Below are 111,375 nucleotides of genomic sequence, written 5' to 3'. Positions count from 1 at the left end.
CAGATGAAGCGCACGACATCGCCGGACCGATCGACTTCGTCATCATCCGGTTCCCTGCGAAGACCGCTGCCTTCACGGGCGAGATCCTCGAAGAGGTCTCCCGACTCGTCGAGGCGGGAACCATCCGGGTCATCGACGCGATCGTCGTGGTGAAAGACGACGACGGCACCGTCGACGCCTTCGAGCTCTCCGAGTACGACGAGTCGAACACTCTCGAGTCGCTCGTGGGCGAGTTCGCGGAGTTCCTGGCCGCCGACGACGTCGCCCATCTCGCCGAGGCCATCGACCCGGGAACCGTCGCCGGCGTGCTGGTCTACGAGAACGTGTGGGCAGCGCCGTTCGCGATGGCGGCCCGCCGGGCGGGCGGCGAGCTGGTAGCCGACGGCCGCATCCACACCCAAGCCATCGCCGCGGCGATCGAAGCCGAGCGCGAGCTCGAAGAACAGGGAGCCTGACATGTTGAGAGCCGGACGAATCGGCCGGGTCGGCGTCGTGCGCGCACCGGTTGCCAAAGCGGCCGTCGTGACACGTGCCGTGCGCCCCGGCCCCGCCCCCGTGGCCAAGGCCGCGGTCGTCGGAGCCGCGGTGACTCCGCGTAGACGCCGCCTGTAGACGAACGTTTCAGAACCAATTACGAGAGGAACGACACGATGAGCAATGTCGAGGTAACCGGATGGGTCGGCTGGGGCCGATTCGCGGGAGTGATCATATTCATCAGCGGTGTGTTCGGGCTGCTCCAGGGGGTTGTCGCCCTGATCGCGCCCGATCCCTACTTCATCACCACGGAGGGCAGCCTGTTCCTCTTCGACCTGAGCGGGTGGGGATGGTGGCACATCGTGATCGGGCTGCTGCTCATGTTCACCGCCGCCGCGCTCTTCACGGGCGCGATGTGGGCCCGGGTGATCGCGATCATCCTGTGCGTACTCAGCGCTGTCGGCCAACTGCTGCTGCTGCCGGCGCAACCCTGGTGGTCGACGATCATCATCGCCCTCGACATCCTCGTCATCTACGCGCTCACGGCTCACGGCCGCGAACTCGCGGCCGACGTCTGAGTCCGCTACCCCGGTTCCGGAGAAGACCATGAGTCCCGATCGTCACTCGCGTGCCATGCTGCCCATCCCCGACGTGCCCGCGCCGGGTCTCACCACCTACGACGCCAAAGACCCCGACACGTCGTACCCGCCGATCCAGCCGCTGCTGCCGCCCGCCGGTGCACCGAACGTGCTCGTCATCCTCATCGACGACGCCGGCTTCGGCGCGTCGAGCGCGTTCGGCGGGCCGTGCCGCACCCCCAACGCCGAGAAGCTCGCGGCCGGCGGGCTCACCTACAACCGGTTCCACACCACCGCCCTGTGCGCCCCGACCAGGCAGGCCATGCTCACCGGTCGCAACCACCACTCGGTCGGGATGGGCAGCATCACCGAGACGGCGACATCGGCTCCCGGCAACAGCTCGCTGCGTCCGAACACCAAGGCCCCGCTGCCGATGACCCTCAAACTCAACGGGTACTCGACCGCCCAGTTCGGCAAGTGCCACGAGGTGCCCGTGTGGCAGTCTTCACCCATGGGGCCGTTCGACGCGTGGCCGTCGGCCGGCGGCGGTTTCGAGACCTTCTACGGCTTCATCGGCGGCGAGGACAACCAGTGGGAGCCGGCGCTCTACAACGGCACGACGCCCGTCGAGCCGCCCGCCACCGTCGAGGAGGGCTACCACCTCACCGAGGACCTCGCCGATCACGCGGTGAGCTGGATCCGCACCCAGAAGGCCCTGATGCCCGACAAGCCGTTCTTCGTCTACTTCGCTCCGGGAGCCACCCACGCCCCGCACCACGTCCCGAAGGAGTGGGCCGACAGGTACGCGGGCGAGTTCGCCGACGGCTGGGACGCGCAGCGCGAGAGCACCTTCGCCAGGCAGAAGGAGATGGGAATCATCCCCGCCGACGCCGAGCTGACCCCGCGGCACACCGAGATCCCCGCCTGGGACGACATGCCCGACGCTCTGAAGCCCGTGCTCGAACGTGAGATGGAGGTGTACGCGGGGTTCCTCGAGCACACCGACCACCACGTCGGCCGGGTCATCGACACCATCGAAGAGCTCGGGCTGCTCGAGAACACGATCATCTACTACATCGTCGGCGACAACGGCGCCTCGGCCGAGGGAACCCTCAACGGGGCCTTCAACGAGATGGCGAACTTCAACGGCATGGCCGCCCTCGAAACGCCGGAGTTCCTGGCCTCCAAACTCGACCAGCTCGGTGGACCGGAGTCGTACAACCACTACGCCGTCGGCTGGGCCTGGGCGATGGACACCCCGTTCCAGTGGACCAAGCAGGTGGCTTCGCACTGGGGCGGCACCCGCAACGGAACCATCGTGCACTGGCCGAACGGCATCGACGAGAAGGGCGGATTGCGTTCGCAGTTCACCCACGTCATCGACGTGGCCCCGACGATCCTCGAGGCCGCCGGGTTGCCCGAGCCGACCATGGTCAACGGCGTGCTGCAGTCGCCCATGGAGGGCACCAGCATGCTCTACAGCTTCAACGAGCGCGAGGCCCCCGAACGCCACGAGCTGCAGTACTTCGAGATGTTCGGCAATCGGGGCCTGTACTACAAGGGCTGGAGCGCCGTCACCAAGCACAGGACACCGTGGGAGATGGTCGGCCCTACGCTGCCCGCTTTCGACGACGACGTCTGGGAGCTCTACGATGGCAGCACCGACTACAGCCAGGCCCGCAATCTCGCGGGCGACGACCCGGCCATGCTCGCGAAGCTGCAGCGACTGTGGATCATCGAGGCCACGAAGTACAACGTGCTCCCGATCGACGACCGCGGGGTGGAGCGGGCCACCCCCGAGATCGCCGGACGCCCCACGCTGATCCACGGCAAGACCCAGCTGTTGTTCTCGGGCATGGGACGGCTGTCGGAGAACAGCGTCGTGAGCATCAAGAACAAGTCGTTCTCGGTGACCGCCGAGGTGACGATCCCCGACGGGGGCGCCGAGGGTGTGATCATCGCCCAGGGCGGTCGTTTCGGCGGGTGGAGCGTGTATGCCAAGGCAGGAAGGATCAAGTTCAGCTACAACGTGCTGGGCCTCCAGGAGTTCGCCACCGAGGCCGAACGGCAGCTGGCGCCAGGCAAGCACCAGGTGCGTGTGCGGTTCGCCTACGACGGCGGCGGGCTCGGCAAGGGCGGCGACGTCGCCCTCTACTACGACGGCGAGCCAGCGGGCACGGGACGCGTGGGGGCGACGCAGGCAATGATCTTCTCCGCGGACGAGACGACGGATGTCGGCTACGAGTCCGGAACCTCAGTCACGGCCGACTACACGCCGCAGACCAGCCGGTTCACCGGCGCGATCCACTGGGTGCAGATCGATCTCGGCGACGACGACCACGACCACCTCATCGACCCACTCGAGACGCTGCGCATCGCGATGGCCAGACAGTAAGGACCGATCATGGACGATTTCTGGGATTTCTTCGGGTTCTTCTTCTGGAGCTACGTGGTCATCTCGCTGTTGATCGTGCTGTTCGCGATTTTCGCCGACCTGTTCCGCGACCGATCGACGGGCGGCTGGGCCAAGGCGGCGTGGATCCTCTTCCTGGTCTTCGTGCCGTTCATCGGCGCGGTCGTCTACATCGGCACTCGGGGCCGGGGCATGGACGAGCGCAAGACCGAGTCGCCGACCTAGCCAGGACGAGATAGACGCATGAACGACGTCACCACCGTGCTGCTCGTGCTGGCGTTCGCGGTCGACTGGGCGATCCGAATCGCCGCGCTCATCATCATCCCGCGAGACCGCAAACCCACGGCCGCGATGGCGTGGCTGCTGGCAATCTTCCTGATCCCGTTCGTGGGCATCTTCTTCTTCCTGCTGATCGGCAGCGTGCACCTGCCGAAGGCCAGACGCGAGAAGCAGAGAAGGATCAACGCGCTCATCGCCGATGCAGCCGTCGGCGGCGAGCTCCAGGCCGACCGGTCCAGCTGGCCGGCATGGCTCGAGGGGGTCACCGAGATGAACCGGGCGGTCAGCGGCATGTCCATCGCCGGCGGCAACGAGGCGCATCTCATCGACGACTACGAGCGGTCGTTCGCCGCCATGGCCGCCGACATCGACACCGCGACCTCGTTCGTGCACGTCGAGTTCTACATCGTGTCGTTCGATACGACCACCGCCGGATTCTTCGCCGCACTCGAGGCCGCGGTGAAGCGCGGCGTGACCGTGCGAGTGCTACTCGACCACGTGGCATCCGTTCGCGCCGTCGGCCACAAGGAGACCGTCGCGGAGCTCGACCGGATCGGGGTGAAGTGGAGCTTTATGCTGCCCGTGCAGCCGCTGAAGGGCAACTACCAGCGCCCGGATCTGCGCAACCACCGCAAGATCGTCGTGGTCGACGGGCGCGTCGGTTACATGGGGTCGCAGAACCTCATCGACCGCAGCTACAACCTGGAGAAGAACCTCAAACGCGGGCTGAAGTGGCAGGAGCTCATGACGCGGATCACCGGCCCCGTCGTCACGAGCATCAACGTGGTCTTCATCGGCGACTGGTTCTGCGAGACCGACGAGTTCATCACGGCGGAGAACGTGCCGATCACGAAGGTGGCCAGGCACGAGTCATCCGCCGCCCTCGACTGCCAGGTGGTGCCCAGCGGTCCCGGGTTCGACGGCGAGAACAACCTCCGGCTGTTCCTCGGGCTGCTGTACTCGGCGCAGGAGCGCATCATCATCACGAGCCCCTATTTCGTGCCCGACGAGGCGATGATGTACGCGATCACATCCGCCGTGCAGCGCGGGCTCGAGGTGCAGCTCTTCGTCTCGGAGACCGGCGACCAAGGCGGGGTGTTCCACGCCCAGCGCTCGTACTACACCGCCTTGCTCACCGCGGGTGTGCACATCTGGATGTATCCGCCGCCGTTCATCCTGCACGCCAAGCACCTGTCGATCGACGACGACGTGGCGGTGATCGGGTCGAGCAACATGGACATCCGCTCGTTCGCGCTCGACCTCGAGGTGTCGCTGCTAGTGCGCGGCCACGCGTTCGTCGCCGAGATGCGCGAGATCGAGGCGGGCTACCGCGCGGTCGGGCGCGAGCTCACCCTCGAGGAGTGGCAGAAGGAGCCGAGATCGGCGACCTTCCTCGACGGTCTCGCCCGGCTCACCTCCGCGCTGCAGTAGATCCCGGGCTCCCCGTTTGCAAAGCGACTGACGCTGCCCTAGGTTTGGTAAGGCAATCCTAAGCTTCGCACTCGCGCCGGGCATCCATGGATCTGCACTCCCAACCGAAAGGACACCATGCCTCGCGCATCACGACTGGCCGTCATCTCCGCGGCCACGCTGCTCGTAGCCGGGCTCACCGCCTGCTCCACCCCCGCTCCGAGCGCCCAAGCAGAGGCAGACGGCGACTGGACCCCGATCACGATCGAGCACGCACTCGGAACCACCACGATCGAGACCAAGCCCGAGCGCGTCGCCACGGTGAACTGGGCCAACCACGAGGTGCCGCTCGCACTCGGAGTCGTCCCGGTCGGAATGGCCGCCGCGAACTTCGGCGACGACGACTCCGACGGCCTGCTGCCCTGGGTGAAGGAGAAGCTCGACGAGCTCGACGCCGAGACCCCGGTGCTGTTCGACGAGACCGACGGCATCGACTTCGAGGCCGTCGCCGACACCCAGCCCGACGTGATCCTCGCCGCATACTCCGGGCTCACCCAGGAGGACTACGACACGCTGAGCGAGATCGCCCCCGTAGTCGCATACAAGGAGACCGCCTGGGGCACCCCGTGGCGCGAGATGATCGAGCTCAACAGCGAGGCCATCGGCCTGGCCGACGAGGGCGACGCTCTCATCGCCGAGCTTGAGGACGAGATCGCCGCCACCGCAGCGAAGTACCCGTCGATCGCGGGCAAGACCGCGATGTTCCTCACCCACGTCGACACCGCCGACCTCAGCGAGGTCAGCTTCTACACCACGCACGACACCCGCACGATGTTCTTCGAAGACCTCGGACTCGAGTTCCCGGCCAGCATCGCCGAGGCGTCCGACTCGACCGACAAGTTCTCGCTCACGCAGAGCGCCGAGCAGGCCGACGCGTTCGGCGATGTCGACATCATCGTGACCTACGGCGGAGACGACCTCGTCGCCGCCCTCACGGCCGACCCGCTGCTGTCGCAGATGCCGGCGGTTGCGAGTGGCTCGATCGTGAACCTGCCCGGTACCAGCCCGCTGGGTACCGCCGCCAACCCCACACCCCTCTCCATCTCCTGGGTGCTCGACGACTACGCGTCGCTCATCTCCCAGGCCGCTGACAAGGCAGAATGACCGCTAGCGGTACCCTGACCGCCCCGGACGTCGCCATCGTGCGACGTCCGCGGCGGCTGCGGGGGGTATGGTTGCTCGGCGCTCTCGGGGTGCTGGGCCTTCTCATGGTGGCGTCGGTCATGGTCGGCTCCCGCGAGGTCGGCCTCGACGACATCGTCGCCGCCCTCGGCGGCTCGGTCGACGGCTTCGACGAGGCCGCCGTCGCCAAGCGCATCCCCCGCACAGTGCTCGCCGTCATCGCCGGCGCCGCCCTCGGCATGTCGGGCGCCGTCATGCAGGGAGTGACGCGCAACCCGCTCGCCGACCCCGGGATCCTCGGGGTGAACCTCGGGGCGTCGCTCGCCGTCGTCATCGGCCTCGCCTACTTCGGTCTCTCGTCGGCGACGAGCTTCATCTGGGTGGCGATCGCCGGCGCCGCCGTGGCCGCCCTCTTCGTCTACACGGTCGGATCACTCGGCCGTGGAGGCGCGACACCCCTCAAGCTCGCCCTCGCCGGAGCCGCGACATCCGCCGCCCTCGCCTCGTTCGTCACCGCCGTCGTGCTGCCCCGCAACGATATCGCCGGCGGCGTGCGGTCGTGGCAGATCGGCGGCGTCGGCGGTGCGAGCTTCGACAGCACCCTGCAGGTGCTGCCGTTTCTCCTCGTCGGGTTCGCCATCTGCTTCCTGTCAGCCCGCGGCCTCAACTCCCTCGCCCTGGGCGACGACCTCGCCGCCGGCCTCGGCGAACGGGTCGCGATCGCCCGCGGCGCCGCCTCGCTCGGCGCGGTCGTGCTCTGCGGCGCGACCACGGCGGTCACCGGTCCGATCGCCTTCGTCGGACTCGTCGTGCCGCACGCCTGCCGACTGCTCATCGGCGTCGACCACCGCTGGCTGCTGCCGTTCTCGGCCGTGCTCGGCGCCGCCCTGCTCACCGGTGCCGACATCGTCGGCCGGATCGCCGCCCGCCCCGGCGAGGTCGACGTCGGAATCATCACCGCGCTGATCGGCGCCCCCTTCTTCATCTACATCGTGCGCCGGCAGAAGGTGCGGGCACTGTGAGCGCGGGCACGGTGAACGCCAGCACCGAAACCGTCGACGCCCCGACGCAGCGGCGCGAGATCACCGCCGACACCGTCGCGAGCAGCCGCAGACGCAGGGCGACCCGCCGCCGAGCGGTGATGGCGGTGCTCGGCGCGCTCATCGTCGTCTGCTTCGCGATCACGCTCATGGTCGGTCAGACGTTCTACCCGCCCGCCGACGTGATCGGCGTGATCCTCGGCCACGACGTCGCCGGCGCCACGTTCACGGTCGGCAGGCTGCGTCTGCCCCGCGCCGTGCTCGCGGTGCTCGTCGGCCTCTGCTTCGGCATCGGCGGCGTCACCTTCCAGACGATGCTGCGCAACCCGCTCGCGAGCCCCGACATCATCGGCATCAGCTCCGGCGCGAGTGCCGCCGCCGCGTTCGCGATCGTCACCCTCTCTCTCGGCGAGGCGCAGGTGTCTGCGTTCGCCATCGTCGCGGGTCTCGTCGTCGCGCTCGTCGTCTACGGGCTGTCGTTCAAGAGCGGCGTCGTCGGCACCCGGCTGATCCTGATCGGCATCGGCATCGCCGCGATGCTCGACAGCGTCACCGCCTACGTTCTCTCCCAGGCCGCCGAGTGGGACCTCCAGGAGGCGACGCGCTGGCTCACCGGCAGCCTCAACGGCTCCAACTGGGCGCAGGTGGTGCCGGTGCTCGTCGCACTCGCCGTGCTCGGGCCCGTGCTCGTCGGCCAGTCGCGCAACCTCTCGATGGGGCAGCTCGGCGACGACACCGCGTCGGCGCTCGGCGTGCGCGTCGAACGCTCCCGCATCGTCGTCATCATCGCCGCGGTCGGGCTGATCGCGTTCGCGACGGCGGCGACCGGCCCGATTGCGTTCGTCGCCTTCCTCGCCGGACCCATCGCATCCCGCATCGTCGGCCCCGGCGGATCCCTGCTCATCCCCTCGGCGCTGGTCGGCGCCCTGCTGGTGCTCGTCGCCGACTTCTGCGGACAGTTCGCGTTCGACACCCGCTTCCCCGTCGGCGTCGTCACCGGCGTGCTCGGCGCCCCGTACCTCATCTATCTCATCGTCCGCACCAATCGCGCGGGAGGCTCGCTATGACCACCGACCACACACTCTCCATCGAGAACCTGACCCTCGGCTACGCCGACCGCACGGTCATCGACGGGCTCGACCTCGTTGTGCCCGCGGGCAAGGTCACCGCGATCGTCGGCGCCAACGCCTGCGGCAAGTCGACCCTTCTGCGATCGATGTCACGGCTGCTCGCCCCGCGCACCGGCCGGGTCGTCCTCGACGGCAGAGACGTGCACCGCATGCCCGCCAAGCAGCTGGCGCGCACGCTCGGCCTGCTCCCCCAGTCGCCCATCGCCCCGGAGGGCATCACCGTCGCCGACCTCGTCGGGCGCGGACGGCACCCCCACCAGGGCATCCTCTCCCGTTGGAGCAGGGAAGACGACATCGCCGTCGCTGAAGCCCTCGAGGCTACCGAGACCGCCGCGCTGGCCGAGCGCAGCGTCGACGAGCTCTCCGGCGGCCAGCGCCAGCGCGTCTGGATCGCCATGGCCCTAGCCCAGCAGACCGACCTGCTGCTGCTCGACGAGCCGACGACGTTTCTCGACGTGAGCCACCAGATCGAGGTTCTCGACCTTCTCACCGACCTCAACAGCACGCGGGGCACCACGATCGTCATGGTGCTGCACGACCTCAACCTCGCCGCTCGATACTCCGACCACCTCGTCGCCCTCTCCGCCGGCCGGGTGCACGCGCAGGGCTCGCCCGCCGAGGTGCTGACCGAGGAGGTGGTGCGCACCGTGTTCGGGCTCGACAGCCGCGTCATCCTCGACCCGACATCGGGCAAGCCGCTCATGCTGCCGATCGGACGCCACCACATGACCGAGCTTTCCGCACTCTAGAGAGGCCACCATGAGCGCCCCCGCCCGCACCCTGCAGCCGACCAACCCGACCATGGTCGTGGCCGAGGTGGTGCGCGCGGCCCGCATCAGCCCCGGCATCATCCGCGTCACCCTCGGCGGCGAGGCGCTCGACCGGTTCGAACCGATGGGGTTCGACCAGTGGTTCCGGCTGTTCCTGCCGCCGACCGACGACGTCGTGGCGAACTTCGACCTGCCGAAGAAGATCAACCTGCTCGGCTACGTGCAGTTCCTGGCGATGCCGAAGGCCACCCGCCCGGTGATGCGCAACTACACGGTCCGCGATTTCCGCGCGGCCGAGCGGGAGCTCGACATCGACTTCGTCGCGCACGGCGACGACGGCCCGGCGAGCAGATGGGCGGGCTCGGCGCGCGCCGGCGACACCGTCGCCCTGCTCGACCAGGGCATCATGTTCGCCCCCGTCGCGGGTGTCGACTGGCAGCTGCTGGTCGCCGACGAGAGCGGGCTGCCCGCCGTAGCGGGAGTCCTGCGCGACATGCCGCGGGATTCGGTGGGTCACGCGTTCATCGAGATCCCGGATGCGGCCGACGCCCAGCCGCTCGACCCACCCGCCGGTATGACCGTGCACTGGCTCGTCCGCGGCCACGACGACCGGCCGGGCGCGCTGGCCCTCAGCACCGTCCAGGACTTCGACCTTCCGGAGGGCCCGGTCTACGCGTACCTCGTCGGCGAGCAGTCGCTGCCCACGTCGCTGCGTCGCTGGCTCGTGAACACGCGCGGGGTGCCGAAGGCCAATGTCACGTTCTGCGGCTTCTGGCGGGCGTGAGGCGCAGTCACCCCTCCAGCAGCACCGCGATGTCGGTGCGCAGGTCGCCGGGCGGAGTGACCGCGGGGTCGTTGAGGTAGTGCTCGACCACGGGATGGTCGGCGGGCACACGTCCGCTCTGCGGCAGCCAGCTGCCGTAGAACCAGGTGTACGCCGAGCGCATCGAGGCGTACGGGCCACGGTAGGCCAGCACGGCGTACTCGCCGGCGGGCAGCACGATCCGTTCGAGCTGAGTGGGCAACGGGGCATCCGCTGCGATCTCTATGCCCGCGGCCGACCGCAGCTCGGCCTCTGGCGCACCCTCCGGATCGTCGTAGTACACGGCGACCATGCCGCCGGGCGACGCCCCGACTCCCTCTCGCGCGCGGGTGAACGCCCGGCCGATGTCGACGAACGCGCCGCGATGCGGGGAGGCTGCGATCACCCGCTGCTCGAGGCGACGCAGACCGACCGGGTGCGCGGGCAGCCGCCCCGCCTGCGCTTCTGCCGTCGCCCGGTACAGCGTGTGGTCGCCCGATGCCCGGAACCGGGCGGGCGGAATCCCGTACGCCTCGCGGAAGTTGCGGGAGAACACCTCCGTGCTGGCGAAACCGCTGCGTCGGGCCACCTCGGCCACCGGCATCGCGGTGTCTGCGAGGTAGCCGGCCGCGCGCTGCAGCCGCAGTCGACGCACGGTGCTCGCCGCGGTCTCCCCGCTCATCGCGTGGTACACACGGTGCCAGTGGTACGACGAGAGGTGCGCGACCTCCGCCAGCCGGAACAGGTCGAGGTCGTCGTCGAGGTGGTCGTAGATGTAGTCGCAGACGTCGACGAGCTGACGCGTGTAGTCGGCACGATTCATTGCTGCGGTCGCACTCCGATCGAGATCTCGATGTCTCCCTCGGCAGAATAGCGCTCGAAGTCGGCGACGAAGGTCTTCGCGAGGTCGGTTCGCGCCCAGATCTGCTGCCACGCTTCGCCGACCAGGTCGGGGCGACCGGCGGCCACGGGGAAGACCAGACGGTCGGATGCCGGCACGGTGACAGTGGCCAGCCCCTGCGGCGGGGCGGATCCTTCCGGCACGATGCATCCGATCACGAACGTGTAGTCGCCGTCGTTGTTCTCGCCCTCGTTCGCGAACGCCGTGTAGACGGCGACCACGTCGTCGCCGAGGCGGTGCGGGATCTGCGTGACGCCGCCACCGTCGAAGAAGGCGCCCCACTGCGGCGGGATGGTCTCTGCCGCCTCGAGGTTGTTGGTGCGCAGCGCGATGCCGGCGACCGCCAGCGGACTGGTCAGGGTGTCTGTTCTCATACGACCACGCTAGGAGCGACCGGCATGACGATACTTGCTGTGTCTACTACACGTGCTCTGCCTACTGGTCGGCGGCCTGCTTCGCCGTGTTCGTGTCTGCCGGGTCGTGCTGGCGTCGGCTGGCGAACAGGAACGGGATGCCGATCAGCTCGACCACCCCTCCGATCACGAGCGAGGTGCCGTAGCCGCCTAGGTCGGCCGCGCGACCCAGCGCGGGCTGCACGAACACGCCGCCGAGGCTGCCGAAGAGCGAGTCGAACGACAGCACGGTGGCGCGCTGCTTCGACGGGATCATGTCGTTGAGGTAGGCCTGCCGCACCGGGCCGGCGACGGCGAACACGAATCCCCAGACCACCAGCAGGATGACGGCCAGCCAGAAGAGGCTGTTCAGGCCGAGCAGGATGAGCGTGGCGATGCTGATCAGCGAGGCACCGATCACCGTGGTCGTGCGCTTGGCGAACATGCCGCGCAGGCGGGGCGCCAGCACGCCGCCGGCGACCTGGGCGAGTGAGAGCACCGCCGCGGCGAGTCCCGCGATCGAGTAGGCCGACGGGTCGCCGTAGAGCTCGAGCAGGTAGGGCTGCAGGGCGTAGAACGCGTAGATGCCCACACCGGACGCGAACGGCGCCGAGAGGATGACGTAGCGCACCGACCGTTTTCTGAGGCCGTGTTCCACCGATTCGGAGAGCACGTGGCGGGTCGCCTTCAGCGGTCCGAGAGAACGGTCGGGGGTGAACCCCATGTCGCGCATCACCACTGCCGCGAAGACGAACATGATCACGAGGATCACGGCCCGCAGCACGAACGGCACTCCGAGATCCGTGGCCTGCGCGACGACCCCGCCCAGCACCGATCCCACGAACATGGCGACGCCGGTGACCACGAGTCCGCGGCCGAACACCGCCTCGAGGCTGCCGGTGTACCCGGTGGAGGTGAGCGCGTCGACCAGCCACGCCTCGACCGCTCCGGAGAAGAAGGTGAAGCCCAGGCCGAGGAGAACGGATGCCACGGCCCACCACACGAACGGAGCGCTCCAGACCCACAGCAGCCAGTAGAGGCCGGTCGTCGCGGCGAGGGTGATGGTGCCGAGCAGGTACGACGCCTTGCGCCCCACGGTGTCGGCGACCACCCCGGTAGGGATCTCGAAGACCACCATGCCGGCGGTGAAGAACGCGTTGGCGGCGAACGCCTCGAAGTTCGACAGACCGGCGTCGAGCAGGAAGAGCGTGTTGATCCCCCAGATGAACGACGCGGCGAGCGTGTTGCCGAGCAGCAGGATCAGGTAGACGCGCTGCACTCGCCTAGCCGCCGGATTCATGACCTCGGGTCTACCCGGGGAATGTCGGCGACTGCAACCCGCTTGACCTCTATAGGGCACATCGGCTGAGACACGACGAGAGTAGGGCGCAGCGACATGGACACGACGATCGGCATTCTGGGCGCGGGCAAGGTCGGAACGATCCTCGCCCGTCTCGCGATCGAGGCCGGCTACCGGGTGCGCATCGCGGGGTCGGGGTCGCCGGAGAAGATCTCGCTCATCGTCGACGTACTCAGCCACGGCGCCGTCGCCACGACAGCGGCCGACGCTGCGCAGAACTCCGACATCGTGATCCTCGCGCTCCCCCTCGGCAAGTACCGCAGCATCCCCGTCGACGCTCTCGACGGCAAGATCGTCGTCGACGCCATGAACTACTGGTGGGAGATCGACGGCATCCGCGACGACCTCGTCGACCCGCGCACCTCGTCGAGCGAGACCGTGCAGGACTTCCTCCCCCGCTCCAGGGTCGTCAAGGCGTTCAACCACATGGGCTACCACGACCTCGACGACGAGGCGCGCCCCGCCGGAGAGTCCGGGCGCAAGGCGCTCGCGATCGCGGGCGACGACCCCGCCGACGTGTCGGCGGTCGCCGACCTGGTCGACGCGCTCGGCTTCGACCCGGTCGTCGCCGGTCCGCTCGCCGAGGGTGTGCGCTTCGAGCCGAGCACCGAGCTGTTCGGATCCGACGTCGACGCCACGGCAGTGCGGGCGATGCTCGAGCGTTTCCCCACCTCGGCCCGCGGCATGGTCGTCGCCCGTGCGCGGGCCGAGTTCGCCGACGACGCCGCCTAGCGGAGACGCTGCGTCATCCGCGACGATTGTCTGATCCCGATCGCTCGGAGGCCCCATGACACCCGACGCTTCGCCCGGCTCGGCCGCCGACGTGCTGCTGCGGCTGCACGAGCTCGCCGACCCGGCCGAGTTCGACAAGATCGTGAAGCGCGTGAGCCGCGAGCAGGTGATCGGGGTGCGGATGAAACGGCTATTCGACCTCGCGAACGAGCAGGCGTCCATGGACCTCGACGAGGTGCGGCTGCTGCTGCGGTCGCCCTGGTACGAGGCGCGTGTCGTCGCGGTCAGCATCCTCGACGCGCGCGCCCGTCGATCGCCCGCGACGACGGACGACCGAAGCGCGATCTACGAGCTGTTCCTCGCCGAGCACCGCCACATCGACACCTGGGATCTCGTCGACCGCGCGGCACCGCGCGTCGTCGGCGACTACCTCCTCCACCGTTCGCGCGCCCCCCTGTTCGACCTCGCGCGGTCGGGTGACCCGTGGGAGCGCCGTACGGCGATCACGGCGGCCTTCTGGATCATCCGCAGCGGCGACCTCGACGACCCGCTCGCCCTCGCCGACCTGCTGCTCGACGACGACGAGCACTTCGTGCAGACCTCGGTAGGCACCGCCCTCCGCGAGATCCGGCGCATCGACGCCGCTCGGCTCGACGAATTCGTATCCCGAAACGCCGGGCGCATCCGGCCGGCGACCCGCCGCCTGATGGCCGACCGCGCGGCCTCGTCGTAGGCTGAACGCAGTCGAGAGAGGGGAGGCCGCAGTGGTGCAGACGATGACCGGGACGACCGTCGCGGAGGTGATGGCCGAGCTGGCAGACCTCGCCGACCCGCGCATTCTCGAGGTAAATCTCCGGCACGGCGACGACCACGCCGTCAACCTGACCAAGCTGCGCGCGGTGGCCAAACGGCTGAAGACCCAACAGCCGCTCGCGGTCGAGCTCTGGGACACCGGCGACACGGCGGCCCGCCTGCTCGCCATTCTGATCTGCAGCCCGAAGGCGTTCGAGCTCGACGAGCTCGACTCCATGCTGCGCGACGCCCCTGCGCCGAAGGTGCAGGACTGGCTCGTCAACTACGTCGTGAAAAAGCACCCGCGGGCCGAGGAACTGCGGCTGCGGTGGTTCACCGACCCCGATCCGATCGTGGCGAGCGCCGGCTGGGCGCTCACGTCGGACAGGGTAGTGAAGCGCCCGGAAGGCCTCGACCTGTCGGGGCTGCTCGACATCATCGAGGCGCGGATGAAGACGGAGCCCGACCGGCTGCAGTGGGCGATGAACACGTGCCTCGCCCAGATCGGGATCACGCACCCCGAGCACCGTGAGCGCGCCGTCGCCATCGGCGAGCGCCTCGAGGTGCTCAAGGACTACCCGACTCCCCCGGACTGCACGTCGCCGTTCGCGCCAGTCTGGATCGCCGAGATGGTGCGCCGCCAGAAGTAGACCTACGGAAGCACCGATCTCCGCGGTCTGCCGTTCGCATTCGGACGCCACCAGAGCCAGGCCTCCGCCGCGAGGACGTGCATCGAGAGCCCCAGCCAGAACGCCGGGGCGAAGCTATCTCGCAGTGACGCCAGGTCGAGCAACGCGAAAAGACCGACCCAGATCCGGATGGTGCCCACTCCGAGACCGACGGCGAAGGCACGGATCATCCACCGCCGGTGCATCCGCACGTCGCGTCGACGGATCGCGCGGAAGGCCAGCAGCAGCGCCACCAGGAACCAGGATCCGAAGACTGCCGCCGCGAGCGACTGCCAGGCGCCTCCGAATGCGAAGGGAACTCCGAACACGAGCGCGAAGACGCCGCTCGTGATCCCGAGGACGATCAGCACCCTGCCGAATCGGCGGTGGAAGGCGAAGTGGCGGGTGCGGAACCGCCGCGACAACTGCAGCGGCGCCCCGACCAGGTAGAGCACCCCCGGCACGATGTGTGGGTAGGCCAACCACGGGTTGGCGACGTAGCGTTCCCCGAAACTCCCCAGCTCGGCGGGCACTCCGGAGACGACGAGGGGCAGGTCGTCCGCCACGCGCATGCCCGCGAAGACCAGCACGATGGCGATGAGCAGGAGTATCGCCGTCCACATGGCGGTCGCCAGCCCGCGGGTCATCATCTCCCCCTCTCGCCGTCCGCGCATCCCGTCTCCGACGACGCTGGCCCATGGGCCTGCGGTGGCGCAACCCCCTAGGATTCGCGAACCCGCGGTGTTCGACTCGAGAGCGTTCGACAGCCAGTCGACGTGAACCGAGGAGCGACGAATGCGAGCGATGGTGTACCGGGGGCCGTACAAGGTCCGAGTCGAAGAGAAGGACATCCCGAAGATCGAGCACCCCAACGATGCCATCGTACGGGTGACAAGGGCAGCGATCTGCGGGAGCGACCTGCATCTTTATCACGGCATGATGCCGGACACCCGCGTGGGAATGACCTTCGGCCACGAGTTCATCGGCGTCGTGCACGAGGTCGGCCCGTCGGTGGAGAACCTGAAGCCGGGCGACCGGGTGATGGTCCCTTTCAACATCTACTGCGGTACCTGCTACTTCTGCGCCAAAGGCCTGTACTCCAACTGCCACAACGTGAATCCGAATGCGACGGCCGTCGGCGGCATCTACGGCTACTCGCACACCTGCGGCGGCTACGACGGCGGGCAGGCAGAGTTCGTGCGCGTGCCGCTCGCCGACGTCGGGCCGTCGATCATCCCCGACTGGCTGCACGAGGAAGACGCGTTGTTGATGACCGACGCCCTCGCGACGGGGTACTTCGGCGCCCAGCTCGGCGACATCGTCGAGGGCGACACCGTGGTGGTGCTCGGCGCGGGACCGGTGGGGCTGTTCGCCGCACGCTCCTCCTGGCTGATGGGTGCCGGGCGGGTCATCGTCGTCGACCACCTGGACTACCGCCTGGAGAAGGCACGCGAGTTCGCCTTCGCCGAGACGATCAGCTTCACCGAGGTCGACGACATCGTCGTCGAGCTCAAAAAGCAGACATTCGGCCTCGGCGCCGACGTCGTGATCGAGGCCGTCGGTGCCGAGGCCGACGGCAACCTGCTGCAGCACATCTCGGCGGCCAAGCTGAAGCTGCAGGGCGGGTCGCCCGTGGCCCTGAACTGGGCGATCGACGGAGTGCGCAAGGGCGGAACCGTCTCGGTGATGGGCGCCTACGGTCCCCTGTTCAGCGCCGTCAAATTCGGCGACGCGATGAACAAGGGGCTCACGCTCCGCATGAACCAGGCGCCGGCCAAGCGGCAGTGGCCCCGGCTGCTCGAGCACATCCAGGCCGGGCACCTGTCTCCCCGCGACATCATCACCCACCGCATTCCGCTCGAGCACATCGCAGAGGGCTACCACCTGTTCTCGGCGAAGCTCGACGACTGCATCAAGACCGTCATCACCACCGGCGACTAGGAGCCACGACAATGCCATACGAAGCCAATCAGCACCGCCGCCCCTCCTCCGACGAACTGCGCGCCCGTATCCCCGGCTGGGGAGCCGACCTCGACCCGGCCGACCGCCCGTCGGTGCCGCGCGAGCGCACAGACCTGGTCACGGGCGCCCACTGGGACATCCCCGAGAACCAGCCAGAGCTACAGCCGCGTGAGCGGTCGATCGAGCACGAGCGGCTCACCCCCGTGTTCGGAACAGTAGCCCCGCTGCACGGCCCGTCCGGCGCGATCCGTCGGTTCGCCTACGAGCGTTTCAGCGAGGCCCGAGCTGCCCACTGGCTGTTGCTGGTGCTCGGAGACCGCGTCGACGCCATCGGTTCGCACGTGAGCTCGGTGCGTCAGGGCCGCCCCGACAACATGATCGCCGAGTCGGGCGTGCTGGGCGAGCGCCGCTACCACCCGATCGCGTCGCGGTTCGGGCGGGGCCGTGCCGACCTCAAGCACATCTGGCTCGATCCTCTGGTTTTCGCGGGGCCGGTGCTCGTGGTGGGCTTGATGCTCGTGCTGCGCCGTCCGCGTGGGCGGTGACGCGGAGGTTCAGGAGCGGCGGCTGAGCAGTGCGCGGCGAGCTCTGTGCAGATGCGGCATGATCCCGTAGATCACGATCGGCACGGCGATGGTTGCGAGGATCAGCGTTCGTACCACCATCGGCAGCTCGGAGATGAGAGCGCCCAGCACCAGGTTGAGAACGGTGAGCGTGGGGAAGACGGCGATCCAGATCATCAGGGCCAGCTGGTGTTTCGTCGGGGGCCCGACCTGGGTCGTTGCGGGTGCTGTGGACATGCGTTGATGCTCCTTGCCGGTGAGTGAGAGTGGATGTCGCGACCACGATGTGTCGAGCCCGCTTGGTCTCAACCCTGACCTCCGCCCACCGGAAACGGCAAAGTTTGTTGCCGTTTCCGGGATTCGTGCGGTGGGATGGTGGCATGGAACACTCCGCGATCATCTCCTCCGCGCTCGAGGCCGTCGGTCCGCGGCTCAAGAGGCTGCGTTCGCAGCACGGCATCACACTCACCGAGCTGTCGGAGACCACCGGCATCTCCCAGAGCACGCTGTCGCGACTGGAGACGGGTCAGCGCAGGGCGAGCCTCGAGCTGCTGCTGCCTCTCGCCCTCGCCTACCGCATCCCCTTGGACGACCTGGTCGGGGCACCGGAGGTCGGCGACCCTCGGGTTCGGCTCAGGCCGCGCCGGGTGAACGGCCGGACGGTGATCCCGCTCACCCCCAACCCGGGCGGCCTGCAGGCGTGGAAGATCGTCATCCCCGGAAGCCAGACAGAGCCCGAGCCCCGCACGCACGAGGGATACGAGTGGCTGTACGTGTTGTCGGGACGCATGCGGCTGATACTCGGCGACAACGACCTCACCCTCGGCGCAGGAGAGGTCGCCGAGTTCGACACCCGGCTGCCGCACTGGTTCGGCTCGGCTTACGGCAACGCGGCCGAGGTGCTCAGCCTTTTCGGAAAGCAGGGTGAGAGCGCACACGTGCGCGCGAGATCGGCGCCACGTTGATGGCACACTGTCGTTCATGGCATTGATCGCCGATGGCTACCGTTCCGACTTCCTGACCGCCGACCTCCCCCTGCCACGTCCGGTCGACGGGCGCGAGGTCGTCGAGCTGCCGTACATCCACTTCACCATCCTTCTCGACCCCGCGCGCCGTCTCGCTGCCGCCACCGGCGTGAACATCGACGGCGCCGCACTTCTCGACCTGAAGCGCGCCGACGACTGGCGGCTCGACCCGCGGGTCCCCGCGTCCGACCAGGCCGGCGAGGCGCTCTACGCGCGCAACGACCTCGACCGGGGCCACCTCGTGCGGCGGCGCGATCCCGTCTGGGGCGCACCGGATGTGGCCGCGGCCGCCAACGACGCGACGTTCGTGTTCACCAACGCCGCACCGCAGGCGGCGCCGTTCAACCAGGGCCCCAATCTTTGGGTGGGGCTCGAGGACCACGTTCTCGAGTACGCGAGCGCCCACGAGCAGAAGATCAGCGTCTTCACCGGGCCGGTGCTGGCCGACGACGACATCGTCTATCGGGGAATCCGGATACCGCGCCGGTTCTGGAAGATCGCGGCCTGGATGGCTGTCGACGGCAGCGCCGCACCGGAGTTGCGGTCGGCCGGCTTTCTCCTGGACCAGGGCCCGTCGCTCGACGCCATCGACCTGGGTCTCCGCGACGTCGCCGGCGGCGAGACTCCCCCGCCTCTCGGGCCCTTCCTCACTTTCCAGGTGCCGGTGTCGGACATCGGCGCGGTGACGGGACTGGACGTGGGTCTTCTCGCGGATGCCGACCGGTTCGAGGTGGTCGCGACCGGTCGCGAGGCGGAGCGTTGGATTCTCCTCACCGACGGCGAGCAGATCATGTTGTAGACCGACTCCGCTCGCCGACACCTATGCGTGTGCGGCTCACGGATGTCAACGCCCAGAATTTCGGCTCCCGATGCAGATTGGATGGGGTCACCGCAATCTGAGGAGTATTTATGGGTGTCAACGCACGGCTGTTCTGGATCCTGGCCGCGTTCTTCACCGCGCTTTCGGCGGTGTACACGGTGTGGACCCTCCTGTACGGCGCACAAGACCTCGCACAAGACCCGGGGGCGGGCGGAAAGACCGACGTCGTCGTCGAGTACGCGGGAACCATCGGACTGCTCCTCGCGGGCGCGGCCTCGGCACTCATCGCATTCTTCGTCGGCCGCATCCACTCGACCCAGGGCGGCGAGCTGCCCGAGGACCGCGTCGACGCCCACATCGACGACGGCGAAGCCGAGCAGGGCTTCTTCAGCCCGTGGAGCTGGTGGCCCGTCACGCTCGCCGCATCCCTCGCCCTCGTCTTCCTCGGCGTCGCCGTGGGGTTCTGGGTCGCCTTCATCGGAGCCGGGTTCCTCGTCATCTCCCTGGTCGGGTGGGTCTACGAGTACTACCGCGGCAACTTCGCGCACTGATAGGCCGAACCATGAGAGAAAACGACACCCCCGCCCGCGCGGCGGTCCTCTTCGACATCGACGGGACCCTGGTCGACTCGAACTATCTCCATATCGACGCGTGGGATCGGGCCTTCACGGGCGTCGGGCATCCCGTCGATCTCTGGAAGATCCACCGCGCCATCGGCATGGACTCGGGCAAGTTGCTGGAAACCCTGCTCGGTGACGATGCATCCGCTCTCGGCGACGACGCGAAGGAGCGTCACACGGCCGTCTACATGGAGAGCACCGACCGGCTGCGCGCAATCTCGGGCGCGGACGAGCTGCTCGCCGAGCTCGCGCGGAGAGGTCATTCGGTGGTCCTCGCGACGTCCGCGCCGGAGGGCGAGCTGAAGATCCTCCTCGGCGTGCTCGACGTGGACGACGCCGTGCAGGCGGTGACGTCCGCCGAAGATGTGGGCACGGCCAAACCCGACCCCGACATCATCCATGTCGCGCTCGACCGGGCCGGGGCATCCGCCGACGCTGCGGTGATGGTGGGCGACTCGGTATGGGACATGGGGGCGGCCACACGGGCGGGTGTCAGGAGCATCGGGGTTCTCAGTGGAGGGTTCGGTCGGGAAGAGCTCGTTTCGGCGGGCGCCGCGGAAGTGTACGACGACGTCGTCGATCTCCTCGAGAAGCTCGACTCCAGTCTTCTCGCCGAGACGGGTCGATAGCCGAGGGGTTATCCAGGGTTGCGATCTGCCATGAGCGCTCTGTCAGGCAGGCAGCACGGAGGAGTAGCCTCGCGGGTATGGCCGAGGTGGTCGTCGACGGGGTGCGCATCGCGTACCGGCGGCGCGGGAGCGGGCCCGCTCTCGTGCTCTTCCACGGCGCATTCGAAGACTCGCGGATCTGGGCCGACGAGTTCGACCGCCTCGCCCGTTACGTCGACCTCGTAGCGTGGGATGCCCCCGGGTGCGGTGCCTCGGACGACGTGCCGCCGGGGTGGGGCGCCGTCGACTGGGCGGATGCGGCATCCGGATTCGTCTCCGCGCTGAGCCTGACGGCGCCCGCTGTCGCGGGGTTCTCGCTGGGGTCGGTGTTCGCGCTGCTGCTCGCCCGCGATCATCCGCAATCCGTCGGAGGCCTCGTGCTGGTCGGCGCGTACGCCGGTTGGGGCGGATCTCTGGACGCCGCGTCGCTCGAGCAGCGCGTCGCGGCGAGCCGGTTCACGATGGAACACCCCGTCGAGGAGTGGGCGGACAACCTCCTCGATACCGTGTACCCGGCCGACGCGCCGCGACGGCGACGCGCACAGGCGCGGAGCCTCCTCGACGACTGGCGTCCGGCGACAACGGCGGCCGTCATCGACGTCATGGTGCCGGATCTGCGCCCGGATCTACCGTCGATCCAGACCCCGACCGTAGTCGTGCGTGGCACCGCCGACGCCCGCAGTCCGCGCAGTGCCTCGGTCGAGATCTGCTCGCTGCTGCCCAACGCCCGTCTGGTGGAGATAGCCGGGGCCGGGCACGACACCACCGGTCCTGAACTCGACGCGGTGCTCGTCGCCGCGGCGCGCAACGCGCGCGGCTAGCCCGGAGATCATCCTCCGATCAACGGGCGACCGCGCGAGCGACGGCGTCGACCGACCTCGCCACGTCCGCCGCATCCGTCGACCAGTTGCTGACGGAGATGCGCAGTACCTCCCGTCCCGCCCATCTCGATCCCGACATCCACACGACGCCGTCGTCGATCAAAGCCCGGGTGACGGCCCTCGTGCGCTCGTCGGAGCCGAACGCCACCGTGATCTGCGTGAACACGACGTCGTTGAGCACCTCGACGCCGGGGATCGACGCCAGACCCTCTGCGAGGGCTCGCGCATTCGCCGCCAGTCCCTCGACGAGCGCCACGGCGCCGCTGCGCCCCAGTGAGCGGAGCGCCGCCCACACGGGAATACCTCGCGACCGTCTCGAGAGCTCCGGCACGCGGTCCATCGGGTCGGCGACGCCCGCGTCGTCCCGGATGAAGTAACTGGTGTGCGACGTGAACGCCGACGTCGCCGCGCCGGCCCGCGCGACGATCGCGACGCCGCAGTCGTAGGGCACGTTGAGCGTCTTGTGGGCATCGGTGGCCCAGGAGTCGGCAGCGTGGAGACCGTCGAGGGCGTCGTTCCAACGCGGGCTCGCCGCCGCCCACAGTCCGAATGCACCGTCGACGTGCACCCACGCTCCGTGGGCATGGGCCATGCGAATCGCCTCGGCGAGAGGGTCGAAGGCGCCGGAGTGGAGATTGCCGGCCTGGAGCGAGACGATCAGCGGACCCGACACCGCGTCGAGAGCGTCGGCGAGGGCATCGAGCCGTATTCGCCCCTGGTCGTCGGAGGCGACCAGGGTCGGCTCCCCCAGGCCCAGATAGCGCAGGACGAGCTCCACCGAGCTGTGCACCTCGCGGCCCGCCAGCACGGTCACCTTCGGCGCACCCGTCAGACCGTCGCGGTTGACATTCCATCCCGCGGCTTCGAGGACGGCGCCTCGCCCGGAGGCAAGCCCGACGAAATTCGCCATCGTGCCGCCGGTGGTGAATCCGATCGAGCTCGAGGGGGGAAGACCGAGGAGGTCGAGAATCCACGCACCGGCACGCTCCTCGATCGCTGCGGCGGCGGGAGTCGCGTAACGCAGGCCGTTGTTCTGGTCCCAGGCGCTGACCATCCAGTCCGATGCCAGTGCCGCAGGCAACGTGCCGCCCATCACCCAGCCGAAGAACCGGCCAGAGCCGATCGCCATGAGGCCCGGTTGCGCGAGCCGTGCGAGTTCGTCGACGACGTCCGTGGCATCCGTCGGTCCCTCCGGCAGCTCCATGGCGAACGCGGCCTCGAGCTGCTCGATATTCTCTCGCGGACCGATCGGGCGGGAGGGAAGGGAGTCGAGCCAGTCGGCGGCGTGCGCTGTGGCGTGCGCGAGGGGCTTTCGGTAATCGTCGGGAGTCAACGGCACGGGCCCAGAGTACGCCGACGCGCGGCAGGAAAACCAGACGGTCTACCGGTGTTAGATTCAGTGCGAACGCCCAGCCGGAGGAAGAGATGACACGCGCACGCCCTAACGCAACCGCGGCAGCGCCCGCCGAACGTCCCGGCACCCCGGCTCCGCCGAACGTGCACGTGCGTGCGGCTCTCACCTGGCTGGCCATCTTCCCCCTCGTCGCCGTCGGCATGACCGTGATGGCGCCGATCACCGTCGATTGGCACCCCGTTCTGCGTGCGCTCGTGCTGACTCTGATCGTCGTGCCGCTCGCCGTGTACCTCGTTGTGCCACGCCTGTTCGCCCTGCACCGGCGCTTGCGCTCCAGGCGCTGAGCACGACCGCGCGCGCACGACCCGACGGCGCTGACGACCGGGTCATTCGGTCCGGGTGAAGACGTCTCGCTGGGGCGCGGCGCACAGTCCAATGCACCCGATCAACTGTGAAGCCAATTGACGCGAAGTCGAGGTCAGCGTGAGGACGTTCGGCATTGAGGAGGAGTTCCAGTTCCTCGACCCGGAGACGCTGCGCCCGGCCGACGTCGGAGCTCGAGTCTTCGACCGGCTCGCTGCGGATCCCCAGTGGCGTGCGGTCACCCATCGGGAGTTCCTGGCGTCGCAGATCGAGCACGCCTCGACCGTGTTCGAGACCCTGGACGACGCGGGCGCCGCGCTCGACGGCTTTCGCCGGTTGATCGCGCGCGAGGGCGCCGGACTCGGTGCCATTGCGGCGAGCATCGGCACTCCGCCCGACACCACGCCGTTTCCCGCCATCACCGACCTCGAGCGGTACCACCGGATCGTGCGCGAGATGGACGGCGTCATCGCCGATCATCAACTGAGCGGCCTCCACGTGCACGTGGCCGTTCCGAGCCGCGACCACGGCGTCATCGCACTGAACGCGGTGCGTCCGTGGCTTCCGCTCCTCACGGCCCTCGCGTCGAACTCGCCGCTCTGGAGGGGCCATGACACGGGGTATGACAGCTGGCGGACGGTGCTGCTGCGCCGCTGGACCACCTCCGGATCGCCGCCCGCGTTCATCGACGCCGCGGACTACGAACGGCGCGTGTCGCGGTTGCTCGGCATGGGCGGCACCCTCGATCGTGCGGTGATCATGTGGGACGTCCGCCTGTCGGAGCACCTGCCCACCATCGAGTTCAGGATGGCGGACGCGCAGCTTCACACGGAGACCACACTCCTCGTCGCCGCACTGTGTCGCGCATTCGTGACGCACGCGCTGGATGTCCCGTCGGCCGAGAGCGCCGCGGCGGATGATTCGGCGGGAATGCCGACCGAGCTCCTCTCGGCGGCGATCCTGCATGCGGCACACTTCGGCATGCGGCGCGACGTGTTCAATCCGTTGACGGGGGCGCTCGCCCCCGCGGGAGAATGCCTGAACGGTCTGCTTCGGATGCTCCGCGGGGAGCTCGAGGAGGCGGGCGACCTCGAGGCGACGACGGATGCCGTCGCCAGACTGCGCGCCGACGGGACCGGTGCGGAGCGGCAGCGCGCCGCGTTCCAGAGCGGAGGGCTGCCGCACCTCGGCAGGCTTCTCGCCGGCGGCAGCACACCGCGAACACTCCAGGAGCTCGCGAGCGACAGTCAGTGACACGGTGAAGACGCGGGATCATCCCCTCTGGATGACGCCCCGGGCTCGCGCCCGAATCTACTGTTGGCGCATCCGCCCATCACGACGAAGGGAAGGCGAATATGTGTCGATGGCTGGCCTACTCGGGTGGGGCGCTTCAACCCTCCACCGTCATTCTGGACGCACAACATTCGCTGGTCGCTCAAGCGCTGAACTCACCGCTCGGCAAGGAGACCGTCAATGGTGACGGGTTCGGGTTCGGCTGGTATCCGGAGGGCCAGCCCGGGGCCGAGCCGGCGTATTTCCACAGCATCGAACCGGCCTGGAACGACCAGAACCTGCGAGAGCTGACGCGGAGCGTTCGGAGCCCGTTGTTCTTCAGCCACGTTCGCGCGGCCATCGCACCTCCGATCCAGCAGACCAACTGCCACCCGTTCAGGTACAAGAACTGGATGTTCATGCACAACGGCGCGCTGGCCGACTTCTCACGGGTGAAGCGGGATCTGACGTTCGCCGTCGATCCTTCTCTCTACCCGCACATCCTGGGCACGACCGACTCCGAGGTGCTGTTCTACCTCGCGTTGACGCTGGGGCTCATGGACGACCCGGTGGCGGCGATGGGAGCGGCAATCCGCATGGTCGAGATGGTGGGACACGATCACGGTATCGCGTTCCCCATGCAGGGCACGGTCGCGATCACCGACGGTGTGACTATCTGGGCGTTCCGCTACTCCTCGCAGGGGCGCACCCGTTCATTGTTCCACTCCGTCGACGTGGAGACGCTGCGCGAGATGTACCCAGACGCCGAGCGGCTCAAACTGTTCGCGCCGGGCGACCGACTCGTCGTCTCCGAACCCCTCAACGACTTGCCCGGCGTCTTCCAGGAAGTCCCCGAATCGACTGTGGCCATCGTGGCTGCCTCGGGCTACCGCCATGAGCCGTTTCTCACGGACAGTGCGTGATGTATCTCTATGTTGCGGCGGGAGAGATGTCGGTGTTCGCGGGGTCCCCGACCTCGGCTGCCGGTTGATCGGATGCGGTAGCCGCAGCCCACTCCTCCGCCCAGGAGACGAGCGGCCCGAACGCAGCGGGGAGGGATGAACCCAGCGGGGACAACGCGTAGGAACCGTCCTGGTGGCGAGCGACCACCCTCGCCTCGGTGAGTTCACGAAGTCGGAGAGTCAACGTCGACGAAGACATCCCGTCGCACTCTCGTTGGAGCTCCAGGAACGTGAGATCGCGGCCCTGCAGCTCCCAGACGATTCTCATGCTCCATCGCCGCGTCATGAGGTCGAGTAGCGCGAACAGCGGCCTGCCCGTGCGCGAACCCTTGGCTGGTCTTCCCGGGAGTGGTGTGCTCGACATGGGGTCCACAATACCGCTTGCGCTTCGATAATCGAAGTGATACTTTCGACCCACTTCGATAGTCGAAGTGAATGACAGGGCGGGGAGCGGAATGAGAATCGGAATCGTGGGCGCGGGCAACGTGGGCAGGCTGTATGGCGAGGAGTGGGTGAAGCGAGGCCACGAGGTCGCGTTCAGCTACGTGAGAGATGTCGGCCGCCTCGAGTCCTTCGTCGGCCTGCTGGGTGCGAGGGCGTACGTGCTCGAGGTGGAGGATGTGGCGGCGTTCTCGGACGTGGTTATTTTCGCGCCGCCATTCGAGCAGATCGAGCACGCGGCCGCGCTCCTCGGTCCGGTATCCGGAAAGGTGGTGGTCGACACCACCAATCCTTTCAATCCGGAGCGCACCGGGCTGGTCGATCTCGGAACGAGCACCGCTTCGGAGAAGGTTGCAGAACTGTTCCGTGATGCACTGGTGGTCAAAGCGCTTCACAACGTGTCAGTAGAGCAGGCCGCCTCGGCCATGCGGGAGACTCCCGTCGTGGTCTTCATCGCCGGCGACGACAACCGGGCCAAGGACACCGTCGCAGGATTGATCGCCGACGCGGGGCTCGTGCCTTTCGACACCGGTGATCTGTCTACCGCCGTTCTGAGCGAAGCACCCGGCCCATTGTTTATGAACGAGTACAACGAGTCGGCGGTGGCCGCGGCGGTCGCGACGGCGCGCGGTTGACTTTCAAGCCAACCACCCGCGACTGTCACTCTGGGTACGCCGCCCCCAAGAACTGACGCGGGTCACCGAGGTAGTCGACCCGTTTGTACCCGGACCGGTTGAGCGCGAGCTGGCCGGTGCCGGTCGCGAGTGGCGCGGTGAGGGCCGCGGTGAGTGGTGACTCGAGCTCGGCGGTGCGGATGATGGCGTAGACGTCGCGTGTGAAGACGCCGCGCTGCGTGCCGGGTGGGTATGCCCCGCGCCCGAACAGCGGTCCGGGCATGAGGGGAGGCTGGTCGGGGTTGTACCGGTCGTCGATGGGGCGTTCGCCGTTGATCTTCAACAGCGTGTGGACGTCGACGGTCATCGTGCGGTTCACCATGTTGTTCTTCTGCGCGATCCACTGCGATGCGAGGAACGGGATGATCTGCCCCTGCACGCTCAGCACGCGCGCGTCGTTCTCGGGCGTCGTCGAGTCCCCGCGGACGCACGCGCCGGGTTCCGTCACACCGATGGCACGGAGGAAGAAGGCGCGCACGTCTGTGCCCGCCGCGGGCAGCTGCGGGCGCAGCTGCTGGAGGATGTACGCTCCGTCGTCGTAGACCACCACAGCGTTCGCGCCGAAGACCGAGGTGCGCACGTTGCCCGCCGAGGTGCAGGTGTAGATCGCGGTGAGCTCCTCCCGTGTGAGGTTGTCTAGCCCGCGCGCCAGGCGGAACCCGGCCACGCTCACCGCATCCCGCCCGATCGGCAGGTACGTAACGGCGTCGTCGGCGATGCCGGCGATGTTCACCGGACGGTTCGCGGAACGCACGAAGTCGACCTGTTCGGGGTAGTCGCGGAGCGCCGCGAAGCCCGCGGCCTCGGTAGCAGGGCGCGGAATCGGTGCGGCGCCCGGCTTCGTGACGATCGTGGCGCTGCCGGTGGGGTCGAACGATGCGACATCCGGAGCCTGGGGCGTACCGTCGGCGATGTTCGCACGGCCGTTGCTCAGGACGTCCCAGAGGAGGGACGTGGATGCGGCGCCGACGCCCGCGTATTGGCGCGCGCCCGGCGTCCACGGATCGGCGCTCGCTGGCGGCGGCGCCGCGAGCGCGAGGGCCGCCACCGTCGCCGCGGCGAGGACCACCCTGGCGAGGCGGGCGCGTCGTGGTCGCCGGCCCGCGTCGAGGCCGGTCTGGGAAACTGAGATTGGGCTGGACACTGGGCACCCCCGATTTACGGACGCCGGCCGTCGGGGTGCCGCCGGCGTCTCACGGCGGGCCTGACATGCCGCCGACTGCTCTGAGCCTTGCGCATCGCGGCAGCGTTGTCGAGGAGGACAAGCGGTGGAGGACAGTCCTGTACCCCGGCCTGGCTGACGTGCGGCGCGTCGGCCTCGACCGCCTCCTCCCACGTCGCTGGCGCCGCGGCTGGGATGATAGGCGAGAACTCGATGTCGGAGCCAAACGGGAGGATGGCTGGGTGCAGGTCCTCACATTCCTCGTCGCAGCTGTGCTGTCGCGCATCGCCGCGGCGGGCGGAGTCGTCGTATTCCCGATCCTCGCGTTGCGCGAGCTGGACGACCTGTCGGCCGGAGCAGTCCTCGTCGCGGCGGCCCTGGCTCCGACGGTGGTGTTCTCACCGCTCGTCGGCGCCGTGCTGGACTCGGCCAGACATCCCCGCCTCTACCTCTTCGGAGCCGGCGTGGTGTCGGCCGGCGGGTACGCGACGGCCGCCCTGCTCGGGTCGGTCCCCTTCGGCGCCGTTGTGCTCGCGCTGGTCGCGGCGGGCTGCGCGACGCCCGTCCTCATGGGCGGGCTGTCGAGCTTCGTCACGGGCCTGATCGCCCCGGAGCGCACGGCGTACGCCACCGACACTCTCGCATACAGCATCGCCGGTGTCGGAGGCCCGGCACTGTGCTCCGTTGTCATCGCGATCGCCTCACCGCGCTGGGCGGCGCTGTCGCTCGCCGCCGCCGCTCTCGCCGGGGCCCTCGTGATGCTGGCGCTTCGACCACAGCGGCACTCCCACGGGAGGTCGGACGGATTGTGGAGGCGGATGACACAGGGCGCCGTCTATCTCGTGCGGCACCGACCGCTCCTGCTCGTGACTGCGTCCAGCACCCTCACCCAGATCGGAGCCGGTGCCTTCCCGATCGCGGCAGTCGTGTTCTCGCTGCAGCACTGGCATCAGGCGGAGACCGGCGGATGGATCGTCACGGCGTTCTCCGTGGGCACTCTCGTGAGCGCCGTCGCCGTCGCGATCCGGCCGATCGAGAAGCTGCCCCCAGCGCTCGTCATGGCCTGGGGCTTCGCCCTCACCGGAATACTCACCGTCATCGGCGCCCTCAACGCCTCCCTCGCGTGGACGATCGTCTTCGTCGGGCTGTCCGGCGTGTTCTCGGCGCCGAGCGTCGCAGCGATGTTCGAACTGCGCACGATCAACAGCGTCGCCCCCGTCCGAGCCCAGGTCTTCACAGTCGGATCCGGACTCCGAGCCGCCGCGGGAGCGCTCGGTGCGGCACTCATAGCGCCCTTCGTCGGTATCGACGGTGGCGTCCTACTCAGCATCGTCGGGCTCATCTGGCTCGCCTCGGCGGCCCTCATGCTCCCGTACCGGACCGCGGCGGCAGCCCTGGTTCCCGCCCGATAGGGAGCACAATTCCGTGAGCGGGTCGGCATGCCCGTCCGTGCCGTTCGCATCGGACATGCCGAATGGCGAGCGGCCTGCGTCTACGACATTCTGTCGGGCCGACAGGATTTGAACCTGCGACCCCTTGGAGGGTTCAGGCCCTATTTTGATCGTTGCCGAATGTCTCCGAAAACCCTCGGATTCCCTTGTGTTTACAGGGAACCGGGCGGTTCGCTGGCTTCGATTGTACGCGGTCAAATCCGGTCGCTCACGATTCAATGTGGTGACTAAATGATGACTTGGTGATGGTGGAGAGCCGCCTTCTTTACGTCGTCGTTTACGCATCTCCGAGGCAGCGAATCCTGAATGGACCGTCTCGAGCCCATGAGAGTTGTGTCTGGTAACGCACTTCCTCGAAACCCATAGGAGACAAAAAGGGATCATTGCCCGGTGCGGCCATAAACGTCTGCTCCCCTGTTGCGGCTGTTTTGCCGCTGCCTCAACTTCGCTCCTTTCATACAGCTTCCCCGATAGTCCGCAGCCGCGTGATGATTCGAACCCCGAACGCGACGATCCCCGCTGAAAGGACGATCTCTGCTGCGAGAATCGCTGGGCGATATGCGATTAGGCCCGCCCATGCGATAGGCACGACCGTAAGCACGGCAACCAAGCTGGACAGCGCGGCGATGGTCCAGAAGGTGCGTCGGGGGCTCTGCGGAGGGAAGACTGCAAAGAAGGCGAATCCGGCGAATATAGCTACAGTCGACCAACTCGGTCCGAGCCACGTGAAGGTCTGCGAGAGTATGCCGACGGCGACTACTACCGCTATGCCGAGACCGGAAAGCAACCTGGCGGTGCGGCCTCGCCCTGCAACGGCGAATCCCAGAGCGAACACGAATAGGGTTCCGGCGACTACTGACGGATTCGTGAACGGCCCGACTGTGCCCGCGAACTCGATGCCAGGTCCCCACGCGATGAATACGAAATAGAAGACCGAGAAAGCCGCATTCAGCGCGAGAGCGACGACGGCGCCGCGAGGCAACCGGACTGGTGCAACGAATCGTTCCCAGATCCCGCCAAGCGCAAGCGCCAGCCGGTCCCCGGCGCCTGGACGATCACGCCCGAGGGCCTCGGCTTGGTCGAGCAAGATGCTGACCACGGCCGCCGAATTCCTTTCACGCCACGCTGATGGATACCAACGCAGCATCTTGTGGAAATCGGCGTCCCGGAGCTGGTCGTGGCGGACGTCGGCCAGACTCTCGTCACGAAGAATGCCGTTCATCGACCTCGAAGCGGCCACCGGCAGGAACGGGACGGCGACCGAGAACGTCCGTGGAAGGTCCACGTCGCCCGGATTCATGCGATTCCCAACCCGGTGACGCCTGAAAGGGCCTGCAAACGCGTTCGGGCTTGTCGGGCATTCATTTCGAGTCGGTTGACCTCGAACGTCAGGGCGGTGATACCGGCATTTGTGATTCGGAAGTAGCGCCGCAGCCGTCCGTCGACCACCTCATCACCATCGACCATGACGAGGCCCTCCCCACTCAGCCGCTCCAATGCGGCATAAAGTGTGGCCACTTTGAGCTGCACGCGCCCGTCTGAGAGTTCCCTCGCGCCGGCTATCAGTGCGTATCCGTGGTTGCGTCCTGCCGCTAAAACGGTGAGGACCCAAAAGGTCGGTTCCCGCATTTCTGTTTGCATACGCCGACCATACTCCGGCGTCCGGAATATAGCTAGTGCTGGAATAGGATGGTAGGACGCAAAGCCCTCTGCTGACGCCTCTGCGGCTCTTCGCCTGAGCGAACGTTGCAGCGAGAGAGTGACCGCCTGCTTGTAACTCGCCTCCCATGGGCTGGGACACGGTTAGGTTGCGAGACACGGGAGCCACTTAAGGAGCACCATACAAAGTGGAGTTCGGCGGCGTGGAGTGCCCGTTAGCCGGTCTCTTCAGGGCATGACCGCGAGCACCCGGCGCGGCTTGGAACCGCCGGTCGAAAACGGTTCCAAAACCACCTGCCGATTGAACCTGCTCGATACCGGTTTGATTTCGAGCAGACTTTCGATCACCGGTTTCGATCAAGTTGCGAGCAGCCCGATTCTCGCATCGTCGGGCCCGTTCAGTCGCGCTTCGACAGTTCGGGCAATCATTGCCATGCTGGCCGGATCGGGTACGAAAGCATCCTCTATCGAGGCTTCGAATACCCCGCCTCTTCGCTCGATTTCGTTGGCGCCCTGAAGCTCGACTCGTCGGTCGCGACGGTGAAGGGCTGGCCGATTGGACCGATATTTACTGAACCGAGGGCTTCTCTGGCGTCGTAGTCGTAGAGAGTGAGGCTCAGGGTCGACCGCAACGATCGACGTGACGACGTGAGATCGTACGTCTGGTCTCCAATGGCGGAGCTCAGGTGGCCTATTTCTAGGTGCCCAGTCGAGGACGGTCCGTCGATCACCTTGAAGAAGCCGTCGACGTCCAGAACCACAGGGTCGGAGTTCAAATACATCCGGATGTCCGGACGATCTTCCGTGGAAAAGTCGGTAAGGGTGAGGCTTATGGACTGGTCCGGGTTTTCAACCAGGGTTGCCGTACCAGAGGTCACGGCTGCCTGTGATACGAATTGGCCGGATGAGGTCGAATTCGGCGTCGAGGCGGTGTCTGTCCCTTGAGGTGTGTCGGACGGGACGTCCGCGGGTGGCACCGAGCTGGACGCACTCGGCCGACCCCCGTGCGGACCGGGGTGTGGTTCAGGCGTAGTGCAGGCAGACAGCAGCACCGATGCTGCAACGCAGACCGAAACTGCGATCAACCGCGCGGTCCGGCTAGAACCGGTAGGAAAAAGATTTCCCGAACGCGGGGCGGAATCAACCCGTCGACTCACGTGATCTTTTCCAGGTCGAGTTGTGACGGGTCGACGAAGGTGGCCCGATCCAGCCCAAAAATTTTGACGAGGCGTGAAGGGCAGGGAGTGCTGATCACTTCGACGGCGTGCTCGCGTGTTGTGCGCTCGCCCCGCAAATCTATGCACGTGTAGTACTCGACTACCTGGCTGCTGAATCCTCCCGACGTTATCCCCGTGAGTAGCAAGAACTTCGCCCGCACCTCGTGTTCGCTCTGTTCGAAGTCGAATAGGCCCTGCCTCGCACCGCCGTAGTCTGCGTACTCACGTGCCGTTACATCGCGGATGTCTTCTTCCAGTTTTCCTTCGATTTCCGCGAGTAGATCCGTTTCCGGCGTCGTCGTCGAAGAGGAGAGAAATCCGTGTAGTCGGTCGTGGGCTCTTTCGACTCGGGAGAGCACTGCGGCGTTCCCGTCGGCGTCCTGTTGCGATGAGCAACCGCAGAGAGAAAGGGCGACCCCCAGGACGACTGCGGCCGCGAATAGCCTGCGAGTGGTCACCTTCTTCCTGCCATAACAAGTTCCTCTGTTGAGCGGGCCCGGGTCGGGAAGGCGAGTTCATGCGGGCTTTCGATGAGCTAACCACGTTCTGAGCTATAGTCAAGCACCGCGGTGTCCGGCAGGTCGAGAAGATAAACGTCCCATGCACCCGACAGCTCATACCAGGCCTCAATCGTTCTCCGCCGGCAGCTCGACTAAGGCCTCGTCTACAACGACAAGGCGTCGTCCCGTCGCATCTGTTCGAATTCCGATCTGCCCCGACGAGCCGTCGACTCGAAGAAACGGGCCGGCGGGTTCGAGGAGTTTTTCTACCTCTTCAGTCATGGCCGTGAGACGGTACGACGTCTTCATCCAAGACTGGACGTTTTCGATGTAGACGTTGTGATGCCGTGATTGCTCTGCCGCAAATTCCGAGTCAGCTTTAAGCAGGCCCGCACCGCTCACCCCACCCACAATCAGGGCTAACCCGGCAGCGACGATCGCCCGTGGTCGCATCGACCGCCCGGCGATGAGCATCAGGACAGCGATACTAGTGAGCGGCACGGCGAGTATCGCGCCGAGTAGGGCGACGAATGGCCAGGTCACCTCTGACGAGAGCGCCAGATAAGGGCCGGGATTGGTCATCGACGGTTCGAGCAAGACGCTATCCCTCCCAGGCCGTCGCGGACGCGAGCAATGGACCGAGGCCGTCTACTTCGTTCAGGTGGGAACGGAGAGCGCTAAGGGCGTACGAGTGCCGAGACCGCGTGCTAGAGGCAGACGTGCTCATGATCTTGCCGGTCTCGGCGAGAGTGAAGCCCTCTCCGTAGACGAGAAGAATGACCTCCCTCTGCTTCGGCGGCAGGCGGCGTATGGCAGCTCGAATGTCGTCTGATCTGTCGTCGGGGTCCGGCGAGGTCATGCCGCTCACGATCTCGTCGCGGATCCGGGCGGTGAGCGCGATTCGTCGCCGGCGGCCTCGCTCGTGGTTCATCAGCACCCGTCGGGCGATGCCGAACATCCACATCCGGGCCTTGAGATCGTCGGCCGGTGCGTCGCCTGCCCGCCTCCAGACGACGAGCATCGTCTCCCCGACGAGGTCCGCCGCCTCGTCGCGTGGGAGGACGCGGCGTGCGAAGTAGGAGAACAGGTCGTCGATGTTCGTCTCCGCGAGGGCGCTGATGCGATCACGCAGCTCTACTTGCACGAGATCCTCGACTCGATCGAGACGCCGCCCTGCATGCCTTTGTCAGCCAGTTCCGCCCAGATCGCAGTGACCACCGTGTCGGAGACCGCGGACGATTCCGCCGCATACGGACTCGCCACCACGTCCGGAAGTCCGGCCGCCTCCCCGGCATCGCTCGCAGCTTTGTCCGCTTCGAGCGAGGCGGAACGTTCGCCGGACGGGTGGTCGAGCGCGCGCTGGATCGGCAGCGCGGAGACGTCGAGAGTGCTGATGAATCTCTGGGCGACGTCCATCGCCGCCTCCGGACTGTCGCTGGTCGCGAAGTCGGGGGTGACCTTGATGTCGACGTCGCAGACGGTCCCTGATTCGAACGTGAACGACGTCGATACGGGGGGCGGGAAGAGCACGTCCAGGGCGAACGGGACTGCTGCAGCTGCGATCACTGCACCGGAGAGGGTGACTCCGGCGATGATGCCCAGCGCCCTACCGCTTATGCGGCGGAAGTGCAGGCCGCTTCGCCCACCCCCGGCCTGCGCCTCGGCCTCGGCCGATGCGCTCATCAGCGCCTGGTGCACGGCGGGGCTGACCGGCTCGAGTAGCGTCTCGTGCAGCCTCTCTCCCGGGGACGTCATGACGATGCCCAGAGTCGACGCGAAAATTTCGCTCCGACGGGGAAGTGATAGGGCGGAGGCTGGGTGCGGTTGAGCATCATTCGAAACTTCCCTCCAGCATCGCGACGAGTATATGGGTGATGTCGACGGACACCGTCGAGTGTTGATCGGCGGCTGGCAGGAGGTTGTCGGTCGACATTGGCATTCTGTCCGTTCGGTCGATTGCGGTCGTCTAACCCGTACGTGTCCGGCACAGCACGGAACGTCCTAACCGCCGAAGATCGGTTTCGGCTAAGTACTTAGGTCAACGGTCAGAGTCGATGGATCATCGGCGGAAGACTCGGTGCAGCAGCTCTATGCGTCGCGGCATCCACATGGCTTCCGTAAGCCAGCCGCTGAGCTGCGCCGAGCGCAGCGAGCGCACGGCGCTCGTCTTGGCGCTGCGCTGTCGACTGAGCCGGCTGCCCGAGCGTCCTTGAGCCGACGACGTAATAACGGTCCCGGTACGCCGCGACCGTGCTCGCGTGACGCCGCCAAACGGACGCGGCGGAGCCCCGCGGAGCGGCCCCTAGGGATCTCGTCCACGTCTCCCCCGCGAGCAGCGCTTGGTCGAGCATTGCGCTCGCTAGTTTCCTAGGCATCGATTGCACGCGGTCGTGTCGAGTCTGTGACGGTCGTTCTTTCAACACTTGAGTTTCCGAGACATTCTCTCGGGCTGACAGGACTTGAACCTGCCACCCCCTGGAGGGTTCAGGCCCAATTTTCGTCGTTGCCGAATGTGTCCGAAAACCCTCGGATTCCCTTATGTTTACAGGGAACCGGGCGGTTCGCTGTCTCCGATTGTAGCCCTTCGTTTTGGTCAAATAGAGATGAAGTAGATGGGAAATGATGGCCTTGGAAAGACCGTGAGCGATACCGTCAGCCTCCCGAAGCACCGGACGGAAAACTCAAGTGGCGAGGCTCCTTGACAGCCTGATTCGCGTAAAGCAGGTTAAGCCTCGACGCCTTCCGAGCCCTCACGTTGTTCACATATAACTCCCCGTGCGCTCGAATGTGTTTTACTTTCCCTCATCGCGCAGCCGACGCGGCTGAAGCCGATGCCCCGACAGCGACGAGGTATCGAAGGGATGTCGCGTGACTCCGTCTCCACACACGGTCGGAATCCTCGTCTTCGACGGGATGAAGCTCCTCGATTTTGCCGGGCCTGCTGAAGTATTCGCAGAAGCAAACACTTTTGGGGGCGACTACCGGATCAGCATGGTTTCGATCGACGGTCGCGACGTGCGTACGTCAATGGGCCTGACCCTCCCTGTCGACCTCGCCGCTTCAGACGCGGGAAGCTTCGACACCGTTCTCGTCGCCGGAGGTGAAGTCTTCCCCGCTGGTCCCGTCTCGGACAGTCTGGCGTCCGGTGCGTTCGATTTGTCGCAGCGGGCGACTCGAACGGGGTCGATCTGCACGGGTGCATTCGTCTTGGCAGCGGCCGGGCTGCTCGAGGGAAAACGAGCGACCACGCACTGGCAGCATGCCGCAGAGTTGGCCCTTCGCTACCCCGGCATTCGGGTGGAACCTGATGCGATCTTCGTGAAGGACGACAGTACGTATTCGTCGGCTGGCGTGACTGCGGGAATCGATCTCGCGCTGGCTCTCCTCGAGGAGGACGAAGGGGTGGAGCTCGCGAGAACCGTGGCACGCTCGCTGGTCGTCTACCTGCAGCGAGACGGCGGACAGTCGCAGTTCTCCGGGGCGACGGTCGAGCAGGTGCCGCGTGCATCGCTGCTCCGCACCGTCATCGACGTCGTGAGAGCCGATCCTGCCGCCGAGTATTCGACCAGTGTCCTCGCGGGGATAGCCCGGGTGAGCCCTCGCCACCTCTCTCGTCTGTTCCAAGAAGAGTTGGGAATGACCCCTGGAAAGTACGTCGAGGTCACCCGCCTGAACAGGGCAAAACAGCTGCTCGATGACGGGCGAAGTGTTACCGAAGCCGCAGAGGCTTCGGGATTCGGCAGTTCCGAGACGTTGAGGCGGGCCTTTCTGCTGCACCTCGCAATCCCGCCGTCCAAATATCGAGGACGTTTCTCCCCGGCCGCCGTGAAGGTTCGGCGGTAGGACAGTGAATTGGCGCTATTGCGGCACGCTGTCAGCGCCGAGCTTTGACGAGGCCCGTGAACGTTCGCGCTGTTCCTGCAATGCGCGCCGGTAGACGAGCTCCCAGTCTTTCGATACTGCAATGTTCAACTTTTCCGATTCCTCGATGGTGATCTCTTGGGGAAACCCGAAGGTGTCGGAGAGCATGAAGATGTCGGCCCCGGTGAGCGTTCTGCCCTCAAACTGTGTGAGTGCGCGCAGGCCGCCGTCGAGGGTCCGGCGGAACGCCTTCTCCTCGCGGAGCAGAGTCGCGAGAATCTCGCCGCCTCGCTCCACTGTTTCCGGATACGCCCGCGCGTAAATGGAACCCAGTTCCGCGACGAGGGGCGCGAAGAACTCCTCTTGTAGCCCGATTGTTCTCGCCGTTGTGATGGATCGACGAATCAACCGTCGCATCACGTAGCCTCGCTCTTTGTTCGCGGGTATCACGCCGTCAACCGCCAAGAAGTACGCTCCTCGCACATGGTCCACAATCACGCGCATGTGCCCGGGGGCAGCCGCGTAGGCGGTACCGGACAGCACTTCCACGACCTCGAGCAATGGTGCGAGCACGCTGACCGCGTATACGTCGGGTACGCCCAGGGCGGCGGCGGCGATGCGTTCCAGCCCGCCGCCGAAATCCACGATTCGCCGCTTCAGCGGAGAGAAAGTACCGTCCTCATCACGTCGATACTGCATGAAGACCTGATTCCCGATCTCGAGGAACCGGCCTCCGTCGCTCGCCGGATGGGCAAGTCCGTAGCTCGGATCGTGATGATGCGGGCCGAAGTCGTAGAAGACTTCGCTGTCGGGTCCACACGGGTCGCCGATGGGAGTCGACGACAGATTCCCGCCGCGGCTCCACCAATTCTCGTCGGCATCGTAGAAGAAGATGCGTTCGTTCCCCATGATTCCTCGGGCATCTCCCGCGGCCGCACAACCGATCTCCGCGATTCCCGCGTCGATACCCTGTGAAGCGAATGCTGCCTGCCAAATCAGAGCGGCCTCGTCGTCTCGGGGGACGTTGTGGTGACGGTCACCGATGAAGCAAGTGACATACAGGCGATCTGGGTCGAGACCGACGACGTCGGTGAGGAACCGGAAGAAAGTATTGATCTAGTGCTGCTTGGAGTAGTCGCCGAGGCTCCAGTTTCCCAACATCTCGAAGAAGGTCGTGTGTCTGCCGTCTCCGACCTCGTCGATGTCCTGGGCTCGAAAGCAGGGCTGGCTATCGGTGAGCCTGGTGCCCCGCGGATCAGGTTCACCAAGCGGGACGGGAAGCAGCTGCTGCATCCCGCTTCCGGTGAACAAGGTAGTTGGGTCCGTCGGGACAAGACTGGATCTGGGGATGCGTTCGTGCACGGTGCTCCCCATGAGGGCGAGGAACGCTCCTCGAATGTCGTCGGCGTCCATGGCGGTCACTGCTCGGCCGAGAGATCGTGTGCAATCCGTTCCATGAAGCCGCTCAGCTTCGCCGGCACGTCGCGATGGATGTCGAGGTCAAACAGGTCGGAGAGCACGTGCGGGTCGCGGTAGCTGATGTACGTGGAACCGTTGTCGTCCCAGACCAGCATCCGAAGCGGGAGATCGATTCCGGCTCTCGGATCGTCCTGCATCACCCCAGTACCCACGGCCGGGTCGCCGAAGAACACGACGACTTCATCGGCTAGCTCCAGGCCCGCCGCCCGCGCCCCTGCGGCGTGATCGATGCTCGCGAGCACTGCCACGCCCCGTCGCTGCAACAGATCGCGGAGGCGAGCCGTCGCCTCAGCGACGCTGCCATGCACCCTTAGTGTCTTCAGTTCCTCGCCCATCGCCGCGTTCTCCTCAAAGTCAATGTGTCGCGCTCCAGTGTCCCGCCGGCTTTCCGACGGCGGAACACTGCAGTACTAGCTCGCGAGGAAGCGCAGCAGGTTTTCGTTGACCTCGGCGGCGTGGCTCCAGCCGAAGCCGTGGGGTCCGCCTTCGATCTCCACGTAGTCGCTCTCGGGGAACGCCTTGTGGAAGGCGCGCCCGGTCGCGTCGATCGGGAGGATGCGGTCGAGCACACCCTGCATGATCAGGCTGCGAATCCCGGTCGCGCGGATCTTCTCGATATCGCCGCGGAAGTCTTCGTGCCAGGACGGCACGACCGCGTAGGCCGCGATCAGCGAACCGCCGGTTGCGACGTTCCAGCTCCCTTGAACGACCTCGGGGCTCACGCGGGTGCCGAGGTTCTCATCGAGGTTGTAGAAGTTCTCATAGAACGACGTGTAAAACGCGTACGGGTCAGCTTGCGCGCCCGCAGCGATGCCGTCGAAAACTTCCTGCGGGAGCCCGGTGGGGTTGTCATCGGTCTTGAGCAGGAACGGCTCGATCGGCGCCAGGAACGCGATCTTCGCGAGGCGATCGGTACCGTAGGTCGCCGTGTACCGGCCGACCTCGCCGGTGCCCATGGAGAAGCCGACGAGCAGCACGTCCTGGAGGTCGAGGGTCGTGAGGACGACGTCGAGGTCGGCGGCGAAGGTGTCGTAGTTGTAGCCTTCGCTCGGCTGGCTGGACTTGCCGAAACCGCGGCGGTCATAGGTGATCACCCGGTAGCCAGCCTCGAGAAGTGCACGGGTTTGCGGTGCCCACGAGGCCCCGTTGAGAGGGTAGCCGTGGATGAGCACGACAGGCTGGCCGCTGCCGTGGTCTTCGTAATACAGGTCGATCGACGTGCTGTTCTCGGTGCCGACGGTGATGACTGACATGGTGTTCCTATCCGCTAGAAGAGTGGTTCTTGCTGTGGCCCGCTCTGGGTCGGGCCGTATATTCAGTCTGAAGATGCCCGGCCTCAGCCGCCCCGCGTCTCCGGCCAGACTGCCCTCGAATACGGACATGATTTCAATTCGAGGTAGCTGGCTGTAGTGCGACGCAACATCGAAGAGTGAGGCTGAAGAGGCTCGTGGCACCGGTATCCGCCTACAAAGCCACAACGGGCCAGTCGTTTTCGACCCGGGCCAGGACGTTGAAGTAGTTCGTCAGCACATTCAACGCCAGATTTGCCACCAGTTCCCCGATCTCCTGGTCCGTCACCCCGGCTTCGCGGGCCTTCGCGATCGCGTCCTCAGCCACGTCGCCGGCATTCTCCGCGATCGCACTGGAGAGCGTGAGCAGCGCGGCAACGTGGGGGTTGGTCGAGTCGCTGCGTCGTGCGGAATCGAGTTCGTCGGCGGTCACCTTCGACACGTTGCTGCCGATGTAGGTATGTGCGGAGAGGCAGTATTCGCATCCATTCAACTGGGCGGTCGCGATCGCGAGGCGGTCACGAACGGCGGCCGGAAGGGTGCCGGAGCCTACGGCGGCAGACAAAACGAGGTAGCTCTTGAGAAGCGCCGGGCTGTTCGCCATGACCTTGGTCATGTTCGGCACGCGGCCGAGGCCCTTCTGCACCTGCGCGAGCAGGTCTTTGGCGACGCCCGTGGCGTCCTCGGGCTGGATGGGGGCGAGGGTGGCGGTGGTGACCGTCATGTGGAGCTCCAATGGTTCTGATAGTTGATGGGTGAATCAAGAAATACGGGAATTGTCGACGCGATCAGCATCCGCCCGAGGGACAACGGGATAGCGGCCAGTGAGGCCGGCTGGTTCACAAGCTCGGCGAGCGGTTTTCAGACGACAGCAACCAAGCGTGCTGCTCAAGCTGGGCGATCGTGCCGTTGAGCAGGTCGGCGGACACCCGATCCTCGTCGTCGACGGCTGAGTGCACGGCGCGTGCATTTGCCACGGAGGTGTAAATGCGTTCCGAGATGAGGTCGATCGTCTGCCGAGTGGTCACTTCACCCCGGGGATAGGCCAGAAGTCCGGTGGTCTCAGCCACCGTGGAGCTCAGCCCGTCGGGAATTCCACCAACCGCGCGCATGCGCTCGGCGACCCCGTCCGCGGCATTGCGGGCCGTCGACACAATCAGGTCGAGTTGCCGGTGCACGTCGGGGAAGTTCGGCCCGACGACGTTCCAATGTGCTTGCTTACCCTGGAGGTTTAGTTCGATCAGATCCACGAGCACCGACTGCAGGCTACTCAGGAGCGTGTGGCTGGCGATGAATCGTGGGGTGCTCGACATCGGGATGTCGACGATGTGCTGGTTCTGGTCGTTGGGCATCTGGTGGCTTCCTTCCTGAAGCGGTACCCCAGTTTTGCGACCGCTGCGACGACCCGCCCCGCCAGGGCAGACATGAAGCCAACGGTTTGGGACAACTGACCAGGAGTGCTCAGGCGGCAGGTTTTATCGTTCCCGACATCGGGGAGAACCGGCCTCGATACTTGGACGGTGGGATCGCCAGGTGAGTGATGAAGGCACGCCGGAGGGACTCGGATGTGCCGAAGCCCGAGTACTGGGCCACATCCGTGACGCTCATTCCGGTATCCAGCAACGCCTTGGCCTTATCGAAGCGGATCAGCTCGACGTACCTGCCCGGCGAGGTTCCGAGCTCGTCATGGAAGAGGCGGGTGAGGTGGCGTGGGCTCACCTGCGCGATCGCCGCGAGCCGGGTCACGGTGTACTCGGCCGCCGGGTCGGCGTTCACAATGTCCACGACGCCGCGCAGCAAGGCCGTGCGGGGCGCCGGGCCCTGCAGGGTCGCGGAAAACTGAGATTGTCCTCCGGCGCGCTGCATGTGAACGACCAACGAGCGGGCGACGGTCCGGGTGAGTCCGTCGCCTTCGTCTTCCTCCAGCAGCGCGAGGGCGAGATCGATCCCGGCGGTGACTCCGGCGGACGAATACGTGCTCTGATCTCGGACGAAGATGGCATCGGGTTCTACCTGTGTTGCGGGATACCGCAGGGCGAGTTCTCGAGTGTGCTTCCAGTGCGTGGTCGCCCGCTTGCCGTCCAGCAGTCCTGCCGCCGCCAAGACAAAAGCACCGGTGCAGATTGACGCGATGCGCGACGCCCTGTCGGCAAGGTGGAGCGCTGCGCCGGCGAGGGATTCTGGGACGGGGTGTGCCGGGAACACCTCGCCGCCCGCCACCAGGATGGTATCGAAACGACCGGCGTCGGCGGCGGAAGCATCGACTGGCACACGCATGCCGATGGAGGATCGGACATCGCCGCCGTCGGTGGACACAATGCTCATGCGGTAATTCGCCCCGGAAAGGTTCGCCTCAGTGAACACTTCGGCGGGCCCAGCCATGTCAAGAAGTTTCATTCCGTCGAAGACGAGAATCCCGACTCTATGCGGTGCGGCAGACACGGAGAGGCCCTTCGTAGATGTCCGATTCAGTGGGATTCGAGCCCCGTACGGTGGGGTGCGGACGCCCGCGGGTCGGCACGCTTGAGGCAAGTACAACACAATCCCGTGACGCCGCATGATCGCGTCGCCCGGCCAACCAGGAGACGCACATGACACAGACCATCGCCGGCATCGCCATTCCCGACAGCTCCCTTGCCGTCGAAGCTACCGAATTGGTGCGCGATACGACCAATGAACTCATCTTCAACCACTCCCGCCGGGTGTTCCTCTTCGGCAGTCTGCGCGCGCAGGCGCTGAATATCACGCCGGAACCCGAGCTGCTATATGTCGCTGCGCTGTTCCACGATCTCGGACTGGTCGCCCCGTACAAGAACGTCGCCCAACGCTTCGAACTGGATGGTGCCGGGCACGCCCGCGAGTTCCTCACCTCGCACGGCATCTCCGGCGGCGACGCGGATGAGGTGTGGACCGCAATTGCCCTGCACACCACGCCCGAAGTTCCGTACCGGATGAGCCCGGTGATCGCGGCGACAACGGCCGGGGTTGAGGCCGATGTGCTTGGGATCAACCTCGACTCGCTGTCAGAGAGCCAGATCGGCGCCATCACGGCGGCGCATCCGCGTCCGGACTTCAAGAAGCGCATTCTGCAGGCATTCTTCGACGGCTTCTCCGACCGCCCGGACACAACCTTCGGCACCGTCAACGCCGACGTTCTGGAGCATTTCCAAGCCGACTTCCGCCGCATCGACTTCGTCGACGTGATCCGGAACTCCGCCTGGAGCGAATAGCGCCAGAGACTCACGCTGGGCGTGCTACGTCCGTCGCCTCGATCCGCCAAGTCGCGTGCTGACCGGCGGATCGAGGCCAATGCGGGGCGCACTTCCCCGACGAGTTCGTGTTATTCGCGGAGAAAATGTGGCGAGAAGGCTCGGGAGGTGACCTTCCAGCCGTCGGCGGTGCGGCGGTAGTTGTCGGTGCCAGTGCCCATCGCGAAGGGGACGGTGGCCTGTCCCTCCGGGGCCCCGGCCAAGTAGGCGGTGATGTACATCGTGCCGACAGCTTGGTCAGGTGCCTCAGTTGTGAACCGGAAGTTCGTCAGGACGTGGCGTACCCCGGGTATGGGGCTATCCGTGTCCATCATCTGCCCCCAGCTGCGGATGGCGGCGTGTCCGACGTTGGGTTCGCCCAGGGTCGCGATCCAGCCGTCTTCAGTGAAGAGCTCCGGGAGCGTCTCGGCTTGGCCGATGTCGACGCGCCAGGCGACCTCGAGGGCGAGGCGCGTGAGTTCGATGTGGTCGGAATCAGTGACGAGGTTGCCGATCTGTTCTAGAGGCATGTCGATCTTCTTTCTTAGCGAGGGGTGGGTTTAGGCGGAGAGCTGCTGGAGGAACTGCGGAACGCCCACTTCGGCCCAGTGCTCGGCGAGTTTGCCGTCCTGAACGCGGTCGAAGGTGGTTCCAGTAAGGGTGGCGGTCCGTCCGCTGGAGGGCACGCCGAAGAACTCTCCGCTCTGCCGGGCAGTGACGGCCCATCGGGTCGCGACCATGTCGCCGTCCTCGATTTGATCGACGACGGTGACCTTGATGTCCTCGAACGCGGCATGGAGTGCCTTTTCGGCCTCCAGCCAACTCTGCCGCGTGAATTCGTATCCCGACGACGGGTGGATGACGATGTCGTCCGCGACGTACTGGCGCCAGGTCGCGTCCAGATCGCCGCGCCCCCAGCTCTCCCAGAATTCGCGGGCGATGGTCTTAGCAGGTGTGCTTGTCATGATGTTTCTCCTTGATGTGCTTGGTCGTATTTGGTGTGGTTAGGCTGAGCCCACAGGCTCTGAGTACCCGTCGGATTAGGGCGCGGCTGCCGCTCAGGTGTTTGCGGGGAAGTCGGTGCTCTCGGAGACCGCCCTGCCTGCATCAAGTTGGCTGAGCCGGGCGGTGAGTGCGGCGCGGATTGCCGAATGGGCGTCGCTTCCCAGGACCAGACGCTCAGGGGCGGGTGACTGCACCGACACAGCGATGATCGCTTCGGCGACGCGGGCCGGGTCGCCTAGGGCGTCGCCGGTGAGGTTGCCACCGGCAGCTTCGATGTACTGCCGTACGTGACCGACGGGAGTGTCGGCGTAGGCCTCGATGGGCGCGGCGATGGTGAGCGCCGCGCCAAACGCGGTGCGCACATTTCCGGGCTCGACCAGGGTGATGCCGATGCCGAAGGGGGCGACCTCGCCCATCACCGACTCGGTGAACCCTTCGATCCCCCACTTGGAGGCGTGATACATGCTGCCTCCGGCGCTGGTGATCTGGCCGCCCATTGTGGACATCTGGATGATCCGACCCCCACCTTGGGCGCGGAGGTGCGGGAGGACGGCCCGGATGAGCTGGATCGGTGCGACGAGGTTGAGCGCGAGCTGTTGCTCGATCGCGCTATCGTCGAGCTCTTCGGCGGCTCCGAATGCACCTGCTCCGGCATTCGAGAAGACGACATCGATCTTCCCGAGATCAGTGAATGCCCGGTTTACGGCGTCGCGCAGGACGCGCGTGTCGGTGACATCGACCGGCGCCACCCACAGCTTCCCGGGGTACGTGTCGGATAGTTCATTGAAGATTTCTGGCCGGCGAACGAACGCAGCTACGCGGTCCCCCTGCTCCAGCAATCTCGTCGTAACCGAGCGACCGATTCCGGATGACGCCCCCGTGATGAGCCACGTTCTCATGTTTCTCTCCCTGCAAAAGTTACTAATCCAACTGGATGGTTTATTTAATGTACAGCCTGTGTCCGTTCATGTCAACCGAACGTTTGGTTTAGAATTCGGGTATGTCCTACGACTCCGCCGCAACACGCGCCCGCCTGCTGGATTCTGCCTATGCCGAGTTCGCCGATCGAGGATTTGCAGGTGCGCGAGTGAATCGAATCGCATCAGAGTCAGGCGCAAACAAGCAGGCGATCTACCTCTACTTCGCTTCCAAAGAGGGATTGTTTGACGCCGTCCTGGAAGATCGCCTGGGCGTGCTGGCCGACATCGTCCCTTATACCCCGGATGACCTCACGGGCTATATCGGCGCCCTCTTTGACCACATGGTCGAGCATCCCGAACTTGTCCGACTCACGCAGTGGAAACAGCTGGAGCGGCCCGACGCCACAGACATGGAACTGAACTCTCATGTGTCTAAAGCGGAGGCTCTCGCTCGAGCGATGGGCGTCGACGACACCCGCGGCATGGATGCTCTCATGCTTACTCTTGCCATGGCGCAAGCCTGGAATACAACGAGCCCGTCAGTCCGATACATGAGTAAACCAGCAGAACTGCGTCTTGGGCAACATCGCGCCTCGCTTATTTCCGGGGTCGCAGCAGTCGTCGACGCCCTTCAGTAACGCATCGAGTCGCAGCTTGGGCTCAGAGCAGCTGAGCTGACGGCGCGACACCTTGTGCGTCGATTCGGCTATGAGCGGTGAGTAAGGCAGCGGATCGCACGGCGATGCTCCCGATTAATATCGTGACCAGCGCGATGGCGAACCACGCCCACACCGCGTGTCCGGGGCCTCCCCACAGCGCGAGCCAGTGCACCGTGTAGGTTCCGCTGGATGTGGCGGTGAACGTGAACACCCAGAATCCCAGCGTGAAGGGCAGCCGCCAGTACGCGCCCGGTATCATCAGTTGCACGAGGATCAGCACGACGAAGGTTCCCAGCAGCAGCGTCTCCACCAGATCGATGCGACCGCCGTGCACCGCGAACCAGGCGTTGCCGGCGACGGCCGGCGGTGCGGAGAAGATCGCGGACGTCAGCCGGAGGGCGGCGGGCGGATTCGGAACTCCCCTCCAGCTTCGCGACGAGTATATGGTGATGTCGACGAACACGGTCGAGCGTTGATCGGCAGCGGGCAGGAGGTCGTCGGTCGAGATTGGCATGCTGTCCGTTCGGTCGATTGCTGTCGTCTAACCCGTACGTGTCCCGCACAGCACGAAACGTCCTGATCGCCAACGATCGGTTCTCGGCTAACTACTTACATCAACGGTCAGAGTCGATGGATCATCGGCGGAAGATTCGGTGCAGCAGCTCTATGCGTCGCGGCATCCACATGGCTTCCGTAAGCCAGCCGCTGAGCTGCGCCGAGCGCAGCGCGCGCACGGCGCTCGTCTAGGCGCTGCGCTGTCGACTGGGCCGGCTGCCCGAGCGTCCTTGGGCCGACGACGTCATAACGGTCCCGGTACGCCGCGACCGTGCACGCGTGACCGCGCCAGGCGGACTCGGCAAAGCCCTGAGGAGCGGCCCCGAGGGATCGCGTCCACCTCTCCCCCGCGAGCAGCGCCTGGTCGAGCATTGCGCTCGCTCGTTCCTCGAGAAGCCGACGTCGCTCGACCAATGCCGCCCGCATGTCCGGATCCATGTGCCCGACTGCCTCCGGGATGAGCCCCACAATGAGCCGCGGCTTTCTCCGACCGCTCTCCCGAGCGGAGTGCGCACCGATCGACGCTGCAAGCCTGGCTTGGATGATGGCCGCGATGTCTTTGGCGTCTGCGAAGTCGCGGGCTGCCACGACGCGCGGCAGCACCTGTTCGACGTCGAGATGATGCGCCTCGGCTCGCCGGAGTTCCGCAGTCAACGCACCGAACGCATCCGAATCGACGACACGGTCGACCTGATCGGATGTGAGCCCGCTCCGTCCGACTAAGGCGACCCATCGATCGTGCTGGGCGGCCGCCGCGATGCTCTCGTACTCGGCGGCGATCTGGGCCGTCGAGCCCCATGCGGCCTGTTCCGCTCTGAGCGTCCCGTGGGCGGTGAGTTCGGCGCCGACGTGTTGCAGGACGCCGTAGAGGATGCTGTGGGCGGTCGCGTCGGAATTGTCGCCTGGGCGAGGTCCCGCGTGGGCGACATCCGGCTGGTCGATGGCGACATAGGCGGTGTTCGAATCCCGCCCGCGAGTCATGGCCACGTACAGGTTCTCCCGGGTCATGCCCGAGGAGACGACGACGTGAGCTGTGTCAGTCGTTATGCCTTGTGCGCGGTGGGACGTGACCGCGTAGCCGAGTTCGACGCAGTTCCTTACGTAACCGGCAGGGAGAGGCACTGTGCTCCCCCACCGCCGCCCGCTCCGGCGAACGTCGATGGAACCGTCCGGATGCACGCCGACCACAGTCCAGCGATCGCAGTTGCGCACCCAGGTGCCGGATACACGGAGCCGGCGGTCGTTGTGGCGCGTGATGACCGTGTCGCCGACGGATGCAGCGGTTCCATCGTGGAGCGGGATCTCGCGAACTGCGTCGACCCGGCCGTCCAAGATCAGTTCGCTGCGGGCGCGGACGTTCATAGCGGCGACCGCCTCGTTCGAGTCGCTGATCAAGACAGAGCTCCTACGGGCCCGCGTGTCCGCGCGCCACGCGGCGAACGCGGCATCCGCCATGTCGTCCGAAGTGCCACCGCGCACCCTGCCGTGAACGTCGTACAAATCGATCGACTCGGGCGCGCCTCGGCGCAGAGCGAGCGACGCAGCCTTCTCCCACTCGTGGGTGAACCGATGCACGTCGATAAGTTCGGGGGCGTCCGCCCTGTCGTGCACGAGCAGGGAGAAGGCACCGCCCGCCTCGACGGATTGCAGCTGGGCGAAGTCACCGACCAGCAGCACTTTCGCGCCGGCGTCTGCGGCGAGCCCTGTGATCCGGTCGAGCGCCATCGTGCCCGCCAACGATGCCTCGTCGATGATGACGAGTTGACCGGCGCGGAACGCCGCGCCCTGGTCGAGGTGGGTCTGCCACCACTTCGCCAGATTCTCCGTCGCGATGCCGAGGTCCTCGGCGAGCACCTGCGCCGCGGCGGCGGAAGGAGCAAGCCCTACTACCGCGCCGGATCCGTGCGCTGACTCCCAGGCCCGCCGGAGCACTGTCATCGCCGTCGTCTTGCCGGCGCCGGCTGGTCCGACCAGCACGTCGAGGGTGCGCCCGGAGTCGGCGATGGACGCGAGTGCGTCGAGTTGATCCTGTGACAGCTGCCCGCAGCTCGGGAGTGCTTGGCCCGCAACCGAACCGAGCAGGGCCGTTGCGGTCTTCGGTGCAGCCCTGTTTGCGGCTCGTGCGAGGAGTCGGGATTCCGCGTCGAGCAGCGCAGACGACGTGAACACCGTCGAGTGCATGGGGCGGAAGACGGATGTCCCGTCTTCCCGTTGGAACTCCGGCGGACTCGATGCGAGCTCGGGCGGCGTGATCTGCAACGACGCACGCTCGGCCGCATCCACGACCAGGCCGACGACGGCTTCTCGATCGAGCGCCGATGCGAACCGGTGTTGCATGAGTTGCCGCGACGCTTCGGCAGCGAGGTTCCAGTGCCGCCAGGTTGCGCGCTTCTCGCTCACCGCCATCATCGTGCTCTCACCGAGCATGTCGATTGCGTCGAGTTGCACGTCTTCCGCGCGCAGAAGCGTCGGCGACCGATCCGAGCACGCGGCCCGTGCCCACGCGGAGGCGTCCTGCGCGAGCACGCCGGTGGCGCGTCGGCGCCATCGCCCGGTGAGTTCCGCAAGCGACTGCACGTGCTTGGCCGGCCGGGTGGTGAGTGTTGCCTGCGCGCGGAGCTTCGTGATCGTGACGGGGCTAGGGCGGTGACCGTTCGTCGCCACATAATCCGCGATCAGCCGATCAGTCTCGATATCGATGTGTTGCGACCTGGTCGAGAACTCGGCGACGAGGGTGTCCGGGACCGACGTCACAGCCAAGGCGGGGTGACGATCTCGACCACGCTCTCGCGCCTCCCACGTCACGCCGAGCGACCGAGTGAGGGCGTCGGCGAACAGCGCCTCGTGAAGTTCGGAGAGTGCGACGACGATTGCGTGCATGGGCCGGCCGTCCAGAGACCGCCACTTCCCGTCGAGCAGCGTCTGGACCTTGTTGCTGACCACCACGTGCGTGTGCAGGTGCGGGTCCCCCGCCCTGCTGTCGAAGTGGTCGAACGCGGTCGCGATCAGGCCGGCGACACAGACCTGCGCAACCGCGCCGTCACGCCCGCTGATGCCGGTACGAGTCGATGCTGCCTCGCGCTCGAGGAACGCAACAGCCTCTGCAACTGCGTCATGGTGTGCGCGCACGATGCGCGCCTGCGTGGGTGCGTCTGCAATGCCCCAGAGGACGCTCGCCGACTTCGGAATCGAGAAGGTGAAGTCGTATCCAGCGACTGCGCGGCGGCGTGCACCGACTGCCTCACGTGCGTCCGGTACTGATCCATAGACCGGGTACGCGCGGCCGAGAGCCTCCCCCGTCACCGGGTCGCGACCCTGGCCGATAAGAAGCTGAAGGTGCGACTCGGTGACCTCGTCCCCCGCGCCGATGCCGCACGCGCCTATCCCGCGTAGGCCATCACCCATCCACCGGCCCGGCGGGGTGCCGCTGGCGCTGTAGTACCTGGTCAACGGCGTGGACAACGAGCGGTTGCCGTCACCGGCGGCGACGGTTCGCAACAGGTATTTGTAGCCGTCGCCGGCGCTCATCACCCGCATCGACACCGTCACTGCGCCCACCTCCGTCATCGCAGAGAAGGTGCGCCACCTCTATCTGCAAGAGGCGTGGCAATCGACATGGAGCAGCAAATGGTCTGGACGACCGTCCGCGTGCAGTTCATCATCGACGCAGCCCGAGAGCAAAGCTGCAGTGGCGTGCACGGGCGATCGTGCTTGGCGCCGATGGGGTGGCAGTAGATGGCGGTGGTCTTGTCGGCTTGCCAGTGCTCGGCCACGGCTCGACAAGCCCACGACGGCGACGGCGACCTAGTCGTCCTACCCTCCCGGCATCCGGTTGCGACCAGATCGCTCGTTTTGTTGTGATGGGACTCGAAAGCGTGACCGATGCATCCGGTACACGCGATCCGTCACTTGTCGGCAGACCTCGGTTCACCTCGCCTTACCTTGGTCTGACCGGGAATTCCTTGCTCTGCCTGATGCCACTTTCATAGGGACGCTTCGACTCGTCGAGAGTGATCAATTCAATAAACACTGAATAAACGTTCGCGCATCAAACCCATCGATCGAGTTACGCCTCCAGGTATGACTTCTCTCAGACCAGATCAAGTTCGCTGGTGATGTGCTCGCCCGGGAAGATCGAGCGGTTGCTTAGGGTCATCAATTCGCGGAAGATCGCATGTCTCCCCACGAGCTTTTGCGACATCACCATGTGACGAGCGACCTCGACGAATGTACTACTTGAGACATGGTGCTTTTCGGCGAGCAGGTGTGCGTCGCCGTCGTTTGTGATCACATCTATGGAGCCGGTCGCTGCCCAATAAATCGACTCAGCTTCCCCATCGTTTGCGTTTGCGTGTAGCGTCTGACCCGCCTTGAGCTTGAGCTTGCCGCTGACCGTCAATTCTGCTTTCACCGATGCAAGAAGCGTCGGAACCGGTGAAGGCGACGGCGTTGCCGAAGCCAGAAGCTCTTTATATCTCCCTCGGACAACCTTGGCCGACTTGTGTAAGTGTCGTTTCTGATGTGGCCCAATAGGTGGAAGAACTAGGGTGGCATTGCGAACCACTTCACCGGCTACCGCCGCAACGACCTTCGATTTATTTAAGAAGTGACTGTCGAAAAGATCGGCCAGCACTGAAGACCCTCCCAAGCAAAATAGGGGCCCTGAATCGAGATAGTGATCCTCGACCTTGGACTTCGTCGGCGCGCTCATCGTTGCCAACCCGGCCAGTCGATTTCTGATCCAAGAAACGTGTCGGAGGCTTCTTTCGGAAGACGTGCGTCGCGACGTCTCGACGGTCCCGAATCGCGGAAACACACGTACGCCCCGAAGCTATCCTTCCAGGACATCCGTGGCGTCCGCTCGATCGTCGATGACAATTAGCGCGTCTAGCGACGGCTCGTTCCCCGCCAGCGCAGTTTCGTACCATGGATCGTCCGCGTAGGACGGCCAATCGTCTGGCTGGAGACGAACCGCATCCGAAACCTCCAGGGCCTCAGCGACAACACGATAGTCGGCGTCGATTTGGAACACTGGTTGACTGAGCGCGAGTTGTTCTAGCTCGGATCCATGTATCGTGACAATTGCGCGAGCAATATCGTCCGCGTTTCGCCCATCTGCGGCTTCCAATGCGAGGCCCTTTACCGCAGCGATTCCAGCGCGCCACCATCGGCGCCCGCTGAACTCTGCGAGCTGCCCGGTATACAAGGCCGCCTTTAGTGGGTCGGCCAAGCGTGAGTTTCCGCCGGCGAGGGCGTCGAGGGCACTCGGCTTCAGACCGAGATAGCTGGCCGCGCGGAGATCGTCAACGAGAAAAGTCGGGAAGGGCAATATTCTTTGAAGGAACCAGGCAAGCCAACGCCTCCCGGCTGATGTAGCAGCCAGAACAGACCATGGCGGACGGCAAATCTCGATCTGAGCGAGAGCTTGGTCTAGCCAAGGTTTCTCCGCCAATCCGAGCCACTCAATTTGCGCGGCCGGGTCGGAGGGGTTCGACCAGTCAGCAGGAAGAGCGGCCGTAGCTCGAGCCAACGAGGCAACTGTGGACGCAGATATCTCGCGTTTCTCGGAGACCCATTCCAGGTCGTGTCGACTGGCAATAGCCATCGGTCGAACAAAGCCTGGGGTGCCCGCTGCAAGAACATTCAGGTGCCCTGTGCGAAGCACTAGAGCCGTGTTCTTTGGGATTGGTGGGTTCTCAGAACTCGGGCCGCGCCCCTCCAAAGCAGACCGCAGCACTCCGGCCAGCGCGATCCCATCCCGGACGAACAACCCCAAGCTGTCGTTCACTTTGTCTCTACCTGGCCAGGTTTCGATGAACTCATCGATGAGCACCAAGTTCGCGCGCGTGAGGTCCTCTGTGGTGATTTCGTCCGGCAGCACATGCTTAGCATCGACGCCTTTTTGGCTCAGTAGCAGCGCAAACGCCTCTTGGCTAGGATCATCGTCTACGAGGAGAACGAATGGCTTGGTGGTCAATTCGATGTGCCCTTCTTCGGAAGTACAACTCTTATCGACGTCCCCGGACCGTGAAGCGGCGGCACAAAGCGAGCGTCTCCCCTGTAGTCGTCGGTTAGCGCTCGGACGATCGGCAGGCCGAGCCCCATTCCTTGCCCGAGCACCTCGTCAACCTCAGTGGTCGTGCTCTCGAAAGGAAGGAACCAGCGCTCGGCTTCGACGAGGTCAACAGCGACCCCATCGTTGCCCACGATGATCTCGACTGATTCCCCTAGGTCTGCGCCGTCAATCCAAATGTGTCCTCCAGAAGCGGCATTTTTGACCGCGTTCGAGAGAAGGTTGGTGAGCAGGATCATCAACTCGGCAGGAAACATCGGACCAGTTCGAAGTTTTGGATCCAACGCAACATGGACGGAGATGCCCTTTTCCGTGATTCGAGGGGCGAGGAATCGGAGTACCGAATCGACCCGATCCTGGACTTTCACCTGCGAGCGCCGGCGGCGTGGATCTGCGCTCAGTACATCAGTCAAATAGGAGGTCTGCCGCGCGAGAGTGTGCGCAAGTTCGTCGGCCGTGCGCAATGTGACCTGAAGAATGTTTCGCTGCTCAGGATCAGTCAGCTTTTCAAGCATTCCCCGCAGAAGTTCGCGGATAGTCGTAGCTGACGCAAGCATGCCGTTGATGTCGTGGACATAGGCGCCAAGTTGCAGTCCCACTCCTGCGAGCGTCCGCAGCTCGGGCTGGACGCTTTGCACAGCTTGAAGCGCAGCACGTGCCGCTTGAAAACCATCAACCAACTGCAGGACAGGTGATAATTCTTCACCAGTTATCTGCGGCGTCTCTGGAGCAGCCGAGAGAGTCGCAGCGATTGCAGCAGCGGCGGCGATCTTGCGATCGTCGTCGCCGATGGTTCCGTGGGGTGCCAGCACTTCGAATGGGGTTCGGCCCGTCGGATCGAATATCGGCGGCTTGCCGAGATCAGCCGTGGGGTTATTCTCGGATGGTTCCGAGGGAACCGCGGGGGCGACTGCGGATAAACGCTCCCGTTGGTTGAAAATGGAGCGGCGAACACGAACGCTTAGACGTACACCGTCTTGAACTATCTGACGGATGGCGGTGAACGTCTGACCAGGCACGAAACCCTCGCGATTCACGAGGCTCTTGAGGCCTGGAGCACCGTCAGTGGTAAGGAAAACTGCGCCGAAATAGCTGTTGCTCGCAAGCGCGTTCAGCGCTTCTTTCTTGTCTGTATCCAGCCGATCGCTCGCATTGTCGTCGAGCTCGATGGTGTAATAGCGCGCTCCGGAACGGTATTCCCGATCGATCTCGAGCCAGTCATCGCCGTACTCCGCATACGGAAGCACCCTAAAACCCTCGAGGTAGACGCGGATCCCGCTTGTTGAACGGACGAACCCTTTGAGTGGTCCTCGGCGAGTACTTGCATTCATCATCATGTAAAAACGTGCTTGAAACTGCAAATGCTCGTCGGCCGGCGCTTCGAATGAGTACACCTGCGCAAGTGGCTCGGTGCGGGAATAGGACACAGTCGGGGAGATCCTGTATCGCACTCGTCCGTCGGTGACATCTATCTCGACACACCACTGAAAGTCTTCGGCTGCCTTCACCCAGAGGTCGTCGCCCGGGGTGAGTTCGCCGATCAGTTCGAGATCGAAGCCTGGATCATCTGGTCCCGCCCTGCGAATGGCGGGCTTGCCGATAAGTGGCTCACCGACAAGGGCCAGATCTTCTTTTGAAGATCCGAGCAGAAGGGCGGGTGGCTGCGCCGACTGAAGCTCGTTGATGAACTTCCCGATATCTGCTGCCGTCCAGTCCCGCTTGAGCGAGCGCATTGTGAGTGTCGTCCCTGATGCGACCTCGGACTCAGCCACCTCCGTTACAACCAAACCGGATGCGAGTTGGTCGAGCCGGTCCTGTCGGTCGATCTCTTCCCAATCGATTGATGCCTCGACCCCGTATCCAGCGCCGCCCGGAACGTCTGCATCTGGCGTGCTTCGCACCTCAAGGACCTTCGCCAACTTTTGGCTGGCTAGGCGTCCGATTCCCTTTTGGCCGGTGTAGGACCTTTGGAACACTGGCGATTCCCGTGTCCCCTCCTCTTTGTCTCGCCCGGCGATGCGAAGGAACGCGGAGCGGAAACGATCTGCTGTCATGCCGTGGCCGTTGTCTTCTACGGTCAGGACTGCAGCATCGGGATTCGTAAGATTTTGGGCGTCTATCCGGACGACAGTCGCATCGGCGTCGTAGCCGTTCTTTACGAGTTCGAGGATCGCCGTACTGTCGCGACCAACTAGAAGGTCGCCAAGTTCTCGCAAGAGGTGCGTGTCTACGATGAAGCCGTTCTCACTCACTCCGCACCGTCCCAATTGCGACGATTTCCGCCGCGCCCACGCCGAGGCCGCCCGTTGTCTGTGAGGAGACGGAGATTTCGATTTCTACGACTGCCCTTGGACTAAGCCGGTGAAGGCCGTTTGCCTCGACCGATGAGCTTGCTCTTAAGGCCACTTGCCCCGATCCGCTTCGTAGCCAGACAACGATTTGGCCCTTGGTCTCTTGGTCGACGTTCGGCTTCCAATAGAGGCCGAAAAGATTGTTGGTGATCGCCAACCTATCCGCGTTTAGGAGCACGTGGAATGAATCGCGAGCGAGCGCTGAAATAATCACGTCCGGGGTCTTCACCTCGGCTGAGAGGTCGAACCAGCGCTTTCGCTTCGCACAGAGATGGAGCTCATGAGTGCCTTCGTCCTCACCCGTCGCGATCCATGCGTCGACGTTGACGTCGGTTCCTCGCTCGTAGTCATCAAGTACGAGCAGCTCAGCAGCCTCCAGCAGCGGCGACGAGCCAGTCCCAGGTCGAAGCCTACGGGCGAGCGCACGTCGAAATTGAACAGGGATGCCCAGTGCGTCCCAGTCGGCGGCGCTCTTGACGAAGAACAGGTTGGCACCAGATGCGGTCCCTCGGGTGACTCGAGCTAACCCACCCAGCCGAGCTTCCATGGAGCTGCGGGACGGTGTCGATAAGTGTTGCCTCCCTGGCGCCGGGAAGGCCGCCTCGCCTTCGGAACGGTCCACAGTCAACTGCTCGGATCCCGACCAATCTGAAACTTCGATAGGCCGAACGGCCGCTACTTCAGGTCCGACCTCCACGAGGACAGCGTCAACGATGGCTTGTTCAAATCGCCACGAGTCGGCGAGGCGGAGAGAAATTTGCCGGCGGTCGGCAGCACGTAGATGAGATCTAAGAGTTTTTCCGTAGTCTGCTCGCATCCAACCGGCAGGAATAATCATCGCAATAGAGTCCTCGGGACGCAGCTTGTTGAGTGTCATCCCCAGGAACAGGGTCGACAGATTTGCTCTAGATCCCACGATTCCACCTGCGGACTCAAGCAAGTCGGCGCGAGCGCCGCTCTCTATTAGCTGCCAGCGCGTGTAAGGCGGATTCCCGAGATACAGCGTTGGTTTTGTGGGCGAATTGGACGCAAGCCAGCTGCGGTAGTCCGCGAGCTCAAGGTGAACATTCCACTCGGGGTGTCCTGCAGCTGCGACGGCTTGGAGTCCGAGGGTGAGTGGGTTGATATCAATCGCGTGGATGCTTGCGGAGGGCCATCGTGCGCGTGCTATCTCCGAGAAGATGCCGACACCGGCCCCTACGTCGACGACCGCTTCGGGCGCGGCGTGACGACCCGCGTATCCATCAACGATCGCCTTGGCCGAGTCTCGCGGTGTAAAGAATGTACCGAGCGCGCGACGATTCGCCGGCTTCACGATCGCTGCGTACAGCTCTGCGAGATGCACGACAGCGTCCTCCTCAATTAGTTTCTCGAACGCGTTTAGCGCATCTGCAGGCGCCTTGATGGGACCATCCGCGGTCAACGCGACGACGAGATCACTTGGCACATCGTCGGCTAGTCGTTCACTAAGCAGGGCACCAAGCCGCGCGAGCTGCCGATTCTCCGAGTCGTTGATTCCAACAATTGGCTTGAGCGCAGGCGAGTGCGAGGTCACACCGCGAACCCACGCGAGCACCTCAACCATCGCTAGTCGATCTTCAGCCATACTCAACTCTCCCCTGCAACGATCGTCCCATGAATTCTGACCCGCCGTAGCACCTGATGCCCGAGGTGTCGTTGAACGACAAACAAATCAATGAGGCGTCACCGATTCGCTTTCTCGCGAATGTAGGTGACGCCGAAGGCGACGACCTGGCGGAACTCCTGGCGACGCGCACCGAGGTCGAATTGGCTGCCAGAACCCTTCTGGAATATGTCGAGCCCGCGCCCAAGCAGGATCTTCCAGCCGTTGTCCGCTCTAATGGAACGATCGTGGATTGTCTCGTCCCAGACGACCGCAAATTTGATCCCCACGGCCGCAGCTCCGTCCTGGATCTCATTCATCATGAGCAAGTGCTGCCTTTGGAACTCGCCGGTGTCCTCCTTCGTTAGGAGGGTGACGGCGATCTCGTCAGCAGGATCTTTCGCGGCAGCAAGGAGAGCCAGAAGGTCCACAAGATTGCGACCCTGGTGTGGGAGACGGATGTACGGGTCGACGATCGTGATGTCAGTTGCGCCGCGCAAATACGACAGCAGCATGGCATCGTACGAGACGCCGCGTTGGTTCTCCTGGTACTCTCGGTGCCCCTCGAAGAATGTCGGCTCGGCAGGCGGAGCCACCTCGATCGGCTCTTCAACGCCCTGCCGAGGATTGGTGTGTTCGTCGCTCGCAACGTCGCCGGCTCCCTTCGCAGACCGCCGGTGATAGTACTTCGGGTACTCGTCTTCTTCGAGCGTGGATACCGCATGCCACACACCGGCTACGTCTGAATAGCCGAACTTCACTTCGGCCATCGTCGAGTCGATTCGCAGGATCTGATCCTTGACGCGCTTACGCCCTTCAATTGCCAAGCGCAGCAATTCCTCAATCTGTTCAGCGGTTGCTTCACCATGGGGGTAGATGAGCTTCATTAGCCCCGAGAAAGTCTTGTGGATCCCGTCACGATCGCGAGTCGAGATGTCTGATCCGAGCGTGAAGTACTGCTGGTAGCGGTCCGAATAGTCGAAGTTGCGCATCGACTTCAGTACTTCAGCGATGTAGTCGACCACGAACCCGTAGCCGTCCGAGAACATCTCGCTGCGGATCGTGTCGATCTCCCACCCTGGGATATAGAAATGCAGGCGGTCGAGATATGCCGGGTCGTGATAGCTCTCGGGCAGCTCGTCGAACAAATCGGAGTGCTTGAGCATGAACGGCACAGTGTGCGAAGTGTTACCGACGAACACAATGGAGGCCTCCGCGCCGAGGGTCTCAACACCACGCGAGAACGACTTGTTCGCCATGTAGTTCTTCATAATGTCGACGAGCGCCTTGTCGGTTCGCTTCTTCTTGCCCGCGAACTCGTCAAATGCGACAACATCCCAGTACCCGACGAGCCCGAGGCGCCCGTTTGCGTTGTTCACGAACAACTTCGGTACGGTCACTTCGCCGCCTGAGATCAACATCCCGTGCGGCGAGAACTCTGAGTAAATGTGTGACTTACCAGTGCCCTTGGGTCCTAGCTCGACGAGGTTGTAGTTGCGCTCGACGAATGGGATCAAGCGCACTAGCTGCAGCAGCTTCGCGCGCCGACCAAACATTTCGGGGTTGAACCCGATGGACTGGATTAGCAGGTCGATCCACTCATCAGTGGTGAACGCGGCTCGGGAGGCGAGGTAGCCGTCAAAGTCGAAGTTCGACATCTGGATCGGCTTGAGTGATCCGAGAATCCAGGGCGAAACACGGGCGTCATCGGAGTGAAAGTACTCGACATCGCACAGACACCAGACCCCACCGACGAGCAACTTCTGGTGTGCGGTGACAGTTGCGGAGTCGACGACACCGCTGATCCCAAGGTTGGCGAACGAGGCTTGGTAGACGTCATCCTTCTCGTTCAGCGCGACGCTGACTTTGTCGATGACCCGGTAGCGCCCGCGCTCCTTGATCTTTGACTTGACGAGTTCTGACTCGTTGCGATGCACATAGTGCTGGGCGAGAATCTCCCGCACGCGGCCGATGCCCGCTTGAATCGTCGCCTCGTCGTCGGATGCCGCATATTGGCCGAGTAGGTATTCCAGCACGTACGACGGCACAATCGCGTTGCCCTTGACCGCCTTTACGAGGTCCTTACGGACCACCGCTCCGGCGAAGTGCTCATTGATCTTGCGGTCGAGGTCAGTCTGCGGCGGCGGGACTGCGGCTGCTCCGCTTTCAGGCGCGTCGCCCTCCGGCTGCGTGACGCTGTCAAGTGTCATGGCTGTCCTATCCTAGAAATCGAAGTCCGAGGCGAACGACCGCTTCAGCGTGTACATCGCCTTGGCATACACGCGCCACTGGTTAGTGTTCGGGATGCGTTCCTCGAGCCGGAACTCGACGGCTCGGTTGTTGAACTCGTTCGCGTCTTGGCTCAACAGCATGTGCGCGCTCTGATAGCGGTCACGCTTGTCGGTCGACTCCTGGCCAAAGGTTAGCTCGGGCTCGTTGGAGATCAGCGACTCGCCCACATAGAGGCCAGCGCGCACCACACGGGGCTGCACCTTCTCGCTGACCGGTTCCGACTGGAACAACTTGACGACGAGCTGGCCGGTGGTGATCTTGTCGGACTCCGGCAGCACTTCGACGTTGACCAGTCGGGTGTCGCTTTTGCGCTTTTTGTTGATAGTCAGCACGGGCACGACGATCTCCTGCAACGCAGCGCCGCCGTGCACGAACCGCGAACCGGCACCCGGCAGGCGCAGTCGATGGATCGACTTCGGGATCTGCACCTGAAGGTCGCTGTCAAGGCCGAGCTGCTCCGGGGCAAAGGTGCGGAATGCCGGGTCGTCTTTCAACCCACGACCAAGCACATATCGGCGGTTGGTGACGATGACGTCATCGCCCTGTGGGAGCGTGGAGAGGTAGAAAGAATCAGTGAGCGCGGTGTCCTGGAAAAGAAACCCGTGGTCTGCGGTGATAAGAATATTGGTCGCGTTGGCGTTCGTGAGGCGCTTGACGAGATCAACCAGCTCGCGAAGCGCGTCGTCGGCTGCCTCGAAGACCTGGCGTTCGGTACGCGCTTTGTCGCCGGTCGCATCGATGCGGTCGTGGTAGACGTACAGCACTTGGTGCTGCGTATAGAGCTCACGCAGCTCGTCCCGAGAAAGCGAAAGCACGTCTTCTGCCTGGATCGCTTTGCCGTCGACAGCACCGAGAACCTTGTTGCGGTTTGCCGTGCCGTCGGAGCGCTGCCCATCAACGAGTACGGGGTCGCCAGCCTTCGAGTGCCCGATCATCTTGTGTGGAAGAAGCGCGGCCATGCCGAGTTGGGTGTAGCTGGGCAGCACGCCGAGCACGGCGTCGAGGGTCGCGTCGAACCGGTCTTCCTGCCGAATACGCGTGCCGAGTTCTTCGGCAACCTCATAGCGCAAGGCGTCCGAGATGATGACGACGGCCTTCTTGCGGCCATCGCGAATTATCGGAGCGACATGCTCTGCGTAGAACGCGGTCTGCGGTCGTAGCACCGCCGAACGCCACCGATCCGTCGCATCGACCTGCTGCTGCCAGGCGTTGCCCAGCTCGTAGAGGAATTTGTTCGCGTAGAACTTCTCCACCTCGGCACGCAGAGCCTCCAGCGGCCCGGAGTGCTCGGCCGTACGCGCGGCGAAAACAAACTGCCGGTAGAGCTGGTCAACGCGAAACCACTCACGCCGGTAGCGGTCGAGCCCCTCGTCGAACGACGACACAGTGAGCTTCAGCGAAGTCAACTCGCTCAGCAGCTCGGATGCACTGCCGATGGCCGCGTACAGCATGCGGTAACCGTCGACCCAAATGCTGCTCTGGCGACTCCGAATGACGTCGCTGACGTCGCGCGCGGTGACCGTGCGTTCGGCGACGGCACGGGCTAGGTCGCTGATGATCTTGCGTTCGACCTCCTCGAACAGATCGTTGCCCGCAAGGTCACGGAACGTGGCGTTCTCGATCCTGCTCACGTAGTCGAGATCCAATGCAGCACGCCTTGCGAGGGCAGTGAGTGCGACCGTGCTGCGTCGGTCGTTGCGCAGACTCGCGAAGTCAAGCTGGATATTGCGCAGCGCGCTCGGGCGATCTGACTTAAACCCGTCGATCGCCTGGCGGAACACCCACAGTGCGAAGTCATCGACACTCGGGCTTTGCGCCGTGTAGCCGTAGATCGCAGCGGCGCCCTTCCAGTGGAACTCGTCGAGCCCGTGGTCGACTAGCGCACGGTATTTTGCATCACCGCCGGCGGCGTTTTCTATCAGCAGCGCGCGCATGAGTTCGAGCAGGCTATGCTCGCGTTGTCCGAGAAGCACCGCCAGCATCTTCGCCCGCAGCTTGTCAGCATCATCATCTGGATCGAGCAGCGCCTTGAGGCTCTGAACACGCTTCGCGGCCCGGAAGAACTTCTCGTGCACACGGACAACTTCGTCGATGCCGTCTGCAGTCAGGGCAAGGTCTTGCTGCATTAGGGAAGTGCGGTCGGCCGTAAATACTCCGTAGGCCAGTTCGAGGTCGAGCAGCCAGTTCGAGACCCCGGTCGGGACAGATCCCGCGCGATAGACGAGGAACTTGGTCTTCGGCGCGTCGTGCAGCAGCCGGTTTTTGACCGCGTACTCGTTGTTCTCTACACGCACCGTCTCGACGCCATCTAGGCCGAGCGCGTGGAGGTCGCCCGCATACTCACCGTCTGGGTCATGCCAGAACACGACGCGCTGTGAGTCGAACTGACGTGCCAGGTGCTCCCTCACAGCGCTGGTTTCACTCATCGCTCGCCTCCAAGCCGGGGATCTTCTTGAGCGCCGCGCCGAACTTCGGGTAGTTGACCTTCACGCCGTCGTCGAGATCGATGGCCAGTTGCTGGGTTGCGAGCGGGTAGAGCACATCATGCTCGTACTCGTCGAGTTCGAGCAGCACTTTGCGCAGGCGGTCAACCTCTTTTTCAGCCGCCGCCTTCTCGCGTGGTGTGCCCGTACCGAGCACGAGACGCTCGTGGTGCTGGCGGCTGGCCTCCAGCTTCGACTTGAACTCGCGTAGGTACTCGTTCAGGACCGTCGAGACGGTCGACGTCGTGTAGCGGTGCATGTACATGAGCGCATTGAACGACCCCTTTGGGCTGGAGAACAACCAGTAGATCGGACGCTTCTTGTACCGCTGCACATGATCCTTGTAAAAGGACTTCACGAAGTAGTCGCGCAAATCCTTCACCCCGAGTGACTCGGTGACGAAGCGGAGGTTTTCCTCGAAGTACTCTTCACCGAACGCGACCCGCAGGAACTGCCGGAATCTCGCCACGATGTCGTCCTCAAACCAGTCGCCATCCACGATCGGGATGATGTTGTCATTGTCCGGCATGAACGACGGCCTGGGCACCTTCGCCAGATACTCCTGCAATGTCTCGCCCTGGCTAGCGAGGATCAGCTCCGGCTTGTCAAGGCTGTAACGGCCGAACATACAGCCAACCGAGTACGACACCAGATCTAGCAAGAGATCGCGGTACTGGGGACCGGATGTATGCCGGCTGGCACTCTGGCGAGTGGAACGCATTGGTGCCGCGATATGGCCAAACGTGAGGCGGAGTAGACGTTCGTTGTCCTCTTCAACGGCGCGAATTCGATCTAACCGCTCGGCCTGCTGGCGGGCGGTAGAGAACAATGCATCGCCCAGTCTTGCCGCGCCGAGCTCAAGGAGGTGCAACCGTGCGAACCCGGCACTCGTCTCTGACTCATCCCACAGGTCGTGGGAAAGGCTGATGAGCTTCTCAACATTAGTGTTTAGTGTTTTTTCGTCAACGAATTCTGCCGGGAGTGGAAGCGACATCACATCCCCGACAAGATAGTTGATCGTAGGGGCAACCGCTTCAAGATACTCGGCTGCGAAGTCAGAGTTCAGATACCCGAGGATCGAGTGTATTCGGCTGGGGTCGTTTGGAAATATGAACAACGCGGCATTGTTCGCGATTTCATGCGATTCCAACAAGCGAAACGATGCCCGATCTGTGGATACAGAAGACCAAGTTATCCCAGTGAGACCCCAAATCTCTTTAGATGGAATGCGAGCGATCCGATCGTTGCGATAATGCGCTCGCGCCGACGCAGACCAGTCGACCACGGTGTCAACGTTTCCATACCAGCGACGGAATCCGCCTCCTTTTGGGTGCCGCCTCCAGTGATTGCTCTCCCCGATCTCTTTCGCGCTTACCTCCCAGACCATTCGGAGATAGCGCGCGTTGTCCCCCGTCTTTACTGCGCCTTCCGATTGCGCATGCTGGCTAACGGTACCGAGCCGAAAGGCTTCAACAGCCTCAGGTTGCATCCAGTAGGCCATGATTGCGCTAGGGATCTCCAATAGTGCTTGAGCATTCACCCTGTGACGTTCCGGATGACCTGCATCTTTCACCGCACTCCGTAGGACGGAAGACTTTGCTGCCTCGTTTGGCTCCTCGACAAGGCGGACATACGCGGCCGGTGAATCCTGCCCGATATCCGTGGCGAGTATGAATGCCGAGGTAGCAACGACTTGACCGCCGATGCTGTCAAACGCGCCGACCCCGAGATGCGCCATGTTCCTCACAGCGTTCGATCGTAGAAGGCGCTGCCTGAGACCGGCGAACGACCCCAAGAACATCCACCCCTCCATGGTGATCATGCCAACGATCCCTTTCCTGCTGGCAAAAGCCATGCAACGCTCCACGAACATTGCGTAAAGGTTGGACTTGCTGCCTGGATAGTTGATGCTGGCGTATTCGCCAAGCAGGTCGCTCATGTTCCCGCTTCCCATGTACGGCGGGTTGGCGACGATGACCGAGTATGAGCGCGACAGGTACTCCGCCTGTTGCGTAACACGGATGGCCCTGCTAAATACTTTGTCGGCAAGCAGATCACCATCCTTTGGCGGGCGATCTTCAAGGTGCCGTTTGAGCGGAGCGAGAAACTCGGCTCGTGGTTGGATTAGCGAGCCAAACGTGTCAGCACGCTCGAAGGTATTCCAAAAATCGTCCACGTCGGAGCGATCGTGGTCGTGATATGCGTCCGTCAGTGCTGTTCGAATACCCGGTTCTGCGAGGTAGTCAAGTTCTTGCTCGTCGAACCGGATAGCCGTGAGGACACAAATATGCGGCTGGATGCCTCTCGAGAAGAACGTGCGCTGCTTAGCCCGCGCCTTCATCGCGAGCGCGAACGCTGCCAATACTCCGGCGCGCGGGTCAATCTCGGTCCCATAGAGGTTGTTTTGGAGGATGAGTCCTGGGATGTCGGCGGGCGCGTACCCCTCTTCTTCATATATCGCGTAAAGGAGATCAAAGGCGTAGGTGAGCATGTGCCCGGAGCCGACGGCTGGGTCCATGACCTTCAGCTCCTCCGGGCTGGAAACTCTGAGGAAGTCGGACTCCTCGTCGACCGGTTCGACGTAGTACTGCATCCGGTCGACGAGTCCTGAGGACGGGCGATTGAGCATCCAGAGGCGGCCAAGGGAGTTCTCGACGAGGTAGCGGACAATCCAGTGCGGGGTGAATAGCTGGGTGGCCGCAGGGATCTCGGCGGCGCCGGCCTTCTTGTTCTTCTTGAACCCGGCGAACACCTCGTCTTTCCGTTCCGAGATGTAGAACTGGTATAGCCAGCCGATGACCTCGACATCTCGGCAGACATCCTCGGTAAGCACGGTGGCGGCGCGGGCGACCACGGAGTCGTCGGCGAGCATGTTGGCGGGGATAAGTAGCTCCGTGTAGTCGCCTTCGCGTTCGAACATGAACGGCATGGAGCGGTTCCAATGGCGGCAGTACTCGGCCAGCAGCAAGGCGTATGCCTCGCCCTGTGGGTCGTCGCTGCGACGGGTACCGTCGAGCAACGCTGTTATAGTCTCGATGCCGCGCTTGTTCATGACGACGGCGAAATCGATGTTGCCACGCTTGGCATCGGCCAGCACTTCTGGTTGCCCGGTGGTCTGCCCGCGCGCGGGCGAGACGACGCCGATTCCGGTGTAGCCGTTGGCATCCATGAAGCGAAGAGCGATGATGCGGTTGAACCAGGTGTAGGCAACTTTGTCGGCAACCGCGTCGCCTCCGCCCTCCGCCGCGATATCGCGTTCGAGCGCGGCGACCGCGCTGGCACTTTCGACTCGATCCGTGGAGGCCGGAGCGAGCACCGCGACGATGCGCGCGTTGACTTCGCGAATCAGGGCAGTGCGCGCCCATGTGGCGAAGGACTTGAGAGGTGCGGTTTCCATCAAGGTGTCTTTTCCATTACAGGGCGATCCGCTTCCCGTCATTGAGGGCGTCGATCAGCGACGCTCGGAGTGCCGCGACATATCGGTCGACGTCCTCGGGCGACTCCAGTACGCCGTGCACTCCGGTGGCCGTGATCGTCTTGACCGAGACGGTCTGCTTGGCCGGAGCGGGTGACGGATCGTCGGTTCCTTCTCTGGGGCGCGCGGCCGCCGCGAGTTGATCGAGCAGCGAGGGAAACACCTTCTCCTCGAAGCCGTTCCCCAGTTCGCGGACGAGCGCGACTTGCCGCTCGTCGCTGATGCGGGTAATCAACTGATCGACCATCGTGACGACGCGCTGCTGTGCGTCTTCGGTCGCGTCGTGGTAGATCGTGCTGCCGAGTATCGCAGCCCTGCGTGACTCGATTTCCGCAATAGCCATTGCACGGTTCGCCGCGAGGACCTCTTCGATGCGAGCCCGAAGGTCGTCAGTTACCTGCTTGAGCCGGGTCATCCGGCTGCCGCGATACGCCTGGGGGTCATCGAGCAAAGCAGTGACCTCCACGCCGCTGTCTGCGGCGAGATACCCGAGGTTGCTCATATTCGCCCGCAACAGCTCGGCCGAGTCGTCGAAAATCGCCCGCTGCCCGCCGCCGAGGAACGCCTGAATCGGATCAATCACGCTCTCCTTGGCGTCGAGCAGCTCGTCGCCGAGTGCGAACTCCGATAGGTACCACTCGTCGGGCTTACCAACCACCTCCTCAAGAAGCGAGATCGACGCGTCAAGCTGAGACACGAACGGGTACTTCGAGCCGGTCATCCGCGCCTTCAGTTCGTCGAGCTTGCCGCGCAACTTGTCGCTGCCGTGGCGAGCGAGCTCGAGCGAGTCTTTGGGTGCGGTGGCCTCGTCGAAGAAGTCGGTGCAGAAGGCGCGAAATGCAGCGACTTTGCGCTCGTCGAACGTCCTTTGGGGTGCAACCACGGCGTGCGAGTGCTTCTGCGTGTTACGAAGCACGCCGGCGACCTCGCTGCGCTTGAGGGCGTTCGCATCAACGGTGATGATGATCTTCGATGCGCCGATTAGCCAAGCGATCACGACCTCGATCGAGGCGAGGTCCCAGCCATACGGCTTGGCCTGGAAAGTATCGACGATCGATTTGACGGTCAGCTGCTCGCCGAGCCGGTCACGTCGCAGCACGTGCGAGAGCACCTCGTCACCTGGCGCGGCGAGCTTCGATAGCGACGGATCATCGATCAGCCCCGACTGGTCGGGGTTGGCGATCCCAGCGACCTGCTGCTCGGTGTAACTCATACCCCCGAGCAAACTGAGCTGGGTGTAGGTGCGGGCGATGAGGTCCTGAAAACCGTCCGTGACCCGCGAGAGCGCATCCTGTGAGCCCGAGGTCACATTGGCAGCGTTGATCACGAGCCCGGCCTTACCAGCCGCGCGACGGATGCGCTCGATGAGTTCCTTCTCACGCTCCACGTTCAGCGCGGCCTTCGAGCGCAGGATCTGGTCTTCGACCGCCGACAGCGAGGTGGTCTGCTTTCGCTTGGTGTACTTCTCGGTCTTGATCAGCAACCGAAGATCCGAGAGCACCCGTTCATCGGGCTCAAGAATCACGCGGAGTTCGTCCTTTCCGGTGCTGTGTGCCCGGATCGTCTGAGCGTCGTACGGATATTCAGGGGTGATGAAGTGCACCGACAACTCGCGTTGCTGGCCGTACACCTGGTCGTCGAGCTTGTAACCGAAAGCGAAATCCTGCCCGTTCTTGGCATAGCGCAGCTTACTTGTGCGCACCACATCCTGCGAGAGAATCTTAAACAGACGGCCGGCAATTTCGGAGGCGTCGATGTCGACGTTCTTGATCTCCTCCTCGATCACCTGCTCCTCGTTGGTCAGGTACTCGTAGATGTTGCCGCTGCGCTGCACGTACGTCTGCATCTCCAGCAGCGTCAGCGCCTCCTGCACCTGTTTCGACAGTGCAGGCAGATCGAGGCCAAAACGGTCGTAGACAAGCACGGTGAGGTTGCGCGCAGTTGCTTGGAAGCTCTCGACGTACTTGATCAAGAACAACGCCTTGAGTAGACGAACAGCGAGCTCATTGTCGAGGTTGCGCTCGGCAACGTCGATCGAGCGCTGCGCTGCGGATTTCAGAGAGGCGCGGATGCCCGCGAACATGTGGTCAAAGGTGGCGAGCGTGCCCACATTGACGTCGCCGATGTCTTTGGCGACCTGCTGCACGACGCCGAGCATCGACCGCTCGCCGACCGAGCTATTTCGCCCCTCGAACACGTTGTGGTCGGAGATGCCCTCGATCGCCGCCTGGAAGAGCGGAAACTGGTAGCTCACGAATGGGTAGGTGCCGACGAAGTGGTCCTCGTCAGTGTAGTTACGGTACGTCTTTGCACCGTCGACGAAATCGAACAGTGTTTTGAAGTTCGCCGACTCCGCCGCATAGATCGTGCTCAGGGCGGCAGCGCCATGCGAGTTCTTCTCCAGTAGACGCTTGCGAATTACCTCCTCGACATCTGCGCTCGTCAGTTTGACCCGCGTCTTGAATCGGGCCTGGATCTTCGAGAAGTCGTTGCCCTGTTGCTTGGTGCGGTCGCCGACGACCTTGTCCATGTCTTCCTGCGACGTCACGAACACCCACGCCCGCCCCTGGCACTTCGTGTTAAGTGACTCCGCAATCGTCTGCAAATTCAACATCAGGTGCGTGTTCGACCCGATGAACTGCCCCACCTCGTCAACATAGAAGTTCAGCCGGAAGTCGGGCTCCTGCTTGTCGAGCCACGCCTTCACCTCGTCGGCGAAGTCCTCGATCGAAACCGCATAGGTTGCTTGATAGGTCGCAAGGATGTCCGGAGTGCTCGAAATGTCCACGCCAGTGACCTGCGCATAAGCCTCATTTACCTGCTTGCGGACCGTCGGCAGCCCGAAGCTTGGTCGACGTTCAACCCAGTCTCTGCCGGAGATGGAGTTGAAGGCATCCTTGAACGCGTCTAGCTGTCCTTCCTCGTCCATCTGGCGCTCAAATCGGGCAACGTGTCCTTGATCGCCATAGTAACCACGGGACTCGTCGAAAACCTTCACGAACACCTTCAGCAGGGCGTCTGACTGGTCCTTGCTGATCAGGGTCGCTTTTTGGTCGATGTTGAATAGCAGGCTCTTCGCCGGGATGCGGTCGGCCTTCCCGAGTAGCGCAGGCAGGAACGCGCCTTGTGCCTTCGCGCCGAAGCTCTCGGAAACGCGCTCGCGCGAGAAGTCTTGCCCCTCCACATCACCAAGCAAGTGGGCGAGCATCTTGAGCAAGTGCGACTTACCCGAGCCGAAAAAACCCGAGATCCACACGCCGTTGGCGTTGGTGTAGTTCGCATACGCCTCGAGCAGCAGTTCCAGGCCCTTGGCAGCTTCATTCGTTAGGACGTACTCGTCAACCTCCGTGCTGAGGTGAGCGGTGTCATCAGCCTTGATGACACCCTCGATCGGGCGCTGCACATCCTTGGCAAATATCGCGTTGAGATTCATCGAGTCAAGCCTCCTGTTCCAAGATGTTCTTGGCTCGGTAGTACTGGTCATCCATCAATCGTCCGAACAGAACGAGCGACGACCCGAGGGTGTTGGACTGCTCGTACCGGCCCGGAAAGAACATGAGCATCGGCTTGCCGTTGACCACACTCTGCAAGTTGTTCAGCACATTGTGCGAGCGGATGTACGGAAAAACCTCGCCGATGCCGGTGAGGAAGAGGATGTCGTAGGCGCCGTCAGCGATCTTCTCTCGGATCGCCGGAGCCAGGTGCTGCTGCGGATTGAGCATCGATTGCAGCATCTCTGTGAACTCAGACTTGTCCAACTGCGGCTCGACTTCGAGCACTTCGTCCCAGTCCCCGCGGTCCTTAAGTATCTCCACGGTCAGGTCGTAGAGGTTCACCTCGCGAACCACGACGCCCGTGTTCGACAACCGCCTCTTGATCCGCTTCTTGGAGTCGGCGACCGCGAGCGTATCCTCCGCGTCGTACGGGTAGATGAAAAACGGAACCTCATTGCTGAGGCCCTCCATTCGCAGGAACCTACTGCCGCTGAGCACCGAGAAAAGGTGTCCTTCCTGGCGGGACAGTTCGCCCAGGGTCATCGTGTGCCCCTCTCTGAGACGATCATTGGCAGGAAGCGAACGTCGCTCGGTCTACTCACGTTGAGGGCGTCGACCACGCGTTCGGACGGCACCGCCTGGAGGATGTCGCCACGCTCAGACAGCAAGCCCGCTTCGGTCAGCATTTGGAACAAAGTAGAGCGAATCTTTTGCATAGTGGACTCTTTGAGTTCTGCGAGCTCGGAATGCCACAGGGCCTTGCCTCGAACAAAGCTGTCGAAGTCGTCATAGCTCAGGGTGGGCGTCAGCAGAATGAATCGTTCACGGACGACTTCCTCGGCGAAGTCGCCGACAAAGGTGTAGCGACGGCATGCCGCGACCCACATGAGGTGCCCACGTTCCGTCGCTGTCGCTTCGATCAGCATTTCAAGTTCGTGGTCCGTCAGGACGGCAAGACGTTGCGCGACCTCGCGGGCGAGGCGGAACCCCGACGACATGGTGCGCGACTGAAGGAGATTGTTCTCTCTGATCAGTTCACGTACACGCGCCCAGTCGCGCTCGCGCAGGTAGAGAGGAGCGGCGATCACGGCTTCACGAGAAAGGAGAGCGCCGCTGGTGAACGACAGGGCATAGCGCTCGACGGTGACATGTCCGTTCGTCACGCCGCGCCTCCTTCCTAAAAATGGCAAGTTTCATAGACTACTGCCGCAGGCCGACATGGACCGAATCTCGCTTGTGCCGGCCGCTAGTTTTCTAGCTGACCGGCACTGGGGCTAGACGTAGTTCTGGGTCTGGCAGTGACGGCAAATGACATATGCCTCAGAATTGTCGCCGTCCTCCCACTCCGAGGTGTGCTCGGCTCCCGACAGCGATCCGTTGCAATTGATACAGGAACCGGCGTTGCCTCTACTCCGACTCATCGAATCGACCAGTTCGCCGTCTTCCATGAAATAGACGCCACCGTCGACGCAGTTCGGGCACTCGAAGCGCTCTCCGTCCCCCGACATTCTGGAGCCGCACTCAGGGCAGGTCTCCGTCGGTCCACCGCCGAGCGCGCCGAGCAGCGAGTTCAAGAACCCCATCAGAGAAAGTCGTCCGCGTCTGCAGAGATGTTTCCTGCTCCATCGCAGTCCGGGCACATTCCCCACTCTGGAGGATCAGCTGGGTCGAAGATAATCATCCGACTACCTTCGCCGTCGCACTCGTTGCAGATAGCGACGTACTCGTCGGGGTCTCCCGTATCGAGTCTCTTCCAAGTAATCGTCATACTCCAAGGTAGCGCGTTCGGCACCCCGCTGAACGCGACAACGCGACCTGTGCGGAAGCGCGCTACGGGACCTGCGACGCCGCGTGCGTTCTCCGGTGAGTCCCGGGGCCACGATATGGTCCACCGACTGTCTGCACGATCAACGTCCATGAGCAGATCCTCGACCCAGGCGGCGGCGAGGGCCAAAAACGACGAGTCCGCGGTGAGTGAGTCGCCAGCGCCGCCGACGCGCCGACCGACGAGTTCGACCTTAAGCGCAGCCGCGGCCTCGTTGGCGCTGATGCCTGTCGGGACCCGTCACCACTGGAGACGATTGCATACGCTCCATACCTCGGTGTAGAACGGAAAGCGATTCAAGTGCTTTGCAGGGGATTGGTAAGGGGGGAGGCAAGACGGTCCTGCCACCGTGGCAGCACCGCGTTCAGTCGTCCCTCTTGAATGCCCGGTCGAGTAGCGCCGCGGTCTCCGGGTTCACCAACTCCCTTCGCTGGATGTAGTGCATCACCGTTATCCTCGTGTCTGTGTGGCCGAGCAGCTCCGCCGCAAGCTCGACGCTGGCGTTGTCGTTGACCGCTGTCGCCACCGTGCGGCGGAACATGTGCGGGGTCACACCGGCGATCCCCGCTCCCCCGAGCACCCGTCGCAGCTGGCGGCGCACGTTCGCGGTGGTCAGCGGTGTGCCGTCCCGTGACTGGAACAGCAGCGAGTCCAGCTCCAGGCGGCCTGCGTTGGCGAGACGCCGGCGGACAGCGTCGGCGGTGAAGGAGGGCAGCGCCACTGTCCGCCGGGACTTGACGGTCTTGGGGTGGTCTTGCCGGAAGGTCTGCTCGCCGATACGGCTGACGATCGTTCCGGCGAGGCGGATCGACGGCACGGCGCCGGTGATGTCGACGTCGCGGCGGCGGATCGCCAGCACCTCCCCGATCCGGGCCGAGGTGCCGAGCATGACCTCGACGATCGCGCCGAGCTGGCCGTCCGGCAGCGGGCCGGAGACGTGGTCCGCGCCGCCTTCCCAGCGGGCGATCGCGGCACGGATCACGTTCACCTCCGGTGCCGTGAGCGCCTCGGGGATGTGCGGTTCCCGGCGGAGGCGGGAGACGTGGTCCATCGGGTTGCGTGGGAGAACCTCGTGCCGCACCGCCAGTTCGAGCGCCAGCCGCAGCACGACCCTGGCCTGCTTGGCGCGGTTGTACGATCGTTTCGCCAGCTCCTTGATGAACCGGTCGCAGCGGGCGACGCCGATCTCGCGCAGGGTCAGGCTGTCGAACACCGGGGACACCAGAGTGCGCATGTTCCGCTCGTACAGGTTCCGGGTGGTCCGGGAGATCCGGACCTCCATGTCGATGTCCGCCAGCCAGTACGCCACGAGGTCTGCGAAAAGGCTGTCCGGCGTCAGCGTCGTGTCCGCCGGCTGCAGCTCGGACCGCTCGACGAGCCGCGCCTTCAACGCGCGCTCGGCTGCCGCGGCGGTGGCGCCGGTGCTCTGCACCTGGCGCGTCCTGCCGTCCCAGTCGCGGTACCGGGTCCGCGCCAGGTATCGGCCGGTCGGCGACACGCGGGTGCTGATGTCGCCGAAGGTACCGATGCTCAACCGTTGCCGGGCCATCTCAGCTCACCGCCGATCGGTGCGCCCTGGCTCGCTGCTGGGTTCGCGTTGCTGGGCGATCCACGCCCGCACGTCGGAGATCGCGAACTTCAGATGCTTGCCGAACCGGTAGGCGGCGGGGCCTTTGCCGTGCACCCGCCAGTCGTAGACCGTGGAGATCGGTATGCCCAGGTAGGCCGCCAGCTCGTGGACGTCCATCAGGGGCTCCAGACCCCACGCGTCGGCAGGAGGAGAGGTTGGGTGTTCGCCGTGGATGCTCATACCCAGCAGGAGCGCACGACGATCCCGGACGATCGGGAGGGACCGAGACCGACCTCGGCGCCTCGGACGACAGTGCCGGTTCAGCGGCTCCGAACGGGTGAAAGTGGTGACGTAGTGGTGACACATCAAATCCTTTAACCAAAAAATCTCGGAAACCCTTGAGTTTCCGAGACATTCTGTCGGGCTGACAGGATTTGAACCTGCGACCCCTTGACCCCCAGTCAAGTGCGCTACCAAGCTGCGCCACAGCCCGTGGCTTGTCACCTCGAAAGGCAACTCGAATAGCTTAGCGCAGCCGGGAACGCAGTTCAGGCCAAGCGGCCGCAAAGCCGGGATGAAGTTGCAGTTTTTTTACCTCATCGACCGCGACCCAGGCCAGCGCCTCGCTCTCGGCGTCGCCGATCACGGGCTCGAAGTGGGTGTTCGCCTCGGTCACGACGGTCGTGTACTGCCAGAACCCGAGGTCGAGAACCGAGGTGAACAGCACTCTCACCAGAGCGGCCTCGACGCCGGCCTCCTCGTTCGCCTCGCGCAGCGCGCCGTCGACGGCCGACTCGCCCTCCTTGAGCGCTCCCCCGGGCAGCCCCCAGGTTCCGCCGTGGTGACTCCACGCGATGCGGTGCTGCAGCAATACCCCGGCCTCGGGATGCCAGACCAGCAGCCCGGCCGCCCCGAAACGTCCCCAGTAGCGCGTGCCGTTCGGCCCGTAGACCCAGGCGTCGCCGCTGTCACGCACGCCGAACGGCGGCAGGGGCGGCGGCTTCTGGCTCACGAGCCGAGTCCGAAGAACGTGATGAGAGTCTCGGATGCGTCGAAACCGCTCACGGGCGCGATCGGCCACACGTGAGCACCACCGGCGATCGTCACCACCTCGAGCCTCGAATCGTCATCACAGTCATCGTAGGTCTCGCGGGTGACGGTTCCCTCCACGTCTTCCGACGGGAACCCGCTGCAGCCGTTGCGCGCGACCCACACGCGCTTCGCGTCTGCGACGGACGCGTTCACCCACTGCCCGAACCTAGCCGCGGCGCGCTCGTTCGTGGGCCCCCCTCTGTAGGGAACCGTGAGATCGCCCGTGCCGTGCACGATGAGTACGTCGGTCGGTTCATCCGAATCGCAATCCGACACGTTGAACGCGCCTCCGACGACGGCGATGCCCGCGATGCGGTCGCCCAGCTCGCAGGAGAGCCGGTACGACATCATGCCGCCGTTCGAGAATCCGGCGAGGTAGATGCGCCCGGGGTCGATCGCGTTGCGCTCACCGATGTCGTCGAGCATGCGGGAGATGAACTCGACATCGTCGACGTCGTTGAGGCGGGGTGTGGCACAGCATCCGTCGGCGTTCCACGCCAGCTGGTGCTCGATCTGGGCGGCCTGGGTTCCGTTCGGGTAGGCGACGATGAAGTTGTCGGCCTTTGCGAACCCGGAGAGGCCCGTGGCGATCTCGGCTTTCGCGCCGTTGCCGCCCGCTCCGTGCAGCACGACGAGCACGGGCAGCGTCTCGGGCGCTCCCGCGGCGGCGCCCTCGGGCACGTGTGCGACGTAGCTGCGCTCGACGCCGTCGACGGTGAGGTAGTAGACGTCAGACTGCGCGACGACGTCGATCTTCGGCTGGTCGGCCGCCGCTGAGGCGCAGCCGGTGAGTGCGACGGTGGCCAAAAGCAGCGCGATCACCCGTGATCGCGCGCCCGTTCTCATCGGATCAGTCTAAGCAGCCCGTGTTGCCTCGGTGTTACGCGAGAATTGAATGATGAGCGACGACGAAGCGGCGAAGAAGACGGCCCGATACGAGCGCGAGCTGGTGCTCCTGCTGCGCATGCGCGGCCAGACCGAGCCGGAGATCGCGGGTGCGATCACCGAGCTGCGCCGGTACGCCAAGAAGACCGGCAAGGCGATCGAAGACGAGTTCGGCTCCCCCGCCGAGTTCGCGTCGCAGTTTCCGGTGCGCAACAGCCCGTCGACCCGCGGCGGTGCGATGCGCCGGCTGTTCGGCGCCGCGTTCAAGCCGAGCCCCAAAGTGCCGAAGGAGCCGCCCCTCCCGAACGACCAGGCCCTACCGAAAGAGCCGACCCTCCCCAACGACGCGGCCCTCCCGAACGACGGGGCCCTCCCGAAAGACGACGCCTGATGTCGCCCGACCGCGGGTGGTCGATCATCTCGGCGCCGACGAATCTCGGCCTGCGCCCGCCCGTTCCCGGAGCGACGCCGGGAACGTCGAAGGCTCCCGAGGCCCTGCGCGAGGTCGGGCTCTACGACCGGCTGGTCGCCCACGGCGCGGAGGACTCCGGTGTTGTGCTGCCCGCCCGCTACCTCGACGACGCCGACCCGGCGAACGAGCGGGTGCGCAACCACGACCGCATCCTCGAGCACGCCGACCGGCTGGCCGACCGTATCGACGTGGAGATCGCGCGCGGCCGTCGTCCCATCGTTATCGGCGGCGACTGCAGCCTGCTGCTCGGAGTGGGTCTCGCCCTGCGCCGCGGGTCCCCCGCCGGCCTCGTGCACATCGACGGCCACACCGACTACCGCAACCCGCAGAACAGCGACGAGTGCGGCGCCCTGGCCGGCGAAGATCTGGCGGCCGTCACGGGCAAGCACTGGTCGACGCTGAGCGACCACCGCGGGCTGGGTCCGTACTTCGAGCCGCGGAATACAGTGCAGGTCGGATGTCGCGACGGCGACGACGATCTCGCCGAGGTCACCGGCGACCTGCGCCTCGTCGTGCGTGCTAGCGATATCGCGGAGGCCGGGGTCCCCGCCGCCGTCGCGACGGTCGCCGCCGCGCTGGCCCACACCGCGGGCTGGTGGCTGCACGTCGACGTCGACGTTCTCGACCCCTCGATCATGCCCGCCGTCGACAGCCCCGACGAGGGAGGCCTCGACGCCGAGCAGCTCGGCGAGCTGCTGCGCGGCCTCGTGCCCGGCTGCATCGGCATGGACATCTGCGTCTACGACCCCGATCTCGACCCTGACCTGCGCTACGCAAAGCTCATCGCTCGCATCGTGGAGGGCGGGTTGGCGGAGTAGGCGCCTTGGCGGAGTAGGCGCGTCGGCCGAGAGGCCCCTCGACCTAGGAAGCCAGCGGCGCCAGCGCGTCGCGCACGCGCTTCATCGAGCTGCCGAGTCCCCACTCCTCGGCGAGCCGGTCGAGTTCGGCACCCTGCTCGGGCGTGCCCGATCTGATGCGGGCGTCGAACTCGGGCAGCGTCAGGTCGCGCACCACCTTCACCACCGCGGGAGCCACCGTCAGGTAGTCGGCCGCGGCGAGGATCCCGGCGCGCACGCGCGGTGTCATCGTCGACGACGGGTCGGATGCCGCGGCGACGATGCCGTCGAGGTCGCCGTAGGCGGCGAGGAGCGTGACAGCGGTTTTCTCGCCGACGCCGGCGACTCCGGGCAGGCCGTCGGAGGCGTCGCCCCTCATGGCGGCGAAATCGGCGTACTGGGTGGGCGGGATGCCGCACTTCGCCGTCAGCGTCTCGTCGGTGAGGGTCTCGAGCTTCGACATGCCGCGTCCCGTGTAGATCACCCGCACGTCGCGAGAGTCGTCGACCAGCTGGAACAGGTCGCGGTCTCCGGTGACGACGTCGACCGGTATCGGCGCGTGGGAGGCGAGGGTGCCGATCACGTCGTCGGCCTCGTGTTCTGCGGCGCCCACTACCGGCACGCCCAGCGCACCGAGCACCTCACGGATGATCGGCACCTGCGGGGTGAGCGCGTTGGGCACGGTCTCTGTCGCGGTCGCTGAGCCTGTCGAAGCGTCGGCGACGCGGTGCGCCTTGTAGCTGGGGATCAAGTCGACCCGCCACTGCGGGCGCCAGTCGTCGTCCCAGCAGGCGACGATCTCGGTCGGTCGAAACTCGGTCGCGAGGCGCGCGATGATGTCGAGCAGGCCGCGCACGGCGTTGATCGGCATGCCGTTCGGCGCGTGGACGGTGTCGGGAACGGCGTGGAAGGCACGGAAGTACAGCGCGGCGGTGTCGAGCAGCATGAGGCGTTCTGGATGATCGGTCACGGCGGCATCCTCCCACATACGCTCCCTCGCCGGGAGGTCAGTGCCAGGCGAGGACGAACGGCAGCGCCACGATGAGGATGGCAGCGGCGCCCAGCACCGTCGCGATGGCCCCGAGCAGGCGCGACATCCCGTCTCCCTGCATCGCGAAGCCGCCGCAGGCGATCGCCGCCACGGCAGCGAACACGCCGAAACCGGGAGCAAGGCCCAGCAGGCCGATCAGGATCACGACGACCCCCATGAGCCTGCGGCGTTCGGGCTGCGACTCGGCCGTCGCCATCACGGGGAAGCGCTCGTCATCTGAGGACATGTCAGCACTCTAGCGCCGCACGCGGGTCTAGGACGCGGCGGACACCAGCTGCACGCGCATCGAGTCGACGCGCAGCGCGACCGTCTCGCTCGCGAGCCATTTCTGCTGCATCCGGGCGACGACGGCGTCGAGCTCGGGCCGGCTGAGACCGTCGGCGATGGCGAGCTGCACGATCAGCTCGGGCCCGGCCAGCCGGCTGGCGGGGTCTCCCGGTGCGAGCGCGACCGATCGCACGGCGGATTCGTCGGCCGCGGCATCCGCGAACGCATCCAGCACCTGCTCGTCGAGGAAGCACGGCGTCCACGGCTGCGACTGGGCGATCGCCCAGAGGGCAGGGCGGCGGAGCACGAACTCCGTCTCGGAGGTCGGATCGAGAACCACGAGCTCGGTCTGCTCGCTCGCGGCGGCGAGGGCCACGCGCACGGCGCTGGCCGGGATCGGGCGCGCCTTCGGGTTCCAGTGGCTCATGGCCGTGACCGAGGTGAACACCGGCAGGACGTTGCGGCCGTCGGGGCCGGCGACGGTGATGATCGACAGCTCCTGGGTCTTGTCGATCACGACGCCGTGCTCGTTGAGCCCGGCCTCGCCGAGGTGCGCGACGAGCGGGACGAGGAGGCGGACGTCGCGCAGTGCGTCGACGACGTCGGCCTCGCCGAGCTCGTGGGTCGCGAACCGGCGCAGAGCCTCGATCAGCCGCTCGGGCGCCGAGCCGTCGTCGTCCGAGCTGGTGTTGGGCTCGAAGTGGCGCCCGGCCCAGGGGGTGCCAGCCGAGTCGGCGCCGCCGCCGTGCGCGCCGTGGTGATCGTGCTGCCCGTTCTGGTCCAGGTGCTCAGCCACGATCAGTCGTTCGCGACGTCGAGCGCCTCCGCGAGGGTGAAGTTCTTCGCGTAGAGCGACTTGCCGAGGATGGCGCCCTCGAGTCCGTGGGGGACGAGCGCGCGCAGGTCGGCGATGTCGTCGAGGCTGGAGATTCCGCCGGAGGCGATGACGGGCTTGTGGGTGTGCTCCATCACCTGGGCGAGGAGTTCGAGGTTCGGGCCCTGGAGAGTGCCGTCCTTGGTGACGTCGGTGACGACGTAACGGCTGCAGCCGGCGGCCTCGAGACGCTCGAGCACGGTCCAGAGGTCGCCGCCCTCCTGAGTCCAGCCGCGGGCGGCGAGGGTCGTGCCGCGCACGTCGAGTCCGACGGCGATGGCCTCGCCGAACTCGGCGATCACGTGGGCGGCCCACTCGGGGTTCTCGAGGGCGGCGGTGCCGAGATTGATGCGCTTGGCGCCCGTCTCGAGAGCGGCGTCGAGGCTCGCGTCGTCGCGGATGCCGCCCGACAGCTCGATGTTGACGCTGCGCGGGGAGTTCTTGATGACCTTCTCGATCACGTGGCGGTTGTTGCCCCGGCCGAACGCGGCGTCGAGGTCGACGAGGTGGATCCACTCGGCGCCCTGGCTGATCCACTCGTCCGCGGCATCCATCGGGCTGCCGTAGAAGGTCTCCGAGCCGGCCTCGCCCTGTGTGAGGCGCACGGCCTTGCCACCCGCGACGTCGACTGCGGGAAGGAGGGTGAGACCGGGGGTCCTGCTGAACTCGCTCATTGCCGTACTTTCTTCGGGATTCCTTGGGGAGAGTCTGCGGCGGGCGGCGCGCAAACACTCGATAGTACCGGTTGGCCCGCTCTACAGAGAGTCGAGCCAGTTCTTGAGGAGTCGGATGCCCGGCTCCCCCGACTTCTCGGGGTGGAACTGGGTCGCCGTGAGCGGACCGTTCTCGACCGCCGCGATGAACCGCGAGCCGTGTTCCGCCCAGGTGAGCAGCGGTGCAGGAAACGGCGGCTGCACGTCGAGGGTCCACTCCTGCGCCGCGTAGGAGTGCACGAAGTAGAAGCGCTCGTCACGGATGCCGTCGAACAGGCGGGTGTCGGCGGGGGTCTCGACTGTGTTCCAGCCCATGTGCGGCAGCACGGGGGCGTCGAGCTGGGTCACGCTGCCCGGCCATTCGGCGAGGCCCGGGGTGTCGTTGCCGCGTTCGACTCCGTGCTCGAACAGCACCTGCATGCCGACGCAGATCCCCATGACGGGACGACTGCCGGTGAGGCGTTTCTCGATCATGGCTCCGCCGCCGACCTTGGCGAGCGCCTGCGCGACCGCCGAGAACGCTCCGACGCCGGGCACGAACAGGCCGTCGGCGTTGGCCACGCGGGAACGGTCGGCTGTGAGCTCGACGCGGGCGCCGGCCAGTTCGAGAGCCTTCGCCGCCGAGTGGACGTTGCCGGAGCCGTAGTCGAGGACGACGACAGACGGGGAGACGAGGCTCACAACGCGCCCTTGGTCGACGGAATGCCGGTCACGCGGGCGTCGGGCTCCACGGCCTTGCGCATCGCGCGCGCGAAGGCCTTGAACTCCGCCTCGGCGATGTGGTGCGGGTCGCGTCCGCCGAGCACGGTGACGTGCACCGTGATTCCGGCGTTGAAGGTAATGGCCTCGAAGACGTGGCGAACCATGGAACCGGTGAAGTGGCCGCCGATGAGGTGCATCTCGAAGCCTGCGGGCTCTCCGGTGTGCACGAGGTACGGGCGGCCGGAGATGTCGACTACGGCCTGCACGAGCGCCTCGTCGAGGGGCACGAGGGCGTCGCCGTAGCGGGAGATGCCTGCCTTGTCGCCGAGAGCCTGCTTGATGGCGAGCCCCAGGGCGATGCCGATGTCTTCGACGGTGTGGTGCACGTCGATGTGCGTGTCGCCGGTGGCCTTCACGGTCAGGTCGATGAGCGAGTGCTTCGAGAACGCGGTGAGCATGTGGTCGTAGAACGGAACGCTCGTGTGGATGTCGGAGACACCGGTTCCGTCGAGGTCGATCGACAGTTCGATGCTGGACTCGCTCGTTTCGCGCTTGATCTGCGCCACGCGGGGTTCGGTGCTCATGGGGTCGATTCTATCGAGGGCGAATGGATGCTACAGGGACGCGAGTGCGTCGAGGAAGGCGGTGGTCTCGGCCTCGGTGCCCGCAGTGACCCGCAGGTGCCCGGGGATCCCGATGTCGCGCACGAGGATCTCCTGCTCGAGCAGGGCCTCGAAGGTGGCGTGCGGGTCGTCCACTCCCCCGAACAGCACGAAGTTCGACCAGCTGGGCAGCGGCGTGTAGCCGAGCTTCGGCAGCTCTTCGAGCAGACGGTCGCGCTGCGAACGGATGTTGTCGACCATCGCGAGCATCTCGGGGGCGTGACGCAGGGCCGCGACGGCGGCGGCCTGGGTCAGGGCGGAGAGGTGGTACGGCAGACGCACGAGTCTCAGCGCATCGTTGATCGCCGGGTCGGCGGCCAAGTAGCCGACACGGGCACCGGCGAAGGCGAAGGCCTTGCTCATGGTGCGCGAGACGAGGAGCCGCTCGCGGCCGTCGAGCAGGGTGATCGCGCTCCGGACGTCGTCGGGGGCGAACTCGGCGTAGGCCTCGTCGACCACGACGATTCCATCGGTGGCGTCGTAGGCGGCGGAGATCGTCTCGATCGACAGCGGCGTGCCGGTCGGGTTATTGGGTGAGCAGAGGAACACCACGTCGGGACGCGTCTCGGCGATCCAGCGGGTCACGGTCTCGGGCGAGATCTCGTAACCGGCGTCGCGTTCGCCGCTGATCCAGCGTGTGCCGGTTCCGCTGGCGATGATCGAGTGCATCGAGTAGGTGGGAGGGAAGCCGAGCACACTGCGCCCCGGGCCGCCGAATGCCTGCAGGATCTGCTGCAGCACCTCGTTCGACCCGTTCGCCGCCCAGATGTCGTCGGCGGTGAGGCGTTTCTCCGGCTCGACCGAGAAGTTCAGGTAGGCGGCCAGGCTCTGGCGCAGCTCGGTGAACTCACGGTCGGGGTACCGGTTGACCGAGAGGATCGCCGCCGCGAGCGACTCGACGATGTCGACCGCGACGTCTGCGGGAATCGGATGCGTGTTCTCGTTGACGTTGAGAGCAACCCGCACCGCCTTCTGCGGGGCGCCGTAGGGCGTCAGCCCGCGGAGGTCGTCACGGATGGGAAGGTCGGAGAGGTTTACCACTGCTCAATCGTATTGCGGATCGGGAGGGCGCATTGCGGATCGGTCGGGCGCATTGCAGATCGGTCGGGCTCTCCTGCGCCGCGCTACTGGCCGTTGCTACTCGGCGCTGTACTCGGGCGGCAGCATCAGACGCTGCCCGGCCTGCACGCTGCCCGACTCGAGCTGGTTGACAGCCATGATGTCGCTGATCACGTCGCGGGGGTCGTCGTGCGGTGCGATGTCTTCGGCGAGCTGCCAGAGCGACTGCCCGGCCTGGAGCGTGATCTCTTCGAGGGCCGCGCCGCTCGAGCTCGTGGCGGTCGCGCCGCCGCCGTTGAGGGCGAAGAACATGACCGCTGCGACGACGGGCAGAGAGGCGAGCGTCGTGAACACGACCCGGCCGCGCTTGGTGAGGCGGAGGCGGGGGGCAGCGGACGGAACGCGCACGGCGACGTCGGATCGACCAGACGCGGCCAGGGCCGATACGGATTCGACCGCTGTCGATGTGTTCAGGACTGCTGTGCTCATGTGCTGCTCCTTCTCGTGACTCGCCTGGCTGACCTTCTCCACCTCGGTGGCTGGGCCACACGGGGTTTCGTATCCGACACTCGGCCGGGAGTGCCGGATACGAAGCTTTGTTCCGAACATACATTCGAATGATGGTCGACGCAAGCAATTATTCGAATATCTCTACGAACTTTCATGCGACACACTCGAATAGGTGTTTGTTTTACGCTCATGAAGCGGATACTGTTTCGAATGTCTGAGGACAGGCAATCAGCAGCCACCGACATTGGAGTGCACATGAGCGACGAGACCCGTGGCAACGCCGGCCCCGACCGGCCGACGACCCGCCGGAGGAAGAGCCTCAGCGACAAGCAGCTCGCCATCCTCGACGTCATCCAGCGCTCGGTCGCGAGCCAGGGCTACCCGCCGAGCATGCGCGAGATCGGCGACGCCGTTGGCCTCTCATCCCTGTCGAGCGTGACCCACCAGCTCAACCAGCTCGAGCTCAGCGGCTACCTGCGTCGCGACCCGAAGCGCCCGCGCGCTCTCGAAGTGCTCATCGAGATGCCCACGCAGGAGCAGGATGCGCCCGAGAACTCGGGCTACGCGCCATCCGTCGGCGACGCCGCCATGGTGCCGCTCGTCGGCCGCATCGCCGCCGGCGTGCCCATCCTGGCCGATCAGCAGATCGACGAGGTCTTCCCGCTCCCCCGCCAGCTAGTGGGCAAGGGCGAGCTGTTCATGCTCAAGGTCGTCGGCGACTCGATGATCGACGCCGCGATCTGCGACGGCGACTGGATCGTCGTGCGCCAGCAGAAGACCGCGGAGAACGGCGACATCGTCGCGGCCATGCTCGACGACGAGGCCACGGTCAAGGTGTTCCAGCAGCGCGACGGCCACACCTGGCTGCTGCCGCGCAACAGCTCGTTCGCTCCCATCCTCGGCGACTTCGCCGAGGTGCTGGGCAAGGTAGTAGCGGTGCTCCGCTCCGTCTAGCTGTCTCCAGCCCGTCGCGCTCGCGAGCCCCTTCCGGCGTCGCGAGGCAATTCCGGCGCCCCCGCTCGCCACGCGAGCAGCGCCGCAGCCCTCCGCCCGCGCCGAAGACCTACGGATGCGCCACGCGGGGCGCATCCGTCGGTCTCGTCACGACGAGAGGCGACTCGCGCTAGGCGCCGACCCGCTCGCGCACGGCCTTCGTGGCCGCCACGACGTTGCGCAGCGAGTCGACCGTCTCGGTGTAGCCGCGGGTCTTGAGTCCGCAGTCGGGGTTGACCCAGACCTGGCGGTTCGGGATCGATCCGAGGGCGATCTCGATGAGCTCGGTGACCTCCTCGACCGACGGCACGCGCGGCGAGTGGATGTCGTAGACGCCAGGGCCGATCCCCCGGCCGAACCCCGACGTCTTGATGTCGGGCACGACCTCCATTTTGGAGCGCGCGGCCTCGATCGAGGTGACGTCGGCATCGAGGCGGTTGATCGCGTCGATCACGACACCGAACTCCGAGTAGCAGAGGTGCGTGTGGATCTGAGTGCGCGGCTCGACGCCCGCAGTGGCGAGGCGGAACGATCCGACCGACCAGTCGAGGTACGCCGGCTGGTCTGCCTTCTTGAGCGGCAGCAGCTCGCGTAGGGCCGGCTCGTCGACCTGGATGACGCCGATGCCGGCGGCCTCGAGGTCGGCGATCTCGTCGCGCAGGGCGAGGGCGACCTGGTTGGCCGTGTCGGCGAGCGGCTGGTCGTCGCGCACAAAGCTCCAGGCGAGGATCGTGACCGGTCCGGTGAGCATTCCCTTGACCGGCTTGGGCGTGAGGCTCTGCGTGTAGGCGCTCCACTCGACGGTGATCGGCGCCTCGCGGGCCACGTCTCCCCAGAGCAGCGACGGACGTGTGCAACGGCTGCCGTACGACTGCACCCAGCCGTTCTCGGTCACCGCGAAGCCGTCGAGGTGCTCGGCGAAGTACTGCACCATGTCGTTGCGCTCGGGCTCGCCGTGCACGATGACGTCGATGCCGATCTCCTCCTGTAGGTCGACGACGTTCTTGATCTCGGCCTTGAGGAAGTCGATGTACTCGTTTTCGCTGATCTCGCCGCGGGCGTTGGCTGCGCGCGCCTTGCGGATGTCGCCGGTCTGCGGAAACGAGCCGATCGTGGTCGTCGGAAGGAACGGCAGGCCGAGTGCCGCCTCCTGCGCCTCGAGGCGCTCGGTGTAGTCGCCGCGGCTGAAGTCGGCGTCGGTGAGTGCCGCAGCGCGGGCCCGTACAGCGCCGTCGCGGACGCCCGGGGCGTCGTGCCGGTCGGCGAGTGCGGCGGATGCCTCGGCGAGGGTCGTCGAGATCGCGTCGCGTCCCTCGGTGAGCCCGGTGGCGAGCGCGGCGATCTGGGCGACCTTCTCGTCGGCGAACGCGAGCCAGCTCTTCAGCCGGTCGTCGAGCTTAGGCTCGTCGGCGATCGAGTGCGGGGTGTGGAAGAGGCTCGTCGAGCTCGACACGGAGACGTTGGGCGAGAGCGCGCGCAGGGCTTCGAGCTTGCCGAAGGCCGCGTCGAGGTCGCCGCGCCAGATGTTGTGGCCGTCGACGACGCCGCCGACGAGGGTCTTCTCGGTCGCTGAGCCCGTCTGCACTGAGCCTCTCGAATGTGTCGAAGCGCTCCCTTCGACAAGCTCAGGGACCGATCCCTTCACCAGGTCGAGCCCGATCGCCTCGACGGGCGTGTCGAGCAGCACGGGGAGGGCGTCGTCGAGCGAGCCGTAGGGCGCGGCGACGAAGATCTGCGGACGCGCGGGCACGGCGCCGAGCAGGTCGTAGGCGCGCTTGGTGGCCTCGAGCACGGTGGCGCGGTCGACCTCGATCGACTCGCTCACGAGGGCGGGCTCGTCGAGCTGCACCCACTCGGCGCCGACGGCGGTCAGGCCGGCGATGAGCTCGGCGTAGACGGGCAGCAGGTCGTCGAGGCGGTCGAGCGGCTGGTACCCCTCGGGGGCGCCCTCGCTGGCCTTGCTGAGCAGCAGGAAGGTGACGGGGCCGACGATCACGGGGCGCGTGCGGTAGCCGGTCGTTGTGGCCTCGGCGACCTCGCGCAGCAGCCGGTCGGAGGCGAGGTGGAACTCGGTCTCCGGTCCGATCTCGGGCACGAGGTAGTGGTAGTTCGAGTCGAACCACTTGGTCATCTCGGCGGGGACGTCCTGCCCTTCGCCGCGGGCGATCGTGAAGTATCCGGCGAGGTCGAGCGTTCCGTCTTCGCGCACCAGCCGCTGGAAACGCGAGGGGACGGCACCGACCGTCACCGCGGCATCCAGAACCTGGTCGTAGTAGGAGAAGGCCTCGGGGATCGAGGAGTCGGTGGCGCCGAGGCCGAGGCCGACGAGGCGTTCGCGGGTGGTCGCACGCAGCTCCGCGGCGGTCGCCTCGAGCTCGTCGGCGCCGATCCTGCCGGCCCAGAAGGCCTCGACGGCCTTCTTGAGCTCGCGACGGCGGCCGATGCGCGGGTATCCGAGGATGGTGCCCGTGGGGAAGGGAGTGCTCATTGCTGGATTCCTTAGTTGTGTTCGGTGGTGAGAGAGAGCAGGCCGGTGCCGCGCAAGACCTCGATGACGGCCTCGTGCTGGTTGAAGGTGTAGAGGTGCAGGCCGGGGCGGTCGTCGCCGATGACCTGGTTGCCGAGGTCGATGGCGTGCTCGATGCCGACGGCGGCCTGGCCCTCGGGCGTCGACTGGGCCTCGAGCTTGGCGAGCAGGTCGGCGGGCAGCTTCTCGTCGGTGAGCTCGACGATGCGGCGCAGGCGCTGCGGGCTGAGCACGGGCATGATGCCGGGGAGGATGCGCATGGTCACGCCGGCCGAACGCGCCTGGTCGACGAAGCGCAGGTAGTCGTCGGCGTGGAAGAAGAGCTGGGTGATGGCGAGGTTGGCGCCCGCCGCCTCCTTCGCGAGCAGGGTGTCGAGGTCCTGCTCGACCGAGCGGCTGCGCGGGTGCCCGTTCGGGAACGCGGCGACCGCGATGGTGACCTTGTGCCCGCTGCTCAACCGCTTGGCGCCCGGGAATCCGGGAACGTCGTTGAGGCTGAACTGCTCGCGCTCGGCCTGAACGCGGTGGATGAGCTGCACGAGCTCCCCCGCGCTGCCGAGGTCGCCGAGGAAGGCGTCGCCCTCGACCGAGCCCGCGGGCGGGTCGCCGCGCAGGGCGAGGAAGCTGGTGACTCCCGCGTCGAGGAACTCGCGGATGAGACGGGTGGCCTCCGCGTAGGAGGAGCCGACGCAGGTGAGGTGTGCCATGGCGCGCACGTCGGTCTCGGCGAGCAGTCGCAGCAGCACGGCGAGCGAGGAGCTGCGGGATGAACCGTTGGCGCCGTAGGTGACCGAGATGAACTCGGGCCCGGCGTTCACCAGGTGCTCGAGCGATCCGAGCAGCGCCTCCTCGGCGGCGGCGGAGCGCGGCGGGTAGAGCTCGAACGAGAACGTGGGGCGATCGAACGCGGTCGTCACGGTACTCACCTGGGCCCTCCGGTCATCAGGAAACTGATTCGGTATGGGCGGGTGCCGGGCTCGGCTGTCGCTCCGCGCCGCAGACTTCGCGGCAACGGTTCTACGCTAGCGGCGCCTCGGCGCGGGCGGTGGAGAGTTGCTGAATGTTACGCAGAGACGACCGAGAACTCCTTGAGGGCGGCCTCGTCCATGCCGTTCACCATCGCCGAGACGCGGGTGCCACCCTCGACATACTCGGTGCTCAGGATGCGGCCCCGGTCGTGCAGGCCGGCGACGACGTCGCCGCGGTCGTAGGGAACGAGCAGCTCGACCTGCACGTCGGGCGACGGCACGAGCTCGGCGATGCGTGCCTGCAGTTCGGCGACGCCCTCGCCGGTGCGGGCGGAGACGAAGATGGCCGCGGGCTCTAGGGCGCGCAGCAGCAGACGCTGGTCGTCGTCCTGCAGCAGGTCGACCTTGTTGAACACGACGATCTCGGGGATCTCCCGCGCCTCGACCTCGGCGATGACCTCTCGCACGGTCGCGAGCTGGCTCGCAGGGTCGGGGTGTGAGGCATCCACCACGTGCACGATGACGTCGGAGTCGCCGACCTCCTCGAGCGTCGAGCGGAACGCCTCGACCAGCTGGTGCGGCAGGTTGCGCACGAATCCGACGGTGTCGGTGAGCGTGTACGGCCGGCCGTCGGCGGTGACCGACTTGCGCACGGTGGCGTCGAGGGTAGCGAACAGTGCGTTCTCGACGAGCACACCGGCGTTGGTGATGTGGTTGAGCAGGCTCGACTTGCCGGCGTTGGTGTAGCCGACGATCGCGACGCTGGGCACCTCGAACCGGTTGCGGTTGGCCCGCTTCGCCTCGCGTGCCGGGGCGAATCCCTTGATCTGCTTGCGCAGGCGGGACATACGGGTGTGGATGCGGCGGCGGTCGAGCTCGATCTTCGTCTCACCCGGGCCTCGGCTGCCCATTCCGTCTCCGGAACCACCGGCGCCACCACCCTGTCGGGAGAGCGCCTCACCCCAACCGCGCAGGCGCGGCAGCATGTACTCGAGCTGCGCGAGCTCGACCTGAGCCTTGCCCTCGCGGCTCTTGGCGTGCTGGCTGAAGATGTCGAGGATCACGGCGGTGCGGTCGATGACCTTCACCTTCACGATGTCCTCCAACGCGCGGCGCTGGCTCGGAGCGAGCTCGGTGTCGGCGATGACCGTGTCGGCGCCGCTCGCAGCGACGATGCCGCGCAGCTCTTCGGCCTTGCCCTTTCCGAAGTAGGTGCTGGGGTCGGGGTTGGCCCGGCGTTGGAGCAGGCCGTCGAGCACCACGGCTCCCGCGGTCTCGGCGAGGGCGTACAGCTCGCGCATGGAGTTCTCTGCGTCGACGGTGTTGCCCTGGGTGTAGATGCCGATCAGCACGACGCGCTCGATGCGCAGCTGCCGGTACTCGACCTCGGTGACGTCGTCGAGCTCGGTCGAGAGTCCGGCGACGCGGCGCAGCGCCTGCCGGTCTTCGCGGTCGAACTGATCGCCGTCGCGGCTCTCCTCGTAATGGGAAGAGCTCTGCAGCGCCTGCGCGCTCGAACCGAACACGGTGTGGCCAGCGGCAGGTGCGCCAGCATGGGCCAAGACCCGCGCCACTACATCGTCGCTCTCAACGGGACTGTCTACGTTTTCACTCATTAGCATTAACCTTACTCGCCTAGACTTCGATAGGTTCGGTGCATGTCAAATGAGCACTACTTCGCGTCGACCCCGGAGAGTGAACTCAAACTTCGCACGATCCACGCGAAAATCGCCGGAAAAGCCTACGAGCTCACCACCTCGAACGGCATCTTCAGCCCCGAGCACATCGACACCGGCACGCAGGTGCTGCTCGCCAACGTGCCGGCTCCCCCGCCCGGCGGCAACGTGCTCGACCTCGGCTGCGGCTGGGGGCCGATCGCGCTGACCCTCGCGGTCGAGTCGCCGCGCAGCACCGTCTGGGCGGTCGACGTGAATGAGCGCGCGCTCGACCTGGTCCGCCGCAACGCGGCGATCGTCGGCGTCACGAACATCAATGCGGTCACGCCCGATCAGGTGCCCGACGACGTCGTCTTCACCACCATCTGGTCGAACCCGCCGATCCGGGTGGGTAAGAACGAGCTTCACGGCCTTCTCGAGAAGTGGCTGCCCCGGCTCGACGCCGGGTCGGACGGCTGGCTCGTCGTACAGCGCAACCTCGGATCCGACTCGCTGCACCGCTGGATGCAGGCGACCTTCCCCGAGGACTTCACGTTCGTGCGCACCGCCACGAACAAGGGCTACCGGGTGATCCGGGCCCGCAAGAAGTAGCTGCGTCTACCGAGCTCGCAGCCGCGGCGCGAGGTCGCGCTCGAACGACTCCATGAACCGCCGCTGGTCGTGGCCGGGGGCGTGGAAGACGAGGTGGTTGAAGCCCGCGTCGATGTACTCGCCGATCCGTTCCACCGTCTCGTCGGGGTCGGATCCGACGATCCACCGCGACGCCACCTGCTCGATGGGCAACGCGTCGGCCGCGCGCTCCATCTCCACCGGGTCGGTGATGTCGTGCTTCTCCTCCTTCGACAGCGAGAGCGGCGCCCAGAACCGGGTGTTCTCGAGGGCGGCGGCGGGGTCGGTGTCGTAGGAGAGCTTGATCTCGATCGTGTGGTCGATGGATGCCACGTCGCGGCCGGCCTTCTCCGCGCCCGCCACCACGGCGGGAAGCAGCTTCTCCGTGTAGAGGTCCATGCCCTTGCCCGAGGTGCAGATGAAACCGTCACCCGCGCGCCCGGCGTAGCCGGCCACGAGCGGCCCGCCGGCGGCGATGTACACCGGGATCGGTTCATCCGGCCTGTCATAGATGCTCGCATCGTGCGTCGAGTAGTACTCGCCGTCGAAGCTCACCTGGTCTTCGGTCCACAGCTGCCGCATCAGCGTGATCGCCTCGCGCAGCCGGGCGTAGCGCTCCTTGAACTCGGGCCAGTCCTGCTCACCCGCGCCGCGGAAGCCCGTTGCGATCTCGTTGAGCGCCTCGCCCGTGCCCACACCGAGGATGATGCGCCCGGGGTAGAGCGAGCCGAGGGTAGCGAAGGCCTGGGCGATCACGGCGGGGTTGTAGCGGAAGGTCGGGGTCATCACCGACGTTCCGATCTGGATCGAACTGGTGCGCTCCCCCACCGCGGCCATCCACGCGAGCGAGAACGGCGCGTGCCCGCCGGTGTGCCGCCAGGGCTGGAAGTGATCGCTCACCATCACCGACTCGAACCCGTGCCCCTCGGCGGCGACGGCGATCTCGACGAGCTCACGCGGGGCGAACTGCTCGGCGCTGGCCTTGTATCCGAGTTTCAGAGGGAGCACGGTGCGGTCCTTTTCGTCGGTGTGCCGGGGCGGATCCGCCCCGGGTGAGGCTGCGCGGTCAGATGCGGAGTTCGCCCTCGAACACGAGGTCGGCGGGGCCGCTCAGCGAGACGTGCTCGCCGTCTTCGGTCGGGAACATACGAACGCCGACGGTGCCGCCGGGCACCTCGACCTTCCACTGGTTGGGCGCTCCCTTGCCGGCCCAGTGGCGGGTGGCCAGGGCGGCCGCGGCCGCTCCGGTTCCGCACGACAGGGTCTCGCCGCTGCCGCGCTCGTGCACGCGCATGCGGATGTAGCCGACGCCGTCCTTGATCATGGGGTCGGCGGGCAGCACGAACTCGACGTTGGCGCCGTCGGGCGCCTCCGGGTCGAGCTGCGGGATGAAGCTCAGGTCGGCGCTCTCGAGCTCCTCCTCGCTCGCCACGGCCACCACGACGTGCGGGTTGCCCACGTTGATGCCGAGCCCCGGGCGTGCGACGGCGAGGTTCTTGGCGCGCACGAGCGGTTCTCCGCCCTCGAGACGCCAGCGGCCCAGGTCCACCTGGAAGCCGCTGAGGTTGCGCTGTACGTCGCGCACGCCGGCGCGGGTGCCGATGGCGAGCGTGTCGCCGGGCTCGAGGGTCGCGAGGCCGTTCTCGATGAGGTAGCGGGCGAACACGCGGATGCCGTTGCCGCACATCTCGGAGAGACTGCCGTCGGAGTTGCGGTAGTCCATGAACCACTCGGCGGTGTCGTCTTCGGCGAGGGCCTCCGCGCCCTCGGGGATGTGCATAGAGCGCACGGCGCGGAGGATTCCGTCGGCGCCGACGCCGAAGTGGCGGTCGGCGATCGCGGCGACCTGCGCGGGGCTGAGGTCGATGGCGCCGTCGGGATCGGAGTACAGCACGAAGTCGTTGCCGGTGCCGTGGCCCTTGGTGAAGTGCAGAGTAGTCACCGTGCAAGCCTATCCAGTGCGCTGGGCAGTCGCTGCGGGTCGTCGTAGTCGAGCCAGTGGATCGCGTCGTAGCGGCGGAACCAGCTCACCTGGCGTCTGGCGTACTTGCGGGTGAACAGCTGCGTCTGCTCGACGGCCTCGCGCTCGGTCATCTCGCCGCGCAGCTGCGCCGCCGCCTGGGCGTAGCCGATGGCGCGGGAGGCGGTGATTCCGAGCTCGCGCGGCAGCAGCGCGGCCATCTCGTCGACGATGCCGTGCTGCCACATCTGTTCGACGCGGGCGTCGAGCAGGGGCACGAGCTCGTCGCGTGGCGCGCGCAGTCCGAGGATCGTGGCGGGGCGCCAGAGCGCCTCGTCGCCGGGTAGGCCGGCGCCGAATGGCTCGCCGGTCATCTCGACCACCTCGAGCGCGCGAACGAGCCTGCGGCCGTTGCTCGGGCCGATCGCGGCGGCCGCCGCGGGGTCGACCGCGACCAGCCGCCTGTGCATCAGTCCGGGCCCGACGCGCACGAGGTCGGCCTCGAGCCGCTCGCGGATCTCCGGGTCGGTGCCGGGGAAGCGGAAGTCGTAGATGACGCTCGAGACGTAGAGTCCGGAGCCGCCCACGAGGATCGGCCAGGCGCCGCGCGATTCGATGGCGGCGATGGCCTGCCGCGCATCCGTCTGATAATCGGCGACGCTGGCCTCGTCACGCACGTCGAGCACGTCGAGCATGTGGTGCGGGATGCCGCGTCGCTCGTCGAGTGGGAGCTTCGCCGTGCCGATGTCCATGCCGCGGTACAGCTGCATGGCGTCGGCGTTCACGATCTCGACGGGCTGCCCCTGGGCGGTGAGCGATTCGGCGAGGTCGAGCGAGAGCCCGGACTTGCCCGTGCCCGTGGCGCCCACCACGACGATCAGCATGGTGCGACGATCAGCGCGGCACCCGGGTGTTCAACGCTCGCCATCGAGCATGTCGTAGATCGGGGTGGTCGACACCTGCGGCGCGTCGGTGCTCTCGGTGTCGGTGCGCTCGGCCTGGGTGCGCGCGGCGTCGGCGCGCTTCGTGCTCACGGCCGTCAGCGGCAGCGCAGCGCCGGGGCCCGTACCGATGCGCAAGCCGGGCAGTCCGAGCGACACGCGGCCCGGCTCGGCGGCGACGCCGGCGGGTGCTGGCACGCCGCACGATTCGGCCTCTGCGCGGTCCCAGGCGTCGCCGGAACGGGTGCGGCGGATGAGCAGCTGCTCGTGGGGCGCGGCGTCGGCGATGAGGTGGAAGGATGCGGCTTCGCTAATGCGCACGGTGACGATATCGCCGGGGCGGGGCGTCTCGCTGCCCTCCGGCACGTCGAAGTGCACGAGCCGGGAGTCTTCCGCCCGGCCCGAGAGACGGTGGCGTTCTGCGTCGCGCTTTCCCTCGCCGGCTGAGACGAGCACGTTGACGATCTGGCCGACGAGCTTCTGGTTCTCCTCGCGGGAGATGTGGTCCTGCAGGGCGGTCAGCCGCTCGTAGCGTTCCTGCACGACCTCTTTGGGCACCTGGTCGGCCATCGTCGCCGCGGGGGTGCCGGGGCGGATCGAGTACTGGAACGTGAACGCCGATGCGAAGCGGGCCGCTTCGACGACGCGCAGCGTGTCCTGGAAGTCTTCCTCGGTCTCGCCGGGGAAGCCCACGATGATGTCGGTGCTGATGGCCGCGTTCGGGATCTTGGCGCGCACCCGGTCGAGGATTCCGAGGAACTTCTCCGAGCGGTAGCTGCGCTTCATCGCCTTGAGGATGCGGTCGGAGCCCGACTGCAACGGCATGTGCAGCTGCGGCATGACGGCCGGCGTCTCGGCCATGGCGTCGATGACGTCGTCGGTGAAGGCGGCGGGGTGCGGGCTGGTGAACCGGATGCGCTCGAGGCCGTCGATGGTTCCCGCGGCGCGCAGCAGCTTGCCGAAGGCCTGCCGGTCGCCGAACTCGACGCCGTAGGAGTTGACGGTCTGGCCGAGCAGCGTCACCTCGAGTGCGCCGTCGTCGACGAGCGCCTGCACCTCGGCGAGCACGTCGCCGGGACGACGGTCTTTCTCTTTGCCGCGCAGTGCCGGAACGATGCAGAAGGTACAGGTGTTGTTGCAGCCCACTGAGACGGAGACCCAACCGCTGTAGGTGGACTCGCGGCGGGTGGGCAGCGTGGAGGGGAACACGTCGAGGGATTCGAGGATCTCAATCTGCGCCTCGTCGTTGTGGCGTGCCCGCTCGAGCAGAGTGGGCAGGGCACCCATGTTGTGGGTGCCGAAGACGACATCGACCCAGGGCGCCTTCTCGAGGATGACCGACTTGTCCTTCTGAGCGAGGCACCCGCCGACCGCGATCTGCATGCCCTCGTGCACCTTCTTCACCGAGGCGAGCATGCCGAGGTTGCCGTACAGCTTGTTGTCGGCGTTCTCACGCACGGCGCAGGTGTTGATGACGACCACGTCGGCCTGCTCATCGGTCGCCCTCACGTAACCGGCCGCCTCGAGCGATCCGCTGAGACGCTCGGAGTCGTGCACGTTCATCTGGCAGCCGTAGGTGCGCACTTCGTACGTGCGCGCGCGGGCGGTATCTGCGGGGCCGTTTTCAGTCAGAACGGGGGCGGGCGGGGCGAGGGTCATAGTGCAACCAAGTGTAGATCTCCCCGGCGCGCGGAACACCGAAGGGTGGCCTCAGCGGGCTCGGCTCGCAAAGGACGCAGACGGCCTCAACGGAAGCGCGGACCGACCGGTCCGAGCGCCGCGTTGACCGCCGCGCCCACGACGCTGCCGGAGTAGCCACGACGCTGGAGGAACGCGCTGAGTCGACGCTCGGCCGTCGCACGGTCGTAGGAGCTCAGCTGTCCGGCGCGCTTGACGGCGACCTCGGTCGCACGTTCGAGCTCGTCGTCGACGTCTACGCTCTCGAGTGCCTCCTCGATCGCGGTCTGATCGACGCGACGGCGACGCAGCTCGGCCGTGATCGCGGACTTGCCGAGCCCCTTGCGGTCGCGCAGCGTCCGTACGAGGTCTTCGGCCAGCACGCGGTCGTCGAGCAGCCCGGCGCGCTCGAGGCGCTCGACCTCGGCCGCGACCTCCTCCGGTTCGATCTCACGGTTCTCGAGCAGGGACACCATCTCGGCGCTCGACATGCCCTTGCGGGCGAGGGCGTTGATGCTCGCCTTGCGCACCGGCGGCGGCTTGGGGGTCTCGGCCTCGGTGTCTTCGACGAAACGCACGCCGGACGACGACCGAGCATGGGGAGTCTCGACCGACGTGCTGCCTGCCGCGACCCCTTCCTGCGACTGTGCCTTGCCTGCGGATCCGCTCTCGACGAGGGAGAGGAAGCGCCGAGCGGCAGCGATCGCCGCGGCCTCCGGCTCGGGCTCTTCCTCGACGGGTTCGTCGTCGCGCGACGATACCTCGTCGGCACCGCCCGGCTCGATGTACCAGCCGGATGCCGGAGTGCGACCGTTCGCGGCCGGCCCGGCGGTATCGCCGACCGGGGTGTCGCTGTGTGCGGCCGTGCCGTTTACGGCCTCGACACTCGCGGCGTCGCCGTTCGCGAGGTCGCCGTTCGCGACGTCGCCGTTCGCGACGTCGCCGTTCGATACGGGGCTGTCCGCAACAGTGCTGTCCGCAACATCCGTTTCGGCATTCTCACGTTCCGACGGCGCCTGGTCTGACGGCGCAGATGCACCGAACAGGTAGCTGACCGTCGCCAGGCGGCCGTCGGAACGCTCCACGATTACTCCCCTACGGCCTTGAGCAGCTCGGCGTCCGCGCGCTCGGCGACGCTCTGGGCACCGGCCCGAGCGGCGGCACCCTTGGGTGCGGCTGCGGCGTCGGCCTTCGATACCTTGAGCGCCGCAGCGCCGGCAGCCTTCGCCGTCTTCTCGGCAGCCGCGGCGAGCTTCGCCGCGTTCGCCTCGGAGCGCGCTACTGCAGCCGCCTTGTCGGCGATGTCCTTCGCCGCCTTGCCCTCGGCACCGATGCCCAGCTTGAGCATGATCTTGCCCTCGATCTCGGCAGCGATCTCGGGGTTCTCGAGCAGGAACTTGCGCGAGTTGTCTTTGCCCTGGCCGAGCTGGTCGCCGTCGTAGGTGTACCAAGCGCCGGACTTGCGCACGATCTCGTGCTCGACGCCGAAGTCGATCAGGCTGCCCTCACGAGAGATGCCGACGCCGTAGAGGATGTCGAACTCCGCCTGCTTGAACGGCGGGGCCATCTTGTTCTTGACCACCTTGACGCGCGTGCGGTTGCCATAGGCCTCTGTGCCGTCTTTCAAGGTCTCGATGCGGCGGATGTCGAGGCGCACCGATGCGTAGAACTTCAGCGCCTTTCCACCGGCGGTCGTCTCGGGGCTTCCGAACATCACGCCGATCTTCTCGCGCAGCTGGTTGATGAAGATCATCGTGGTGTTGGTCTGGCTGAGACCACCGGTGAGCTTGCGCAGTGCCTGTGACATCAGTCGAGCCTGAAGGCCGACGTGGGAGTCTCCCATGTCGCCCTCGATCTCGGCACGCGGCACGAGAGCCGCGACGGAGTCGATGACGACGAGGTCGATGGAGCCGGAACGCACGAGCATGTCGGCGATCTCGAGCGCCTGCTCGCCGGTGTCGGGCTGCGAGACCAGCAGAGCATCGATATCGACTCCGAGCTTCTGGGCGTACTCGGGGTCGAGCGCGTGCTCGGCGTCGATGAAGGCGGCGATGCCTCCCGCGCGCTGGGCGTTAGCGATGGCGTGCAGTGTGAGGGTGGTCTTACCCGACGACTCCGGTCCGTAGATCTCGACGATGCGGCCGCGGGGAAGCCCGCCTATGCCGAGCGCGACATCGAGTGCGATCGAACCCGTGGGGATCACGGCGACAGGCGCGCGCTCGTCGCTGCCGAGACGCATGACCGAGCCCTTGCCGAACTGACGGTCGATCTGGGCGAGAGCGGTGTCGAGGGCTTTTTCGCGGTCTGCTGCTGATGCCATTGTGTGTCTCCTTGGAGTCGTAGGTTGCTGCCCATAGGCTGTCGGTTCGCTGAGGACCGATGATGCAAGGTCCGCAGCCTCCCGACAAAGGCTGTTTCAGTTGTCTCAACCGTATGCGTGGGGTACGACATTGCGTCGTACATCGCGCGGTCGGTGGACAAACCGTCTTCGATAGAAGCTGTGTAGGAGTCTACAGAGATGCGAACGAATGTTCGAACGAATTCGACCGGCGTTTCGCAGAAGTATTGTCGCGACTATCGCCTGAGCTGTTTTCCACAGGCACCCGGTATTCTCCACAGTTTCGGCCACATTCACTCGAACACGTGTTCTAATGTGGGAAAATGTGGGTATGACAATCACCGATATCGCGGATGACACGGGGCCGGGGCCGGCGCCGGTGCTGCAGGACGATCCGACGTTCGAGCCGCCGCCCGACGACCTGGCTCCCGGGTCCTTCTCCGCACCGTCGTCCTTCGCATCGTCGTCCTTCGGGGCGCCATTGTTTGAGCCGCCGCCGGAGTGGGAGTCGATGCCCGACCCGCGCACCCTGTCTCCGCACGTGCAGAGGCAGATGCTGCTGGGGAGGTTCCTCGACGACGCCGAGGTCGCGGACCGGCAGCTCGCGGTGTCGGCGGCGCGTCGTGCGGTGGGTATCGAGGAGCTGCGGCGCATCTCGGTGATGGTCGCCGCCGAGGAGGAGGCCGACGACCTGTCCCGGCCGCCGGAGCTGCGGGCGAACGTCGGGCAGGAGGCGGGCTGGTCGATCCGGAACCGGGCCGCGGTGGAGCTGGCGACCGAGGTCGCGGCGGCATTCACCCTGTCGAAGAACGCCGCCCGGCACCTGATCCAGGAGAGCCGCACCCTGGTGACCGACCTGCCCGCGACCTTGGAGGCCCTGCACACCGGCACGGTCCGCTACGAGCACGCCCGGTTGATCGCCTCCACCGCCTGGTCCCTGCCGGAGCAGTCCCGCGGAGCGTTCGAACAGGAGGTGCTGCCGTGGGCGAAGACCCTGATCTACTCCGCCTTCCGCCGCAAGGTGTTGCAGGCCAGGGAGCGGCTGCACACGGAGTCGATGGAGGAGCGTCACGAGAGGGCGGCAGCGTTCCGCAGCGTGACCCTGGAGCCCGGGGAGGACGGTATCGGGTTCCTCACCATCCGCGACTCCACCGAGGTGGTCGCCGCGATCTACAACCGGGTCACCGCCATCGCCCTCCCCACCTTCCAAGGCGACCCCCGCACCCTGGCGCAACGACGGGCGGACGTGGCCACCGCGATCCTCCTCGAGGGCGACCTCTGCGCCGTCACCGACGACGCCCTCCCCAGCGGCGACGGCGCTGCGGGCTCGGGTCGGCGGCTCGGGCACGGCATCACCGCCCAGGTCCACATCGAGATCCCCGTCCTCACCCTCCTCGGCCAAGACACCGCCCCGGCGACCCTCGACGGCAGCATCCCGATCGACCCGGCCACCGCCCGAAGGCTCGTCGCCGACGCACCCGGCTTCTACCGGCTGCTCACCGACCCGATCACCGGCACCGTGATCGCCTTCGACGACCGGTACCGGTACCTGCCGAAGTCCCTCCGCCGGGCCGTGGAACTCGTCGACGGGACCTGCACCGCCCCCTGGTGCGACGCCACCGCCGGCGAGTCCCACGGACACCACCCCGGACAATGGGCCGACACCCGCGACACCTCCCTCGCCAACTCCGCCCTCCTCTGCGAATCAGACCACCGCACCGTCCACAACACCAGGTGGACCATGGTCAAACTCCCCGACGGCGACAAGATGTGGGTATCCCCCTGCGGCCGGATCAGAAAAGTCGCACCACACCGCCGACTCTCACCCGCCTTCGTCGAAGCACTCGCCGACCAGAAACCCGACACCGAGAAACCCGAGACCACCACCGACGACAGCTGGAACACACCCGACGACCCCGACCAGGAGATGCCATTCTGAGTGGGGCCGACTAACCGACACGTGCCCGCCCGACGATGCGAGCTCGACGATGCGAGCCCTACAACTCGTGGATGCGCACCCAACAATGCCTGCTCGTGGACGAGCGATGATCGACGGGTGCCTTGCTAACTCGAAGCGACTAGTCCCGAGTCTCGCGCAGGCCGACGCCGTATCGACGGTCGGCGGGAACGTCGCTGGCGTCGCACAGGGCGTTCCAGATGGCACGCGGCGGGAAACCGGCCTTGATCGCCTGCTCGGCGGTGAGTCCGCCGACGTCGCCGAGCACGAGGTCGTTCGTGATGACGCGCCCGTATGCCTCGCCGAACTCTTCTTCGACGGCTATCCGGAATTCACTCAATCGCACCGGTCAACCCTAACCTCAGTGCGCCGGCAGCGTCCGCTCGGTGTCAGCGGCGCAGCATCCGAACCTCTTATCGAACGTGTTCGTCCAACCCGAACGCTCGTTAAACGACGAACACCCCGGCGACTGCCGGGGTGTTCGTGCGGATCAGGGATGAGGGAGGAGACTCAGCGCGAGACGAGGTTCGTGTCGAACTCTGCGACGAGTTCGTCCGGCAGCGTGTCGGGGATCGTCGTTGCGAGGGAGACTCCCTCGATGATCGCCAGACGGTCGCCCACCTCGCGCATGATGACCGAGATAGGGGTCTCGAGGGCCTCCGCGACAGATGCGAGAATCTCGGAGCTCGCCTCTTTCTGTCCTCGTTCTACCTCGCTGAGGTATCCGAGCGCTACGCTCGCCTTGCTCGCGACCTGGCGAAGAGTGCGCCCCTTCTGCAAACGGAAGTCGCGGAGAACATCACCGATTTCTTGACGTACTAGAACCATTGGATCCTCCTCTAAGACTCATTGCCCTGAACCGCGTTCTGTGGGAGCCCACAAACTCTTGGAGCAGTAACACTACAACCGCCGATACGTAAGTACTCTAACCAGAGCACTCTGTGTGGCGCTTGTTAATCCGATTTATGTAACGAGATTGAAACTCCCGGTATTCCCGGGCTCATCGTTCGAGCATCCGGTGCAGCCTTATGAGTGATTCGGAGACGACGGCCGATCGGATGCCATCACGATCGCCGGTCAGGGCGAGCGCGGCGTCGACGACCTCGTCGCCGATAGCGAAGCCGAGGTAGACGGTTCCCACGGGCTTGCCGTCTTGCGGGTCGGGTCCGGCCACGCCGGTGGTCGAGATTCCGATGTCTGCGGCGCGACCGTCGACCGCGAGCGCGGTGCGCACGCCGACCGCCATCTGGCGGGCGACCTCGGGATCGACGGCTCCGCGGCGCGCGAGGAGGTCGGCGTCGACCCCGAGCAGGCTGTGCTTGATCGCCGTGTCGTAGGCGACCACTCCCCCGACGACGACGACCGATGCGCCCGGCACGCGCACGAGCTCGGCGACGAGCAGACCACCGGTGAGGGACTCGGCGACGGCGATCGTCAGACCGCGTGCGGTGAGCAAGGCGACGAGCGCGGCGGCGACGTCGGCGCGTGCGGCGACGTCGGCGCGTGCGGCGACGTCGCTAAGAGTCCCGGCGTCGCGGGTGGCGTCTACGCGCGAGGCGTCGTCGTCAGGCGCGGCGGGCACGCGCGGCCTGCACGAGGTATTCGATGCCGGTGTAGACGGTGAGCACGAAGGCGATCGCCATGGCGATCCAATTGACCCAGAGCACCCACTCGCCCAGAACGGTGACCAGCGGCACGAGGAAGAGCGAGATCGCGACGGCCTGTGCGAGCGTCTTGAGCTTGCCTCCCTTGGAGGCGGGGATGACTACCTTGCTGAGCACGGCGAACCGGTAAACGGTGATACCGATCTCGCGCACGAGGATGACGATGGTCACCCACCACCAGAGCTCGCCCAGGATGGAGAGCGCGACGAGGGCGCTGAGGGTGAGGATCTTGTCGGCGATCGGATCGAGCAGGATCCCGAGGTCGGTCACGAGGTTGCGGCTGCGGGCGATGTGCCCGTCGATTCCGTCGGTGGCGATCGCCACGATGAACAGGATGGCGGCAATCCACCGCACGACGCCGAGTTCGCCGTCGTCGAGGAGGAGAAGGTAGACGAAGACAGGCGCGAGCAGGATGCGCACGACCGTGATGATGTTCGGGACGTTGCCGTTGCTCACCGGCCCGTCGCCGGCGCGCCACACCCGGCCTGACATGGTGCTCTTGCGGGGAGGGTGCGGGGTCGTGCCGTCTACCGGTTCAGTCGACACGAAGTTACTCCCGGTCAGTCAGGTTCCAGGCGTCGTCTTCTGACGGAGCCTCGACCTCATCGTAACCGTCGAAACTCTCTTCGACGAGATCGCGGCGCAGCAGGCTGTCGGGGGCGAGGGTCGCGGCGGGGGCAGCGGCGTGGGCCACGGAGCCCGGCTGAACGGGCGCACCCGGCTGCACGGAGCCCGGCTGCACGGGCGCACCCGGCTCGTCGCCGCCGCGCAGACGAGCCAGCACGGCCGGCAGCTGTTCCACGGTGACGAGCACGTCGCGGGCCTTGGATCCCTCGGAGGGTCCGACGATCTCGCGCGACTCGAGCAGGTCCATGAGCCGCCCGGCCTTGGCGAACCCGACGCGCAGCTTGCGCTGCAGCATCGAGGTCGAGCCGAACTGGGTGCTGACGATGAGCTCGGTCGCGGCGAGGAGCAGTTCGAGGTCGTCGCCGATATCGGCGTCGACGACCTTCTTCTCGACGGTGACCGCGACGTCTTCGCGGTAATCGGGCTGCGCCTGCGCGATGACGTGTGCGACGACCGCGGCGATCTCGCTCTCCTGCACCCAGGCGCCCTGCACGCGGATGGCCTTCGAGGTGCCCATCGGCAGGAAGAGCGCGTCGCCCTGGCCGATCAGCTTGTCGGCGCCGGGCTGGTCGAGGATGACGCGGGAGTCGGTCATGCTCGACACCGCGAAGGCGAGCCGCGACGGGACGTTGGCCTTGATCAGACCGGTGACGACGTCGACGCTGGGACGCTGGGTGGCGAGCACGAGGTGGATTCCGGATGCACGGGCGAGCTGGGTGATGCGCACGATGGAGTCTTCGACGTCTCGGGGGGCGACCATCATCAGGTCGGCGAGCTCGTCGACGACCACCAGCAGGTACGGGTACGGCGAGAGCCTGCGCTCGCTGCCGACGGGCAGCACGATCTCGTTCGCGATGACGGCCTTGTTGAAGTCGTCGATGTGGCGGAACCCGAAGCTGGCGAGGTCGTCGTAGCGCATGTCCATCTCCTTCACGACCCAGGCGAGCGCTTCGGCTGCCTTCTTCGGGTTCGTGATGATGGGCGTGATGAGGTGCGGGACCCCGGCGTAGATCGACAGCTCGACTCGCTTGGGGTCGATGAGCACCATGCGCACCTCGGCGGGCGTGGCGCGCATGAGCACCGAGGTGATCATGGAGTTGACGAAGCTCGACTTGCCCGAGCCGGTGGAGCCGGCGACGAGGAGGTGGGGCATCTTCGCGAGGTTGGCGACGACGAATCCGCCCTCGACGTCTTTTCCGAGCCCGATGGTCATGGGGTGCGTGCTGCGAGTGGATGCCCCGGAGGTCAGCACATCGCCGAGGGACACGATCTCGCGGTCTTTGTTGGGGATCTCGACGCCGATGGCGCTCTTGCCGGGGATCGGCGAGAGGATGTTGACCTCGTTGCTCGCGACCGCGTAGCTGATGTTCTTGGCGAGCGCGGTGACTCGCTCGACCTTGACGCCGGGGCCGAGTTCGAGCTCGTAGCGGGTGACGGACGGGCCGCGGCTGAAACCGGTCACCGAGGCATCCACCTGGAACTGGCGCAGCACCTCTGTGATCGAGGCGACCACCTCGTCGTTGGCGGCGCTTCTCGACTTGGGCGGGGTGCCGGGCGTGAGCATGGCGGCGGCGGGGAGGCGGTACGGGGCGCTGGGGCCGCGGTGGGTGGCCATCGGGCTGGGCTCGCGCAGGGCGGGCTGCTCGCTGCCGTCGAACTCGCCGGCGTTGCCCTTCTCGCTCGTGGTGGTGGTGAAGCCGGGAAGCGGTGCGACCGCGGTCGGCGTGTCTTCGCGCATCGCGGTGACGACGCCCGTCTCGACCTCGCCGGTGAACCGTTTGACCGCCTCTTCGGCGCGCACCAGTTCTTCGAGCAGCTCGATGCCGAACTCGCCGTCCTTGGCGTGGTTGAGGTCGAGCACGTCTGTGGCGCCGGTCGCGACGACGGGAGAGTCGAACGCGGCCTGGTCGGTGCGCTGTTCGGTCTTGCTGCGACGCCACCACGGCACGCTGGCCGGGTCGGCGTCGTAGTCGTTGTCGACGCCGAGGTCGCCGAGCGAGCCGAACTTGTCGGATGCGGCGGCGATCTCCGCGTTCTTGCCCGCCTTGCCGGCCGGCTTCTCCGGCTCGTCGAGCTCTGCGCCGAACAGGTACGCGTAGAGCTCGCGCAGGCGCGAACCGACGCGGTTCGGCGGGGTCTTCGTGATGATGAAGAGCGAGAGCACGAGCAGCACGACGACCACGGGCACGGCGACCCACTCGGTGGCGAGCAGGAGCGGCGCGGCGAGGAGCCAGCCGAGCACTCCCCCGGCCGCGGCGATCTCCGACGCCACGAGCGGCCAGCTCGGTTGCCCGCCGAAGATGTGGCACAGGGCGCTGATCGTGGTGAGCAGCACGGTGAGCCCGATGCCGATGCGACCGTTGTCGTGCACGCTCGCGGGGTGGCGGAAGAGCCACACCGCGAAGATCAGCATGATCACGGGCAGGGCGAACGCGACGCGGCCGAACAGGCCGCCGAAGGTGTAGGCGTCGAGGGCGATGGCCACAGGGTCGAGCGGGTTGAACCACTCGATCACGGCGCCGACGACGGCGAGCAGGAAGAGGAAGAAGGGGAAGCCGTCGCGGCGCTCCTCTTTCGCGAGGGTCTCTTTGCCGAGCACGCGGGCGGCGCCGCCCACGACGTGGGCTAGCCCGAGGTAGGCGCGGCTTAGCAGACCCGGCTCGTCGCTGGGCGCCGCCTTGGTGGCGGGCAGCTTCTTGGTCGGCGCGTTCTTCTGGGTCGTGTTCTTCTGTGCAGCGGATGCCGCGGGGCGCGCTCGAGACGACGTCGCGCGCGCACGAGAGGTCGGTTTGGTACTCGTAGCCATGCGTTCACGGTACCCTCGGCCGCCGTCAGCGGCCGGTTAGGCGGGAGGTGTGTTGATCTGGGCGGCACCGCGACGATCGCGGGCAGCAGCCCGGCGAGGGCGAATCAGCCGTACGGATGATTCGTGTCGCACTTCGACGGCGCTGGCGTCACACCGGGCAGGGGCCGATCGTGTCGGAGGCCGCCGCGGCCGTCACCTCGTCGGAGGCGTCGAACACGACCATCCAGAGCACGGTGTCGATCTGCGCGGCATCCCAGTAGCCGGGCAGCTCTGGGCTGTCGATCGCCACCTCCACGGAGAGTGATCCCGTCGCCCCCTCGACGACGTAGAGCCGGCTGACGGCCGGGCCCGGCTGGACTACCGCATCCGGGTAGGCGGCGAGCACCTCGTCGACGGTCGATCCGACCCGCACGCCCTCCTCCGTGGCGAGTTCGTCGCCGTATACGATCACTCGCGCTATCGGCCCGTCTTTGACGCCGTCCTTGGTCACGACGGTGAACGTCCTGTCGTCGGGATTGCCGGCATCCTCGTACGCCGATCTCCAGTACCCCGACCACGGCTCACCCTCGACGGTCGGGACGCCTGCGGTGATGCAGCCCGTCGGGTCCCAGGTGACGACGGCCGACTCCTCGGGTTCGTCGGCGACCGGCTGCCCGACGAGAAGCGGACCGACGCCGGCCGGGCTGACCACCAGTTCGCTGAGGGCGAGGCGGGTCGCGGGCTCGGCGGGCGACGTCGCGCTCGAGGTCGGGCTCGACTCCGGGCCGGGCCCGTCTGCCGAGGGTTGGCTGTTACAGCCAGCGAGCGTTGCGGCCAAGGCCACGAGGAGTGCTGCGGCACTCGGCCGGCGAGTCGTCTTCATGCGGCAAGTATGGACTGAAACTCATCGAACCGAGGGCGCGTTTCGGTCACGAAACGAGAACGACCCGGGAGAGTGTCTCCACTCCCCCGGGCCGTTCGATGAAGCGCTGTTACGCCTCGATGACGACCGGGACGATCATCGGCTTGCGGCGGTGCTGGGTGTTGACCCAGCGGCCGACGGTGCGACGCACGACCTGCTGCAGGGCGACGGTGTCGCGGGTGCCGTTGTTGGCGGCGTCCTCGAGGGCCTTGATGACCTGCGGGATGACGGCGTCGAAGACGGACTCGTCTTCGGCGTAGCCGCGCGCCTGGATCTCGGGCCCGACGAGCACCTTTCCGGTCTGCTTGTCGACGGCGACGAAGATGGAGATGAAGCCCTCTTCAGACAGGATGCGGCGGTCCTTGAGGTCGGCGTCGGTGATCTCGCCGACGCTCGAACCGTCGACGTAGACGAAGCCGAGGTCGAGCTGGCCGACCTTGGCGACGTAGCCGTCGCGCATGTCGAGCACGGTGCCGTCTTCGGCGATGAACGTGTTCTCCTCGGGCACACCCGTCTGGATCGCGAGGTTCGCGTTCGCGACGAGGTGGCGCTGCTCGCCGTGCACCGGCAGCACGTTGCGCGGCTTGAGGATGTTGTAGCAGTAGAGCAGCTCGCCGGCGGCGGCGTGGCCGGAGACGTGCACGCGGGCGTTGCCCTTGTGGATGACGTTCGCACCGAGCTTCATCAGCCCGTTGATCATGCGGTAGACGCCGTTCTCGTTGCCGGGGATCAGGCTCGAGGCGAGGATGATCGTGTCGCCCTTGCCGATCACGATCTGGTGCTCCTGGTTGGCCATGCGCGAGAGCACGGCCATGGGCTCGCCCTGGCTGCCGGTCGACATGTAGACGAGCTTGTTGTCGGGGAAGTTGACGGCCTTCTTCGCGTCGATGAGCACGCCCTCGGGAACCTTGAGGTAGCCGAGGTCGGCGGCGATGCCCATGTTGCGCACCATCGAGCGGCCCATGAGCACGACCTTGCGGTCGTTGGCGTGGGCGGCGTCGAGCACCTGCTGCACGCGGTGCACGTGGCTCGAGAAGCTGGCGACGATGACGCGGCGCGGCGAACGGGCGATGAGCGACTCGAGGACGGGGCCGATGTCGCGCTCGTTGGGGGTGAACCCGGGAACGTCGGCGTTGGTCGAGTCGGACATGAACAGGTCGAGTCCGGCCTCGCCGACGCGGGCGAACGCGCGCAGGTCGGTGATGCGGTCGTCGAGCGGCAACTGGTCCATCTTGAAGTCGCCGGTGTGCAGCACGGTGCCGGCCTTCGTGGTGATGACCACGGCGAGGGCGTCGGGGATCGAGTGGTTCACGGCGATGAACTCGAGGTCGAACGGGCCCATGTGCTCCTTGTCGCCCTCGGCGACGGTGAGCGTGTACGGCACGATGCGGTGCTCTTTGAGCTTGGCCTCGATGAGCGCCAGCGTGAGGGTGGAGCCGATCAGCGGGATGTCAGCGCGCAGCTTGAGCAGGTACGGGACCGCGCCGATGTGGTCTTCGTGGCCGTGCGTGAGCACGACGCCGATGACGTCGTCGAGGCGGTCCTTGATCGGGCTGAAGTCGGGCAGGATCAGGTCGACGCCGGGCTGGTGCTCTTCGGGGAAGAGCACGCCGCAGTCGACGATCAGGATCTTTCCGTCGATCTCGAACGAGGTCATGTTGCGGCCGATCTCGCCGAGACCACCGATCGGGATGATGCGCAGGGTGCCTGGTTTGAGCTTGGCGGGCGTGTAGATAGTGGAGGGCATGCGTTCCTTGGTTTTGTCTTGTAGCAGGTGGGGTCTCACCCCTTGGAGAAGTTTGTGTGTTGCTGGGTCTAGCGGGTTGTTCCGGCGACCTTGGGCAGCGCGCCGCCGGCGGCCGCGTTGCGGTCGGGGCGGAAGTTGCCGAAGTCGAGGCCCGCGATGTCCTTGACGAGGTCGATCTCGTCTTCGATCTGCGCGGCTTCCCATTCCTCGGGTCCGACGAGCGGGAGTCGCACGCGGGGCGAACCGATGCGTCCGAGCCCGTGCAGCACGTACTTGGTCGAGACCGTGCCGGGCACGTGGGTCATGATGGCGCGCACGAGCGGCTCGAGCGCCTTGTGGGCGGCCGTCGCCGTGGCGAGGTCGCCGGCGTTCACCGCGTCGATCATGTGTCGGTACGGGGTGGGGGCGATGTTGGCCGTCACTCCGATGAGCCCGGTCACGCCGATCGACAGGCTGGGAAGCACGTTGGCGTCGTCGCCGCAGAAGTAGATGAGGTCGGTCTGGTTGAGCACGCGGCTCACCTCGGCGAGGTCGCCTTTCGCGTCCTTGATGGCGAGGATGTTCGGATGCTTCGCCGCGCGGAGAATGGTCTCGTACTTGATCGGGATGCCGGTGCGGCCCGGGATGTCGTAGAGGATGACGGGCAGATCGGTGGCGTCGGCGATCATGCGGAAGTGGGTGAGCACCCCGGCCTGGGTCGGCTTGTTGTAGTAGGGCGTGACGATCATGTTGCCGTCAGCGCCGGCCGTCTCGCTCTTCTTCGCGAGCTCGATGGCGTGCGCGGTCTCGTTCGAGCCGCCGCCGGTGATGATCTTGGCGCGACCGCCCGCGACCGACTTGGCGACCTCGACGAGCTTGAGCTTCTCGGGGTCGGTGAGGGTGGATGTCTCCCCCGTCGTACCGGTCACGACGATGCCGTCGGCGCCGTCGGAGATCACGCGGTCGATGTGCTTCTCTACATCGTTCCAGTCGACCTCGCCGTCGGGCGTGAAGGGCGTCACCAGGGCGACGAGCACCTGGCCGAAGGGATTGGGCATAGTAGACACGGTCTAAGGCTATCGGTTAGCCGCCCGCTGGATCGCAAGAAAGACTTCGCGGAGGAAGGCTAGGCGCGTTCCCAGGTCACGAAGGCGAGCTCGCCGGCCTCGTCGCGGGCCGTCTCGGTCCACTCGTCGCGGGACCATTCGGGGAAGTACGTGTCGCCGTCGGGGGCCTCGTCGATCTCGGTGAGCACGAGGCGGTCTGCGATGGGAAGTGCCTGCGCGTAGACGTCTCCGCCGCCGACGATGAAGACGCCCGCGGAGTACCGGGGCTCCGACGTCGCCGCCAGCTCGATGGCCTCACCCAGCGAGTGCACGACCTCCACACCCCCGTGCGCCCACTCCGTGTTGCGTGTGATCACGATCGTGCGGCGGCCGGGGAGCGGGCGTCCGATGGTGTCGAAGGTCTTGCGGCCCATGATCATCGTGCCGCCCATGGTCGTGCGTTTGAAGTGCGCTAGGTCCTCGGAGAAGTGCCACGGCATGTCCCCGTCGAGCCCGATGACGCGGTTGCTGCCCATCGCCGCGACGAGGGTGACCGGGAGCGCGACGGTCATACGGCGATCGGCGCCTTGATCGAGGGCGCGGCGACGTAGTCGAGCAGCGTGAAGTCCTCGATCTCGAAACTGTCGATCTCGGTGCGGTCGGGGTTGATGACCATCGTCGGCAGCGGGCCGGGCTCGCGGGTGAGCTGCAGCTGCGCCTGCTCGATGTGGTTGCTGTACAGGTGCGCGTCGCCGAAGGTGTGCACGAACTCCCCGGGCTCGAGGCCGGTGAGCTGCGCCACGATCATCGTGAGCAGCGCGTAGGAGGCGATGTTGAACGGCACCCCGAGGAACACGTCGGCGGAGCGCTGGTAGAGCTGGCACGACAGCTTGCCGTCGGCCACGTAGAACTGGAACATCGTGTGGCACGGCGGGAGAGCCATGTCGTCGACCTCGGCCACGTTCCACGCGCTCACGATGTGACGGCGGGAGTCGGGGTTGTTCTTGATCGAGGCGATGACCTTGGCGATCTGGTCGATCGAGCCGCCGTCGGGCGTCGGCCAGGAACGCCACTGGTGCCCGTACACCGGACCGAGGTCGCCGTTCTCGTCCGCCCACTCGTTCCAGATGTTGATGCCGCGCTCCTGCAGCCAGTGCACGTTCGTGTCGCCGCGCAAGAACCAGATGAGCTCGCCCACGATGCTCTTCTGGTGCAGCTTCTTCGTGGTCAGCATCGGGAAGCCGTCGGCGAGGTCGAACCGCAACTGTCGGCCGAAGACGCTGCGCGTTCCGGTTCCGGTCCGGTCCGACTTCTCGGCGCCGTTCTCGAGGACATCACGGAGCAGATCGAGATATTGCAGCATAAAGACCAGATTACCGGTCTCTGCTGGCGAGCGCGCGGCTGGTGAGAGCGCGAGTTGTGCGCCTAGGGTGAGAACCGACGAAAAGGAGCTTTCCCATGTCAGTCACCAGCGAAGCAACCACCCTGTGGTTCGGCGATCTCCCCACCGGATCGGGGACGACGTCGCTCGATTCATCGGATGCCGCGGAATTCCCTGTCTCCTGGGCGGCCCGTTCCCAGGGCGTCGCAGGCAAGACCAACCCCGAGGAGCTGCTCGGAGCCGCGCACTCCGCGTGCTTCTCGATGGCCTTCGCCAACGGCCTCGCCACGGCGGGCCACACGCCCGAGAGCCTCCAGGTCACCGCCGCTGTCACCTTCGACCCCGCCTCCGGCATCACCGGAAGCCACCTCCTCGTGAGCGCGAAGGTCGCCGGCCTCGACGACGAGGAGTTCCAGCGCCTCGCGGTCGAGGCCAAGGAGAACTGCCCGGTCTCGCGTGCCCTCGCCGGCATCCCGATCACCCTGGAAGCAAGCCTCGCCTGATGCGGATACTGATCAGCGGGTCATCCGGTCTCATCGGCACCGAGCTGCGCCGCCAGCTCGAGGCCGACGGCCACGACGTGGTACGACTCGTGCGCCACGAGCGTCGGTCGTCCGACGAGGTGCGATGGTTCCCCACGGCGCGCGTCGTCGATCCCGGCGTCATCGCATCGGCCGACGCCGTGATCAACCTCTCCGGGGCGTCCACCGGACGTCTGCCGTGGACCCGTGGCTACAAGCGGGAGATCCTGCGGTCGAGGATCGACGCGACGCAGACGCTCGCCGACGCGATCGCATCGTCGCTCACCCCGCCCGCGACGTTCCTCAGCGCGTCGGCCGTCGGCTACTACGGCGACCGCCCCGGCGAGACGCTGGGCGACGACGCGACGAAGGGCTCCGGGTTCCTCTCCGACGTCGTCGACGCGTGGGAGCAGGCGTCACGCCTGGCCGCCCACTCGACGCGCGTGGTCAACTTCCGCACCGGCCTCGTCGTCGGCGAGGGCGGCGCGTTCACGCCGCTCGGACTGCTGACGAAGCTCGGCCTCGGCGCGACCATCGGCACGGGGGCGCAGTTCTGGCCCTGGATCAGCCTGCACGACGAGGCTGCGGCCATCCGTCACCTCCTGACCAGCTCGCTCACGGGCGCCGTCAACCTCGCAGGGCCCTCACCTGCGAGTGCCAAGCAGGTCACGACGACCCTCGCCGAGGCGATGCACCGCTGGCACCCCTGGCGTATCCCGGAACCCGTGGTCCAGACCGCGCTGCGCGAGCCCGGCAGGGAACTGCTGCTGCCGAGCCAGAAGGTCGTGCCGCAGCGGCTGCTCGACGACGGTTTCGTCTTCGAGCACACGACGGTCGACGCCGCGATCAGCGCTGTGTGGACGGATTCCGCGAAAGTCTGATCGCCTCGCGTGTCGCCCAGCGGGCGCGCGAGCGGTCGCCGCTGGCGTCGTACGCGAGCCCGAGCAGCAGCCAGGCGCGCCACGACTCCGGGTCGGCCTCGACGGCGGCCTTGTAGGCGGGGAACTGCGCGTCGGCGGCCGCTGCGTCGGCGCGACCGCTCGGCAGCCGCGGCAGGTCGTCGACGGGCAGCTCTCCGGCGGCGCCCATGCGCTTGACCAGCTTCTCGCCGCGCAGCACGAACTGCACCTCGCGGGCGAGCAGCCACGCGGCGATGAGCGGCAGCACGAGCAGCGCGATCCCCATGGCGATGGCGACCCCGATGCCCGTTCCGATGAGCACGAACGAGTAGTGCACCACGAACACGAGGTAGATCACGAGCAGTACCGCCATCACGATGGCGGCGACGCGTCCCCTCACGTGAGGTCGATCAGTCGGTCGAGGCCCACGGTGACGCCCTCGGCGGTGCGCACGGCGGCGAGGGCGAGCAGGATCCCCGCCTCGTACGAGGTCTCGGAGAGGGTCTCATGGCTCAGCGTGAGGGTCTCGCCCGTTCCGCCGAAGACCACGTCCTGCTTGGCGACGACGCCCTGCATCCGCAGGCTGTGGATGGGCACGCTGGCGACCTGCTGCCCGCGGGCCCGCTGGTCGGCGTGGGGCGCGATGACCGGCCCGATAGCGGCCCGGGAGCGTCCGATGAGCTCGGCGGTGCGCACGGCCGTGCCGCTCGGAGAGTCGACCTTCGACGACTTGTGCGCCTCGATGATCTCGATCGACTCGTAGAAGCGCGCGGCGGTGGCCGCGAACGACGTCGCGAGCACCGAGCCGATGGAGAAGTTGGGGATGATGACGACTCCGACACCGTCGACGTCGGCGAGCAGGTGCTCGAGCGAGATGATGCGGTCGCTCGACCAGCCGGACGTGCCGACGAGCACGTTGAGCCCGTTGGCCACGGCGAAGTCGACGACGCTCTGAGACACCCCGGGGAGGGTGACGTCGACGACGACCTCGGCGACGAGCATGTCGCTCAGCGGGTCCTTCGACGAGAGCGAGGCGACGAGCTCGAAATCGTCGCTCGCGTCGACGAGTCGGGAGACGAGACGCCCCATGGTGCCGGTAGCGCCGACGACGGCGACCTTCGTAGTCATTGCTCAAACCTATCAAGTTCGGCGCTGGCTCTAGGCTGGACTCATGGTCACCTGGCGCGAAGCACGGACTACGGATGAATCGGCTCAGGCACTACTCACCGAGTACTTCACCAGCCGCGAGCTCGGCTTCGCGGCGAGCCAGGGCACGTACACCGTCACCTACCCGGCTCCCGAGCAGTTCGAGCCACCCCGCGGCGTGTTCCTCATCGTGGAGGGCGACGATCTCGCCGGAGAGCCTGCGGATGTGGGCTGCGGCGGCATCCGTCGTATCGCCGACTCCGACGACGGAGACGTGCGGTTCGAGGTGAAGCACCTGTGGCTCCAGCCGCACACGCGCGGCCTCGGCTTCGGGCGGGCGCTACTCGTCGAGCTCGAGTCGCGGGCGCGCGGCTTCGGGGCGACGCAGCTCGTGCTCGACACCAATTCGAGCCTCGAGGCAGCGGGCGGGCTCTACCGCTCGTTCGGCTTCGTGAACGTGGAGCCGTACAACGACAACCCGAACGCGACCGACTGGTACGCGAAGCAGTTGGCCTGAGAGTTTCCGCCTAAACGGTCCACCGGTCGGGCAGCCCGGTGCGCAGCTCGATCGGCAGGTGTCCGAGGTCGTTGTGCATCACGAGCACGGGCGGCTTGGCGCTGCGCACGCGGATCACGGTGAGTCCGCAGTTGGCCTGGTTGAGGCCCAGCCACCGCCAGTTCGGGGCGTCGAGCACCTCGCGCACGAACCAGCCGATGACGAAGTTATGAGTGACGAGGAGGTCGTGGCGGTCGCCCGCGGCGGGGGCGAGGAATTCGGCGGTCGCGTCGGCCATCTGAGCCTGACCCGCGTCGATCTGCTCCTCGGTCACCCCGCCGAAGAACGACTCGAACGCGCGCGGCATGTCGGGAGTCGGCCCGCTCGGATAGCAGTCGAAGAGCAGGGCCGACGGCTTCGAGTCGAGCGCGGGCATCCGCTCCTGCATGATGCGCGCCGTCTCCGAGGCGCGTTCCAGCGGCGAGTGCCAGGCACCGGTGAAGGCCACGCCGCTGAGCCGCTCGGCGATCGCCTGGGCCTGACGGCGCCCCCGGGGCGACAGTGGTCCGTCGGGGAGTCCGTATTCCGCGTCCTGCTGCTCGCCGTGACGGACGAGGTAGATGAAGTGTGCCAATGGGTCCCCGTCGTTCGAGACTAGGCTGCCGGGGCCGGCGACTCTGCCAACCCTGATTCGAGAAGCCCGGTGAATACGTCTTGGTCTATCGTGCCCACGGCGGCCACCGAAAGGGGCCGCGACACGAGTTCTTCGGCAAGTTCACGGATGCCGTCGGCGGTCACCAGGTCGAGGCGTCGCAGCGACTCGTCGAGGTCGACGTACTCCCCCATGGTGAGTTCGGCGCGGCCGAGCCTGGACATGCGGGTGTCGGAGTCCTCGAGGGCGAGGGCCGATGCGCCGCTCAGCTGGCCGTTGGCACGGCGCAGCTCCTCCGCGGTGACGCCCGTGCGCGCCAGGGCGCGGAACTCGCTCAGCATCAGCTCGGTCACCTGGGCGACCTTGGATGGCGAGCAGCCGGCGTAGATGCCGAAGAGCCCGGCGTCGGAGTAGCTGGGCGAGAAGGAGTACACCGAGTAGGCAAGCCCCCGCTTCTCGCGGATCTCCTGGAACAGGCGGCTCGACATGCCGCCGCCGAGCACGGAGTTGAGTACGGCGAGGGTCGACCGGCGCGGGTCGCTCGCGGCGAGGCCCTCGACGCCGAGGAGGATGTTCGCCTGCTCGATGGGGCGCTGCACCACGGCCAGTGGGCTGCCGCGCTCGATCAGGTCGCCGCTCGGGTTGCGGCGGGAGACGGGGGTGGCCTCGCTCTCGAGGTTCCAGTCCGCACGGCGCAGGGCCGCGGTGACGCCCGCGACGAGCTCGTCGTGGTCGACGGCTCCCGCCACGGTGATCACGAGGTCCTGGGCGCGGTAGTTCGCGCGGTAGTGGTTCCACACGGCGTCACGGTCGACCGCCTGGATTGTCTCCGGGCTGCCGCCGATGGGGCGCCCGAGCGGGTGGTCGCCGAGCACGGCCTCGAAGAAGCGCTCGCTCGTGACGTCGCCCGGGTCGTCGTCGGCCATGGCCAGCTCTTCGAGGATGACGCCGCGCTCGGTCTCGAACTCGTCACGGTCGAGCAGCGACGAGGTGAGCATGTCGGAGATGACCTCGATCGCCATCGGCAGGTCGCGGTCCTGGATCTTGGCGTAGTAGCAGGTGTATTCCTTGGCCGTCATGGCGTTGTGCTCGCCGCCGACGGCGTCGAAGCTCACCGCGATGTCGAGGGCGGAGCGCGTGACGGTGCCCTTGAAGAGCAGGTGCTCGAGAAAGTGCGTCGAGCCGTAGGTCGACGGCGTCTCGTCGCGCGAGCCGACGGCCACCCAGTAGCCGATCGTGGCGCTGCGGGCGCCGGGCACGCGTTCGCTCAGAATGCGCACCCCGCTGGGCAGCACACTGCGGCGCACGAGCGAATCGCCGGTCGCCGTGAAAGAGAGTTCTGCCAGGTCGAGGGGTAACTGCACTGCACCGGTCATCGTCACCGAGCCTACGCTAGGCCGCGCGGGGCGGCCAATATCGGGGCGGGACCGGGCAACCGCTATCGTGACCTGATGATCACTATCAACGTGCTGACCGTCATCACCGTGCTCGCAGCGGTGTTCGCCCTCCTCGACGGCGTCGCCCGGCTTCGCAAGAGCCGCAAGTCGAAGGCGCTGGCGGTGGTGCAGCTGGTGCTCGCGGTGCTGATGATCCTCACCTTCTTCGTCGCCCTGCCGGCGCCGCTGAGCCTCGTGATCCTGTCGATAGCGCTCGAGGTGGTGCTCGTGCTCACTCTCGTGACCGGTGGCCGCGGCGGACGCCCGACGCTGACGATCGTGGCGCTCGTGCTGAACACCGTCGTGCTGCTGACGGCGCTGGGCTGGCTCGCGATCCCCGGCCTGTTCTAGCTGGTCTCAGGCGTCTAGCTGGTCTCAGGCGCTGACCCTGTCGAGCTCGGCGACCTGCGCGCGCGTGAGCTGCAGGCGAGCGGCGGCGGTCAGGTCGGCCACCTGCTCGGGCCGACTCGCCGAGGCGACGGGGGCGACGACGTTGGGCTTGGTGAGCAGCCACGCCAAGGCCACGGTGGCGACGGATGCCTCGTGCGATGCCGCTACGCGGTCGAGCACGGAGAGCACCTTGTG

At 65.9% G+C, this 111,375-nt stretch carries 109 protein-coding genes, 1 tRNA gene and 1 pseudogene (2 of these 111 running past the window's edge); 38 read left to right on the top strand and 73 right to left on the bottom strand.

The genetic code is table 11. The annotated features are described in order from the left end of the window. From ABIE21_RS02730 to ABIE21_RS02685, 10 genes are all read left to right on the top strand, one after another. On the top strand, positions 1-455 hold the 3' portion of the coding sequence (locus tag ABIE21_RS02730; RefSeq protein WP_354023244.1) for a DUF6325 family protein. 4 nt of this gene lie to the left of the window's left edge; only the last 455 of its 459 coding nucleotides appear in the window; its start codon lies beyond the left edge, outside the window; its stop codon occupies positions 453-455. Positions 456-650: 195 nt separating this feature from the next. After that, positions 651-1,052: a DUF7144 family membrane protein gene (locus ABIE21_RS02725; RefSeq protein ID WP_354023243.1), complete on the top strand. Its 402-nt coding sequence runs from the start codon at positions 651-653 to the stop codon at positions 1,050-1,052. A 28-nt stretch (positions 1,053-1,080) separates the two neighbouring features. Continuing rightward, a complete protein-coding gene (locus ABIE21_RS02720) occupies positions 1,081-3,447 on the top strand; it encodes an arylsulfatase (RefSeq protein ID WP_354023242.1) in 2,367 nt (788 codons plus the stop codon). Positions 3,448-3,456: 9 nt separating this feature from the next. Then, positions 3,457-3,690, top strand: a complete 234-nt coding sequence (locus tag ABIE21_RS02715; protein ID WP_354023241.1) for a PLD nuclease N-terminal domain-containing protein — start codon at positions 3,457-3,459, stop codon at positions 3,688-3,690. Between the two features lie 18 nt (positions 3,691-3,708). Then, positions 3,709-5,175, top strand: coding sequence for a cardiolipin synthase (gene cls / locus ABIE21_RS02710; RefSeq protein ID WP_354023240.1), 1,467 nt, complete (start codon positions 3,709-3,711; stop codon positions 5,173-5,175). Positions 5,176-5,292: 117 nt separating this feature from the next. Continuing rightward, entirely contained in the window at positions 5,293-6,318 is a 1,026-nt protein-coding gene (locus tag ABIE21_RS02705; protein WP_354023239.1) for an iron-siderophore ABC transporter substrate-binding protein, read from the top strand. Beyond that, entirely contained in the window at positions 6,315-7,358 is a 1,044-nt protein-coding gene (locus ABIE21_RS02700) for a FecCD family ABC transporter permease (protein ID WP_354023238.1), read from the top strand. Before ABIE21_RS02705 ends, ABIE21_RS02700 begins: the two co-directional genes overlap by 4 nt. Before the next feature lie 11 nt (positions 7,359-7,369). After that, positions 7,370-8,443 carry a FecCD family ABC transporter permease gene (locus tag ABIE21_RS02695; RefSeq protein ID WP_436232316.1) on the top strand — a complete coding sequence of 358 codons (1,074 nt, stop codon included), beginning with the start codon at positions 7,370-7,372 and terminating at the stop codon, positions 8,441-8,443. Next, a complete protein-coding gene (locus tag ABIE21_RS02690; protein WP_354023236.1) occupies positions 8,440-9,255 on the top strand; it encodes an ABC transporter ATP-binding protein in 816 nt (271 codons plus the stop codon). Before ABIE21_RS02695 ends, ABIE21_RS02690 begins: the two co-directional genes overlap by 4 nt. Positions 9,256-9,265: 10 nt before the next feature. Next, a complete protein-coding gene (locus tag ABIE21_RS02685; RefSeq protein ID WP_354023235.1) occupies positions 9,266-10,060 on the top strand; it encodes a siderophore-interacting protein in 795 nt (264 codons plus the stop codon). A gap of 7 nt (positions 10,061-10,067) precedes the next feature. Here the strand turns inward: ABIE21_RS02685 and ABIE21_RS02680 are convergent, their stop codons facing one another. The 3 genes from ABIE21_RS02680 to ABIE21_RS02670 all read right to left on the bottom strand — a co-directional run bounded on the left by ABIE21_RS02680 (position 10,068) and on the right by ABIE21_RS02670 (position 12,671). Next, positions 10,068-10,901, bottom strand: coding sequence for an AraC family transcriptional regulator (locus tag ABIE21_RS02680; protein WP_354023234.1), 834 nt, complete (start codon positions 10,899-10,901; stop codon positions 10,068-10,070). After that, positions 10,898-11,353 (bottom strand): GyrI-like domain-containing protein, encoded by a 456-nt coding sequence (locus ABIE21_RS02675; RefSeq protein ID WP_354023233.1) that lies wholly within the window; start codon positions 11,351-11,353, stop codon positions 10,898-10,900. Before ABIE21_RS02675 ends, ABIE21_RS02680 begins: the two co-directional genes overlap by 4 nt. 61 nt (positions 11,354-11,414) lie before the next feature. After that, the gene (locus ABIE21_RS02670; RefSeq protein ID WP_354023232.1) at positions 11,415-12,671 is read right to left on the bottom strand and encodes an MFS transporter; all 1,257 of its coding nucleotides are present in this window, start codon (positions 12,669-12,671) and stop codon (positions 11,415-11,417) included. Between the two features lie 96 nt (positions 12,672-12,767). On the opposite strand from ABIE21_RS02670, the gene ABIE21_RS02665 reads away from it, so the two are divergent. The 3 genes from ABIE21_RS02665 to ABIE21_RS02655 are packed head-to-tail and all read left to right on the top strand — an operon-like array spanning position 12,768 to position 14,905. Then, on the top strand, positions 12,768-13,463 hold the full coding sequence (locus ABIE21_RS02665) for an NADPH-dependent F420 reductase (RefSeq protein ID WP_354023231.1): 696 nt from the start codon (positions 12,768-12,770) through the stop codon (positions 13,461-13,463). Positions 13,464-13,518: 55 nt separating this feature from the next. Then, entirely contained in the window at positions 13,519-14,196 is a 678-nt protein-coding gene (locus tag ABIE21_RS02660; protein ID WP_354023230.1) for a DNA alkylation repair protein, read from the top strand. Positions 14,197-14,239: 43 nt separating this feature from the next. After that, on the top strand, positions 14,240-14,905 hold the full coding sequence (locus ABIE21_RS02655) for a DNA alkylation repair protein (protein ID WP_354024392.1): 666 nt from the start codon (positions 14,240-14,242) through the stop codon (positions 14,903-14,905). Between the two features lie 2 nt (positions 14,906-14,907). Here the strand turns inward: ABIE21_RS02655 and ABIE21_RS02650 are convergent, their stop codons facing one another. Then, positions 14,908-15,570, bottom strand: coding sequence for a DUF2306 domain-containing protein (locus tag ABIE21_RS02650; protein ID WP_354023229.1), 663 nt, complete (start codon positions 15,568-15,570; stop codon positions 14,908-14,910). 148 nt (positions 15,571-15,718) lie between these two features. Between ABIE21_RS02650 and ABIE21_RS02645 the strand changes: the two genes are divergently transcribed. Continuing rightward, positions 15,719-16,864 carry a zinc-dependent alcohol dehydrogenase gene (locus ABIE21_RS02645; protein WP_354023228.1) on the top strand — a complete coding sequence of 382 codons (1,146 nt, stop codon included), beginning with the start codon at positions 15,719-15,721 and terminating at the stop codon, positions 16,862-16,864. A gap of 11 nt (positions 16,865-16,875) precedes the next feature. Beyond that, the gene (locus ABIE21_RS02640) at positions 16,876-17,430 is read left to right on the top strand and encodes a hypothetical protein (protein ID WP_354023227.1); all 555 of its coding nucleotides are present in this window, start codon (positions 16,876-16,878) and stop codon (positions 17,428-17,430) included. A 9-nt stretch (positions 17,431-17,439) separates the two neighbouring features. Here ABIE21_RS02640 and ABIE21_RS02635 read toward each other — a convergent pair whose 3' ends face one another. Then, positions 17,440-17,685: a hypothetical protein gene (locus tag ABIE21_RS02635; RefSeq protein ID WP_354023226.1), complete on the bottom strand. Its 246-nt coding sequence runs from the start codon at positions 17,683-17,685 to the stop codon at positions 17,440-17,442. Positions 17,686-17,828: 143 nt separating this feature from the next. Here ABIE21_RS02635 and ABIE21_RS02630 point away from each other — a divergent pair, with 143 nt between their 5' ends. The 5 genes from ABIE21_RS02630 to ABIE21_RS02610 all read left to right on the top strand — a co-directional run bounded on the left by ABIE21_RS02630 (position 17,829) and on the right by ABIE21_RS02610 (position 21,402). Next, positions 17,829-18,413: a helix-turn-helix domain-containing protein gene (locus tag ABIE21_RS02630; protein WP_354023225.1), complete on the top strand. Its 585-nt coding sequence runs from the start codon at positions 17,829-17,831 to the stop codon at positions 18,411-18,413. Between the two features lie 16 nt (positions 18,414-18,429). Next, on the top strand, positions 18,430-19,272 hold the full coding sequence (locus tag ABIE21_RS02625; protein WP_354023224.1) for a DNA/RNA non-specific endonuclease: 843 nt from the start codon (positions 18,430-18,432) through the stop codon (positions 19,270-19,272). Between the two features lie 110 nt (positions 19,273-19,382). Next, a complete protein-coding gene (gene ctaF, locus ABIE21_RS02620) occupies positions 19,383-19,844 on the top strand; it encodes an aa3-type cytochrome oxidase subunit IV (RefSeq protein ID WP_354023223.1) in 462 nt (153 codons plus the stop codon). Between the two features lie 11 nt (positions 19,845-19,855). Then, complete coding sequence (locus ABIE21_RS02615) at positions 19,856-20,542, top strand: HAD family hydrolase (protein WP_354023222.1); 687 nt, start codon at positions 19,856-19,858, stop codon at positions 20,540-20,542. A gap of 77 nt (positions 20,543-20,619) precedes the next feature. Then, positions 20,620-21,402 (top strand): alpha/beta fold hydrolase, encoded by a 783-nt coding sequence (locus tag ABIE21_RS02610; RefSeq protein ID WP_354023221.1) that lies wholly within the window; start codon positions 20,620-20,622, stop codon positions 21,400-21,402. A 19-nt stretch (positions 21,403-21,421) separates the two neighbouring features. Here the strand turns inward: ABIE21_RS02610 and ABIE21_RS02605 are convergent, their stop codons facing one another. Continuing rightward, positions 21,422-22,801, bottom strand: coding sequence for a pyridoxal phosphate-dependent decarboxylase family protein (locus tag ABIE21_RS02605; protein WP_436232298.1), 1,380 nt, complete (start codon positions 22,799-22,801; stop codon positions 21,422-21,424). A gap of 86 nt (positions 22,802-22,887) precedes the next feature. Here ABIE21_RS02605 and ABIE21_RS02600 point away from each other — a divergent pair, with 86 nt between their 5' ends. The 3 genes from ABIE21_RS02600 to ABIE21_RS02590 all read left to right on the top strand — a co-directional run bounded on the left by ABIE21_RS02600 (position 22,888) and on the right by ABIE21_RS02590 (position 25,374). Next, complete coding sequence (locus tag ABIE21_RS02600) at positions 22,888-23,160, top strand: hypothetical protein (RefSeq protein ID WP_354023220.1); 273 nt, start codon at positions 22,888-22,890, stop codon at positions 23,158-23,160. 139 nt (positions 23,161-23,299) lie between these two features. After that, positions 23,300-24,433 (top strand): carboxylate-amine ligase, encoded by a 1,134-nt coding sequence (locus tag ABIE21_RS02595; RefSeq protein WP_354023219.1) that lies wholly within the window; start codon positions 23,300-23,302, stop codon positions 24,431-24,433. A 101-nt stretch (positions 24,434-24,534) separates the two neighbouring features. Continuing rightward, on the top strand, positions 24,535-25,374 hold the full coding sequence (locus tag ABIE21_RS02590) for a class II glutamine amidotransferase (protein WP_354023218.1): 840 nt from the start codon (positions 24,535-24,537) through the stop codon (positions 25,372-25,374). A 7-nt stretch (positions 25,375-25,381) separates the two neighbouring features. Here the strand turns inward: ABIE21_RS02590 and ABIE21_RS02585 are convergent, their stop codons facing one another. After that, on the bottom strand, positions 25,382-25,699 hold the full coding sequence (locus ABIE21_RS02585) for a winged helix-turn-helix transcriptional regulator (RefSeq protein ID WP_354024390.1): 318 nt from the start codon (positions 25,697-25,699) through the stop codon (positions 25,382-25,384). A gap of 184 nt (positions 25,700-25,883) precedes the next feature. Here ABIE21_RS02585 and ABIE21_RS02580 point away from each other — a divergent pair, with 184 nt between their 5' ends. Next, positions 25,884-26,489, top strand: coding sequence for an NADPH-dependent F420 reductase (locus ABIE21_RS02580; protein ID WP_354023217.1), 606 nt, complete (start codon positions 25,884-25,886; stop codon positions 26,487-26,489). A gap of 25 nt (positions 26,490-26,514) precedes the next feature. On the opposite strand, the gene ABIE21_RS02575 is transcribed toward ABIE21_RS02580, so the two are convergent. Next, positions 26,515-27,672, bottom strand: a complete 1,158-nt coding sequence (locus ABIE21_RS02575) for a hypothetical protein (protein ID WP_354023216.1) — start codon at positions 27,670-27,672, stop codon at positions 26,515-26,517. A 260-nt stretch (positions 27,673-27,932) separates the two neighbouring features. Between ABIE21_RS02575 and ABIE21_RS02570 the strand changes: the two genes are divergently transcribed. Next, positions 27,933-29,102 (top strand): MFS transporter, encoded by a 1,170-nt coding sequence (locus ABIE21_RS02570; RefSeq protein WP_354023215.1) that lies wholly within the window; start codon positions 27,933-27,935, stop codon positions 29,100-29,102. A 493-nt stretch (positions 29,103-29,595) separates the two neighbouring features. Here the strand turns inward: ABIE21_RS02570 and ABIE21_RS02565 are convergent, their stop codons facing one another. Together ABIE21_RS02565 and ABIE21_RS02560 are read right to left on the bottom strand one after the other, a co-directional pair. Then, on the bottom strand, positions 29,596-30,441 hold the full coding sequence (locus tag ABIE21_RS02565; RefSeq protein WP_354023214.1) for a hypothetical protein: 846 nt from the start codon (positions 30,439-30,441) through the stop codon (positions 29,596-29,598). Further along, complete coding sequence (locus ABIE21_RS02560; protein ID WP_354023213.1) at positions 30,438-30,782, bottom strand: PadR family transcriptional regulator; 345 nt, start codon at positions 30,780-30,782, stop codon at positions 30,438-30,440. The genes ABIE21_RS02565 and ABIE21_RS02560 overlap by 4 nt, the downstream gene beginning before the upstream one ends. A 253-nt stretch (positions 30,783-31,035) precedes the next feature. Between ABIE21_RS02560 and ABIE21_RS02555 the strand changes: the two genes are divergently transcribed. Then, the gene (locus tag ABIE21_RS02555) at positions 31,036-31,317 is read left to right on the top strand and encodes a hypothetical protein (RefSeq protein WP_354024426.1); all 282 of its coding nucleotides are present in this window, start codon (positions 31,036-31,038) and stop codon (positions 31,315-31,317) included. Here the strand turns inward: ABIE21_RS02555 and ABIE21_RS02550 are convergent. The 5 genes from ABIE21_RS02550 to ABIE21_RS02530 all read right to left on the bottom strand — a co-directional run bounded on the left by ABIE21_RS02550 (position 31,265) and on the right by ABIE21_RS02530 (position 34,272). Next, positions 31,265-31,777, bottom strand: coding sequence for a DM13 domain-containing protein (locus ABIE21_RS02550; protein WP_354023212.1), 513 nt, complete (start codon positions 31,775-31,777; stop codon positions 31,265-31,267). The two genes, ABIE21_RS02555 and ABIE21_RS02550, sit on opposite strands and share 53 nt — an antisense overlap. Before the next feature lie 176 nt (positions 31,778-31,953). After that, entirely contained in the window at positions 31,954-32,475 is a 522-nt protein-coding gene (locus ABIE21_RS02545; protein WP_354023211.1) for a hypothetical protein, read from the bottom strand. A 168-nt stretch (positions 32,476-32,643) separates the two neighbouring features. Next, a complete protein-coding gene (locus ABIE21_RS02540; protein WP_354023210.1) occupies positions 32,644-33,114 on the bottom strand; it encodes a hypothetical protein in 471 nt (156 codons plus the stop codon). A gap of 4 nt (positions 33,115-33,118) precedes the next feature. Next, on the bottom strand, positions 33,119-33,661 hold the full coding sequence (locus ABIE21_RS02535; protein ID WP_354023209.1) for an RNA polymerase sigma factor: 543 nt from the start codon (positions 33,659-33,661) through the stop codon (positions 33,119-33,121). Further along, the gene (locus ABIE21_RS02530) at positions 33,652-34,272 is read right to left on the bottom strand and encodes a hypothetical protein (protein ID WP_354023208.1); all 621 of its coding nucleotides are present in this window, start codon (positions 34,270-34,272) and stop codon (positions 33,652-33,654) included. The genes ABIE21_RS02535 and ABIE21_RS02530 overlap by 10 nt, the downstream gene beginning before the upstream one ends. A 1,113-nt stretch (positions 34,273-35,385) precedes the next feature. Here ABIE21_RS02530 and ABIE21_RS02525 point away from each other — a divergent pair. Further along, positions 35,386-36,360, top strand: a complete 975-nt coding sequence (locus ABIE21_RS02525; protein WP_354023207.1) for a GlxA family transcriptional regulator — start codon at positions 35,386-35,388, stop codon at positions 36,358-36,360. A gap of 15 nt (positions 36,361-36,375) precedes the next feature. Here the strand turns inward: ABIE21_RS02525 and ABIE21_RS02520 are convergent. The 6 genes and pseudogenes from ABIE21_RS02520 to ABIE21_RS02495 all read right to left on the bottom strand — a co-directional run bounded on the left by ABIE21_RS02520 (position 36,376) and on the right by ABIE21_RS02495 (position 41,588). After that, positions 36,376-37,791 (bottom strand): annotated as a pseudogene (locus tag ABIE21_RS02520) (alanine--tRNA ligase-related protein). A 5-nt stretch (positions 37,792-37,796) separates the two neighbouring features. Then, positions 37,797-38,192 carry a DUF302 domain-containing protein gene (locus ABIE21_RS02515; RefSeq protein ID WP_354023206.1) on the bottom strand — a complete coding sequence of 132 codons (396 nt, stop codon included), beginning with the start codon at positions 38,190-38,192 and terminating at the stop codon, positions 37,797-37,799. Between the two features lie 75 nt (positions 38,193-38,267). Next, a complete protein-coding gene (locus ABIE21_RS02510) occupies positions 38,268-39,110 on the bottom strand; it encodes an alpha/beta fold hydrolase (RefSeq protein WP_354023205.1) in 843 nt (280 codons plus the stop codon). A 211-nt stretch (positions 39,111-39,321) separates the two neighbouring features. After that, positions 39,322-39,870, bottom strand: coding sequence for a carboxymuconolactone decarboxylase family protein (locus ABIE21_RS02505; RefSeq protein ID WP_354023204.1), 549 nt, complete (start codon positions 39,868-39,870; stop codon positions 39,322-39,324). 115 nt (positions 39,871-39,985) lie between these two features. Then, positions 39,986-40,498 carry a Dps family protein gene (locus ABIE21_RS02500; RefSeq protein ID WP_354023203.1) on the bottom strand — a complete coding sequence of 171 codons (513 nt, stop codon included), beginning with the start codon at positions 40,496-40,498 and terminating at the stop codon, positions 39,986-39,988. Between the two features lie 109 nt (positions 40,499-40,607). Then, positions 40,608-41,588, bottom strand: coding sequence for a GlxA family transcriptional regulator (locus ABIE21_RS02495; protein ID WP_354023202.1), 981 nt, complete (start codon positions 41,586-41,588; stop codon positions 40,608-40,610). Positions 41,589-41,737: 149 nt separating this feature from the next. Here ABIE21_RS02495 and ABIE21_RS02490 point away from each other — a divergent pair, with 149 nt between their 5' ends. Further along, on the top strand, positions 41,738-42,376 hold the full coding sequence (locus tag ABIE21_RS02490) for an HD domain-containing protein (RefSeq protein ID WP_354023201.1): 639 nt from the start codon (positions 41,738-41,740) through the stop codon (positions 42,374-42,376). Positions 42,377-42,486: 110 nt separating this feature from the next. Here the strand turns inward: ABIE21_RS02490 and ABIE21_RS02485 are convergent, their stop codons facing one another. From ABIE21_RS02485 to ABIE21_RS02475, 3 genes are all read right to left on the bottom strand, one after another. Then, complete coding sequence (locus tag ABIE21_RS02485) at positions 42,487-42,924, bottom strand: nuclear transport factor 2 family protein (RefSeq protein WP_354023200.1); 438 nt, start codon at positions 42,922-42,924, stop codon at positions 42,487-42,489. Positions 42,925-42,954: 30 nt separating this feature from the next. Next, positions 42,955-43,359 (bottom strand): ester cyclase, encoded by a 405-nt coding sequence (locus ABIE21_RS02480; RefSeq protein ID WP_354023199.1) that lies wholly within the window; start codon positions 43,357-43,359, stop codon positions 42,955-42,957. Positions 43,360-43,452: 93 nt separating this feature from the next. Beyond that, the gene (locus tag ABIE21_RS02475) at positions 43,453-44,298 is read right to left on the bottom strand and encodes an SDR family oxidoreductase (protein ID WP_354023198.1); all 846 of its coding nucleotides are present in this window, start codon (positions 44,296-44,298) and stop codon (positions 43,453-43,455) included. A 101-nt stretch (positions 44,299-44,399) separates the two neighbouring features. Here ABIE21_RS02475 and ABIE21_RS02470 point away from each other — a divergent pair, with 101 nt between their 5' ends. Then, positions 44,400-44,957, top strand: coding sequence for a TetR/AcrR family transcriptional regulator (locus ABIE21_RS02470; RefSeq protein ID WP_354023197.1), 558 nt, complete (start codon positions 44,400-44,402; stop codon positions 44,955-44,957). 22 nt (positions 44,958-44,979) lie between these two features. Here the strand turns inward: ABIE21_RS02470 and ABIE21_RS02465 are convergent, their stop codons facing one another. The 17 genes from ABIE21_RS02465 to ABIE21_RS02385 form a co-directional block, all read right to left on the bottom strand. Beyond that, positions 44,980-45,492 (bottom strand): hypothetical protein, encoded by a 513-nt coding sequence (locus ABIE21_RS02465; RefSeq protein ID WP_354023196.1) that lies wholly within the window; start codon positions 45,490-45,492, stop codon positions 44,980-44,982. A gap of 107 nt (positions 45,493-45,599) precedes the next feature. Beyond that, positions 45,600-49,082, bottom strand: a complete 3,483-nt coding sequence (mobF, locus tag ABIE21_RS02460) for a MobF family relaxase (protein ID WP_436232297.1) — start codon at positions 49,080-49,082, stop codon at positions 45,600-45,602. Positions 49,083-49,623: 541 nt separating this feature from the next. Next, on the bottom strand, positions 49,624-50,166 hold the full coding sequence (locus ABIE21_RS02455; protein WP_354023195.1) for a hypothetical protein: 543 nt from the start codon (positions 50,164-50,166) through the stop codon (positions 49,624-49,626). Positions 50,167-50,364: 198 nt separating this feature from the next. Continuing rightward, the gene (locus tag ABIE21_RS02450) at positions 50,365-51,510 is read right to left on the bottom strand and encodes a hypothetical protein (protein WP_354023194.1); all 1,146 of its coding nucleotides are present in this window, start codon (positions 51,508-51,510) and stop codon (positions 50,365-50,367) included. Beyond that, on the bottom strand, positions 51,507-53,858 hold the full coding sequence (locus tag ABIE21_RS02445; protein WP_354023193.1) for a sensor histidine kinase: 2,352 nt from the start codon (positions 53,856-53,858) through the stop codon (positions 51,507-51,509). Before ABIE21_RS02445 ends, ABIE21_RS02450 begins: the two co-directional genes overlap by 4 nt. Beyond that, positions 53,851-55,563 (bottom strand): class I SAM-dependent methyltransferase, encoded by a 1,713-nt coding sequence (locus tag ABIE21_RS02440; RefSeq protein WP_354023192.1) that lies wholly within the window; start codon positions 55,561-55,563, stop codon positions 53,851-53,853. The genes ABIE21_RS02445 and ABIE21_RS02440 overlap by 8 nt, the downstream gene beginning before the upstream one ends. Before the next feature lie 98 nt (positions 55,564-55,661). Next, the gene (gene brxL / locus ABIE21_RS02435) at positions 55,662-57,791 is read right to left on the bottom strand and encodes a BREX system Lon protease-like protein BrxL (RefSeq protein WP_354023191.1); all 2,130 of its coding nucleotides are present in this window, start codon (positions 57,789-57,791) and stop codon (positions 55,662-55,664) included. A gap of 12 nt (positions 57,792-57,803) precedes the next feature. Beyond that, positions 57,804-60,299 (bottom strand): BREX-1 system phosphatase PglZ type A, encoded by a 2,496-nt coding sequence (gene pglZ, locus ABIE21_RS02430; RefSeq protein ID WP_354023190.1) that lies wholly within the window; start codon positions 60,297-60,299, stop codon positions 57,804-57,806. Next, on the bottom strand, positions 60,292-63,753 hold the full coding sequence (pglX, locus tag ABIE21_RS02425) for a BREX-1 system adenine-specific DNA-methyltransferase PglX (RefSeq protein ID WP_354023189.1): 3,462 nt from the start codon (positions 63,751-63,753) through the stop codon (positions 60,292-60,294). Before pglX ends, pglZ begins: the two co-directional genes overlap by 8 nt. A 16-nt stretch (positions 63,754-63,769) precedes the next feature. Further along, positions 63,770-67,264, bottom strand: a complete 3,495-nt coding sequence (gene brxC / locus ABIE21_RS02420) for a BREX system P-loop protein BrxC (protein WP_354023188.1) — start codon at positions 67,262-67,264, stop codon at positions 63,770-63,772. Positions 67,265-67,268: 4 nt separating this feature from the next. Beyond that, positions 67,269-67,868: a DUF1788 domain-containing protein gene (locus ABIE21_RS02415; RefSeq protein ID WP_354023187.1), complete on the bottom strand. Its 600-nt coding sequence runs from the start codon at positions 67,866-67,868 to the stop codon at positions 67,269-67,271. Next, entirely contained in the window at positions 67,865-68,488 is a 624-nt protein-coding gene (locus tag ABIE21_RS02410; protein WP_354023186.1) for a DUF1819 family protein, read from the bottom strand. Before ABIE21_RS02410 ends, ABIE21_RS02415 begins: the two co-directional genes overlap by 4 nt. Before the next feature lie 1,026 nt (positions 68,489-69,514). Then, entirely contained in the window at positions 69,515-70,684 is a 1,170-nt protein-coding gene (locus ABIE21_RS02405) for a tyrosine-type recombinase/integrase (protein WP_354023185.1), read from the bottom strand. Positions 70,685-70,705: 21 nt separating this feature from the next. Then, positions 70,706-70,897: a helix-turn-helix transcriptional regulator gene (locus ABIE21_RS02400; protein ID WP_354023184.1), complete on the bottom strand. Its 192-nt coding sequence runs from the start codon at positions 70,895-70,897 to the stop codon at positions 70,706-70,708. Positions 70,898-71,139: 242 nt separating this feature from the next. Next, positions 71,140-71,213 (bottom strand) — tRNA-Pro (locus tag ABIE21_RS02395). A 33-nt stretch (positions 71,214-71,246) separates the two neighbouring features. Further along, entirely contained in the window at positions 71,247-71,732 is a 486-nt protein-coding gene (locus tag ABIE21_RS02390) for an NUDIX hydrolase (RefSeq protein ID WP_354023183.1), read from the bottom strand. After that, positions 71,729-72,658 carry an alpha/beta hydrolase family esterase gene (locus ABIE21_RS02385; protein WP_354023182.1) on the bottom strand — a complete coding sequence of 310 codons (930 nt, stop codon included), beginning with the start codon at positions 72,656-72,658 and terminating at the stop codon, positions 71,729-71,731. The genes ABIE21_RS02390 and ABIE21_RS02385 overlap by 4 nt, the downstream gene beginning before the upstream one ends. Positions 72,659-72,710: 52 nt before the next feature. Between ABIE21_RS02385 and ABIE21_RS02380 the strand changes: the two genes are divergently transcribed. Then, a complete protein-coding gene (locus tag ABIE21_RS02380; protein ID WP_354023181.1) occupies positions 72,711-73,088 on the top strand; it encodes a hypothetical protein in 378 nt (125 codons plus the stop codon). Further along, entirely contained in the window at positions 73,088-73,987 is a 900-nt protein-coding gene (locus ABIE21_RS02375) for an arginase family protein (RefSeq protein WP_354023180.1), read from the top strand. The genes ABIE21_RS02380 and ABIE21_RS02375 overlap by 1 nt, the downstream gene beginning before the upstream one ends. 43 nt (positions 73,988-74,030) lie before the next feature. Here the strand turns inward: ABIE21_RS02375 and ABIE21_RS02370 are convergent, their stop codons facing one another. The 8 genes from ABIE21_RS02370 to ABIE21_RS02335 all read right to left on the bottom strand — a co-directional run bounded on the left by ABIE21_RS02370 (position 74,031) and on the right by ABIE21_RS02335 (position 79,822). Then, positions 74,031-74,951 carry a 5'-3' exonuclease gene (locus ABIE21_RS02370; protein WP_354024388.1) on the bottom strand — a complete coding sequence of 307 codons (921 nt, stop codon included), beginning with the start codon at positions 74,949-74,951 and terminating at the stop codon, positions 74,031-74,033. A gap of 61 nt (positions 74,952-75,012) precedes the next feature. Further along, complete coding sequence (locus tag ABIE21_RS02365) at positions 75,013-75,282, bottom strand: hypothetical protein (protein WP_354023179.1); 270 nt, start codon at positions 75,280-75,282, stop codon at positions 75,013-75,015. A gap of 27 nt (positions 75,283-75,309) precedes the next feature. Next, entirely contained in the window at positions 75,310-76,119 is an 810-nt protein-coding gene (locus ABIE21_RS02360) for an SseB family protein (protein WP_354023178.1), read from the bottom strand. 2 nt (positions 76,120-76,121) lie between these two features. After that, complete coding sequence (gene priA, locus ABIE21_RS02355; protein ID WP_354023177.1) at positions 76,122-76,871, bottom strand: bifunctional 1-(5-phosphoribosyl)-5-((5-phosphoribosylamino)methylideneamino)imidazole-4-carboxamide isomerase/phosphoribosylanthranilate isomerase PriA; 750 nt, start codon at positions 76,869-76,871, stop codon at positions 76,122-76,124. Positions 76,872-76,952: 81 nt separating this feature from the next. Then, positions 76,953-77,591, bottom strand: a complete 639-nt coding sequence (gene hisH / locus ABIE21_RS02350; RefSeq protein WP_354023176.1) for an imidazole glycerol phosphate synthase subunit HisH — start codon at positions 77,589-77,591, stop codon at positions 76,953-76,955. Continuing rightward, the gene (hisB, locus tag ABIE21_RS02345) at positions 77,588-78,196 is read right to left on the bottom strand and encodes an imidazoleglycerol-phosphate dehydratase HisB (RefSeq protein WP_354023175.1); all 609 of its coding nucleotides are present in this window, start codon (positions 78,194-78,196) and stop codon (positions 77,588-77,590) included. The genes hisH and hisB overlap by 4 nt, the downstream gene beginning before the upstream one ends. A 30-nt stretch (positions 78,197-78,226) precedes the next feature. Continuing rightward, positions 78,227-79,315 (bottom strand): histidinol-phosphate transaminase, encoded by a 1,089-nt coding sequence (locus tag ABIE21_RS02340; RefSeq protein ID WP_354023174.1) that lies wholly within the window; start codon positions 79,313-79,315, stop codon positions 78,227-78,229. A gap of 96 nt (positions 79,316-79,411) precedes the next feature. Continuing rightward, complete coding sequence (locus tag ABIE21_RS02335; protein ID WP_354023173.1) at positions 79,412-79,822, bottom strand: hypothetical protein; 411 nt, start codon at positions 79,820-79,822, stop codon at positions 79,412-79,414. A gap of 276 nt (positions 79,823-80,098) precedes the next feature. On the opposite strand from ABIE21_RS02335, the gene lexA reads away from it, so the two are divergent. Continuing rightward, a complete protein-coding gene (lexA, locus tag ABIE21_RS02330; RefSeq protein ID WP_354023172.1) occupies positions 80,099-80,797 on the top strand; it encodes a transcriptional repressor LexA in 699 nt (232 codons plus the stop codon). Positions 80,798-80,966: 169 nt separating this feature from the next. Here the strand turns inward: lexA and metE are convergent, their stop codons facing one another. The 3 genes from metE to hflX form a co-directional block, all read right to left on the bottom strand. Continuing rightward, positions 80,967-83,324, bottom strand: a complete 2,358-nt coding sequence (metE, locus tag ABIE21_RS02325; RefSeq protein ID WP_354023171.1) for a 5-methyltetrahydropteroyltriglutamate--homocysteine S-methyltransferase — start codon at positions 83,322-83,324, stop codon at positions 80,967-80,969. 11 nt (positions 83,325-83,335) lie between these two features. Next, positions 83,336-84,280, bottom strand: a complete 945-nt coding sequence (locus tag ABIE21_RS02320) for a methylenetetrahydrofolate reductase (protein WP_354023170.1) — start codon at positions 84,278-84,280, stop codon at positions 83,336-83,338. 146 nt (positions 84,281-84,426) lie between these two features. Then, complete coding sequence (gene hflX, locus ABIE21_RS02315; RefSeq protein WP_354023169.1) at positions 84,427-85,947, bottom strand: GTPase HflX; 1,521 nt, start codon at positions 85,945-85,947, stop codon at positions 84,427-84,429. 42 nt (positions 85,948-85,989) lie between these two features. Between hflX and ABIE21_RS02310 the strand changes: the two genes are divergently transcribed. Next, on the top strand, positions 85,990-86,598 hold the full coding sequence (locus ABIE21_RS02310; RefSeq protein WP_354023168.1) for a class I SAM-dependent methyltransferase: 609 nt from the start codon (positions 85,990-85,992) through the stop codon (positions 86,596-86,598). Positions 86,599-86,604: 6 nt separating this feature from the next. Here ABIE21_RS02310 and fgd read toward each other — a convergent pair whose 3' ends face one another. From fgd to recA, 6 genes are all read right to left on the bottom strand, one after another. After that, positions 86,605-87,624 carry a glucose-6-phosphate dehydrogenase (coenzyme-F420) gene (gene fgd / locus ABIE21_RS02305; RefSeq protein WP_354023167.1) on the bottom strand — a complete coding sequence of 340 codons (1,020 nt, stop codon included), beginning with the start codon at positions 87,622-87,624 and terminating at the stop codon, positions 86,605-86,607. A gap of 58 nt (positions 87,625-87,682) precedes the next feature. Next, positions 87,683-88,558 carry a diaminopimelate epimerase gene (dapF, locus tag ABIE21_RS02300; protein WP_354023166.1) on the bottom strand — a complete coding sequence of 292 codons (876 nt, stop codon included), beginning with the start codon at positions 88,556-88,558 and terminating at the stop codon, positions 87,683-87,685. Next, positions 88,555-89,460, bottom strand: coding sequence for a tRNA (adenosine(37)-N6)-dimethylallyltransferase MiaA (gene miaA, locus ABIE21_RS02295; RefSeq protein WP_354023165.1), 906 nt, complete (start codon positions 89,458-89,460; stop codon positions 88,555-88,557). Before miaA ends, dapF begins: the two co-directional genes overlap by 4 nt. Before the next feature lie 30 nt (positions 89,461-89,490). Beyond that, positions 89,491-91,176, bottom strand: a complete 1,686-nt coding sequence (miaB, locus tag ABIE21_RS02290; RefSeq protein ID WP_354023164.1) for a tRNA (N6-isopentenyl adenosine(37)-C2)-methylthiotransferase MiaB — start codon at positions 91,174-91,176, stop codon at positions 89,491-89,493. An 86-nt stretch (positions 91,177-91,262) separates the two neighbouring features. Next, entirely contained in the window at positions 91,263-92,279 is a 1,017-nt protein-coding gene (locus ABIE21_RS02285) for a regulatory protein RecX (RefSeq protein ID WP_354023163.1), read from the bottom strand. A 2-nt stretch (positions 92,280-92,281) separates the two neighbouring features. Next, complete coding sequence (recA, locus tag ABIE21_RS02280) at positions 92,282-93,514, bottom strand: recombinase RecA (protein ID WP_354023162.1); 1,233 nt, start codon at positions 93,512-93,514, stop codon at positions 92,282-92,284. Positions 93,515-93,863: 349 nt separating this feature from the next. On the opposite strand from recA, the gene ABIE21_RS02275 reads away from it, so the two are divergent. Continuing rightward, positions 93,864-95,471 carry an HNH endonuclease signature motif containing protein gene (locus ABIE21_RS02275; protein ID WP_354023161.1) on the top strand — a complete coding sequence of 536 codons (1,608 nt, stop codon included), beginning with the start codon at positions 93,864-93,866 and terminating at the stop codon, positions 95,469-95,471. Between the two features lie 139 nt (positions 95,472-95,610). Here ABIE21_RS02275 and ABIE21_RS02270 read toward each other — a convergent pair whose 3' ends face one another. The 10 genes from ABIE21_RS02270 to ABIE21_RS02225 form a co-directional block, all read right to left on the bottom strand. Beyond that, complete coding sequence (locus tag ABIE21_RS02270; protein ID WP_354023160.1) at positions 95,611-95,835, bottom strand: DUF3046 domain-containing protein; 225 nt, start codon at positions 95,833-95,835, stop codon at positions 95,611-95,613. Between the two features lie 164 nt (positions 95,836-95,999). Further along, positions 96,000-96,317, bottom strand: a complete 318-nt coding sequence (locus ABIE21_RS02265) for a helix-turn-helix domain-containing protein (protein ID WP_354023159.1) — start codon at positions 96,315-96,317, stop codon at positions 96,000-96,002. 172 nt (positions 96,318-96,489) lie between these two features. After that, positions 96,490-97,071: a CinA family protein gene (locus tag ABIE21_RS02260; RefSeq protein ID WP_354023158.1), complete on the bottom strand. Its 582-nt coding sequence runs from the start codon at positions 97,069-97,071 to the stop codon at positions 96,490-96,492. Next, positions 97,055-97,645 (bottom strand): CDP-diacylglycerol--glycerol-3-phosphate 3-phosphatidyltransferase, encoded by a 591-nt coding sequence (pgsA, locus tag ABIE21_RS02255; RefSeq protein ID WP_354024387.1) that lies wholly within the window; start codon positions 97,643-97,645, stop codon positions 97,055-97,057. The genes ABIE21_RS02260 and pgsA overlap by 17 nt, the downstream gene beginning before the upstream one ends. A gap of 58 nt (positions 97,646-97,703) precedes the next feature. Continuing rightward, the gene (locus ABIE21_RS02250; protein WP_354023157.1) at positions 97,704-100,586 is read right to left on the bottom strand and encodes an FtsK/SpoIIIE family DNA translocase; all 2,883 of its coding nucleotides are present in this window, start codon (positions 100,584-100,586) and stop codon (positions 97,704-97,706) included. A gap of 148 nt (positions 100,587-100,734) precedes the next feature. Beyond that, complete coding sequence (locus ABIE21_RS02245; RefSeq protein ID WP_354023156.1) at positions 100,735-101,448, bottom strand: hypothetical protein; 714 nt, start codon at positions 101,446-101,448, stop codon at positions 100,735-100,737. 109 nt (positions 101,449-101,557) lie between these two features. Continuing rightward, the gene (locus tag ABIE21_RS02240) at positions 101,558-103,234 is read right to left on the bottom strand and encodes a ribonuclease J (protein ID WP_354023155.1); all 1,677 of its coding nucleotides are present in this window, start codon (positions 103,232-103,234) and stop codon (positions 101,558-101,560) included. Between the two features lie 68 nt (positions 103,235-103,302). Then, positions 103,303-104,271 (bottom strand): 4-hydroxy-tetrahydrodipicolinate synthase, encoded by a 969-nt coding sequence (gene dapA, locus ABIE21_RS02235; protein ID WP_436232315.1) that lies wholly within the window; start codon positions 104,269-104,271, stop codon positions 103,303-103,305. Between the two features lie 68 nt (positions 104,272-104,339). Then, the gene (locus ABIE21_RS02230) at positions 104,340-104,831 is read right to left on the bottom strand and encodes a dihydrofolate reductase (RefSeq protein ID WP_354023153.1); all 492 of its coding nucleotides are present in this window, start codon (positions 104,829-104,831) and stop codon (positions 104,340-104,342) included. Then, positions 104,828-105,622, bottom strand: coding sequence for a thymidylate synthase (locus ABIE21_RS02225; protein WP_354023152.1), 795 nt, complete (start codon positions 105,620-105,622; stop codon positions 104,828-104,830). Before ABIE21_RS02225 ends, ABIE21_RS02230 begins: the two co-directional genes overlap by 4 nt. A gap of 95 nt (positions 105,623-105,717) precedes the next feature. On the opposite strand from ABIE21_RS02225, the gene ABIE21_RS02220 reads away from it, so the two are divergent. Together ABIE21_RS02220 and ABIE21_RS02215 are read left to right on the top strand one after the other, a co-directional pair. Continuing rightward, on the top strand, positions 105,718-106,143 hold the full coding sequence (locus ABIE21_RS02220; protein ID WP_354023151.1) for an OsmC family peroxiredoxin: 426 nt from the start codon (positions 105,718-105,720) through the stop codon (positions 106,141-106,143). Next, entirely contained in the window at positions 106,143-107,042 is a 900-nt protein-coding gene (locus ABIE21_RS02215; protein ID WP_354023150.1) for a TIGR01777 family oxidoreductase, read from the top strand. The genes ABIE21_RS02220 and ABIE21_RS02215 overlap by 1 nt, the downstream gene beginning before the upstream one ends. Here ABIE21_RS02215 and ABIE21_RS02210 read toward each other — a convergent pair. Then, on the bottom strand, positions 107,008-107,460 hold the full coding sequence (locus ABIE21_RS02210) for a tetratricopeptide repeat protein (protein WP_436232296.1): 453 nt from the start codon (positions 107,458-107,460) through the stop codon (positions 107,008-107,010). The two genes, ABIE21_RS02215 and ABIE21_RS02210, sit on opposite strands and share 35 nt — an antisense overlap. Beyond that, positions 107,457-108,188 carry a 4-hydroxy-tetrahydrodipicolinate reductase gene (dapB, locus tag ABIE21_RS02205; RefSeq protein WP_436232295.1) on the bottom strand — a complete coding sequence of 244 codons (732 nt, stop codon included), beginning with the start codon at positions 108,186-108,188 and terminating at the stop codon, positions 107,457-107,459. The genes ABIE21_RS02210 and dapB overlap by 4 nt, the downstream gene beginning before the upstream one ends. A gap of 43 nt (positions 108,189-108,231) precedes the next feature. On the opposite strand from dapB, the gene ABIE21_RS02200 reads away from it, so the two are divergent. Further along, complete coding sequence (locus ABIE21_RS02200) at positions 108,232-108,723, top strand: GNAT family N-acetyltransferase (protein ID WP_354023149.1); 492 nt, start codon at positions 108,232-108,234, stop codon at positions 108,721-108,723. Between the two features lie 10 nt (positions 108,724-108,733). Here the strand turns inward: ABIE21_RS02200 and ABIE21_RS02195 are convergent, their stop codons facing one another. Together ABIE21_RS02195 and ABIE21_RS02190 are read right to left on the bottom strand one after the other, a co-directional pair. Next, a complete protein-coding gene (locus ABIE21_RS02195) occupies positions 108,734-109,336 on the bottom strand; it encodes a histidine phosphatase family protein (RefSeq protein ID WP_354023148.1) in 603 nt (200 codons plus the stop codon). 20 nt (positions 109,337-109,356) lie between these two features. Continuing rightward, entirely contained in the window at positions 109,357-110,730 is a 1,374-nt protein-coding gene (locus ABIE21_RS02190) for a M16 family metallopeptidase (protein WP_354023147.1), read from the bottom strand. A 75-nt stretch (positions 110,731-110,805) separates the two neighbouring features. On the opposite strand from ABIE21_RS02190, the gene ABIE21_RS02185 reads away from it, so the two are divergent. Then, positions 110,806-111,141 carry a hypothetical protein gene (locus tag ABIE21_RS02185; protein WP_354023146.1) on the top strand — a complete coding sequence of 112 codons (336 nt, stop codon included), beginning with the start codon at positions 110,806-110,808 and terminating at the stop codon, positions 111,139-111,141. Between the two features lie 24 nt (positions 111,142-111,165). On the opposite strand, the gene ABIE21_RS02180 is transcribed toward ABIE21_RS02185, so the two are convergent. Further along, a protein-coding gene (locus ABIE21_RS02180; RefSeq protein ID WP_354023145.1) for an aldo/keto reductase crosses the window boundary here: on the bottom strand, positions 111,166-111,375 show its 3' end. 777 nt of this gene lie beyond the right edge of the window; 210 of the gene's 987 nt are visible here — the last part of the coding sequence; the start codon falls outside the window, past its right edge; it ends in the stop codon at positions 111,166-111,168.

It is taken from the genome of Conyzicola nivalis (assembly GCF_040548875.1).
Taxonomy (GTDB): Bacteria; Actinomycetota; Actinomycetes; order Actinomycetales; family Microbacteriaceae; genus Conyzicola; species Conyzicola nivalis_A.
Note: the sequence above shows the minus strand (reverse complement) of the source record. Positions and strands in the feature narration are given on the sequence as shown.

What these genes read in the sequence shown, in the direction of transcription:
- cls (WP_354023240.1), top strand. Translation starts at nt 3,709, where the DNA reads ATGAACGACGTCACCACCGTGCTGCTCGTGCTGGCGTTCGCGGTCGAC.
- miaA (WP_354023165.1), bottom strand. Translation starts at nt 89,460, where the DNA reads ATGCTGATCGTCGTGGTGGGCGCCACGGGCACGGGCAAGTCCGGGCTC.
- ABIE21_RS02560 (WP_354023213.1), bottom strand. Translation starts at nt 30,782, where the DNA reads ATGCAAACAGAAATGCGGGAACCGACCTTTTGGGTCCTCACCGTTTTA.
- ABIE21_RS02700 (WP_354023238.1), top strand. Translation starts at nt 6,315, where the DNA reads ATGACCGCTAGCGGTACCCTGACCGCCCCGGACGTCGCCATCGTGCGA.
- ABIE21_RS02185 (WP_354023146.1), top strand. Translation starts at nt 110,806, where the DNA reads ATGATCACTATCAACGTGCTGACCGTCATCACCGTGCTCGCAGCGGTG.
- ABIE21_RS02335 (WP_354023173.1), bottom strand. Translation starts at nt 79,822, where the DNA reads ATGAGCACAGCAGTCCTGAACACATCGACAGCGGTCGAATCCGTATCG.
- brxL (WP_354023191.1), bottom strand. Translation starts at nt 57,791, where the DNA reads ATGACACTTGACAGCGTCACGCAGCCGGAGGGCGACGCGCCTGAAAGC.
- ABIE21_RS02655 (WP_354024392.1), top strand. Translation starts at nt 14,240, where the DNA reads ATGACCGGGACGACCGTCGCGGAGGTGATGGCCGAGCTGGCAGACCTC.
- ABIE21_RS02465 (WP_354023196.1), bottom strand. Translation starts at nt 45,492, where the DNA reads ATGCCAATCTCGACCGACGACCTCCTGCCCGCTGCCGATCAACGCTCG.
- ABIE21_RS02630 (WP_354023225.1), top strand. Translation starts at nt 17,829, where the DNA reads ATGGAACACTCCGCGATCATCTCCTCCGCGCTCGAGGCCGTCGGTCCG.
- ABIE21_RS02230 (WP_354023153.1), bottom strand. Translation starts at nt 104,831, where the DNA reads ATGACCGTCGCGCTCCCGGTCACCCTCGTCGCGGCGATGGGCAGCAAC.
- ABIE21_RS02530 (WP_354023208.1), bottom strand. Translation starts at nt 34,272, where the DNA reads ATGACGTCCCCGGGAGAGAGGCTGCACGAGACGCTACTCGAGCCGGTC.
- ABIE21_RS02685 (WP_354023235.1), top strand. Translation starts at nt 9,266, where the DNA reads ATGAGCGCCCCCGCCCGCACCCTGCAGCCGACCAACCCGACCATGGTC.
- pglX (WP_354023189.1), bottom strand. Translation starts at nt 63,753, where the DNA reads ATGGAAACCGCACCTCTCAAGTCCTTCGCCACATGGGCGCGCACTGCC.
- ABIE21_RS02200 (WP_354023149.1), top strand. Translation starts at nt 108,232, where the DNA reads ATGGTCACCTGGCGCGAAGCACGGACTACGGATGAATCGGCTCAGGCA.
- ABIE21_RS02250 (WP_354023157.1), bottom strand. Translation starts at nt 100,586, where the DNA reads ATGGCTACGAGTACCAAACCGACCTCTCGTGCGCGCGCGACGTCGTCT.
- ABIE21_RS02725 (WP_354023243.1), top strand. Translation starts at nt 651, where the DNA reads ATGAGCAATGTCGAGGTAACCGGATGGGTCGGCTGGGGCCGATTCGCG.
- ABIE21_RS02590 (WP_354023218.1), top strand. Translation starts at nt 24,535, where the DNA reads ATGTGTCGATGGCTGGCCTACTCGGGTGGGGCGCTTCAACCCTCCACC.
- ABIE21_RS02400 (WP_354023184.1), bottom strand. Translation starts at nt 70,897, where the DNA reads ATGGACGTCCACGAGCTGGCGGCCTACCTGGGCATACCGATCTCCACG.
- ABIE21_RS02690 (WP_354023236.1), top strand. Translation starts at nt 8,440, where the DNA reads ATGACCACCGACCACACACTCTCCATCGAGAACCTGACCCTCGGCTAC.
- pgsA (WP_354024387.1), bottom strand. Translation starts at nt 97,645, where the DNA reads ATGTCAGGCCGGGTGTGGCGCGCCGGCGACGGGCCGGTGAGCAACGGC.
- ABIE21_RS02660 (WP_354023230.1), top strand. Translation starts at nt 13,519, where the DNA reads ATGACACCCGACGCTTCGCCCGGCTCGGCCGCCGACGTGCTGCTGCGG.
- ABIE21_RS02370 (WP_354024388.1), bottom strand. Translation starts at nt 74,951, where the DNA reads ATGCTGCTCGACACCGCCGCGCTGTACTTCCGTGCCTTCCACGCCGTT.
- ABIE21_RS02380 (WP_354023181.1), top strand. Translation starts at nt 72,711, where the DNA reads ATGAGCGACGACGAAGCGGCGAAGAAGACGGCCCGATACGAGCGCGAG.
- dapB (WP_436232295.1), bottom strand. Translation starts at nt 108,188, where the DNA reads ATGACTACGAAGGTCGCCGTCGTCGGCGCTACCGGCACCATGGGGCGT.
- ctaF (WP_354023223.1), top strand. Translation starts at nt 19,383, where the DNA reads ATGGGTGTCAACGCACGGCTGTTCTGGATCCTGGCCGCGTTCTTCACC.
- ABIE21_RS02225 (WP_354023152.1), bottom strand. Translation starts at nt 105,622, where the DNA reads ATGCTGCAATATCTCGATCTGCTCCGTGATGTCCTCGAGAACGGCGCC.
- hflX (WP_354023169.1), bottom strand. Translation starts at nt 85,947, where the DNA reads ATGAGTGAAAACGTAGACAGTCCCGTTGAGAGCGACGATGTAGTGGCG.
- ABIE21_RS02490 (WP_354023201.1), top strand. Translation starts at nt 41,738, where the DNA reads ATGACACAGACCATCGCCGGCATCGCCATTCCCGACAGCTCCCTTGCC.
- lexA (WP_354023172.1), top strand. Translation starts at nt 80,099, where the DNA reads ATGAGCGACGAGACCCGTGGCAACGCCGGCCCCGACCGGCCGACGACC.
- metE (WP_354023171.1), bottom strand. Translation starts at nt 83,324, where the DNA reads ATGAGCACTCCCTTCCCCACGGGCACCATCCTCGGATACCCGCGCATC.
- ABIE21_RS02640 (WP_354023227.1), top strand. Translation starts at nt 16,876, where the DNA reads ATGCCATACGAAGCCAATCAGCACCGCCGCCCCTCCTCCGACGAACTG.
- ABIE21_RS02220 (WP_354023151.1), top strand. Translation starts at nt 105,718, where the DNA reads ATGTCAGTCACCAGCGAAGCAACCACCCTGTGGTTCGGCGATCTCCCC.
- ABIE21_RS02610 (WP_354023221.1), top strand. Translation starts at nt 20,620, where the DNA reads ATGGCCGAGGTGGTCGTCGACGGGGTGCGCATCGCGTACCGGCGGCGC.
- ABIE21_RS02715 (WP_354023241.1), top strand. Translation starts at nt 3,457, where the DNA reads ATGGACGATTTCTGGGATTTCTTCGGGTTCTTCTTCTGGAGCTACGTG.
- ABIE21_RS02665 (WP_354023231.1), top strand. Translation starts at nt 12,768, where the DNA reads ATGGACACGACGATCGGCATTCTGGGCGCGGGCAAGGTCGGAACGATC.
- ABIE21_RS02365 (WP_354023179.1), bottom strand. Translation starts at nt 75,282, where the DNA reads ATGTCCTCAGATGACGAGCGCTTCCCCGTGATGGCGACGGCCGAGTCG.
- dapA (WP_436232315.1), bottom strand. Translation starts at nt 104,271, where the DNA reads ATGCCCAATCCCTTCGGCCAGGTGCTCGTCGCCCTGGTGACGCCCTTC.
- ABIE21_RS02635 (WP_354023226.1), bottom strand. Translation starts at nt 17,685, where the DNA reads ATGTCCACAGCACCCGCAACGACCCAGGTCGGGCCCCCGACGAAACAC.
- ABIE21_RS02680 (WP_354023234.1), bottom strand. Translation starts at nt 10,901, where the DNA reads ATGAATCGTGCCGACTACACGCGTCAGCTCGTCGACGTCTGCGACTAC.
- ABIE21_RS02650 (WP_354023229.1), bottom strand. Translation starts at nt 15,570, where the DNA reads ATGACCCGCGGGCTGGCGACCGCCATGTGGACGGCGATACTCCTGCTC.
- ABIE21_RS02245 (WP_354023156.1), bottom strand. Translation starts at nt 101,448, where the DNA reads ATGAAGACGACTCGCCGGCCGAGTGCCGCAGCACTCCTCGTGGCCTTG.
- ABIE21_RS02240 (WP_354023155.1), bottom strand. Translation starts at nt 103,234, where the DNA reads ATGCCCTCCACTATCTACACGCCCGCCAAGCTCAAACCAGGCACCCTG.
- priA (WP_354023177.1), bottom strand. Translation starts at nt 76,871, where the DNA reads ATGAGCGAGTTCAGCAGGACCCCCGGTCTCACCCTCCTTCCCGCAGTC.
- ABIE21_RS02615 (WP_354023222.1), top strand. Translation starts at nt 19,856, where the DNA reads ATGAGAGAAAACGACACCCCCGCCCGCGCGGCGGTCCTCTTCGACATC.
- miaB (WP_354023164.1), bottom strand. Translation starts at nt 91,176, where the DNA reads ATGACCCTCGCCCCGCCCGCCCCCGTTCTGACTGAAAACGGCCCCGCA.
- ABIE21_RS02485 (WP_354023200.1), bottom strand. Translation starts at nt 42,924, where the DNA reads ATGCCTCTAGAACAGATCGGCAACCTCGTCACTGATTCCGACCACATC.
- ABIE21_RS02265 (WP_354023159.1), bottom strand. Translation starts at nt 96,317, where the DNA reads ATGGTTCTAGTACGTCAAGAAATCGGTGATGTTCTCCGCGACTTCCGT.
- ABIE21_RS02510 (WP_354023205.1), bottom strand. Translation starts at nt 39,110, where the DNA reads ATGTCAGTCATCACCGTCGGCACCGAGAACAGCACGTCGATCGACCTG.
- brxC (WP_354023188.1), bottom strand. Translation starts at nt 67,264, where the DNA reads ATGAATCTCAACGCGATATTTGCCAAGGATGTGCAGCGCCCGATCGAG.
- ABIE21_RS02585 (WP_354024390.1), bottom strand. Translation starts at nt 25,699, where the DNA reads ATGACGCGGCGATGGAGCATGAGAATCGTCTGGGAGCTGCAGGGCCGC.
- ABIE21_RS02600 (WP_354023220.1), top strand. Translation starts at nt 22,888, where the DNA reads ATGACACGCGCACGCCCTAACGCAACCGCGGCAGCGCCCGCCGAACGT.
- hisB (WP_354023175.1), bottom strand. Translation starts at nt 78,196, where the DNA reads ATGAGCACCGAACCCCGCGTGGCGCAGATCAAGCGCGAAACGAGCGAG.
- ABIE21_RS02440 (WP_354023192.1), bottom strand. Translation starts at nt 55,563, where the DNA reads ATGGCTGAAGATCGACTAGCGATGGTTGAGGTGCTCGCGTGGGTTCGC.
- ABIE21_RS02275 (WP_354023161.1), top strand. Translation starts at nt 93,864, where the DNA reads ATGACAATCACCGATATCGCGGATGACACGGGGCCGGGGCCGGCGCCG.
- ABIE21_RS02470 (WP_354023197.1), top strand. Translation starts at nt 44,400, where the DNA reads ATGTCCTACGACTCCGCCGCAACACGCGCCCGCCTGCTGGATTCTGCC.
- ABIE21_RS02645 (WP_354023228.1), top strand. Translation starts at nt 15,719, where the DNA reads ATGCGAGCGATGGTGTACCGGGGGCCGTACAAGGTCCGAGTCGAAGAG.
- ABIE21_RS02500 (WP_354023203.1), bottom strand. Translation starts at nt 40,498, where the DNA reads ATGCCCAACGACCAGAACCAGCACATCGTCGACATCCCGATGTCGAGC.
- ABIE21_RS02375 (WP_354023180.1), top strand. Translation starts at nt 73,088, where the DNA reads ATGTCGCCCGACCGCGGGTGGTCGATCATCTCGGCGCCGACGAATCTC.
- ABIE21_RS02670 (WP_354023232.1), bottom strand. Translation starts at nt 12,671, where the DNA reads ATGAATCCGGCGGCTAGGCGAGTGCAGCGCGTCTACCTGATCCTGCTG.
- ABIE21_RS02480 (WP_354023199.1), bottom strand. Translation starts at nt 43,359, where the DNA reads ATGACAAGCACACCTGCTAAGACCATCGCCCGCGAATTCTGGGAGAGC.
- ABIE21_RS02565 (WP_354023214.1), bottom strand. Translation starts at nt 30,441, where the DNA reads ATGAATCCGGGCGACGTGGACCTTCCACGGACGTTCTCGGTCGCCGTC.
- ABIE21_RS02215 (WP_354023150.1), top strand. Translation starts at nt 106,143, where the DNA reads ATGCGGATACTGATCAGCGGGTCATCCGGTCTCATCGGCACCGAGCTG.
- ABIE21_RS02190 (WP_354023147.1), bottom strand. Translation starts at nt 110,730, where the DNA reads ATGACCGGTGCAGTGCAGTTACCCCTCGACCTGGCAGAACTCTCTTTC.
- ABIE21_RS02625 (WP_354023224.1), top strand. Translation starts at nt 18,430, where the DNA reads ATGGCATTGATCGCCGATGGCTACCGTTCCGACTTCCTGACCGCCGAC.
- ABIE21_RS02720 (WP_354023242.1), top strand. Translation starts at nt 1,081, where the DNA reads ATGAGTCCCGATCGTCACTCGCGTGCCATGCTGCCCATCCCCGACGTG.
- pglZ (WP_354023190.1), bottom strand. Translation starts at nt 60,299, where the DNA reads ATGAGTGAAACCAGCGCTGTGAGGGAGCACCTGGCACGTCAGTTCGAC.
- ABIE21_RS02505 (WP_354023204.1), bottom strand. Translation starts at nt 39,870, where the DNA reads ATGACGGTCACCACCGCCACCCTCGCCCCCATCCAGCCCGAGGACGCC.
- recA (WP_354023162.1), bottom strand. Translation starts at nt 93,514, where the DNA reads ATGGCATCAGCAGCAGACCGCGAAAAAGCCCTCGACACCGCTCTCGCC.
- ABIE21_RS02310 (WP_354023168.1), top strand. Translation starts at nt 85,990, where the DNA reads ATGTCAAATGAGCACTACTTCGCGTCGACCCCGGAGAGTGAACTCAAA.
- ABIE21_RS02385 (WP_354023182.1), bottom strand. Translation starts at nt 72,658, where the DNA reads ATGAGAACGGGCGCGCGATCACGGGTGATCGCGCTGCTTTTGGCCACC.
- ABIE21_RS02705 (WP_354023239.1), top strand. Translation starts at nt 5,293, where the DNA reads ATGCCTCGCGCATCACGACTGGCCGTCATCTCCGCGGCCACGCTGCTC.
- ABIE21_RS02675 (WP_354023233.1), bottom strand. Translation starts at nt 11,353, where the DNA reads ATGAGAACAGACACCCTGACCAGTCCGCTGGCGGTCGCCGGCATCGCG.
- ABIE21_RS02475 (WP_354023198.1), bottom strand. Translation starts at nt 44,298, where the DNA reads ATGAGAACGTGGCTCATCACGGGGGCGTCATCCGGAATCGGTCGCTCG.
- ABIE21_RS02555 (WP_354024426.1), top strand. Translation starts at nt 31,036, where the DNA reads ATGACCGCGAGCACCCGGCGCGGCTTGGAACCGCCGGTCGAAAACGGT.
- ABIE21_RS02515 (WP_354023206.1), bottom strand. Translation starts at nt 38,192, where the DNA reads ATGGGCGAGGAACTGAAGACACTAAGGGTGCATGGCAGCGTCGCTGAG.
- ABIE21_RS02415 (WP_354023187.1), bottom strand. Translation starts at nt 67,868, where the DNA reads ATGACCCTGGGCGAACTGTCCCGCCAGGAAGGACACCTTTTCTCGGTG.